The 115,343-nt window shown below is 64.1% G+C and carries 103 protein-coding genes and 1 tRNA gene (1 of these 104 running past the window's edge); 39 read left to right on the top strand and 65 right to left on the bottom strand.

Annotated elements, in window-relative coordinates; translation table 11 throughout:
• From fusA to AC25Y4_RS11505, 17 genes are all read right to left on the bottom strand, one after another.
• A protein-coding gene (gene fusA / locus AC25Y4_RS11585) for an elongation factor G (RefSeq protein WP_488120577.1) crosses the window boundary here: on the bottom strand, window positions 1-141 show its beginning. Its footprint begins 1,974 nt before the window's first position; 141 of the gene's 2,115 nt are visible here — the first part of the coding sequence; the start codon lies at window positions 139-141; its stop codon lies off the left edge, out of view.
• A 96-nt stretch (window positions 142-237) separates the two neighbouring features.
• Complete coding sequence (gene rpsG, locus AC25Y4_RS11580) at window positions 238-708, bottom strand: 30S ribosomal protein S7 (protein WP_488120576.1); 471 nt, start codon at window positions 706-708, stop codon at window positions 238-240.
• A complete protein-coding gene (rpsL, locus tag AC25Y4_RS11575) occupies window positions 708-1,082 on the bottom strand; it encodes a 30S ribosomal protein S12 (protein WP_055811472.1) in 375 nt (124 codons plus the stop codon). Before rpsL ends, rpsG begins: the two co-directional genes overlap by 1 nt.
• A gap of 322 nt (window positions 1,083-1,404) precedes the next feature.
• Complete coding sequence (locus tag AC25Y4_RS11570; RefSeq protein WP_488120575.1) at window positions 1,405-2,061, bottom strand: spermidine/putrescine ABC transporter substrate-binding protein; 657 nt, start codon at window positions 2,059-2,061, stop codon at window positions 1,405-1,407.
• Between the two features lie 109 nt (window positions 2,062-2,170).
• Window positions 2,171-2,659, bottom strand: coding sequence for a DUF6121 family protein (locus tag AC25Y4_RS11565; RefSeq protein ID WP_488120574.1), 489 nt, complete (start codon window positions 2,657-2,659; stop codon window positions 2,171-2,173).
• Between the two features lie 7 nt (window positions 2,660-2,666).
• Entirely contained in the window at window positions 2,667-3,683 is a 1,017-nt protein-coding gene (locus AC25Y4_RS11560; RefSeq protein WP_488120573.1) for a hypothetical protein, read from the bottom strand.
• Window positions 3,684-3,793: 110 nt separating this feature from the next.
• A complete protein-coding gene (locus tag AC25Y4_RS11555) occupies window positions 3,794-4,513 on the bottom strand; it encodes a hypothetical protein (RefSeq protein WP_488120572.1) in 720 nt (239 codons plus the stop codon).
• A 2-nt stretch (window positions 4,514-4,515) separates the two neighbouring features.
• Window positions 4,516-5,181: a hypothetical protein gene (locus tag AC25Y4_RS11550; protein WP_488120571.1), complete on the bottom strand. Its 666-nt coding sequence runs from the start codon at window positions 5,179-5,181 to the stop codon at window positions 4,516-4,518.
• On the bottom strand, window positions 5,178-6,227 hold the full coding sequence (gene pilM / locus AC25Y4_RS11545; protein ID WP_488120570.1) for a type IV pilus assembly protein PilM: 1,050 nt from the start codon (window positions 6,225-6,227) through the stop codon (window positions 5,178-5,180). Before pilM ends, AC25Y4_RS11550 begins: the two co-directional genes overlap by 4 nt.
• 74 nt (window positions 6,228-6,301) lie before the next feature.
• Window positions 6,302-7,162: a prepilin peptidase gene (locus tag AC25Y4_RS11540; protein WP_488120569.1), complete on the bottom strand. Its 861-nt coding sequence runs from the start codon at window positions 7,160-7,162 to the stop codon at window positions 6,302-6,304.
• Window positions 7,162-8,934 (bottom strand): hypothetical protein, encoded by a 1,773-nt coding sequence (locus AC25Y4_RS11535; protein ID WP_488120568.1) that lies wholly within the window; start codon window positions 8,932-8,934, stop codon window positions 7,162-7,164. Before AC25Y4_RS11535 ends, AC25Y4_RS11540 begins: the two co-directional genes overlap by 1 nt.
• Window positions 8,931-9,671 (bottom strand): PilW family protein, encoded by a 741-nt coding sequence (locus AC25Y4_RS11530; RefSeq protein ID WP_488120567.1) that lies wholly within the window; start codon window positions 9,669-9,671, stop codon window positions 8,931-8,933. The genes AC25Y4_RS11535 and AC25Y4_RS11530 overlap by 4 nt, the downstream gene beginning before the upstream one ends.
• Complete coding sequence (locus tag AC25Y4_RS11525; RefSeq protein ID WP_488120566.1) at window positions 9,668-11,041, bottom strand: prepilin-type N-terminal cleavage/methylation domain-containing protein; 1,374 nt, start codon at window positions 11,039-11,041, stop codon at window positions 9,668-9,670. Before AC25Y4_RS11525 ends, AC25Y4_RS11530 begins: the two co-directional genes overlap by 4 nt.
• 108 nt (window positions 11,042-11,149) lie before the next feature.
• Window positions 11,150-11,608: a type II secretion system protein gene (locus AC25Y4_RS11520; protein ID WP_488120565.1), complete on the bottom strand. Its 459-nt coding sequence runs from the start codon at window positions 11,606-11,608 to the stop codon at window positions 11,150-11,152.
• Window positions 11,609-11,793: 185 nt separating this feature from the next.
• A complete protein-coding gene (locus AC25Y4_RS11515; RefSeq protein ID WP_488120564.1) occupies window positions 11,794-13,023 on the bottom strand; it encodes a type II secretion system F family protein in 1,230 nt (409 codons plus the stop codon).
• On the bottom strand, window positions 13,023-15,272 hold the full coding sequence (locus AC25Y4_RS11510; protein ID WP_488120563.1) for a type IV pilus twitching motility protein PilT: 2,250 nt from the start codon (window positions 15,270-15,272) through the stop codon (window positions 13,023-13,025). The genes AC25Y4_RS11515 and AC25Y4_RS11510 overlap by 1 nt, the downstream gene beginning before the upstream one ends.
• A 29-nt stretch (window positions 15,273-15,301) precedes the next feature.
• The gene (locus tag AC25Y4_RS11505; protein ID WP_488120562.1) at window positions 15,302-16,972 is read right to left on the bottom strand and encodes a GspE/PulE family protein; all 1,671 of its coding nucleotides are present in this window, start codon (window positions 16,970-16,972) and stop codon (window positions 15,302-15,304) included.
• Window positions 16,973-17,375: 403 nt separating this feature from the next.
• On the opposite strand from AC25Y4_RS11505, the gene AC25Y4_RS11500 reads away from it, so the two are divergent.
• Entirely contained in the window at window positions 17,376-17,825 is a 450-nt protein-coding gene (locus AC25Y4_RS11500) for an iron chaperone (RefSeq protein WP_488120561.1), read from the top strand.
• Window positions 17,826-17,850: 25 nt separating this feature from the next.
• On the opposite strand, the gene AC25Y4_RS11495 is transcribed toward AC25Y4_RS11500, so the two are convergent.
• The 12 genes from AC25Y4_RS11495 to rpoB form a co-directional block, all read right to left on the bottom strand.
• The gene (locus tag AC25Y4_RS11495) at window positions 17,851-18,555 is read right to left on the bottom strand and encodes a hypothetical protein (RefSeq protein ID WP_488120560.1); all 705 of its coding nucleotides are present in this window, start codon (window positions 18,553-18,555) and stop codon (window positions 17,851-17,853) included.
• Between the two features lie 129 nt (window positions 18,556-18,684).
• Window positions 18,685-19,275, bottom strand: coding sequence for a hypothetical protein (locus AC25Y4_RS11490; protein WP_488120559.1), 591 nt, complete (start codon window positions 19,273-19,275; stop codon window positions 18,685-18,687).
• Window positions 19,262-20,134 carry a PP2C family protein-serine/threonine phosphatase gene (locus AC25Y4_RS11485; protein WP_488120558.1) on the bottom strand — a complete coding sequence of 291 codons (873 nt, stop codon included), beginning with the start codon at window positions 20,132-20,134 and terminating at the stop codon, window positions 19,262-19,264. The genes AC25Y4_RS11490 and AC25Y4_RS11485 overlap by 14 nt, the downstream gene beginning before the upstream one ends.
• Before the next feature lie 2 nt (window positions 20,135-20,136).
• A complete protein-coding gene (locus AC25Y4_RS11480; RefSeq protein WP_488120557.1) occupies window positions 20,137-21,153 on the bottom strand; it encodes an FHA domain-containing protein in 1,017 nt (338 codons plus the stop codon).
• 185 nt (window positions 21,154-21,338) lie between these two features.
• Entirely contained in the window at window positions 21,339-23,870 is a 2,532-nt protein-coding gene (locus AC25Y4_RS11475) for a transglutaminase TgpA family protein (protein ID WP_488120556.1), read from the bottom strand.
• A complete protein-coding gene (locus AC25Y4_RS11470) occupies window positions 23,870-25,222 on the bottom strand; it encodes a DUF58 domain-containing protein (RefSeq protein ID WP_488120555.1) in 1,353 nt (450 codons plus the stop codon). The genes AC25Y4_RS11475 and AC25Y4_RS11470 overlap by 1 nt, the downstream gene beginning before the upstream one ends.
• Window positions 25,219-26,184: an AAA family ATPase gene (locus AC25Y4_RS11465; protein ID WP_488120554.1), complete on the bottom strand. Its 966-nt coding sequence runs from the start codon at window positions 26,182-26,184 to the stop codon at window positions 25,219-25,221. The genes AC25Y4_RS11470 and AC25Y4_RS11465 overlap by 4 nt, the downstream gene beginning before the upstream one ends.
• Window positions 26,185-26,209: 25 nt before the next feature.
• The gene (locus AC25Y4_RS11460; protein WP_488120553.1) at window positions 26,210-32,254 is read right to left on the bottom strand and encodes an Ig-like domain-containing protein; all 6,045 of its coding nucleotides are present in this window, start codon (window positions 32,252-32,254) and stop codon (window positions 26,210-26,212) included.
• Complete coding sequence (locus tag AC25Y4_RS11455) at window positions 32,255-33,397, bottom strand: serine/threonine-protein kinase (protein ID WP_488120552.1); 1,143 nt, start codon at window positions 33,395-33,397, stop codon at window positions 32,255-32,257.
• Between the two features lie 189 nt (window positions 33,398-33,586).
• Window positions 33,587-33,901 carry a hypothetical protein gene (locus AC25Y4_RS11450; RefSeq protein ID WP_488120551.1) on the bottom strand — a complete coding sequence of 105 codons (315 nt, stop codon included), beginning with the start codon at window positions 33,899-33,901 and terminating at the stop codon, window positions 33,587-33,589.
• A 191-nt stretch (window positions 33,902-34,092) separates the two neighbouring features.
• A complete protein-coding gene (locus tag AC25Y4_RS11445) occupies window positions 34,093-37,989 on the bottom strand; it encodes a DNA-directed RNA polymerase subunit beta' (protein WP_488120550.1) in 3,897 nt (1,298 codons plus the stop codon).
• A gap of 45 nt (window positions 37,990-38,034) precedes the next feature.
• Window positions 38,035-41,526, bottom strand: coding sequence for a DNA-directed RNA polymerase subunit beta (gene rpoB, locus AC25Y4_RS11440; protein WP_488120549.1), 3,492 nt, complete (start codon window positions 41,524-41,526; stop codon window positions 38,035-38,037).
• A 412-nt stretch (window positions 41,527-41,938) separates the two neighbouring features.
• On the opposite strand from rpoB, the gene AC25Y4_RS11435 reads away from it, so the two are divergent.
• The 5 genes from AC25Y4_RS11435 to AC25Y4_RS11415 all read left to right on the top strand — a co-directional run bounded on the left by AC25Y4_RS11435 (window position 41,939) and on the right by AC25Y4_RS11415 (window position 46,183).
• A complete protein-coding gene (locus tag AC25Y4_RS11435; RefSeq protein WP_488120548.1) occupies window positions 41,939-42,805 on the top strand; it encodes a spermidine synthase in 867 nt (288 codons plus the stop codon).
• A gap of 185 nt (window positions 42,806-42,990) precedes the next feature.
• Complete coding sequence (locus AC25Y4_RS11430; protein ID WP_488120547.1) at window positions 42,991-43,428, top strand: tetratricopeptide repeat protein; 438 nt, start codon at window positions 42,991-42,993, stop codon at window positions 43,426-43,428.
• 171 nt (window positions 43,429-43,599) lie between these two features.
• Window positions 43,600-44,895 (top strand): PQQ-dependent sugar dehydrogenase, encoded by a 1,296-nt coding sequence (locus tag AC25Y4_RS11425; RefSeq protein ID WP_488120546.1) that lies wholly within the window; start codon window positions 43,600-43,602, stop codon window positions 44,893-44,895.
• Window positions 44,895-45,389 (top strand): SprT-like domain-containing protein, encoded by a 495-nt coding sequence (locus tag AC25Y4_RS11420; RefSeq protein WP_488120545.1) that lies wholly within the window; start codon window positions 44,895-44,897, stop codon window positions 45,387-45,389. Before AC25Y4_RS11425 ends, AC25Y4_RS11420 begins: the two co-directional genes overlap by 1 nt.
• A gap of 38 nt (window positions 45,390-45,427) precedes the next feature.
• On the top strand, window positions 45,428-46,183 hold the full coding sequence (locus AC25Y4_RS11415) for a CGNR zinc finger domain-containing protein (RefSeq protein ID WP_488120544.1): 756 nt from the start codon (window positions 45,428-45,430) through the stop codon (window positions 46,181-46,183).
• Between the two features lie 49 nt (window positions 46,184-46,232).
• On the opposite strand, the gene AC25Y4_RS11410 is transcribed toward AC25Y4_RS11415, so the two are convergent.
• The 3 genes from AC25Y4_RS11410 to AC25Y4_RS11400 form a co-directional block, all read right to left on the bottom strand.
• Window positions 46,233-46,820 (bottom strand): 2-phosphosulfolactate phosphatase, encoded by a 588-nt coding sequence (locus AC25Y4_RS11410; protein ID WP_488120543.1) that lies wholly within the window; start codon window positions 46,818-46,820, stop codon window positions 46,233-46,235.
• A 187-nt stretch (window positions 46,821-47,007) separates the two neighbouring features.
• Complete coding sequence (locus AC25Y4_RS11405; protein ID WP_488120542.1) at window positions 47,008-48,273, bottom strand: hypothetical protein; 1,266 nt, start codon at window positions 48,271-48,273, stop codon at window positions 47,008-47,010.
• Between the two features lie 72 nt (window positions 48,274-48,345).
• Window positions 48,346-48,792: an EVE domain-containing protein gene (locus AC25Y4_RS11400; protein ID WP_488120541.1), complete on the bottom strand. Its 447-nt coding sequence runs from the start codon at window positions 48,790-48,792 to the stop codon at window positions 48,346-48,348.
• A 90-nt stretch (window positions 48,793-48,882) separates the two neighbouring features.
• Here AC25Y4_RS11400 and AC25Y4_RS11395 point away from each other — a divergent pair, with 90 nt between their 5' ends.
• Together AC25Y4_RS11395 and AC25Y4_RS11390 are read left to right on the top strand one after the other, a co-directional pair.
• Window positions 48,883-49,458, top strand: a complete 576-nt coding sequence (locus tag AC25Y4_RS11395; RefSeq protein ID WP_488120540.1) for a hypothetical protein — start codon at window positions 48,883-48,885, stop codon at window positions 49,456-49,458.
• The gene (locus AC25Y4_RS11390; RefSeq protein WP_488120539.1) at window positions 49,455-50,090 is read left to right on the top strand and encodes a DUF1684 domain-containing protein; all 636 of its coding nucleotides are present in this window, start codon (window positions 49,455-49,457) and stop codon (window positions 50,088-50,090) included. Before AC25Y4_RS11395 ends, AC25Y4_RS11390 begins: the two co-directional genes overlap by 4 nt.
• Before the next feature lie 71 nt (window positions 50,091-50,161).
• Here AC25Y4_RS11390 and AC25Y4_RS11385 read toward each other — a convergent pair whose 3' ends face one another.
• The gene (locus AC25Y4_RS11385; protein WP_488120538.1) at window positions 50,162-52,441 is read right to left on the bottom strand and encodes a HelD family protein; all 2,280 of its coding nucleotides are present in this window, start codon (window positions 52,439-52,441) and stop codon (window positions 50,162-50,164) included.
• A gap of 389 nt (window positions 52,442-52,830) precedes the next feature.
• Here AC25Y4_RS11385 and AC25Y4_RS11380 point away from each other — a divergent pair, with 389 nt between their 5' ends.
• The 7 genes from AC25Y4_RS11380 to AC25Y4_RS11350 all read left to right on the top strand — a co-directional run bounded on the left by AC25Y4_RS11380 (window position 52,831) and on the right by AC25Y4_RS11350 (window position 60,172).
• Window positions 52,831-54,423 carry a DEAD/DEAH box helicase gene (locus tag AC25Y4_RS11380; RefSeq protein WP_488120537.1) on the top strand — a complete coding sequence of 531 codons (1,593 nt, stop codon included), beginning with the start codon at window positions 52,831-52,833 and terminating at the stop codon, window positions 54,421-54,423.
• A gap of 210 nt (window positions 54,424-54,633) precedes the next feature.
• Window positions 54,634-55,512, top strand: coding sequence for a CPBP family intramembrane glutamic endopeptidase (locus AC25Y4_RS11375; protein ID WP_488120536.1), 879 nt, complete (start codon window positions 54,634-54,636; stop codon window positions 55,510-55,512).
• Window positions 55,509-56,723 carry a sensor histidine kinase gene (locus AC25Y4_RS11370; protein WP_488120535.1) on the top strand — a complete coding sequence of 405 codons (1,215 nt, stop codon included), beginning with the start codon at window positions 55,509-55,511 and terminating at the stop codon, window positions 56,721-56,723. The genes AC25Y4_RS11375 and AC25Y4_RS11370 overlap by 4 nt, the downstream gene beginning before the upstream one ends.
• Window positions 56,720-57,379 carry a response regulator gene (locus AC25Y4_RS11365; RefSeq protein ID WP_488120534.1) on the top strand — a complete coding sequence of 220 codons (660 nt, stop codon included), beginning with the start codon at window positions 56,720-56,722 and terminating at the stop codon, window positions 57,377-57,379. The genes AC25Y4_RS11370 and AC25Y4_RS11365 overlap by 4 nt, the downstream gene beginning before the upstream one ends.
• Before the next feature lie 71 nt (window positions 57,380-57,450).
• Window positions 57,451-58,524, top strand: coding sequence for a DNA polymerase IV (locus AC25Y4_RS11360; RefSeq protein ID WP_488120533.1), 1,074 nt, complete (start codon window positions 57,451-57,453; stop codon window positions 58,522-58,524).
• A 67-nt stretch (window positions 58,525-58,591) separates the two neighbouring features.
• The gene (locus AC25Y4_RS11355; RefSeq protein ID WP_488120532.1) at window positions 58,592-59,083 is read left to right on the top strand and encodes an N-acetyltransferase family protein; all 492 of its coding nucleotides are present in this window, start codon (window positions 58,592-58,594) and stop codon (window positions 59,081-59,083) included.
• Window positions 59,084-59,215: 132 nt separating this feature from the next.
• The gene (locus AC25Y4_RS11350) at window positions 59,216-60,172 is read left to right on the top strand and encodes a nucleoside hydrolase (RefSeq protein WP_488120531.1); all 957 of its coding nucleotides are present in this window, start codon (window positions 59,216-59,218) and stop codon (window positions 60,170-60,172) included.
• Between the two features lie 462 nt (window positions 60,173-60,634).
• Here AC25Y4_RS11350 and AC25Y4_RS11345 read toward each other — a convergent pair whose 3' ends face one another.
• A complete protein-coding gene (locus tag AC25Y4_RS11345; protein ID WP_488120530.1) occupies window positions 60,635-61,222 on the bottom strand; it encodes an NUDIX hydrolase family protein in 588 nt (195 codons plus the stop codon).
• A gap of 197 nt (window positions 61,223-61,419) precedes the next feature.
• On the opposite strand from AC25Y4_RS11345, the gene AC25Y4_RS11340 reads away from it, so the two are divergent.
• Window positions 61,420-62,070 carry an alpha/beta hydrolase gene (locus AC25Y4_RS11340; RefSeq protein WP_488120529.1) on the top strand — a complete coding sequence of 217 codons (651 nt, stop codon included), beginning with the start codon at window positions 61,420-61,422 and terminating at the stop codon, window positions 62,068-62,070.
• Window positions 62,071-62,186: 116 nt separating this feature from the next.
• On the opposite strand, the gene AC25Y4_RS11335 is transcribed toward AC25Y4_RS11340, so the two are convergent.
• Window positions 62,187-62,624, bottom strand: a complete 438-nt coding sequence (locus tag AC25Y4_RS11335) for a DUF5997 family protein (protein ID WP_488120528.1) — start codon at window positions 62,622-62,624, stop codon at window positions 62,187-62,189.
• A 64-nt stretch (window positions 62,625-62,688) separates the two neighbouring features.
• Between AC25Y4_RS11335 and AC25Y4_RS11330 the strand changes: the two genes are divergently transcribed.
• Window positions 62,689-63,483, top strand: a complete 795-nt coding sequence (locus AC25Y4_RS11330; RefSeq protein ID WP_488120527.1) for a LysR substrate-binding domain-containing protein — start codon at window positions 62,689-62,691, stop codon at window positions 63,481-63,483.
• Window positions 63,484-63,485: 2 nt separating this feature from the next.
• Here the strand turns inward: AC25Y4_RS11330 and AC25Y4_RS11325 are convergent, their stop codons facing one another.
• The 4 genes from AC25Y4_RS11325 to AC25Y4_RS11310 all read right to left on the bottom strand — a co-directional run bounded on the left by AC25Y4_RS11325 (window position 63,486) and on the right by AC25Y4_RS11310 (window position 66,442).
• Window positions 63,486-64,112, bottom strand: coding sequence for a GyrI-like domain-containing protein (locus AC25Y4_RS11325; protein ID WP_488120526.1), 627 nt, complete (start codon window positions 64,110-64,112; stop codon window positions 63,486-63,488).
• A gap of 61 nt (window positions 64,113-64,173) precedes the next feature.
• Entirely contained in the window at window positions 64,174-64,572 is a 399-nt protein-coding gene (locus AC25Y4_RS11320; RefSeq protein ID WP_488120525.1) for a VOC family protein, read from the bottom strand.
• Between the two features lie 38 nt (window positions 64,573-64,610).
• On the bottom strand, window positions 64,611-65,450 hold the full coding sequence (locus tag AC25Y4_RS11315) for an ABC transporter permease (protein ID WP_488120524.1): 840 nt from the start codon (window positions 65,448-65,450) through the stop codon (window positions 64,611-64,613).
• The gene (locus AC25Y4_RS11310; RefSeq protein ID WP_488120523.1) at window positions 65,447-66,442 is read right to left on the bottom strand and encodes an ATP-binding cassette domain-containing protein; all 996 of its coding nucleotides are present in this window, start codon (window positions 66,440-66,442) and stop codon (window positions 65,447-65,449) included. The genes AC25Y4_RS11315 and AC25Y4_RS11310 overlap by 4 nt, the downstream gene beginning before the upstream one ends.
• A gap of 183 nt (window positions 66,443-66,625) precedes the next feature.
• Between AC25Y4_RS11310 and AC25Y4_RS11305 the strand changes: the two genes are divergently transcribed.
• Entirely contained in the window at window positions 66,626-67,267 is a 642-nt protein-coding gene (locus tag AC25Y4_RS11305) for a TetR/AcrR family transcriptional regulator (protein WP_488120522.1), read from the top strand.
• A gap of 103 nt (window positions 67,268-67,370) precedes the next feature.
• On the opposite strand, the gene AC25Y4_RS11300 is transcribed toward AC25Y4_RS11305, so the two are convergent.
• Both AC25Y4_RS11300 and AC25Y4_RS11295 read right to left on the bottom strand, forming a co-directional pair.
• A complete protein-coding gene (locus AC25Y4_RS11300) occupies window positions 67,371-67,766 on the bottom strand; it encodes a DUF3054 domain-containing protein (RefSeq protein WP_488120521.1) in 396 nt (131 codons plus the stop codon).
• 26 nt (window positions 67,767-67,792) lie between these two features.
• Window positions 67,793-68,092, bottom strand: a complete 300-nt coding sequence (locus AC25Y4_RS11295) for a hypothetical protein (protein WP_488120520.1) — start codon at window positions 68,090-68,092, stop codon at window positions 67,793-67,795.
• A 116-nt stretch (window positions 68,093-68,208) separates the two neighbouring features.
• Here AC25Y4_RS11295 and AC25Y4_RS11290 point away from each other — a divergent pair, with 116 nt between their 5' ends.
• From AC25Y4_RS11290 to AC25Y4_RS11280, 3 genes are read left to right on the top strand one after another with little or no spacing between them, the layout of a single operon-like run.
• Window positions 68,209-68,550: a DUF7882 family protein gene (locus tag AC25Y4_RS11290; protein ID WP_488120519.1), complete on the top strand. Its 342-nt coding sequence runs from the start codon at window positions 68,209-68,211 to the stop codon at window positions 68,548-68,550.
• 47 nt (window positions 68,551-68,597) lie between these two features.
• Complete coding sequence (locus AC25Y4_RS11285) at window positions 68,598-68,816, top strand: SCO4848 family membrane protein (protein ID WP_488120518.1); 219 nt, start codon at window positions 68,598-68,600, stop codon at window positions 68,814-68,816.
• Window positions 68,817-68,819: 3 nt separating this feature from the next.
• Entirely contained in the window at window positions 68,820-69,638 is an 819-nt protein-coding gene (locus tag AC25Y4_RS11280; RefSeq protein WP_488120517.1) for a shikimate 5-dehydrogenase, read from the top strand.
• Window positions 69,639-69,665: 27 nt separating this feature from the next.
• On the opposite strand, the gene AC25Y4_RS11275 is transcribed toward AC25Y4_RS11280, so the two are convergent.
• Window positions 69,666-70,070 (bottom strand): hypothetical protein, encoded by a 405-nt coding sequence (locus AC25Y4_RS11275; protein ID WP_488120516.1) that lies wholly within the window; start codon window positions 70,068-70,070, stop codon window positions 69,666-69,668.
• Between the two features lie 77 nt (window positions 70,071-70,147).
• Window positions 70,148-70,843: a GAP family protein gene (locus AC25Y4_RS11270; protein ID WP_488120515.1), complete on the bottom strand. Its 696-nt coding sequence runs from the start codon at window positions 70,841-70,843 to the stop codon at window positions 70,148-70,150.
• Between the two features lie 262 nt (window positions 70,844-71,105).
• Here AC25Y4_RS11270 and AC25Y4_RS11265 point away from each other — a divergent pair, with 262 nt between their 5' ends.
• On the top strand, window positions 71,106-72,086 hold the full coding sequence (locus AC25Y4_RS11265) for an alpha/beta fold hydrolase (protein ID WP_488120514.1): 981 nt from the start codon (window positions 71,106-71,108) through the stop codon (window positions 72,084-72,086).
• Window positions 72,087-72,160: 74 nt separating this feature from the next.
• Here AC25Y4_RS11265 and cls read toward each other — a convergent pair whose 3' ends face one another.
• The 4 genes from cls to AC25Y4_RS11245 all read right to left on the bottom strand — a co-directional run bounded on the left by cls (window position 72,161) and on the right by AC25Y4_RS11245 (window position 76,399).
• Window positions 72,161-73,636, bottom strand: coding sequence for a cardiolipin synthase (gene cls / locus AC25Y4_RS11260; RefSeq protein ID WP_488120513.1), 1,476 nt, complete (start codon window positions 73,634-73,636; stop codon window positions 72,161-72,163).
• Between the two features lie 143 nt (window positions 73,637-73,779).
• A complete protein-coding gene (locus tag AC25Y4_RS11255; RefSeq protein ID WP_488120512.1) occupies window positions 73,780-74,589 on the bottom strand; it encodes an ABC transporter ATP-binding protein in 810 nt (269 codons plus the stop codon).
• Window positions 74,590-74,600: 11 nt separating this feature from the next.
• The gene (locus AC25Y4_RS11250) at window positions 74,601-75,401 is read right to left on the bottom strand and encodes an ABC transporter permease (RefSeq protein ID WP_488120511.1); all 801 of its coding nucleotides are present in this window, start codon (window positions 75,399-75,401) and stop codon (window positions 74,601-74,603) included.
• Between the two features lie 8 nt (window positions 75,402-75,409).
• Window positions 75,410-76,399, bottom strand: coding sequence for an ABC transporter substrate-binding protein (locus AC25Y4_RS11245; protein WP_488120510.1), 990 nt, complete (start codon window positions 76,397-76,399; stop codon window positions 75,410-75,412).
• Window positions 76,400-76,871: 472 nt separating this feature from the next.
• On the opposite strand from AC25Y4_RS11245, the gene AC25Y4_RS11240 reads away from it, so the two are divergent.
• The 7 genes from AC25Y4_RS11240 (at window position 76,872) to AC25Y4_RS11210 (ending at window position 85,461) form a co-directional block, all read left to right on the top strand.
• Complete coding sequence (locus tag AC25Y4_RS11240) at window positions 76,872-78,527, top strand: thiamine pyrophosphate-binding protein (protein WP_488120509.1); 1,656 nt, start codon at window positions 76,872-76,874, stop codon at window positions 78,525-78,527.
• Window positions 78,528-78,820: 293 nt separating this feature from the next.
• Window positions 78,821-80,302 carry a fumarylacetoacetate hydrolase family protein gene (locus tag AC25Y4_RS11235; protein WP_488120508.1) on the top strand — a complete coding sequence of 494 codons (1,482 nt, stop codon included), beginning with the start codon at window positions 78,821-78,823 and terminating at the stop codon, window positions 80,300-80,302.
• A complete protein-coding gene (locus AC25Y4_RS11230) occupies window positions 80,302-81,000 on the top strand; it encodes a GntR family transcriptional regulator (protein ID WP_488120894.1) in 699 nt (232 codons plus the stop codon). The genes AC25Y4_RS11235 and AC25Y4_RS11230 overlap by 1 nt, the downstream gene beginning before the upstream one ends.
• A 75-nt stretch (window positions 81,001-81,075) precedes the next feature.
• Complete coding sequence (gene hpaE / locus AC25Y4_RS11225) at window positions 81,076-82,581, top strand: 5-carboxymethyl-2-hydroxymuconate semialdehyde dehydrogenase (RefSeq protein ID WP_488120507.1); 1,506 nt, start codon at window positions 81,076-81,078, stop codon at window positions 82,579-82,581.
• Between the two features lie 55 nt (window positions 82,582-82,636).
• Window positions 82,637-83,722, top strand: coding sequence for a 3,4-dihydroxyphenylacetate 2,3-dioxygenase (gene hpaD, locus AC25Y4_RS11220; protein WP_488120506.1), 1,086 nt, complete (start codon window positions 82,637-82,639; stop codon window positions 83,720-83,722).
• Window positions 83,723-83,866: 144 nt separating this feature from the next.
• On the top strand, window positions 83,867-84,652 hold the full coding sequence (hpaH, locus tag AC25Y4_RS11215) for a 2-oxo-hept-4-ene-1,7-dioate hydratase (RefSeq protein ID WP_488120505.1): 786 nt from the start codon (window positions 83,867-83,869) through the stop codon (window positions 84,650-84,652).
• Complete coding sequence (locus tag AC25Y4_RS11210) at window positions 84,637-85,461, top strand: HpcH/HpaI aldolase family protein (protein WP_488120504.1); 825 nt, start codon at window positions 84,637-84,639, stop codon at window positions 85,459-85,461. The genes hpaH and AC25Y4_RS11210 overlap by 16 nt, the downstream gene beginning before the upstream one ends.
• Window positions 85,462-85,486: 25 nt before the next feature.
• Here AC25Y4_RS11210 and AC25Y4_RS11205 read toward each other — a convergent pair whose 3' ends face one another.
• The 4 genes from AC25Y4_RS11205 to AC25Y4_RS11190 all read right to left on the bottom strand — a co-directional run bounded on the left by AC25Y4_RS11205 (window position 85,487) and on the right by AC25Y4_RS11190 (window position 91,049).
• Window positions 85,487-86,527: a TIGR03557 family F420-dependent LLM class oxidoreductase gene (locus AC25Y4_RS11205; RefSeq protein WP_488120503.1), complete on the bottom strand. Its 1,041-nt coding sequence runs from the start codon at window positions 86,525-86,527 to the stop codon at window positions 85,487-85,489.
• A gap of 6 nt (window positions 86,528-86,533) precedes the next feature.
• Window positions 86,534-87,655, bottom strand: a complete 1,122-nt coding sequence (locus AC25Y4_RS11200; protein ID WP_488120502.1) for a DUF916 domain-containing protein — start codon at window positions 87,653-87,655, stop codon at window positions 86,534-86,536.
• A gap of 106 nt (window positions 87,656-87,761) precedes the next feature.
• Window positions 87,762-89,597 carry a purple acid phosphatase family protein gene (locus AC25Y4_RS11195; protein WP_488120501.1) on the bottom strand — a complete coding sequence of 612 codons (1,836 nt, stop codon included), beginning with the start codon at window positions 89,595-89,597 and terminating at the stop codon, window positions 87,762-87,764.
• Between the two features lie 171 nt (window positions 89,598-89,768).
• Window positions 89,769-91,049, bottom strand: coding sequence for a HupE/UreJ family protein (locus tag AC25Y4_RS11190; protein ID WP_488120500.1), 1,281 nt, complete (start codon window positions 91,047-91,049; stop codon window positions 89,769-89,771).
• A gap of 436 nt (window positions 91,050-91,485) precedes the next feature.
• On the opposite strand from AC25Y4_RS11190, the gene AC25Y4_RS11185 reads away from it, so the two are divergent.
• The gene (locus AC25Y4_RS11185; RefSeq protein WP_488120499.1) at window positions 91,486-92,184 is read left to right on the top strand and encodes a BMP family ABC transporter substrate-binding protein; all 699 of its coding nucleotides are present in this window, start codon (window positions 91,486-91,488) and stop codon (window positions 92,182-92,184) included.
• A gap of 153 nt (window positions 92,185-92,337) precedes the next feature.
• Here AC25Y4_RS11185 and AC25Y4_RS11180 read toward each other — a convergent pair whose 3' ends face one another.
• The 5 genes from AC25Y4_RS11180 to AC25Y4_RS11160 form a co-directional block, all read right to left on the bottom strand.
• Complete coding sequence (locus tag AC25Y4_RS11180) at window positions 92,338-93,168, bottom strand: MerR family transcriptional regulator (RefSeq protein WP_488120498.1); 831 nt, start codon at window positions 93,166-93,168, stop codon at window positions 92,338-92,340.
• A 189-nt stretch (window positions 93,169-93,357) separates the two neighbouring features.
• Window positions 93,358-93,465: a helix-turn-helix domain-containing protein gene (locus AC25Y4_RS11175; RefSeq protein ID WP_488120497.1), complete on the bottom strand. Its 108-nt coding sequence runs from the start codon at window positions 93,463-93,465 to the stop codon at window positions 93,358-93,360.
• A 114-nt stretch (window positions 93,466-93,579) separates the two neighbouring features.
• Complete coding sequence (locus AC25Y4_RS11170) at window positions 93,580-93,942, bottom strand: hypothetical protein (RefSeq protein ID WP_488120496.1); 363 nt, start codon at window positions 93,940-93,942, stop codon at window positions 93,580-93,582.
• A gap of 1,004 nt (window positions 93,943-94,946) precedes the next feature.
• Window positions 94,947-95,285, bottom strand: a complete 339-nt coding sequence (locus AC25Y4_RS11165; protein WP_488120495.1) for a hypothetical protein — start codon at window positions 95,283-95,285, stop codon at window positions 94,947-94,949.
• A 67-nt stretch (window positions 95,286-95,352) separates the two neighbouring features.
• A complete protein-coding gene (locus AC25Y4_RS11160; RefSeq protein WP_488120494.1) occupies window positions 95,353-96,558 on the bottom strand; it encodes a Fic family protein in 1,206 nt (401 codons plus the stop codon).
• A 281-nt stretch (window positions 96,559-96,839) separates the two neighbouring features.
• On the opposite strand from AC25Y4_RS11160, the gene AC25Y4_RS11155 reads away from it, so the two are divergent.
• Window positions 96,840-97,418: a hypothetical protein gene (locus tag AC25Y4_RS11155; protein ID WP_488120493.1), complete on the top strand. Its 579-nt coding sequence runs from the start codon at window positions 96,840-96,842 to the stop codon at window positions 97,416-97,418.
• Between the two features lie 288 nt (window positions 97,419-97,706).
• Here the strand turns inward: AC25Y4_RS11155 and AC25Y4_RS11150 are convergent, their stop codons facing one another.
• Genes AC25Y4_RS11150 through AC25Y4_RS11140 form a run of 3 tightly spaced genes read right to left on the bottom strand, consistent with a single transcriptional unit; the run spans window position 97,707 to window position 100,238 of the window.
• On the bottom strand, window positions 97,707-99,407 hold the full coding sequence (locus AC25Y4_RS11150; protein WP_488120492.1) for a DUF2326 domain-containing protein: 1,701 nt from the start codon (window positions 99,405-99,407) through the stop codon (window positions 97,707-97,709).
• Between the two features lie 23 nt (window positions 99,408-99,430).
• Window positions 99,431-99,661 carry a hypothetical protein gene (locus AC25Y4_RS11145; protein ID WP_488120491.1) on the bottom strand — a complete coding sequence of 77 codons (231 nt, stop codon included), beginning with the start codon at window positions 99,659-99,661 and terminating at the stop codon, window positions 99,431-99,433.
• Window positions 99,654-100,238 (bottom strand): ABC-three component system protein, encoded by a 585-nt coding sequence (locus AC25Y4_RS11140; protein WP_488120490.1) that lies wholly within the window; start codon window positions 100,236-100,238, stop codon window positions 99,654-99,656. The genes AC25Y4_RS11145 and AC25Y4_RS11140 overlap by 8 nt, the downstream gene beginning before the upstream one ends.
• Window positions 100,239-100,674: 436 nt before the next feature.
• Between AC25Y4_RS11140 and AC25Y4_RS11135 the strand changes: the two genes are divergently transcribed.
• The 4 genes from AC25Y4_RS11135 to AC25Y4_RS11120 all read left to right on the top strand — a co-directional run bounded on the left by AC25Y4_RS11135 (window position 100,675) and on the right by AC25Y4_RS11120 (window position 103,572).
• Entirely contained in the window at window positions 100,675-101,253 is a 579-nt protein-coding gene (locus AC25Y4_RS11135) for a recombinase family protein (RefSeq protein WP_488120489.1), read from the top strand.
• A complete protein-coding gene (locus tag AC25Y4_RS11130) occupies window positions 101,253-101,924 on the top strand; it encodes a hypothetical protein (RefSeq protein ID WP_488120488.1) in 672 nt (223 codons plus the stop codon). The genes AC25Y4_RS11135 and AC25Y4_RS11130 overlap by 1 nt, the downstream gene beginning before the upstream one ends.
• A gap of 48 nt (window positions 101,925-101,972) precedes the next feature.
• The gene (locus AC25Y4_RS11125) at window positions 101,973-102,968 is read left to right on the top strand and encodes a PIN domain-containing protein (RefSeq protein ID WP_488120487.1); all 996 of its coding nucleotides are present in this window, start codon (window positions 101,973-101,975) and stop codon (window positions 102,966-102,968) included.
• A gap of 64 nt (window positions 102,969-103,032) precedes the next feature.
• A complete protein-coding gene (locus AC25Y4_RS11120) occupies window positions 103,033-103,572 on the top strand; it encodes a DUF1643 domain-containing protein (protein ID WP_488120486.1) in 540 nt (179 codons plus the stop codon).
• 1,057 nt (window positions 103,573-104,629) lie between these two features.
• Here AC25Y4_RS11120 and AC25Y4_RS11115 read toward each other — a convergent pair.
• Window positions 104,630-104,719: transfer RNA gene (locus AC25Y4_RS11115), tRNA-Ser, on the bottom strand.
• A gap of 134 nt (window positions 104,720-104,853) precedes the next feature.
• Between AC25Y4_RS11115 and AC25Y4_RS11110 the strand changes: the two genes are divergently transcribed.
• Together AC25Y4_RS11110 and radA are read left to right on the top strand one after the other, a co-directional pair.
• Window positions 104,854-105,684 (top strand): SGNH/GDSL hydrolase family protein, encoded by an 831-nt coding sequence (locus AC25Y4_RS11110; protein WP_488120485.1) that lies wholly within the window; start codon window positions 104,854-104,856, stop codon window positions 105,682-105,684.
• Window positions 105,685-105,694: 10 nt separating this feature from the next.
• Complete coding sequence (gene radA, locus AC25Y4_RS11105; RefSeq protein ID WP_488120484.1) at window positions 105,695-107,056, top strand: DNA repair protein RadA; 1,362 nt, start codon at window positions 105,695-105,697, stop codon at window positions 107,054-107,056.
• Here radA and AC25Y4_RS11100 read toward each other — a convergent pair whose 3' ends face one another.
• The 5 genes from AC25Y4_RS11100 to AC25Y4_RS11080 form a co-directional block, all read right to left on the bottom strand.
• Window positions 107,057-107,281 (bottom strand): PLD nuclease N-terminal domain-containing protein, encoded by a 225-nt coding sequence (locus tag AC25Y4_RS11100; RefSeq protein WP_488120483.1) that lies wholly within the window; start codon window positions 107,279-107,281, stop codon window positions 107,057-107,059.
• A gap of 163 nt (window positions 107,282-107,444) precedes the next feature.
• Entirely contained in the window at window positions 107,445-108,038 is a 594-nt protein-coding gene (locus tag AC25Y4_RS11095; protein ID WP_488120482.1) for a hypothetical protein, read from the bottom strand.
• Between the two features lie 132 nt (window positions 108,039-108,170).
• On the bottom strand, window positions 108,171-108,806 hold the full coding sequence (locus tag AC25Y4_RS11090) for a hypothetical protein (protein ID WP_488120481.1): 636 nt from the start codon (window positions 108,804-108,806) through the stop codon (window positions 108,171-108,173).
• 111 nt (window positions 108,807-108,917) lie between these two features.
• On the bottom strand, window positions 108,918-109,433 hold the full coding sequence (locus AC25Y4_RS11085; protein ID WP_488120480.1) for an amino-acid N-acetyltransferase: 516 nt from the start codon (window positions 109,431-109,433) through the stop codon (window positions 108,918-108,920).
• Window positions 109,434-109,588: 155 nt separating this feature from the next.
• Entirely contained in the window at window positions 109,589-112,114 is a 2,526-nt protein-coding gene (locus AC25Y4_RS11080) for an ATP-dependent Clp protease ATP-binding subunit (RefSeq protein WP_488120479.1), read from the bottom strand.
• Window positions 112,115-112,336: 222 nt separating this feature from the next.
• Here AC25Y4_RS11080 and AC25Y4_RS11075 point away from each other — a divergent pair, with 222 nt between their 5' ends.
• Together AC25Y4_RS11075 and AC25Y4_RS11070 are read left to right on the top strand one after the other, a co-directional pair.
• Window positions 112,337-114,013, top strand: a complete 1,677-nt coding sequence (locus AC25Y4_RS11075) for a hypothetical protein (protein ID WP_488120478.1) — start codon at window positions 112,337-112,339, stop codon at window positions 114,011-114,013.
• Between the two features lie 129 nt (window positions 114,014-114,142).
• On the top strand, window positions 114,143-115,225 hold the full coding sequence (locus AC25Y4_RS11070; RefSeq protein WP_488120477.1) for a pirin family protein: 1,083 nt from the start codon (window positions 114,143-114,145) through the stop codon (window positions 115,223-115,225).
• The last annotated feature ends 118 nt before the right edge of the window (window positions 115,226-115,343 follow it).

Here is a 115,343-nt window from a genome sequence, read left to right as displayed (position 1 = left end):
GTCGTGCGTCTCACCGATCTTGTGGTTTACACCCGTGTAGAACAGGATGCGCTCAGTCGTGGTGGTCTTGCCAGCATCAATGTGAGCCATGATGCCAATGTTGCGGACCTTACTCAGGTCCGTGAGCACGTCAAGTGCCACAGGTGTCCTCCGGAAGTTTTGATTGTGGTGTGGTCGAACAGGCTAAAGGAGCGCGATCGGCGGAAGCTGAGCATCCGCCGATCACGCTCCGGCTCGCTACCAGCGGTAGTGAGCGAAGGCCTTGTTCGACTCGGCCATCTTGTGCGTGTCTTCGCGACGCTTCACTGCGGCACCGAGGCCGTTGGATGCGTCAAGAATCTCGTTGGTGAGGCGCTCGGTCATGGTCTTCTCGCGACGCGCCTTGGCGTAGCTGGTCAACCAGCGAAGTGCCAGCGTGTTGGCGCGGTGCGGCTTGACTTCAACCGGAACCTGGTAGGTGGATCCACCGACGCGGCGCGAACGCACCTCGAGGGTCGGACGAACGTTGTCGAGTGCCTTCTTCAGCGTGACAACTGCATCGGCGCCGTTCTTGGCGGTGACGCCTTCGAGTGCATCGTAAACAATGCGCTCAGCGAGGCCCTTCTTGCCATCAAGAAGAATCTTGTTGACAAGCTGGCTAACGATGGGGGCGCCGTATACCGGGTCAGCAACTACGGGACGCTTGGGAGCTGGTCCTTTACGGGGCATTACTTCTTCTCCATCTTCGCGCCGTAGCGGCTGCGAGCCTGCTTGCGGTTCTTGACAGCCTGGGTGTCCAGTGCGCCACGAACGATCTTGTAGCGAACACCCGGGAGGTCCTTTACACGACCGCCGCGTACGAGCACCATCGAGTGCTCCTGCAGGTTGTGGCCCTCACCGGGAATGTAGGCGGTGACCTCTGTACCGTTCGACAGCTTGACGCGGGCGACCTTGCGGAGAGCCGAGTTCGGCTTCTTCGGCGTGGTGGTGTACACACGGGTGCATACGCCGCGCTGCTGCGGGTTGGACTTCAGGGCGGGAGCCTTGGTCTTTGTGACCTTGGGGCTGCGGCCCTTCCGAACCAACTGCTGAATGGTTGGCACTAATTACTCCTTGTTATTGCTGCACGGTGACAGCGTGTTGATGGTTAGCATTCGATCTGCGCCTGTTGCCAGGCCGTTCGAGTTCATCTGGACCCGCGAACCATTACAAAACGGATTCTGTATGTGTTGTTGGGTATGCCGTGGGGGCTGCTCGGAGAGCAAACCCTGCATGAGTGCGTCACGAATGCTTGAGGCCTTTCCGATGCAAAACACCAGAGGGCAGAATTCAAGCGCACGACAAAGCGCACACCGGAAAATACTAACCTGCCGGCGGTACCCCAGTCAACTGAAACCGGGCCTGTGCAGTGGCCTCACAGCAACCTCACGACCCCGGCGGCCACACCGGAGAATCAAGGCTGCGCTCCAGATCGGCGAGCAGCGCCTGCACCTGTGGTTCAACGTATGCAGCGACTCCCGCGTGGATGCGATCACGATGTGACACCAGCTCGGTGCAGATCTGTTTTCCCACCAGATTTGCGTGGTCGTCGGCGAGCTTCAGCTCCACTCTCATGGCGGCTTTTTCCTCCGCGCTGAACGGCGGTGGTGGCGTTGGCGCCACGCCAGTTTCTTCAGCGGATCGCGCGAGTTCACCAAGGGTGAAGAGGTACGGGGCGTCTGGGGCTGCCGGCGGGTCGAGCTCAAGGCCCTTGAATTCGGGCTCAAGGCCCTCAGCCGGCCGGTACGACTCCGCGGCTTTGCGATTCTCCGTCATCCGCATCTCACGGCTGAGCAGCGGGAGGTTCTTGTCGGTGTATTCGTCGACGTCTGCGTCGATCACCAGCTTCATGCGCATGGTGAGTGCGTGCTGAACCGCGTGGGGGACATCCGTTGTGAGGCCGGCCGCCGCCATGATGGGCGACCCGACGCATTGGGGGCACGGCCGCGTGCGACTGCGATGCGTGCCGGGGCGCCAGCGCGGAAGCCAACGCAACCAGTTGTCAACCTCATGGCTGACGCGTGAGTGGATGGACCCGTCCATGACACCCAACGTTAGTGCTCTCACCCGTAAATCAGGTGGGACCGCGCGGATGCCTGCCGTGGCTCTCTTCCACCGCCACACTCTGGCCTACTCGCGGCCTCCTCGCGGCCTACTCCCCGCGGCGCTCCCACGGCCAGAGGGGACGACCGTTCTCTCCCACGTGGGAGGCGAGCACGATTGAGTACAGCAGCGTCACGACGAACGCGAGGATGCCGACTGCCCAGGTGAAGACACTGCCGAGCCTGGCGCCGGCGAACAGCACGATCTCGACGGCCTCCCCCAGGCCCACCCCGTAGAGGATCCCGCCGGTTGCCACGAACGCGACGAATGCGACGACACCGGAGATGAGCGCTGCCACGACGGCCACGCGCTGCCGCTCCGGAGACGTGCGGATGCCGATAACCACCATGAACAGGAGCACGACAACGGTGGCGGCGCCCACCATGAACGGGCCGACGAGGGGACCGGCATCCGCTTCGGTGATGACGTCGGTGTTCGTGAAGAGACTGATCATGCCAAACGCCGCGACGACCACAGCGACGTAGAGCATGGTGGCGAAGATGGCCACGATGATCGCGTATCGCTGGTAATCGCGCATGGTGTGGCTAGGCGGTGCGCGTGAGCTGCGGACCCTCAGCGATCTGACGGTCGTATTCGCGACGTGCCTCAAGGTTGCGCTCGGTGACCTTGCGGCCGCGGTTCGCGATCCACGCGCCGAACCACACCGGCACCTCACGGGCGATGACGGCCGCGGCGATTGCCCCTGGGTTCAGCCACTGGGTGTTGACGAACTGCGCGGCTTCGGTGGGGGTGAGGTTCCAGGCGCTCACGGTGAGCAGCGCTCCCCCGATGTACGAGAAGTACACCACGACCGCAACGAGGAAGCTGAAGAGCACGTATGCCCACCAGCCGCCGCGGTTCACGATTGCGATGAGAGCTGCGAAGGCGAGGAAGAAGAAGATGATCGGGATGTAGAACACCGGGCGAACGACGAACGCGGCGAACGTCTCCGTGGCGGCTTCGACGGTGGGGCTGGTGAGGCCCGCGATGATAAAGACGGCGATCGCGTAGATCACGGTGTATGCCACGGTGGCTATCAAAGCGATCAGGATGCCGCCGGCCCGGTTTCCCTTGGTGTGCGGCGGGGTGGGTGCCTGCACGTAAATCGGGCTGGCTGCGGCGGCTGGCGCGGTGTACGACGGGTACTGCGTGGTCGGCGTCGCGGTTGCGACCGTCGCTGCGGCTGCGGTTCCCTGCTCGTCGGTGAGCGTGGCAGCGCTGCCGACTGGCGCGTAGGTGTCGCGGGTGATGGTGTCGTCGGCGGTTGGCGCGGGCACCGGGTATGACGCGGTCGGGGCAGCCTCAGCTACCTCTTCGGTGCGAACGACCTTGACCGGCCTGGCGTCGGGGTCGGGGTCGACATCCGCATCGGCTCCAACGGTGTAATCAACCTCCGTGTAGTCGACCTGCGTGTCGTCAACCTCGGTGTGGCCAACCGGCGTGCGGTCGACATCCGAGCCATTGACCTCAGCGGCGTTGACACTCTCTGCCGTCTCGGGAGCCCGATCCTCGGCATCCGTTGACGGGGTGATTCTGTCGTCGTGCGGCGTGTTTTCGCTCATGCTGTACTCCTTGTTGACCGGGTGGCCGTACCGTTCAGGAGCAACCTTAGCAATCCGGGTTGAGCGCGTCGCGGCACCCCGCGGAGGAAACGCCTAGCCAAGTCTGCGGGCTATCCGGCTCCCACCTCGGTTGCGGGGGTTGCGGAGACCAGTGAGTAGATGAGGCCGGTAACGGTTGCATCAACCTGGTCGGGCGCGTCAGGCGTTGCCGCGGTCGTCAAGCCCGTGACCAGGAAGAGCCGTGTGCCCACCTGCAGACCGTTGACGAAGTTCAGCACGTTTGCGTAGCTGCCTGACACGCTGACCGTCACTGCCATCGAGGCGAAGTTGTCGGGGGTGATGAGCGCGTTCGTGACCGGAGGGACGCCTGCAGTGTCGACCGGCGCAGCCTCGGGCACTTGCTCAGTGCTCGACTCGGTGGATGTTTCGGTGGACTCCGAAGAGTCGGCGGCCACCGGCACAGCGGCTGCAGGGGGCACGACCGGCGTGTACGCCAGCGGGTCTGCCATCGTCATGCCCTTGAGCGTCACGCCGTGCGCACTGGCAAGCGCGTCAAGCTGGCTGACGAAGGCGGGTGCTTCGGTTCCTGCGGGCACAGATTCGGAGAGGGACGCCAGTTCGGCGTTCAGTTTGTCGATGCCCTTGAAATCTTCTTTGAGCTTGACCAGCGCGGCTTCCTGCAACGCGTTCGTCTCCTCAACACTGGCGCGCTGTTCGTTGGCCTGTGCAATCGCGGTGAGCTGCGGCTGGATGCCGACTATCCAGCCGAGCACGAGCACCACGACCATGACCAGCACCGAGCCAATGATCCAGATTCTGTTCTTGTCCATGACTAGTTCCCCTCGGTCACGAAGCGCTGAGCGAACGCGGCATCGTTGACGTGCATTGTGATGTCAACCGTGTAGGTATTGGTCGCGGCATCCAGGTTGACCGATCCCGGCAGGGCATCCGCATAACCGGGCAAGGTCTTGAGCGCGGTGAGCCACGTCGGCACGTCGGGCAGCACCGCGCTCTTGGCGGTGAAGTTCACCGTGGCGACGCGGTCACCCTGCAATGGCGCAGTCGACTGGGCGTAAAGGGCCATGGGTGAAGCTGAATCAACACTTACCGTGTCGATCGTCACGCTGGCCGGGAGGATGGCCTGAACGCCTTCGAGGTACTTCTTCCAGTCGATCTCAGTCGAAACCCCGACCTGTTGTCCGGCCTCCGCGACTGCAACCTGCTCCTGCACCTTGCGCACCTCAATGTACTGGCCCTGTTCGGCGAGGAGGTCGGTCGTTCGGGTCTGTGCCTCAAGCAATTGCAGCTGTGCCTGGATCGACAGCAATACTGTGCCGCCGCTGGCGAGAACAACGAGCAATAGCACTCCGACAACGCCAAACCCGAGGCGACGACGTACGACCTTTGCTTTGCGCCCGTTGCGCACCTCTTGTGGCAGCAGATCGACGCGGGGTTCTCCACCGATGACCAACTCATCGGCTTTTGCTTGACGGCTCATGCTGCGCTCCCCAATGCCAGCCCAAGCGCGACAGTGAGAGCTGGCGCGTTTCGCCGTAAGTGTTCGGCATCAACTGATTTGGCAACGGCAACAGTCGAGAACGGGTCGCCGGCGACCACATGCAACCTGGTCATTTCAGCCAAGGCAGCGGGAAGACCCGGCAGCATTGCACCGCCCCCACTCAAGACGATCTGGGTCACTGAGTCGCCTGGGCGCGTGTTGATGAAGTAGTTGATGGTGTTCCGCAGGCTGGTCAGCTGCTCACTAGCCACCTGATAGATGATCTCGATGGCCTGCTTTTCCTCAAGCGAGGCAACCTGGGAGGCGAGACCGAGGGAGCGTTTGATGTGTTCTGCCTGTGCGGCATCCACATCAAGTCCGTTGCGAAGTGCCTGCGTCAGGTCTTCGCCACCAGTCGGGATGATGCGCACGAACTGGGGCACGCCGTCCTTGGCGATCACCACACTGGTGGTGTTTGCCCCGATGTCAACGAGGGCCACGATGCCAGCGACCTGAGGGCGGGAAATAAGCACGCGGCTGAGCGCGAAGGGAATCAGGTCAACGTCGACCGTCGTGAGACCCGCGAGCTGAGTGGCCTTGACGTTGCCAAGTACCGCTTCCTTCACCGCCGCGATGAGCAGCCCGTTTACAGTGGGGCCGTGCTCACCGACGCCCTCAGAGATCGGGTAGAAGTCCAGCAGCGCGTCGGCGACAGGGACAGGCAACATCGATTGCACTTCGAATGGCAACGACTCGCGAATGCGCTTCAATGACATCTTCGGCACCGTCAGGTCACGGGCGAGCACCCGCTGGTTGCCAACGCCGAGCACGACGTCTTTACTTTTGAACCCACCCTTCGACCACAGCTCCTTGAGCGCCCCCGCGACAGTATTGGGTTCAATCACCTCTCCACGGCTCACCGCGCCTTCGGGCAGAGCTACCTCGTAGTACCGCACCACCGTCGCTTTCGGCTTGGCGGGGTCGACGACTTCGACAGCGCGTAGCGCGAGGTTGCCGATATCTATTCCTACGACACTCGTTGCCATGGGTTACTCCTCTGTATTGCGTGCGGTGCGTTTTTTGTATTGCGTGCGGTGCGTTTGTGCAGATGTGGGGGTTGTCACAGACCGAGGATCGACAGGTAGTCGGTCCAGATCCTGGTGCCGAAGAAGATTCCTATCCAGGCGCCCGCGAGCATCCATGGCCCGAAGGGGATACCGCTTTTGCGAGTGGCGCGTTTGGAGAGCATGAGGCCGACGGCGAAAAGCCCGCCGAGCAGGAAGGCCGCGAACGCACCAACGGCGAGTGGGCCCCAGCCGAGATAGCCGAGAAACAGGCCAAGCACGCCGGCGAGCTTCACGTCGCCGAAGCCCATGCCGCCGGGGTAGGCGAGCGCCATGACTAGGTACGCGACCCACAAGATGACGAGGCCGATCCCGCCGCGCATCAGCGCCTCGTAGTCGCCGGTCAGGATGCTTGCGGTGCCGAGCAGCACGATGCCGACGATGTAGCTGGGCAGCACGATCACGTTTGGCAAGCGGTGCACGTCGAGGTCGATGAGGGCGAGGGCAATGCTGATTGCGGCTAGGTAGAGGAACGCGATGAGGGTGAGGATGTCGGCGACCGCACCAGCTGATCCTGCTGCCATCCCGGCACCGTAGGTGGATCTTGTCGAAGCCCACCACATCACCGCAGCAAAAACGACGCCCGTACCGATTTCAACTAGCGGATACCGCGCAGAAATCGGTTCGCTGCAACGCCGACATTTGCCTCGCAATACCAACCACGACACCACCGGCACGTTGTCGTATGGCTTGATCTGGCTACCGCAGTGCGGGCACGCGCTCGGAGGCGCCACGATCGAGAGCCCGTTTGGCACCCGATACACGACGACGTTGAGGAAGGAGCCGACCAGAAGACCGAGTACGCCGGCGACGATCGTGAGAATCGCCGTTGGGTCAGTTTCAGCAACGGCGATCACTACCGCACCGACCCAGCAGCATTGAATGCCGCGGCAACATCGGCGTATTGCGTCACACCGTAAGTCGTCGACGTCGGGGCAAGAAATTTGGGTGGAGCAATATTCAACAGTCGAGTATCGTACGAGTATTTCTTCTTGTAACCCGACACAACGTCCGGCGTCCCAGTGCCTACCGAGCCTCGAAACTTCTGCGCGATCGCTCCCAACACGATGAGGTCCCCACGGACGCCGCCCACCGTATTGTTCTGAACCTGAAAAGTGTGTTGAACGGACAAGATAGCTGCATCAATCTCAACGTTGGCGGCGGCATCCAGCGCTACACAGTTGGTACGGGCCCCGGTAGACGGGTTTACCGTGCAACCCATTGGATTTGCGACCCATACAGCATTCTGACCCACTAGGCCAAGAAGGTCGGAGCTCTTGTCGACGTACTTCACGCTGCCTGTGACATAGATGAAATTGTCGGACGCAACGGTCACAGCGCCTTTTAGATCCCCCTTGACGAAAGCGTCTCCATGTTTGCACTGATATGCAGGGGATGCGGAGGTAGACGTAAGCGGGACGAGTTCACCTACCCGCGGATAGGAGGTGCTCCCATAACCCCATCCTGCCGATGCGCCTGATCCGGTGCAGCTGAATCCGCCAGGAATGGTCGCCGAGTAGTTCGGGTCAGTTGGCGATGGCGGCACAGTCTGCACAAAAATGAGGTTTCGATCTGGCACCGCTACCAGCGCACCAGCGACTGAATTCAATTCGCTGATCTTGCCGCACTCGTCTGGACTCTTGCTACTAGTGCCCGGGGTAAGAGAGGGTTGGGTCACTTTGGTCCATGGCGAGACAACCCGCATCTGTCCGTCGTCTATGAACGTGATCGATGTTGGCCCTGTATACATACATCCTGGGCGGGTGACTGAATCGAGGTCGACTCTCGTCTCGCTTGCCATCTCCTGATTCGTGGGAGGCATGTCGACCTTGGCCTTGTAGCCGGGAGCTGTGCTGAGCGCGGCGCAGCCACTAGGCGTTACATAGTTCGGGCTCAGAGTGCTGTACGTGGTCAGAGCGCCGTTGAACGTAGCCCCACACACACGCATTGCATCGTTTGAGTGCGCGGGTCCATCGATAACATCGTTGGCACTAAACGAAATCTCCGTGCAGTTTGCATTGTGTTTTGTCACGCCGCCTGATCTGAAAGCGTAGCTCGGCACGCAGGAGGTGTCCGAGAGCAACGGGTCAGAGATCTCATAATCGGTGAAGTACAGAAAGTTGATAAATCCCTGCTGTTTGAGATCTGCGACGACGCTTCGGGTCTGATCGCCTACCCGTCCCGTCGATCGAACGCGGATGACACCCGAACGAGAGTAGCTGGAGTTGTCGACCTCGTAGCGGAAGGATGCGCGATTGTCCGCGCCTTCAATCTCGGCCCACGTTCCCGACGAATCGATACCAAATGCCGCGTTTTCGCTTCCGCTAGGAGGCAATGTGACGGTCAATGCGCTGCCGGTCTGAACAGTAAATGCCGCTGCCGGATTGCCATACTTTTGATAGGTGCTGTCATTCGACAGCCGACTGCTGTACTCATCAACGCCGGCGTACGCTGCCGCTAGTGCAGCGTTCCAATTCTGGTCATTGCGCGCTTTGACCATCCCGCTTGTCGAAAAGGCGAGCGCGGATGCCACAAGAATCAGCATGACCATCGACAGCCCGATGACTGCGACCAGCGCCACTCCCTCCTCGTCATCGCGCAAGCGCTGCTGTGAGAACTGTTGGCTCACGGAGTTGCCACCTTCACTATCGAGAGGTTTGGAATCATCACAGCGTTCTGGAGAACAACTGGCTCCGCTGAGCCGTTCGAGCCCTGCACGCGAACGGTTACTAGCACCGACGCAATATCGCCAAGAGAGGCCGCATCGATGCTGCCCGTAATCGGAGCAACGATCTCGACGCCCGCGGCTGAGTAGTAGCTGAACAGAGCAGTCCCCGATCCAGGCGCCACAACCGTCCCGCCTAAATTACGACTGGAAGTGGGCCGCGCGGTGGCAGGATCCCCGAACACCCAGAATTTTCCCGAGGCGGTCGGTGCCCATCTCGTCTCAACGAGTTGGCGGCTCCCGTTGAGAGCAAACTCGACCATCGTCGGCTTGGGAGGAAGCGTTGCGACGCTGACGTACGCATCGACATCGACATTGCTGTAGACGATCAAAGACTCTCGTCCGGCGTAGCGGAATGCTGGGTCGCCATTGGTCTGACCTGACACCGCGTTGTCGGAGCCGACTCGAATCACGCGGGTGAGTTCGTTCATAGCATTCGACGCCGAACTCGAACTCTCATGGATAGATTGGCTGAGGTTCACAGACTTGGTAACGCTCATGAATAGCGAAGTCACCATCGCAAGGATCATTCCAAGGAGCATCATCGTGACCAATAGCTCAACAAGGCTGATGCCGCGATCCCCCTCTCGTTGCCCATCGCTCCCATAGCCGTGAACTCCAGAGCTCGACAGGGTTCTCATCCTCGTGGGTCCAGAACCAAGAGTCCACCTGCAATTGGAGCAACGCCCGGGCTGGCCAACGAGATACGGCTAATGGCCAAAAGCGTTTTTGTCCCGGTGGCAGTAGAACTTGAATAGAGCTTCCAGGAGCCATAGGGCAGTGCGATTTGCACTGCGGCAGACGATGAAAGTATCGAGCCGAAAGTGTAGGTCACACCGGTCGCACAGCCCGGCTGCCCAGGAACCGGGGCAGCAGAATCCTGTGTCGCATAGAGGAACGTACCACCGGAAGCTGCGGCCAGTTTCACAAGTCCCATGGAAATCCCGATCGACGCCGGGTTTCCGGGGGATGCAGGGACAATCGTCTGGCGTACGCCAACCTTAGCCGGCGTCACCCGGGTATCGGGCTCCCAGGCTTCAGGGTCAACAGATGGGCAGCCCGTGACAGTGTCTGTCTTCGCCACGTAGGCCCCAGCAACCGCCTGGTAACCAGGGTAGGGGTGCAGATTCACGACGCCTTTTGTCGCTCCGGAAGCCGGTGCCGTGAGCGTGGGGCTAAGCGGGAAAACACCGTAGGAATTGATGAAGCTGGTCACAAGGTTCGTCGGAACCTTTGCCGTCCCCGTCGCGTTTGAGGCATACGTGACAGTGAATTTTGAAGCCTTGTCGTACTGGAAAGAAAACAACGCTGAGCTCCCGGCTGCAACGTCTGCTGACTTATCGGGATTCGCTCTCTGATCAGAACCCGCATAGCCGGTGTTCGTCAAAGTGACCGTGTAGTTTCCCGGGTTCGCCCTCAAAATGAAGCTGCATCCGTCGGCGTCGGTAGCGGTCGTAGTTACTGCGCCGGACACCGACGTGGCGGTGAACGTTACACCTGGGAGCCCCAGACCGCTGGCATTTTTCACGGAAACAAGAATCGTGCCCTTGTCCGGATCGTTGATTCGAGTGCTGGGTGTGACAAGCGTGTCTGTCTTTACGGCAGCTGTAGTCGACCGCATGTTTGTCCACGTCACCTTCACACTTACCCTCTTATATTGCAGGGCTCCACCACTCGTGCCACAGGTCTCGTCAGCACCAGCCGGTGATGCCCACGCATACGTGCGAAATATTGTGTACGTACCACTTGAGGGCACGGTCACTGTGCGCGTCACCTCAAAAATCTTGAATGGATCGCCTATCGCTCGAACTGCATCGATTTCTTCCGAGGCGAGGTTTGACGCGATTTCACGAGACTTGTTGTCACGGGTCATGCTGAGGGTTGTGGTGAGCGCGTAGGCCACGCCAACAGCGATCATTGAGAAAATCATCATGGCCACGAGAATCTCGATCAGGCTGAGACCAGCGTCGCGCGGGGAGTCGAGGCCCAGACGGGCTCGGACAATCTTCATGATTCACCTCCCCCTGGTTCGTGTGTTGGGTGGCCGGTTGGTTGGTTGCTGAGAATGCAAACAAGCGGGGCTCCACATAGGTGAGGCCCCGCTTGCTCTAGCTAGTGACTACGGAGTTGCAGCGACGAATGCGCCGGCAGCACAAGTGCCTGCCTTGGCAGCGACCGAATCGCTGATAGCGAACGACGTCCCGGTTGCGCTAGTAGCTGCGATGCAGAAGGCAGTAGCGCCGGCGCCAGCTGCCGGTGCATAGGCCGGACGGGTGGTGGCACTCGCGTAGTTCTTGGCGTCAGGTAAAACGTAGCCAGGAATGGCACCGGCGGCAGGAAGGGCGCCGTTTCCAGTGGTCTGAGCGGCAATCACTGCGGTCTTCGCATTCGTGAGGTCAGACTGGACTGCGCTGTCCTTCGCGGAGTTCTGAATGCCCAGGTACACCGGGATGGCGATGGCGGCGAGGATGCCGATGATGATGACGACGACGAGAAGCTCGATCAGGGTGAAGCCCTTTTCCTTCTCGGTCAGCTGCTTGCGGCGAAGGGCCAGTGAGTTGAGAATTCGTGAAACCACAGTGAAGTCCATTCGGTAGGTGGCAAGGAATCGGACTAGGGGTCCCGATCGGATTCTCACTGTATTGGCAGGTGACTTCCAGCACTGGCCCACAGGAGGGGGGTATTATGCGCATTTACGCCCCCATTGCAGGGGACAACTTGTAGCGTTTCGGTGGTCAAGAATCGTGCCACATTCTCCGCAACCTATTTGATCGCGGTGGCGATACCGAAGATCGGCATGTAAAGCGCGATGACCATGCCGCCGATAATCACGCCGAGGAACGCGATCATGAGCGGCTCGATTGCCGCCGTGAGCTGCTCCGTGGCCGCCTGCACCTCATCGTCGTAGAAGTCCGCGATCTTGTTCAGCATCAGTTCCAGGGAGCCGGCATCCTCACCGACGGCAATCATCTGGGTTACCATCGGCGGAAAGACCGGCTGGGCGAGCAGCGGCGCCGCGATCGATTGCCCCTGCCGCACTGACTCAGCGACTTCGTTGAGTGCGTTCTCGATCACCCAGTTGCCAGACGTCTCCCCCACGATCTTGAGCGCCTGCAAGATGGGGACGCCGGCGCCAATCATGTTTGAGAAGTTGCGCGCAAACCGGGCGACCGCGATCTTCTTGAGCAGAGATCCGAAAACCGGAAGTTTGAGCATGATTGGGTCTTTGAACTGCCGCACCTTGAGCGTGTTCTTGTTTTTGCTCCACCACACGGCGAACGCGATGCCCACTACGAGCAGTACCGGAACCACGAACACCATCGACTTTGACAATGTCACCAGGATTTGGGTTGGCAACGGCAGGCCACCGCCCATGCCGGAGAACATCTCCTCAAAGATCGGCACGATGAAGATGAGCATGATGAGTACCGCACCCAGCGACATGAGCAGCACGATGATCGGATACGTCATCGCCGACTTGATCGTGTTGCGCAGCTTCACTTCCTTCTCGAAGTTCTGCGCAATCGACTCAAGTGCCCCGTCGAGGAAACCGCCGGTCTCACCCGCCCGCACCATGTTGATCATGATCGGCGGGAAGTCCTTGCCATGTTTCCCGAAGGCATCCGAAATCGAGGTACCCGTCTCGACGTCGTCGCGCACTTTGGCCAAAATCCTGGCCAGCGGCTTGCTCTCGGTCTGCCCCGCGAGAATGTTAAGTGTGCGCAACAGCGACAGCCCAGATCCGATCATGGTCGCCATCTGGCGGCTCATGATGGCAAGGTCCTTCAGGCCGACTCCTTTGCTGAAGCCCGGGATGCTGATCTCTTTGTTGAGCCCTGTCCCTTCCGTCGATTCGGTGATCGAGATGGGAGAAATGCCCATGGTATTCAGGCGTGAGGCGACAGCAGACTCGCTGGAGGCATCCACTTTGCCCTTGACCGTCTTGCCCTTAAAATCCCGCCCGACGTACGCGTACGCCTGCGCAGTGGCCACTAGCGCGCCACCTGCGAGTACGAGTCACCGAAGTCGATGCCGCTGGCCGCGATTGCACGAGCGGATGCCTCGGTGGGCGACTCCACTCGGTTGATCAACTGGCTCAGACCCTCGGGGTCATGGGCCTTCTCCTCGGCAGCCCTGCGGGTGATCTGGCCTGAGTCGACGAGATCAGCCAGGTGCTGGTCCATGGTGTGCATGCCGGAGTCCCGGCCGGCCTGCATCATCGAGGAGATTTGGTACGTCTTACCCTCACGGATGAGATTGGCGATGGCTGGGGTCGTGATGAGCACCTCGGTGGCGACGACGCGTCCCCGGCCGTTGGCCTTCTTGACCAGGGTCTGGCAGACCACGCCTTGCAGGGTCGCGGCGAGCTGCGCTCGCACCTGGTCCTGGGCGTGCGGCGGGAAAACGTCGATGACACGGTCGATGGTCTGCGCGGCATCCTGGGTGTGCAGGGTGGCGAAGACGAGGTGGCCGGTCTCGGCTGCGGTCAGCGCAACGGAGATGGTCTCCAGGTCGCGAAGCTCACCGATGAGGATGATGTCGGGGTCCTGCCGAAGCACGTGCTTGAGCGCAGCCGAGAAGCTGTGCGTGTCGTGGCCGACCTCACGCTGGTTCACCAGCGAGAGCTGGTGTTTGTGCAGGAACTCGATCGGGTCTTCGACCGTGACAATGTGGTCTGTCCTGGTGCGGTTGGCGAGGTCGATGAGCGCCGCGAGTGTGGTCGACTTGCCCGACCCTGTGGGGCCGGTGACCAGCACCAGGCCGCGCGGAAGCTGCGCAAACTGCCCGATTGAATCCGGCACCCCGAGATCCCCGAGCTGCTTGATCTCCTGCGGAATCAGTCGGAAGGCAGCACCGATTGTGTTGCGCTGCTGGTAATAGTTGACACGGAATCTCGCTCGGCCCGCGGTGTACGCAAAGTCGAGTTCGAGCTCTCGTTCAAAGTGCTCCCGCTGATCGTCAGTGAGGAGACTGTGGAGGGCGGACGTGACCTTTTCCGGCATCCAGCGAGCTTCGCCCTCAATGGGGCGGAGGCTGCCGTCGACGCGGAGGCTCGGCGGCGCTCCTGCTGTCACATGCAAGTCGGACGCCCCCTGCAGCACGACGGTTTCCAGGGCGCGAATGAGATCGAGGTCGGCGCCGCCGAAGGCCAAGCGTTCGGTCTCGGTCAGTGACTCGTCCGTCTTGAGTTGAGCAATGGGGGCGCTCATCGCCTCCATCGCCACCTCTGACGGGGCAGCCGCGCGACGACCTGCCGGAACCAAGCGCGGTGTGTCGAAGTCGGATGCCGGCGGAGCCGAGACCGGGAGGGCGAATGCCTCGCCCACGATGTCGATTGCTTCCGTCGGCAGGTCGTGTGACGCAGCTGACAGCACGTCGGGACCGGGGATGACGTACGCATCCAGAGGAAGCGGCACGGCTGTCGCCGAACCGAAGATGGCGGCCGCCTCTGCGGCGAGCTGTGCTGCCGCTGAATCGGGGTGAATTTCGGGAAGCAACGTCGTTGGCGGGTTGAACTCGCCGCTGGGTGCGTCGATGTCGGCAGGTGCGCTGAAGTTGTCGAGTGAAAACACCTGCGTCGGTGCCGGCAGTACGTAGTCATCGATCTCGTACGTCGGCTGAGTGAGCGGGGGCGCGTAGATGTCGGGCGCGAACGAGTCAGCGCCCTCTGCGTCGAGCGCCCAGGTGCCAGTGGTCGTGTCGGCGAAGTCGGCTTCAGCGGCGTCAGCGGCCGCCACATCGGCACCCTGCGGCTCGAACGTCGGTGGTACCAGGGCAGGCGGGAAGAACAACGTCGGAGGGGTCAGCGCGGCTGAGACCTCAGGGTTGAGCGGCACTCCCCCGAACGCCGGGGCACCTACAGGCGGAACGGAGTACGAGGGCGCCTCGAATGCTGCCGCGTCTGCCGCCGGGGCGCCAAAGGCAGCAGGGTCGAAGGTCGGCGGGGTCAGCGTTGGCGGCTCATCAGCCGACGTTGAATCCGGCGAGAACAAGTCACGGAACATCTCGATGCCGGCCGGCACATCCGACTCATCGGCCGGTGCCGGGGGCGTGAGTCCCGGTGGCGTGATGCCAGGCGCAGTAAGGCCAGACGCCTGCGGGTCGAACAGGATCGAGTCGAACGGCGATGCGGCATCTGTGTTCTGTGGGGTGTGCGACGGCCCCGCGGCCGGCACGGGAGACCAGCCGTCTGCGTCATCCCCAGGAGGAGTGAGCGGAATCTCGAAAATAGGCTTGTCCATATTGGCTCCCCATTCGTTCGCGGCGGGCACTATGCAACCACGCGCAAAATCTCTTCGATGGACGTGAGGCCCATCTTTACCTTTTCCCAGCCGTCTTCGCGGAGGGTGATCATGCCTTGCTCGCGGGCGGTGCGGCCGATTTCGGCGCTGGAAGCTCGGGCAACGGCCATCCGCTCAATCTCTTCGCTGACGGTCATCACCTCGTGAACGGCGATTCGACCGCGGTAGCCCGTGTTCGAACAGTTCGTGCAACCGATCGGCTGGTACACCGTGGGCAGCGGCAGGTAGGGATCGTAGGAGAACCGCAGCCTGGTGAGGTACTCGGGGTCGATCGCCGCGGGCTGCTTGCACCGGTCGCACAGCCGTCGAGCCAGTCGCTGGGCGACAACGCAATCCAGTGCTGAGCCGACCAGGAAGGGTTCGATGTCCATCTCGGTCAGACGGGTGATGGCGCTTGGTGCGTCATTGGTGTGCAGCGTCGAGAGCACGAGGTGGCCGGTGAGCGATGCTTCGATGGCGATCTGCGCTGTCTCGTGGTCACGGATCTCACCGAGCAGCACGACGTCGGGGTCGCTTCGCAGGATGGAGCGCAGCGCACTGGCGAAGGTGAGCCCGGCCTTGGGGTTCACCTGCACCTGGTTGATGCCCTTCATGCGGTACTCGACCGGGTCCTCAACCGTGATGACGTTGATCTCCGGCCTGGCGACCGCGCCCAGCGTCGTGTACAGCGTGGTCGACTTGCCAGACCCGGTCGGGCCGGTGACCAGGATCATGCCGTATGGCTTGGTGTATGAGGTCTTGTACGCCTCGAAGTTGCGCTCGAGCAGGGCCAGATCGCGCACGTTGAGGCTGGTGTTCGAGTTGTCGAGGATTCGCATGACAACTTTCTCACCCCAGACCGTCGGCAGCGTCGCGACGCGGAGGTCGATCTTGCGGCCACCGTGACTGACCGACATACGGCCGTCCTGGGGCTTCCTACGCTCGGCGATATCGATATCGCTCATGATCTTGAGACGTGAAATCACGCCATTCTGGATGCTCTTGGGTGCGCTCTGCATTTCGTGCAGTACGCCGTCGATACGGTAACGCACGCGCATATCGTGTTCGGCCGGCTCGATGTGGATATCGGATGCCTTGTCCTGGATGGCCTGGCTCACCAGCAGGTTTACGAACCGCACAATGGGAGCGTCGTCGTCGACGGAGTCCGTGTTGCCGAAGGTGGTTGTCTCCGCAGGGGCACTCTCTTCTTCGAGGGTGCTGGTGAGGTTGCTGAGCTCGTCGTCGGCGCGGTGGTAGCGAGCGATTGCGGCCAGGAGGTCGGCACGTTCGGCAACGATGGGGTAGACCGGCATGTGGGCGGCAGCTCGCACATCATCGATGGCGAAAACGTTGCCGGGGTCGACCATGGCCAGGAGAAGCCTGCCCTGGTCTATGCCGATGGGGATAATCTCGTGGCGGCGGCATACCGCAGCGCTGACCAGTGCGACCGCAATGCGGTCAACGGGGTATTCCATCAGTTCAACGAACGGCAGGTTGGCCTGCGCGGCGCGCGCCTTCGCGAACTGCATCTCGGTGATCACCCCCGAATCAACCAGGGTGCGCACAGCGCTTTCGTCTGCCGGGTCACCGGACATGAGCGTATCGAGATGCTCAATGGGCAGTAGGCCGTGCAGAATCAGGATTTCGGTGAGTGTTGCCATGCGATCCTCCCCCGGGAAGAGAGTTGCTTTTGGTGACCATCGGGGGCCAGCACGAATGCTGGGTAAGCAGGCCACCCGAGGCCGTTGCCGTTACGAAACGCGAAGTTAAGAAACCACGGAGTTAAGTAACAGCCGAGCGTAGCTCTGGCGGGCACGTCTCCAATAGGACCCCGATCAGGGGGTGAAAGTGACGGGTGGGACAGACGTGATTGCTGTTACTGCTGTTACTGAAGTGGCTGGTGGGGCTGGAGTGGCTCGTCGATGTGAGGATTCGAACCGAGCAGGAATGGAGAAGCACCCCGCGTGCGCTCCGGCTTAGCCTGTCTACAACAACCGAGGGCGACGACGTCGGCCCCGCACATCCGGGTGAAACGTAAGCGCCCATCACGAAGGAGAGTCCACCATGCTCACGAAAGATGCCAGCGCCGAATCCACCGGTTTCACCGCAGCGGAGCACGCCGCAATCAAGCAGCGCGCTGCAGAGCTGCGCGCCGAAGGCAGGACAGGCGCCAAGAAAGCAGACGGACTGCAGGCGGTCCTCGATGCCATCGCCAAGATGGCGCCAGACGATCGCGCACTCGCCGAACGCGTACACATGGTGACAACAGCCAATGCCCCAGAGCTGTCACCCAAGACCTGGTACGGGATGCCCGCGTACACGGACGCGGATGGCAAGGTCGTCTTCTGCTTCAAGAACGCGGGCAAGTTCAGCACCCGCTACTCAACCCTGGAGTTTCAGGATGCCGCGCACCTCGACGACGGCGAGATCTGGCCGGTGTCGTTCGCGCTCCACACGTGGAGCCCCGTGGTGGAGAAGCGCGTCGCCGAACTCGTCACGGCCGCGATTTCCTGACGCAGCCGCAGCCGCGGCGCTACCGCTACGCGGTGCCGAAGATCGTCGAGACCATGTCATGCGTGTAGCCGTCAGGGCTCACGTTGATCCACCGCGTCGCGAGCCAGATCCCGTCACGGATGAAGTGCGATTCTCCCCATGCCGCACCGTCGTCGCTCCTCTCGTTGACGCACCGCAAGCCGTCGAGCTCGTCATAACAGGTGTAGCCAATCCCGCCGATGTAGGCAGTGAGGCTCGCCTGCTGCTCGTCCGTGAGTGCCGCAACGTTTGTGACGAGACCGAGGTCACTACCACCCGCGGGCTTCGCCCAATGGCAGGTCAGCAGGGTGGTGGAGGCGAGCTGCGTCATCAGCCCGCTGTCGTTGGATCCGCGGGCTTCGCTGGCGGGACTGTCCTTCGTCCAGGCCGGGTTCAGTACCAACACAGGCCCGAGGGATGCCGCCCAGTCGGTCGCGTAGAGCTGCTCGCAGTCGGCGGGGATCCGGGAATCGGCAGGGGCGGCATCCGTTGCGGATGGAGTAGGGGTGCTGCTTACTGCGATCGGCGCCTGCGTCTCGCTCGGCTGCGGGCGATCGGTGGCACCGCTCGCGCTCGGAACCTCTGCTCCCCCGCGCCACACTACGAGAACCACCAGAATCACCACGACCAGCACGCTGGCGAAAATGGCGAGCAACGCCCAGCCACGACGCTTCCGTGAATCAGGGGGGATCGGTGAATTCTCTGTACTCATCGGGAGCGCCTTCCTCGGGATTCCGTCCACCTTAGCGTTGCGATCGCTGTGCTCGGCCTGCAGCACGCGGCGCTGCGCAGCATCCGCTTTTGTGCGCCAACGGCCGCTACACGGCGGACGACGACGTCGCTACAGGCCAACGACGAACACGATGGCGGCGACGGCCGCAACCGCAACAATCACCGTCGTACCGACGACGACGCTTACTGCGACCAGACTCCGGCCTCGCGCACGCGTGGAACCTGCGCGTCGGATTTCTTCCGCGCTGCGCGGGAGCACGACGACTGGATCGTCGGCGGAGTGGTCCACTCGGTGAACGGGCGTTGTGTGGACGCTCGGCGCGCGAACCCCATAGCGGGCGGTGGAGCCAAGAGGAGTCTCCGGCTGCCGATGGGTGTGCGCGAGGATATCGGCGTGTACTGCCGAGCGACCTGCCTGCGGTGGTCGCTGGCTGACGATCCGCGTCTCGTCGGATTCTTCTCGGCTGACAATCCTGGTCTCATCGCTCTCGCGAGCGACCCGCCGGGTGGCATTGTCTGGGTCTGTCTTGCGAACCATGCGGGTGGCATCGTCAAGGTCTGCCGCCCGGCGAACCAACCGGGTGTCGGCGTCGTCGGCGTCGGTATCGGTGTCGCCGGTGTCGGTGTCGCCGGTGTCGGTGTCGCCGGTGTCGGTGTCGTCAGCGGCGCCCACCCGGCGAGTGTCATCATCGGGCAGCACGGGGTCGCCCCCTTCGTCCGGGGATTTCCGCCGTGTCATCCAGCCGCACATCGGCGGTGTCGTCGTCAGCATTCAGGAGCGACGTGGTCGACGCTCCCTCCTGACCCGATTCCCCGCCGGCAACGACGTCGACGACGATGATGGAGATGTTGTCTCGTCCCCCGCGCTCGAGAGCCTGAGTGAGTAAGAGGTCTGCAGTCTGTTCTGTGCCACCACCCAGAGTCAGCCCGGCTCGAATCGACTCATCACTCAGTTCGCCGGTCAGCCCGTCTGAGCAGACCAGAAGCCGCTCACCGGTGGTCACCGGGTACAGCCAATAGTCCGCGGGGCTATCGGGTGCGCCGACTGCCCTGGTGATGACGTTGCGGCGTGAATAGGTGGCAACTTCATCAGCTCTCATCGTGCCAGCCGCAACACGCTCTTGCGCAAGCGAGTGATCGACGGTCAACTGCACAAGTGATGTGCCGACGAGCCGATACACCCGCGAGTCGCCAATGTTGAGCACCAACCAGCAGGGCCTGTCGTTCTGGGTAACCAAAACGATTCCGGTCACTGTGCTGCCTGCGCCGCGCGTTGTTCCATCCGCGATCACCTGCACGGCCGCGTGCGCCCTGTCGACCACCGCAGCGACCTCATCAACCGCGATGTTCCCCCGGCCGGCCAGCGTACGAAACTCCGCGACGACGGCCTCGCTCGCACGATCGCCGGCTTCATGGCCGCCCATGCCGTCTGCGACGATAAACACGGGGGCGGATGCCAACACTGCGTCTTCATTGGCGGCCCGCCTGTGCCCGACATCGGTACGAAAGCCCACGGAGAGACTGACGGCAGAGGTGTGCTCCGTGGGACTGAACACCATGTCTACTTCCGCTCCTGGTAGATCCGCGCCGGCAACTCTCCCAGAATGAATTCCTCGGTCAGATCAGCGCTGGCACCGGCTTCGAGCTCGATGTCCAGCCCGCCCTGCCCCTTCAAGATGACGCCGTTCGTCGAGTGCAGGTCCGTGATAGTCCAGGTGGTCCCGACGAGTTCAATCTGGGCGTGCGTCTTCGATACCGTCTTGCCGGCATCGGTGACGCTGATCAGCTGGGCCTCGTCGTGCAGCGGACCGCGTGAGGGGTTTCGACCGAGCAACACGAGAGGTTTCGTCAACACCACTTTCTGTGCTCCGTCAGTTTCGAAGATCCAGGGCTGCACGCGTCGCGCCGCGACTACCGTGGCATCGAAGGCGTCATCGCTGTCGGGTACGTCATCGGAGGCGGGTGCGTGCCCGGTGATGATGGTTTCGCCGTCCGCGATGGCGGAGGCGCGATCAGAATTCCACTGGTCAGAATTCGAGTAGTCAGAATTCGAGTGGTCCGCATTCGAGTGGTCAGAACTCGACGGGTCGGGCGTCGCAGCGCTGGGCTTCGCATTGTCAGCCATAACGAGGCCGGGAATGGTGTCGATCGGCGGAGCCCATGGGCTGTATCCCACAGGCGCCGGGGCGGCTGAGGCAGTGGGAGGGGTGCCGGCCACCGGAGCGCTCAACCCGAATGGCGCCGGTGGAAGTGATTGGCCGTTCGGGAACGATGAGACCGGCAGGTCATGCACCGAGATTGGGCGGTCGACCCACGCAACGGGCGGGCGGGAAGGCACAATCAACGGAACAGGTTCACTTTCGCGAGCATGCCCGTTCGCGCCAGCCCTGAGCTTGGAATGGCCACCGATCTGGTGGAGGGCAACGGCGTTCATGATCGGCACCCAGGCCGTCCACGTCTTTTCGCCACGCCGCCTGAAGGCCGCGCTGAGCACGATCGCGATCCAGATGTAGTAGCCGATACCGAGCCCCACGATGACGGCGAGGCCGCCCATGATCATTCCGCCTGCATTGTCCATTGTTACCTCGCGCGCGTCTGAGACGAGCGCTCCCCCATTTCGATGCTCGGTGCGGCATCCCTGACCAAACCGAGTCCACTGTAGCCGAACGCGCCAACCTCTTGCGTCTCTGGATGTGGCCACGAGGTTTCGAGACGGCCTGGCGGCCTCCTCAACCAGCGGAAGGGGCGCCGCAGATATGACACCTAGCGAATGGCCCGCGCGAATGACCGCACGGAAATTGCTGCCTTCAGGCGCTTGCGTTTCGTCGCGTCACGCCGGAGAGCCGCTCGCTCAGCGTCAACCAGCGCCCAGAACGCGTCGCTGTCCGCAGGTGCCGGTGGCACCGGCCCGAAGACCGCTTCATCGGCCAACGTTGCAAGCATCCCGCTGCCTTCGCTGCCCTGGAGCGCCGCAAACTCGGTACGGGTCATGCTTCCTGGCGCGCGCATGCCGTGATCGATAGTCGCGTCGACGTACTCGTCCCAGCCACTCGCGATCCGAGCAGCGCTGGTACGACCGCGCTTACGCTCCCTGCGGCGTTGGAACTTGGCACCGATGATCGCCAGGAACGGAGTGAGGACGACCATTATCACCAGCAGCGAGATGCCGACGATTTTGAGGAGGCCGACCAACCAGCTGAGGTCGACGGCCTCCGGCTTGTCTTCGGTCGCCTTTTCGTCGCCACCTGTCGGGTTGGCCTCCGGCGGCGCCTGCTCCGCCGCATCCGCCTGCAACACCTCTGTGGGCACCTGAGGGTCGCGCAGTTGATCGTCGCTCGGCGAGAGCGGATGCTCATGCTGCGGAGTCACGTCGACGGGCGCCCAGCGGCCGTCGGTTCCCTGCACCTCAATCCACGCGGTGAGGTTCTTCCCCTCACACACCCCTGCCGTGCATGCCGGGATCGCGCTGCTGTCTCCCGCTGCGGCCGTCAGTGCGAAGCCCAGCACGACCCGTGAGGGAAATCCGAGGTGCGACGCGATCAGGGCAGCGGCGACCGCGAACTGCTCATCGTCACCGACCGCGGCAACGAGTGCGGTGTTGTCTGGAGAGGTGGCGGCATCCGGTTGGAGTGCATTCTGCTTGGTCAGCAGAGCGGTGAAGAGTGCGTCAATTCGGTCGACAGAGTGTCCGGAGAGTGACGGAGCGAATGTGTACCCGCCCAGATCGCTCGTCCAGCCGGCATCGGCGGCCGGCGCGTCGAGCGAGTGGGAGAGGTAACCACGCTCACGAAGTCGTGAGATCAGCTCTGCGAGTGCAGCTCCGTCGGAACCGAGACCTTGGGCACTCACCCAGGCGACAAGACTGTCGGGAATCAGGTCGTCGTTCACGAGGCCTTCAGCTCCGACGGGGGCTTCCAGGTCGGTCACCGGTGTCACGTTGTCGTCGATCCGCGTCTCGAAGGTATAGCTGTCTCCGGCACTGAGCGTCCGCAGCTCCACCCCCGCGTCGGTCGTGCCACTGTAGTAGAAGGCATCCATCAGGGAATCCCGGTTGGCCCCCGCGAAATCGATCCGGGTCACTGACCCGGCCAGCGGCAACCACACGCCGTCGTAGTCACCCGCCGTGATCGTGGCCGACGCCGCTACACCGTCATCACCGTCAACCACACGGATGTTCGGCACCCGGGCGAAGGCTGTGGACTGGTCATCCTGGCCGCTCACCGGGTCCACCACCCGATAGACCTGCCCGTCGTAGTGGCTAAGGACGGCGAGCCGCAGCCGCGACACCTCATTGTTCGCCCCGGCAACCGAGAACAGCGTGGCGTCATAGAGCGAGCCCGTCAGGAAGCTGCGGTACTGGCTCAGCGGACTGACGTATTCGCGCAACGTCACCGCAGGGTCAATTCCCGTGCGCACCACCTCCCGATCCGCCGAGCGCACAGTGGATGCCGCAAGCGGAATCGCCAGCGCGGTTGCCAGAATCAGGGTGCCGACCACGAGCCCGCCCCTGCGTGCTCTGGTCAACCATCCGCTATTCATTTGTCGCACGCCCGTCGCCCGCCGCGCGAGCCGCACTGCAGAGCGCCGAGCATCCTGGGCACGCCAGGCCAGAAAACCAACCGCGAGCAGAAAGGCAGAAAGACCGATGAGGCTCTCCCGCGGCGCCGGAACGCTTACCGGTCCGAATACTGCCGGGCTGCTCACCTGCCGGGGTCCGGCCAGCAACCCGAACAGCTGCAGCGCCAGCACGACAGGGATGGTGAGCACGTGCATCCGTTCAGACCGCCAGGCAAGCGACAGTGCCGCCGTTGTGGCCCCCAGCGTCAGGATGAACAGGGGAACAAGCATGGTCTGATAGCTGCCGACCGGGATCGAGATCGTGACGAGCTCTTTCCAGCTGAGCACCGTCGCCGCGAGGAGGGTGCCGAAGCCGTTACCTGCTGCCCCAATGCTCGTCAACGCCGACGGGATGGCTGCGGGCACACCGAGCAGCAGGTACGCTCCCACCGTCACCAGGAGAAGCGTGAAACCTGACCAGGAGCGTTGCAGCCCGATCCAGGCGATGGCACTGCCAGCCCCCATGGCGACGCCTGCTGTGATGAAGAAGTGAGCCCCCTGGTAGATGGGCCACGCCGCCCAGAGGCCTACCCCGATCATGCCGAACACGAACAGCGCGTTCATCAGCAAGAAGGCGGGCGGCTCTGGCGAGGCCCAGCGACGCAGCTCTGCGCGTGAGTCGGACCGAAGCTCGGAATGCGACCCGAAACGCGGCTTCCGGCGTCTTCCCTGGCGCATCAGCCGGCCCGCCTTGCGAGCAGCGAACGGAAATCGTCGAGAACGGCGATGGTCAGCACGCCAGTTCCGGCGAGATCGCGAAACGAGGGTTCCGCCGTCGGGTCACACAACACGGCCACGATCGATACCGACATCGGAAATTTGAGCGTCAGTGCGTGGAGCCGGGCGGCGGTCATCGTCGACCCACAGATGACGAACGCGATCGAGATGTCGGGAATCGCCTGTGAGGCCAGCATGCACACGTCCTCGATCGCCATCGCATTCTGGGTGGATGCGATTTCGCTGAGGTCGTCGAGCAGGGTGCGGGTTGACACCACGTTAAGGGTGCGGATCGAGCGGATGGCGCCACGCACGAACTCCGGAATGTCCTCACTGGCAAACGCCGTCACATCCCTGCCGTCTCGAATGGCGCGCACGCCCAGTGACCCCGCCGCGCTCACGGCCATCTCGAATTCGTCGTCTGAACCGTATTCGTCGGCACGAAGGCTGAGCGCGATGGCAAGCCGCGAGCGCCGACTCTCCTCGAACTGGCGCACCATGAGCGTGCCGGTCTTGGCGGTTGACTTCCAGTGGATATTGCGCTGGCCGTCGCCAGAGGCGTATTCGCGGATGGCGTGGAAGGAAATGTCAGAGTCGACGATATCGCTTGTCGGGTTCCCCTCAAGGTCCCGCACGAACCCGGCGCTGGTGCTCGGAATCGGCACCGTGACCGGATGAACGTAGAGACGGTGGATATCGGCCCACGACACCTCACGCTTCAGCACGCCGAGCGGGTCGGTGCGCACCGTCGTGACGGGGCCGACATCGATCACCCCGCGGCGGTACGCGGGAACGACGACCACTTCTTCGTGGATGGCGCCCGCACGCATAAGCGGCACATGCACGTCGCTGAGACCCTGGCCGATCGGCACATCAATGCGACCGGGCAGCTCAAGACGCCCGGAAATGTTCGTCACCCTCAGCGCGCCGGTGACCTCGCCTCCCGCGACGACCCGATCGACAGGAAGGGTGAAGTCCACACTGTAGGCGCGCCCGCCAAGCAGGAACGGCAACGCGATCAGCAACAATGCAGTGCCGACAATGCCCGCGACGATGAACTCGGCCCAGCCGAACGTCAGCCCGAGCGGAAGGAGAAGCACAACGGCGACCACGACCCACCCGGCCGGTGTAACGGTTTCGCCCAACCAGCGCACCGCAGCCTGCCCCTGCCGCTTGATGCGCCGCCAGGCGCTCACCCACCACACGACAGCGCCGACAAGCGCACTCGACCGTGTCGTCGAGTAGCGCGTGTGCGTCGATGTGCCAGTGGATGTTGCGGTGTGCGATATCCGCGACTCGCTGTCGAGCGTCACATCAGGTCGCTTCGGCTGGGCGGCACGATGTCGAGCAGAATTTGACCGATCACGGCGCTGGCGGTGACACCGTCGAATTCCGCCTCAGGGTCGAGCACTATGCGGTGCGCCAGCACCTGCTCTGCCAGGCCCTTGATGTCATCGGGAGTGACGTAGGTTCTTCCCCGCGCTGCCGCCCACGTCTTCGACGCCTTGGTCAACGCCCTGGCACCGCGCACGCTCACGCCCATACGCACCTGGCGTGCACTGCGGGTTGCCTCGACGATGCGCGCGATGTAGTCGAACAGCAGCGGGTTCACAAAGACCGACCTGGCCAGGTCACTCATGCCAACGAGTGCCTGCGGGGTGATGACGGGCTGCAGGTCGTGGTGCACCTCGCTCGTTCCCTCGAGAATGCGAATTGTGCTGGCGATGTCTGGGTAGCCCAGCGACGTCTTCATCATGAACCGGTCGAGCTGGGCCTCCGGCAGCCGGTAGGTTCCGGCTTGCTCGATCGGGTTCTGCGTGGCGATCACGAGGAACGGAGTGCCGGTCGAGCGGGTCACGCCATCGACGGTCACTTTGCCTTCCTCCATCGCTTCGAGAAGCGCTGACTGGGTCTTCGGACTCGCCCGGTTGATCTCATCGGCAAGCACGACGTTCGCGAAGATCGGTCCGCTGTGAAATTCGAACTCGCCCTTCTTCTGGTCGTACACCGTGATGCCCGTCACGTCACCTGGCAGCAGGTCGGGCGTGAACTGGATGCGGGAGCTGACACCCTGCACGCTCTGCGACATAGCCCTGGCCAAAGAGGTCTTGCCCGTTCCCGGAAAGTCTTCGAGCAACAGGTGCCCCTCGCTGACCATTGCCGTGAATGCCAGCTCAATGACGTGCCGCTTGCCAAGCAGGGCCGTCTCGACGTTGTCGACCATGGTCGAAAACGTCGAGGCGAACCAGGTGGACTGTTCCGGGGTGATTGTCATTGCGGTGTTGTCTCTCTCGTTGTCGTTATCCACATGCGACGGTGGCCGCTGTCGATCCGGTATATGGGTCCAGTCGGGCTTCGCTGGCGAAGTCCACGCTCCAGCTGACGTCGCGTACCTTGATAGCTCCGGTCGGCACCACCATTGCGCCGTCGGCGACAGTACCGGCGACCCATTTTTCTTCATACTTAGGTTCTGCGGCCGCTGGCGGAGCCACGACCACCGGTACGCCATCCTCATCGACAGGCGGAACCGGATCTGGCACCGGTTCGGGAATGAGAGTCCGAACCAGGAACTCCGCAGCCGTAACCGACGCCACGGCGGCGCCGACGCCACGACCCGTGACCCCGAGTCCGAGCGGGCTAGCGACAACACACGTCGTTACCGTGACAGCATCAACCTGCGTCTGCCAGGCCGGTGACGTGGCCGCTGCCGTGGCCAGGCTTGACGGACCACACCGGTCTGGCCGCCACGTCAAGCAGAATTTCACTCCAATGCCAGGATCCGCACCCCAGATGTCTGACGGGAAGTTCTCGAAGACCGCGGTGAATCCATCCGGCGCCCCCGTCGGCGATGTCGGTTTCTGTGCGGTGAAGGTGCCCCGTTGCGATCCTGCAGCGATGACAAATGTGTAGTCCGTGGGAGCTGCGGGGGCGTCCCAGGTGAGATCGCTGCCCAGCTCGAGTTCTGCCACACCGAAGCTGTTCGAGTAGCACGCCTTCACCAGGTAGATCTTGTTTGGTTTCAGACCACCGATCGTCGTCGCCGTCGTTCCGCCTGCCACCGAGAGATTGCCACCGCTGGCGTCGATGGTGCATCTCGGCGACGGTGCACCCTCGAGGTACGCGGCGTACTGCACGGGCAACGAGGTGCCGCCGTTCGCGCTGACCGTCGGGGCACTCACCGTGATGGAGTTCTTCGTCACCGTGAGACCGCCGCCGGTGGCCGCCATCGAGGGCGACCCGGCGACGCTGGCGCTGGCCTGGACCGTCTTATCGGCCGGCCCTGTCCCCTGCGGGCGCTGAACAGCGCTGAGCGGCAGGATGCTGATGGCGGCCGGTCCGATCGGGAAGGTGAGTGGGACAACAGTGGTACCGCTGCCCTGTGCAGCAACCTCCTGGACACCGTTCACCAGGTAACCGCGCGTCGTGGCATCCGTTGTCTCGATGGTCAGATCGACGGCACCCTGGGTGGCCGTCGTACGTTTCGGGTCGAAGACAGCCTTCGCCGTGACAGAGCCGACGCCGGGGATGCCATACGACCAGGCCATCACGCTCACCGCAGACGGAGAGTCGCCAACGGTATTCCGCGCCCGCACCTCATAGGTCTGCCGGTCGCCGTTCTTCAGACCGGTCAGCGGAGCACAGCTGCCCGACGTGTCGCACGACCCGACCTCCTGGCCAGCGCGGAAGATCGCGAATCCCTGCAGGGCCGGGTAGGCGCTTGCTGCGCCGCTCGGGTTGACCGCGAGGGTCAGCGTGCCGTTGTCGTAAGCCGTCTGGGTCACCGAGCTGGGGGCCTGCGGGTATCCCTGCAGGTCAACGGTCACCGACCCGTTGCGGCCCCCTGCACTCTGTCGGTTCTGGGCATCAGACACCACGAAGCTCGCCTGGCACTTTCCCCCCGCGGTGCCCGCAGCCCAACTGGCCTTCACTTTGTTGCCCTCAACGCTGAAATTCACCCCGGTACAGGTACTGGCCGACGAGACGGAGACGAGCGTGAGCGGTGTCGCGGGAAACAGATTGACCTCGCCGCCGCCACCGATGACATCGATGACGCAGCTGGAGCCCGCCGACTGGCTGCATTCCTGCGCGACGGTTCCGCCCTTCGGCAGCTCGCTGGGTGCAGGGCCGACTTTGAGGGAGAGAACGGCGGCGACCGCATCCGGATGGCTGCTCAGCCGCACGGTCACCGCATTCTCGCGACCCGGCTGGGCGCTGTCTGCGGCGTGGATGCTCAGGCTGGCGCCCACCTGCTCCACCGTGAACTGGTCACCGCTGAACTCGGTGGAGTACACGAGAGCGGCCGGTTCGCTTTCTCCTGGCCAGACCACCATCTGGCCGAGATCGTACGTCACCGCTGCTGCCCCTGGGCTGACCGTGACGGCCGCCGCCCGCAGTTCAGGCTGCGGGTCAAGTGCCTCGATCGCGATCTGCACCGGCAGTTGGGTGTAGTCGTCTTGCCCCGCGACCCGCACCGGCACCGTGCACGCGTCCGTCCATGGCGCGCCAGCACCAGCCGTGTACGTGACCCTGGTTCCGCCGGCGATCCGGCAGCTGGCATCCGCTCGCTGCCCTGACGCCCGCATCCCGGTAGACCCGAGTTCCAGGGTCTCCCGAGCTGGGACCGCGACCAGGTTGGCCATATCGAAGGTGACGGATGCCTTCTCCGCGACTTTCTGAGGCACCCCACCCTGTTTCAGGGCCAGGATGATCGCATTCTGCGCCGGAATTCGCACGAACCCGTAGGTGGTGACGCTCTCGCCTAGGAAATTGCGGCCGGTCAGTGCGAACGGAAGTAAGAGTCCTTCATCCGGCGCGCTGCCACTGATCTTCCATCCTGAGACGTTCACTCCATCCGGAGTGCCCCACAGGCTCAGTTTCAGGCCGCTCACGTCGCCGGATGCCCACGACACTTTTCCGGTGACAACATCGATCCCGTCGGGGAATTTCGCGCGATCCTCCAGGGTGACGAGCGTGTCGGTGACAACCGGATAGTCAGGAACAGAGCTGCGCACAATACGCATCACAATCAAGCCGAGGGCGATGTCCCCCTGGGCATTGCTCACCTCGTAGACGAAGGTCATCGTGCCAGGCTCGTCACCGGGCGTCAGCACGACGAGGTTGCCGTCCAACGTCCCAATGCGCTCCACCAGCGCCGCATATTCGGCGCTGTCTGGCGCGGCATCCGGTCGAACAGCCGTGAGAGCCAGCTCGCCGCCCGCTGGATCGACATCGTTCGCAGCAGGGTCGACCACCACTTGGTTTCCCTCGCCGACCTGCACTTCAACATAGTCACTGAAGGTGATCGGACTCGGGTCGGACTGGCGATCAAGCACGCCGATGCGCACGAGGCCCTCGCCGGTCTCTCCCCCCGAATCGCGAACGCGGTAGGGAAACTCGATGGCTCCCTTGAATCCGGTGACGCTGCTGTAAACGATGGCATCACCCTCGGCAGAGAGCGATGCGGTGCCGCTCGCCGGCTGGCCAAGGACGCGGTCGATGACAACATCGTCACCGTCAGGGTCAACGCCGAACGCGTTGAACGGAATGCGGATCGACTCACCAGAGAGCACCCGGCCGGTCAGCGTGTGCGGCAGCGGGGCGCGGTTCTCCCCGGTCGGCAACACCTGGACGGCCACGGCCGCAGCATCAACCAGGTCGGGAGAGCCGGCAATCGACACGGTGTAGCGCAGCTCGTACTGTCCGGCGACGGTGGGTGCGAGGTAACGCAGTGTTGATCCGGAGACGAAGGCGAGGCCTTCACCGGAGGCATTCTGCACCGACTCGGGGTTCAGTACGAGCACGTTGCCGTCGGGGGCGACGTCGTTGGCCAGCACCGGGATGTCGATCTGCGCGCCAGCACGCACGACGATGCTGTCGTTGACGGCGATCGGCGGCTGCGGCACGGATGCCGAGAGCAGGTACACCGTTGCGGTACCCCGCACGGTGTACGCCGGATTTCCCGTGCCATCCGAGACCGTGTAGCCCACGACGCCCAGCAGTCCAGGCTGCTCGTCTGCCGTCGTCCCGCGCACGCGCAGCTGGCTCTGGCCGACGACATCGACATCGAGGGAGGCGCCTGGCGTGGGTTCCGGCAACGCCTCGCTCAGCAGCAATACCCGGCGCGCGGGGTTCGACACCGCCGTGAACACGTCGACGCTGGTGTCGGCTCTCGGCCGCACGAAGACGGTGACAGGCGCGGTGGACAGCAATGCGGCATCCGCTGCCACAACCTGGATTCGAACGAACGAGACGACCTCGTTCGAGTCGTCTGCGACAGTGAATTCCACGCGGTAGTCGCCCGGTACCGTAGCGGTCACGTCAAACGTCGCGCTGCCGCTGTTGACACCGACCGTGACACCGTCGGCGCTCGTCGGCGCCGTCGCAGAGACGATCCGGTGCGCGCCGTCAACGCCTGTGAGATGGTCAGCCGGGTCGACGGTCAGATGCTCGCCGACGGCGGAGACCAGGGCGAACGGGGTGACGGTCAGCCGCGGAGTCTGTGTGACCAGAATCGTCAACACCTTGTCAGATGTCGCCCCCAACGTGTCAGAGACGGTCACCAGGATCGAGACGGTGAGGTTCTCCTGCACGCTGGGATCGGGATGCCGGTAGACCAGCACTCCCGCCGGCGTCGCGCTGACCGATCCGACGCCGGTCTGGTTTGTCACCGCTCTGACGAAGATCGGGTCGCCATCAGGGTCGACCCACCCTGGCAGCAACGGGACGCTCACGGTTCCGCCTGGAGCGACCTCTGGCGACGGCCAGTCCTGGAGGCATCCGTCGACGCCACACCAGGCGGGGGCGGAATTCTCGGCGGGATCGTGCACCGTGAGGGTGACAGTTGCTGGCGTTGAGGTCAGGCCGTCTTGCCGGGTGCCGTCGGTCACCATGTAGGTGAAGGTGGCAGTGCCACGCGCGTCTGCCGCCACCTGCACCGTAATCGTCTGCGAGTTGTCGGTGACGCTCAGCGTGCCGACGTTCGCGGCCAGACCGGTGACCGATGCAGGAACGACGGTGAGCACGTCGTCGTTCGCATCGTGGTCGTTCAGCAGCACCGGCAGCGTCACGAGCGCGCCGGCCCGCACCCCGAAGTTGTCGGCTTCGGCGACGGGCGCCTGCGGTTCGACGACCTGCGCGACGTCGTCGACGTTGTCGTCTTTCTGCTGTTGCTGCTCGGTGGCGATGCCCCAGTTTTGCGAGCTCGGCACGAGGGCCCCGTCTGGGATGGTCCAGACCCATCCGCTCTGGGTGTCGTTGAGGATCATGCGCTGGCCATTGTCCTGGAACACCGGAACCGGTTCATTGCTGGGCGTGGCGCCCGCGAAGTCCAGCCCCTGCTCGCCGCCAGTGCTGCTCCACAGGGTTCCAGCGGTTCCGTTGGCCGGCAGCCAGGCGGCGTACTGTGCAGAATCAAACGTCGTGGGTCGGGCTGGGGTGCCGAGCTGGGCGCCGTCATCACCCACCATCCGCTCGAATGATCCGTCATCCAGCGAGACGGAGAACAATCCGGTGTCGTCGGCGATCACAACGACATCGGCGGCTGCAGAGGGTTTCTGCACCAGGTACGACTCGTTCAGTGGCGTCTCGACCGCGTCGCCACCTGCGATCCAGAGGTTCTCGCCGGGCTTGTCGGCCAGCACCCAGGTGCTTCCCACGACGGTCAGTTGAGTGCCGGCATCCGTTGGAGCGGATGTCACTGAGTCGTTGCCCAGCACCTCGTGCGACTCGAGCTGGTAGCGAAGAACCGCCCTGTCCTCACTGGAATAGCTGTACAGCACGCCATCCGTGCCCAGCGCGATCGAATCGCTGCGGTAGCGTTGCGGCTCCTCCTCGTCTGGAGTGACCTCGTCGGCATACGGGTCGACCTGCGTGGGCGAACCCGCGGCGCCCTGCACGATCGGGGCGACGAAAACGGTGCCGGTGCTGGTCAGGTAGCCGATCTGGGTTGCCGACGTGACCACGTCGACGGTGCCGGCGGGCGTGTTGCCATATTCAGAGGCATCATCGCCGAGGTCAACCGGCCTGGCGGCGTCAACGTCAACGACCTTCTCGTTGTTCTGCGTGAACAGCATGGCTGCGGTGTCCGTCTGCACCAGGCCGCTCGGACTGCGCACGTTCTTAATGGTGTCGAGTTCACCGAGGTCGGTATTGACCCTGGCGTACCGATTTCCGGCACCGCTTTGCAACGCCCAGATGGAACTCCCGTTCAACGGTGTCTGCTTCACGTCGAAGCCGGCGGCGATGATCGCAGTGCCGGCAAACAGTGCCGTCAGTGCAGCAACCGCCGAGACCTTGACCCAGACCGAGCGTCGGCGCGGTTCCCTGGCTGTGCGAATTCCCGCCACCTACACGACGCCCATCAACACAAGTGCGCCTACCGCTGCGCCAGCTCCGACGACGATGCCGCCACCGATGAGGAGGCCAGGCCAGGCCCTCGATCCACGGCGCGGCCGAGTGGCGAGCGCAAGTCTGGTGCCGTCGTCTGTCAGGGACCGCACGAGGGGAGCTGCCGCGCGGCGGCCGGCACGCGGCGACGCCACAGCGACCGCCGATCTGATGGGTCCGCGCACGCTCACGTTGTCGAAGTCGATCGGTGCGCCCGCTGCTGCCCACTCATCGACGGCAACCTCGAGGACTGTCGGTTGAATTCCCATTTCGTATTGCGCATGCTGCAGGTCTTCGGCGAACTCCAGCAGGCTTGACTGCCGATCCGCTGGATCCTTGCTCATGGAGCGCGCGAGAATCTGCTCCAACGTCGGAGAGACGTCTGGTCGCCCAATCGGCGTGTATTTCGCTCGCAGGATGCGTTGCCGAATGTGTTGGCTGGAGTTCGCTCCCCCGTCGACTGCTTCGAACGGCGATCGCCCGGTGAGGAACGAGTAGATGGTGGCGCCGAGCGCCCAGACCTCCGTCTGCACAGTCCCGGTCGTTTCTTCCTTGATGACTTCCGGCGCACTCCACGGCACTGACATGGCGAAAAGCTGCTCCTGTTGCGAGGAGGCCAGTGATGTTGCGATGCCGAAGTCAGCGAGAACCGGCGTGCCGAACGAGGTGGTGAGAATGTTGGAAGGCTTGATATCGCGGTGCAATACTCCCGTACGGTGTGCCGTCTCCAGGGCACACGCGATCTTCACTGCCAGGTTCAAGACTTCGGCGACGGGCAGGATCTCACGTCGGAACCTATTGCCGAGTGAGCTCGGGCAGAATTCCATCACCAGGTAAGGTCGACCGTCGGCCGAGATGCTGGCGTTGTAGACGGTGAGGATCGACGGATGCGAGCTGAGCCGAGCCATGACATCCGCTTCGGCATTGAACATGCGCAGTACGTCGGTATCGACGATGTCGCGCAGCAGCACCTTCACCGCGACGGAGCGCCTGGGCATGTTCTGTTCGAACAGGAAGACGTCGGCAAAGCCACCGGTGCCGAGAGGTCGAATGTAGGTGTAGCCGTCGAGGGCGGGCGGTGCCGACGGTAGACGACTCGCCATGCCGCCCCCTCATGCTCTCAACCTGATCGCTACCCCCTGGCTGCGATGCACTCATAGCTAGAGTAGCGAGGTGGCGGCGACTCCCCGCACACCTGCCCCGAACTGGAGGTGGGATTACTACTCGAGAGTCTCACAAAACGAGCTGCGCGGTCACGGCCTCCAACCTCAGGCCGACCGCGGCGTTTCGGATCAGCGGCCGCCGACCGCGAGTCGTCTGACTCGACCGTTGTGGGTCAGCTTTCGAGAGCCGACGACAATGAGCAGAACGCCAACGACGACGATCACGGTTCCGAAGATCAGGCCGCCGAGGGCGAAGGGGAGCTCATCGGGATACTGGGTGGCCGCCAGGACAGTGCGAGCGATCCCGCCGAGAAACGGTGCGGTACCGATGAGCGTGACAATGATGCCCGCAATCAGTAGTGCAACTCCTCCGCGCTTGATCGAGGTGGAATCCTCGCCTTTGGGAGCGAGCGATCGCGGCTGCTTGAAAGTTGGGGTCGTCATGCGCTCATGCTAGTGGAGAGGTTTGCTGAGCGGGTTTGCCGAGCGGAGGGCGGCCCGTCGATAGTTCCGGACACAATTGCGTGTGATGTCGGGTGGTGGACTGATTCGCAGGGCACCGGCCGCGTTAACGCACAATGGCCCCCTGCCGAAGCAGGAGGCCATTGCACTGGAGTGACTAGGTCACACGCTGGTTAGTTGTACGTACCGGGCGTGAAGTCATCCGAGCTGAAGCTGTCGAAATCGACGAAGCTCAGGTCGCCTTCGTTGAAGGCAGCCTCATCCGTGAAGATGCGGTTCGGGTAACGCTCAGCCTTGGCTTCTTCGGTTGCCTCGACGGTGACGTCGCGGTAACGCGGGAGACCAGTACCGGCCGGGATCAACTTACCGATGATCACGTTCTCCTTGAGGCCCATCAGCGGGTCGCTCTTGCCTTCCATGGCCGCCTGGGTCAGAACCCGGGTGGTCTCCTGGAAGGAAGCGGCCGACAGCCACGACTCGGTTGCCAGTGAAGCCTTGGTGATACCCATGACTTCCTGACGAGCCGAAGCCGTCTTCTTGCCCTCAGTGAGTGCGGTGCGGTTGAGCTCGTTGTACTTCAAACGGTCGACCATTTCACCAGGCAGCAGGCCTGTGTCGCCGTGCTCGACGACAGTCACCTTGCGAAGCATCTGACGAACGATGACCTCGATGTGCTTGTCGTGAATCGGTACACCCTGCGAGCGGTAGACATCCTGGACGCCACCGACGAGGTGCTTCTGCACCTCACGGACACCCTTGACGCGAAGAACTTCCTTCGGGTCAACAGCACCGACGATGATCTGCGTGCCGAGCTCGACGTGCTGGCCATCCTCAACGAGGAGGGTCGAACGCTTGAGCACGGGGTACGCAATCGCTTCGTCGCCGTTGTCTGGCGTCAGGATCACCTTGCGGCTGCGGTCCGTGTCTTCGATCGTGATACGACCTGAAGCCTCAACGATCGGCGACGCACCCTTGGGGGTACGAGCCTCGAAGAGCTCCTGAACACGGGGCAGACCCTGGGTGATGTCATCAGCGGATGCCGAACCACCAGTGTGGAACGTACGCATCGTCAGCTGGGTACCAGGCTCACCGATGGACTGTGCGGCGATAATACCGACGGCTTCACCGATGTCGACGAGCTTTCCAGTGGCGAGCGAGCGGCCGTAGCAGACTGCACACACACCGACGGCTGACTCACAGGTCAGAACGGAGCGAACCTTGATGTTCTCCACGCCGGCTTCAACCAGCTTGTCGATCATCACGTCTCCGACGTCGTCTCCGGCGTCAGCGACGACCTCGCCCTTGGCGTTGACCGCGGCTGCGGCCAGGCTGCGAGCGTAGACCGCGTTTTCGACGTTCGGGTGACGCGAGAGCGCTCCCGTCGAGTCGACCGTGGCGATCGGCAGTTCGAGACCCTTGGTCGTACCGCAGTCGTCTTCGCGGATGATGACATCCTGCGAGACGTCCACGAGACGACGCGTGAGGTAACCAGAGTCAGCGGTACGGAGAGCCGTGTCGGCCAGACCCTTACGAGCACCGTGAGTAGCAATAAAGTACTCGGCGACGGACAGGCCTTCGCGGTAGCTCGAGATGATCGGGCGAGGGATGATCTCACCCTTCGGGTTGTTCACCAGGCCTCGCATACCGGCGATGTTACGAACCTGCAGCCAGTTACCACGAGCACCAGAGGTGACCATCCGGTTGATCGTGTTGTCGGCCGGGAAGTTCGCCTGCATGGCCGCAGCAACGTCTTCGGTTGCCTTGGTCCAGATCTGGATGAGCTCCTGGCGACGCTCGAGGTCGGTCGTGAGACCCTTCTCGAACTGCGACTGGACCTTTGCGGCCAGCTTCTCGTAGGTTGCAACGATCTGCGGCTTGTTCGGCGGGGTCAGGATGTCGCTGAGCGCCACCGTGACACCTGAACGAGTTGCCCAGTGGAAACCGGCGTCCTTGATGTTGTCAAGGGCGGCAGCAACCTCCACCTTCGGGTACCGCTCTGCGAGGTCGTTGACGATCGCGGAGAGGCTGCCCTTGTCGGCGACCGCTTCGAAGTACGGGTAGTCGGTCGGAAGCGTCTCGTTGAACAGTGCGCGACCGAGGGTGGTGTTCACCAGAACGGTGCCCTCTGCCTTGCCGTCGACCAGCTCGACACCTTCGGGCTGCGTGCCCTCGGTGAAGTACTTGTCGGTGAGGCGGATGCGAACCTTGGCGTTCAGATCGAGCGACTTCTGGTCGAAAGCGAGGATCGCCTCTGAAACAGAGGAGAACGCACGGCCTTCGCCGACGACGCCTTCCTTGAGCGTGGTCAGGTGGTGCAGACCGATGATCATGTCCTGTGTTGGCAGGGTCACCGGGCGGCCGTCTGACGGCTTCAGGATGTTGTTCGATGCGAGCATCAGGATGCGGGCTTCAGCCTGTGCCTCAACGGACAGCGGCAGGTGAACTGCCATCTGGTCACCGTCGAAGTCAGCGTTGAATGCAGCACACACGAGCGGGTGCAGCTGAATGGCCTTACCCTCAACGAGCTGAGGCTCGAAGGCCTGGATGCCCAGGCGGTGCAGGGTTGGTGCGCGGTTCAGCAGTACCGGACGCTCGCGGATGATCTCTTCGAGCACGTCCCAGACCTGCGGACGTGAACGCTCAACCATGCGCTTCGCAGCCTTGATGTTCTGAGCGTGGCTCAGGTCGATCAGGCGCTTGATGACGAACGGCTTGAAGAGCTCCAGAGCCATCTGCTTGGGCAGACCACACTGGTGCAGCTTCAGCTGCGGGCCGACGATGATGACCGAACGGCCAGAGTAGTCAACGCGCTTACCGAGCAGGTTCTGACGGAAACGACCCTGCTTACCCTTGAGCATGTCGCTCAGGGACTTGAGGGCGCGGTTACCGGTACCGGTGACCGGGCGACCACGGCGACCGTTGTCGAACAGTGCGTCGACGGCCTCCTGCAGCATCCGCTTCTCGTTGTTCACGATGATCTCGGGGGCACCGAGGTCAAGGAGACGACGCAGACGGTTGTTGCGGTTGATCACACGACGGTAGAGGTCGTTGAGGTCAGAGGTCGCGAAGCGGCCACCGTCGAGCTGCACCATCGGGCGCAGTTCCGGCGGGATGACCGGTACGACGTCGAGCACCATCGCGGCCGGCGAGTGGCCGGTCATGATGAATGCGTTGACGACGCGCAGACGCTTGATCGCACGGATCTTCTTCTGGCCCTTGCCCTCAGCGATCTGCAGGTGCAGGTTTTCGCTTTCGGTGACCAGGTCGAAGGCCTCAAGACGCTTCTTGATGGCTTCGGCGCCCATGAAGGCCTCGAAGTACATGCCGAAGCGGTCCTGCAGCTCGTGGAAGACCGAGTCCTCAGGCTTCAGGTCGCCGACCTTCAGCGTGCGGAAGTCTTCCCAGACGCGCTCGAGGTGAGCGATCTGCTCGTCGAGAGACTTGCGGACCTGGCTCATCTCCTTCTCAGCAGCGTCCTTGGTGCGCTTCTTCTGGTCGCTCTTCGCACCCTCAGCCTCAAGGGCTGCGAGGTCGGTCTCAAGGCGCTGCAGACGGTCAGCGATACGTGAGTCGCGCTGGCCTTCCAGGGTCTTGATCTCGAGGCGAAGTTCGTTCTCCAGGCCAGGCATGTCCTGGTGGCGGCCGTCTTCGTCAACGCTGATGACCATGTACGCAGCGAAGTAGATGACCTTTTCGAGGTCCTTCGGTGCCATGTCCAGCAGGTAGCCGAGGCGTGACGGAACACCCTTGAAGTACCAGATGTGGGTGACAGGAGCGGCGAGCTCGATGTGGCCCATGCGCTCACGGCGCACAGACGACTTCGTGACCTCTACGCCACAGCGCTCACAAACGATGCCCTTGAAGCGAACACGCTTGTACTTGCCGCATGAGCACTCCCAGTCACGGGAAGGACCGAAGATCTGTTCACCGAACAGACCGTCCTTCTCGGGCTTGAGGGTGCGGTAGTTGATTGTTTCGGGCTTCTTGACCTCACCATGTGACCAACGACGAATGTCGTCAGCGGTAGCCAGGCCAATGCGAAGCTCGTCAAAAGTTGTTACGTCGAGCAATTTCTCTCCTTGGAAAGTTTTTCGGAGTCGATTCAGTGGCCAGGCTTAGATGTCGTCGATTGACGACGACTCAAACCGGGTGGAAATGTTGATGCCCAGCTCCTCCGCAGCGCGGAAGACTTCGTCATCCGTGTCGCGCAGGCTGACTGCCGTGCCGTCGGCCGAGAGAACCTCGACGTTCAAGCACAGTGACTGCATTTCCTTGATCAGAACCTTGAAGCTCTCTGGGATACCAGGTTCCTGAATGTTCTCGCCCTTGACGATTGCTTCGTACACCTTGACGCGGCCGAGGATATCGTCGGACTTGATGGTCAGGAGTTCCTGCAGTGCGTAAGCGGCGCCGTATGCTTCGAGCGCCCACACCTCCATCTCACCGAAACGCTGTCCACCGAACTGTGCCTTACCACCCAGCGGCTGCTGCGTGATCATGGAGTACGGGCCGGTCGAACGAGCGTGGATCTTGTCGTCGACGAGGTGGTGGAGCTTCAGGATGTACATGTAACCGACCGAAACAGGGTTCGGGAACGGCTCGCCGGAGCGGCCGTCGAACAGCTGAGTCTTACCGGTGCGGTCGATCAGGCGGTCACCGTCACGCGTCACGGTCGTTGAATCGAGGAGTCCCTCGATTTCCTGCTCGAGAGCGCCGTCGAATACCGGGGTTGCAACCTTGGTGCCTGGAGCTGCGCTGTGCGCGGCCTCTGGGAGCTTTGCAGCCCACTTCGGCTTGCCCTCGACCTTCCAGCCCTGCTTGGCGATCCACCCGAGGTGGGTTTCAAGTACCTGACCGAAGTTCATTCGACCAGGGATACCGAGCGGGTTGAGGATGATGTCAACCGGGGTACCGTCCGCGAGGAACGGCATGTCTTCAACGGGGAGAATCTTGGAGATAACACCCTTGTTGCCGTGACGACCAGCGAGCTTGTCACCTTCGGTGATCTTGCGCTTCTGGGCGATGAATACGACAACGCGCTGGTTGACGCCGGAGCCGAGCTCGTCGTCGCCGTCCTGCGAGTCGAAGACCTTGACGCCGATGATCGTTCCACGCTCACCGTGGGGAACCTTGAGGCTCGTGTCGCGAACTTCGCGGCTCTTCTCGTTGAAGATCGCGCGGAGCAGGCGCTCCTCAGCGGAGAGCTCGGTCTCACCCTTAGGCGTGACCTTGCCGACGAGGATATCGCCGGGGCGAACCTCTGCACCGATGCGGATGATGCCACGCTCGTCGAGGTCTGCAAGCAGATCCGGCGAAACGTTGGGCAGGTCGCGAGTGATCTCTTCCTTGCCCAGCTTGGTGTCGCGGGCGTCAACTTCGTACTCTTCGATGTGAATCGAGGAGAGAACGTCGTCCTTCACCAGGTTCTGGCTCAGGATGATCGCGTCCTCGAAGTTGTGGCCTTCCCACGGCATGAATGCCACGAGGAGGTTCTTTCCGAGTGCGAGCTCACCGTTGTCGGTAGCCGGACCATCAGCGATAACCTCGCCGACCTCAACGCGGTCGCCCGCGTTGACGATGACACGGTTGTTGTAGCTGGTGCCCTGGTTGGCGCGGTTGAACTTGCGCAGGAAGTAGTCCTGCGTTCCGCCCTCATCGAGCTGCACGGTGACCTGGTCTGCCGATACTTCGGAGACAACGCCGGCCTTGAGCGCGGTGACAACGTCGCCGGCGTCGATGGCTGCGTAGCCCTCCATACCGGTTCCGACGAGCGGGCTGTCGCTGCGAAGCAGGGGGACGGCCTGACGCTGCATGTTGGCACCCATGAGTGCGCGGTTAGCATCGTCGTGCTCGAGGAACGGAATGAGGGACGTACCGACCGACACCATCTGGCGCGGCGAGACATCCATGTAGCCGATTCCCTCGTGCGGGAAGAGGTCGACCTCTCCACCCTTCTTACGGGCAAGAACACGGTCTTCAGCGAAGCGTGCGTCCTTGGTAAGCGGGGCGTTGGCCTGCGCGACGATGTACTCGTCTTCTTCGCTGGCCGTGAGGTAGTCGATCGTTGCGGTGACGACGCCATCAACAACGCGGCGGTACGGAGTCTCAATGAAACCGAAGGCGTTGATGCGAGCGAACGATGCCAGTGAACCGATCAGACCGATGTTCGGGCCTTCAGGGGTTTCAATGGGGCACATGCGGCCGTAGTGCGACGGGTGAACGTCTCGCACCTCGACACCTGCGCGGTCACGGGACAGACCACCCGGGCCCAGCGCGGACAGACGACGCTTGTGCGTCAGGCCGGCGAGCGGGTTGTTCTGGTCCATGAACTGCGACAGCTGCGACGTACCGAAGAACTCCTTGATCGCAGCGACGACGGGGCGCACGTTGATCAGGGTCTGCGGGGTGATCGCTTCGATGTCCTGCGTGGTCATGCGCTCGCGAACGACGCGCTCCATGCGGGACAGGCCGGTGCGGACCTGGTTCTGGATCAGTTCGCCAACGGCGCGGATGCGACGGTTGCCGAAGTGGTCGATGTCATCGACGTCGAGACGGATGTCGACCGGCTTGCCCTCACGGGTGCCGGGGAACGTCGTCTGGTTGTCGTGCAGTGCGACGAGGTACTTGATGGTCGACAGGATGTCCTGAAGAGTCAGTACGGAGTCGGACAGCGGAGCCTCAAGGCCGAGCTTGCGGTTGATCTTGTAACGACCCACCTTTGCCAGGTCGTAACGCTTCGAGTTGAAGTAGAAGTTGTCCAGCAGGGCGCGGGCAGCTTCAGCAGCAACCTGCTCGCCCGGGCGGAGCTTGCGGTAGATGTCCTTGAGCGCCTCTTCCTTCGTGAGGATGGCATCCTTCTCAAGAGTCAGTTCGATGGACGCGTAGCCCTTGAACTCTTCGAGGATCTCTTCGCTCGTCAGGCCGAGGGCCTTCAGGAACACCGTGACCGACTGCTTGCGCTTGCGGTCGATGCGAACGCCGACCTGGTCGCGCTTGTCGATCTCGAATTCAAGCCATGCACCACGGCTCGGGATGACGCGAGCGGAGTAGATGTCCTTGTCAGACGTCTTCTCCTGCTGGCGCTCGAAGTACACACCCGGTGAACGGACGAGCTGCGAGACAACGACACGCTCGGTGCCGTTGATCACGAAGGTGCCCTTGGGGGTCATCAACGGGAAGTCGCCCATGAAAACCGTCTGGGTCTTGATCTCACCGGTGAGGTGGTTCATGAACTCAGCGTTGACATAGAGCGGAGCGGAGTAGGTCTTACCCTTTTCCTTGCACTCGTCGATGGTGTACTTTTCCGGCTCGAGCTCCGGGTTCGTGAACGACAGCTGCATCGTTTCGCCGAGGTCTTCGATCGGAGAGATCTCTTCGAAGATCTCGTCGAGTCCGGTGCGGCTCGGCAGGTCTTGACGACCGGCCTTCTGCCCCTCGGCGACGCGCTGTTTCCAGCCGTCGTTCCCAACGAGCCAGTCAAAGCTCTCGGTCTGCAATGCGAGCAGATCCGGAACAGTGAGAGTATCGGTGATCTTTGCGAACGAAAGACGCCCAGCTGAGCGGCCGTTCTTGGGTGAGTTGGTGGATGCGTTGCGCGCAGCAGCCAAGGAAATAACCTCCGTGGACCCCGTCAGGTCTAGTTACTGGTAGTAATGGAGAACTCCACAGACCCTCTGAGAGGATTAACCCTCAATGAGAGATGTGCTGCAAGGTGGCTTGAGCACGCAAAGCCGACCGCAATATGAAGGCAGAGGTTTGTCTGGGAGCGCAAAGATCAAGCATAGGCGCACAGACGCGCCGTGTCTAGCCGATTCTTGACCTCATCCGAATTCTCGGGTATAACCCAGCTTCGCGCCCACCAGCATCCGCTCCATGACAGGGATCCGTGCGTCAGAGCCGCCTGCTGAGAGCTCGCTAAATGGCCGCGAAAGCCCACTTTGTGTCGTTTTCTCCCGCGGGTCGCGACCAAAAATGTGCTTTCGCGTTCTCGGTGCAGGATGCATGCCGCAGACTTGAGGGATGAGCAGGGCCGAGCACGAACATCCGTCAACCACTCTCAAGATGAGCGGATACACCGCAACCATTGAGCCGGACCGCTTCGCGCCCGGGTATCAGCTGGTCGTCGACGGCACACCGCAGTCGCACGTGAACCTCGACGACCCGAGCGAATTGTTCTTCGAATACGTGCAGCGGATCGGGCATGTCATCGACCTGCTCGGCGACCCTGGCGAGCCCATCACGGCCGTGCACCTCGGTGCCGGCGCCCTCACCCTGCCGCGCTACGTCGAGGCTACGCGGCCCGGCTCCCGCCAGCAGGTCGTCGAGATCGAGAGCGACCTGATCGACCTGGTGCGCGCCGAACTGCCGTGGGACAAGCGCGCCCAGCTGCGCGTGCGGCACGGGGACGCCCGTGAGGTGCTCGGCAAGCTGCCGACAGGGCTGCACGGGGCTGTCGACCTCGTCGTCGTCGACATCTTCTCCGGCGCCCGCACACCGGCACACGTCACGAGCAAGGAGTTCTACGCGCTCGCCTCTCCCCTGCTCTCGCAGCGCGGCGTTCTCGCCGTGAACGTCGCCGATGGCCCAGGCCTGGCGTTCGCGCGCGCCCAGGCCGCCACACTGGCCGCCGTCTTCCCGCACGTGATTGGACTCGCGGAGACGCAGGTGCTGAAGGGCAGGCGGTTCGGCAACATCGTGTTCGTGGCCGCTCACACCCCGATCGACCTGCACTGGGTGACCAGGCTGCTCGCGAGCGGGCCGCACCCGGCCAAGGCCATCGAGGGCGCGGAGTTCGCGCAGTTCATGGCGTCAGCGAGCGTTGTGACAGACAGTACGGCGACACAGTCCCCGCTGCCCGGCCGCACCGTCTTCCAGATCGGGCGCTAGGGCACGATCGCACCCCCCAAAGGCGGGTTATCCTGAAAGGGAACCTGACCCATCCGCGGGGCTGACCCGGCTCCACTCTCAGCACTGGACTTCTCCTGAGCATCATCATTGGCCACGACGCAGTCACCCTGCGCGAAATTGTTGACATCCCCGCCGCGGAGGCGCGCCTTGACGAGCTTGGTCCGTTGCGCAGCCTGTCCGCCCTGAACGAGAAGGTCACGCTGCTGCGGCTGCTCGGGCGCCTCGACGAAGCCGAAGCGATCGGCAGCGAGGCCGTCCGCCAGGCCCGCTTCACCGGGGATCGCGAGCAGGTCGTTGCCACGCGCATTCGTCGCGCGCAGGTGCAGCACTACCAGGGCAAGCTTGACGACGCGGTCGTCGAGCTCGGCCACTGCATCGACGAGGCCGAGACGCATGAGTGGTCGGCCGTCGCCGGGCACGCACGCCAGCAGCGGGGAACCGTTCACCTCGAACAGGGCGACCTTGAGGCAGCGCTGGCCGATTTCAAGGCCGCGGTGTTTCTGCGACAGGCGGCAGGGGCATCCGCTCGTGAAGTGGAGGATTCCCTGATCGCGGTCACAATCATGGAGTCGAATATCGCCCGGCAGAGCCTGCCGCTTTAAGTGCCGGTCTCAGGGCTGTGCTCAGGGCTGCTCTCAGGGCTGCTCGAGTCGCAGTTTCAGCCCGGCTCCGGCATAACTCCTGCGCTGCCCATGCCACCGATGCAAAAGCTGGGCTTTTCCCTGCGAAGTGGGCAGAATTGCAGGAGTTGTACAGGGTCACGAGGTGATCGCATGGGTAAGAACGGCAGCCGCGGCGCTCACCGACGGGCGCGCACGGTACGCAGGGCAGCCAGGACCGTCAGGGGTGACGAGTCTGGCGCTGGAGGCTGCCTGCGCGGCTGGGGCGACGTGGGGTCGGCGTCGCGCACACGGCAGCGGCTCCTGCTGGGGCCGGCGCTGACAGTGGGCCTGCTCGTCGCGCTGACGGGCTGCACGAGCGGGTCGGGCGCCTCATCGAGCGGAGCGTCATCAGGTGCTGTGCAGCCATCGCCGACGACCGCCGCAGTGGCCACGCCCACCCAGGTCGCCGCGCCGATTCAGCCCGTTCAACCAGTCGGCGAGCCGGTTGCCATTGCGTCTGACCTCGATGCGCCATGGTCGATCCTGCGCCTGGCGACAGGCGGCACCCTCGTCAGCCTGCGGGACGAGGCAGACATCGTCGAGCTTCTTCCCGACGGCACCCAGCGGGTCGTCTCGAACGTCTCTGAAGCCACGCCGGCCGGGGAAGGCGGACTCCTCGGCCTCGCCTTCCTGCCCGACGCTGCTGCCGCAGGGGGTCTCGGCTGGGTATACGCCTACTTCACGGCGGATACCGACAACCGGATAGTGCGGATGGCCCTGCTCGGCACCGAGGGCAGCTACACGCTCGGCGCCCCAGAAAGCGTGCTGACGGGCATCCCGAAAGCGGGCAATCATGATGGCGGTCGCATCGCCTTCGGCCCGGACGGCTTGCTCTACGCCACGGCAGGCGACGCTGGAAACACCGATAACGCGCAGAACCTCGACGCGCTTGGCGGCAAGATCCTGCGGATGACGCCCACGGGCGATGTGCCGGCCGGGAACCCGTTCGGCACGCTCGTCTACTCGTATGGCCACCGCAACCCGCAGGGCATCGCCTGGGATTCGCGCGGCCAGCTCTGGGCGAGCGAGTTCGGGCAGAACACCTGGGACGAGCTGAACCTCATCACGCCAGGCGGAAACTATGGCTGGCCGATCGTGGAGGGCATGGGCACCGACGGGTCATTCATCAATCCTGTGCACGTCTGGCCGACGTCGGAGGCCAGCCCGAGCGGCATCGCGATCGTGGCAGACACGATCTTCATGGCGAGCCTTCGCGGCGAACGACTGCGGCGGATTGTCTCCTCGACAGGGGCGGTTGATGAGTGGTTTGCCCACAGCTACGGACGTCTTCGCGACGTGGTGTCAGGACCAGATGGCACACTGTGGTTTGTGAGCAATAACACGGATGGGCGAGGCGACCCGAGCAGCGGTGACGACCGGCTCTATCAGGTACAGGTGGCGCCCTGATGGCCGATCTCGTACGCGTGCGGCACTGGGCAGAGGCGCTGCTTGCCCTGCATCTCGATTCGTCATGGTCGTTCGGCTTCGACAACGCGAAGAAGCGGGCGGGGCTCTGCAACTTCACGGCAAAGCACATCACGGTCTCCCGTTACCTGGCTGCCCGGTACGACGACGATGAAATCCACCAGATTTTGCTGCACGAGGTGGCCCACGCCCTCGCTGGTCCTCGTGCGGGCCACGGGCCCAAGTGGAAAGCCGTCGCGATCGGTCTCGGCTACGACGGTGGCCGCACGCACGACGGTGAGATTGCCAATGAACTCGCCCCATGGGTAGGAACCTGCGCGGCCGGCCACACTCACTACCGGTATCGTGAGCCGACCAGGCCACTCGCCTGTGGCGTGTGTGGCCGTGGCTTCAACCGGGCGCACCTCATCTCATGGAACCGCCGCACGATCACGGCAGCGACCAGGCGTCGCGCCGCGGCATCCAGCGGCGGGTGAGGCAGCGATACCCGGTAACTTGATACGCTGGTTACCCCATGAGTAGCAGAACAGACACCAGTCAGACCGGGCAATGGTTCGATTCCAGCGATGGTCAACGCTGGTGGTTCGATTCCGGCTCCACCGCACTTGATTTCGCATACTCCGGCTCGATGGGCGACGGAACGGTCACGGAGCGACTGCACACCGAACACGACCTCGCCGGCTGGCTGAACGAGCGCTTCACGCCCGCGGCGGCGGAAACGGTTGCCGCGGCATCCGCTGGCACTGCTGGTGGCCCTGCTGGCGTCGCGTCTGGCGCGGCCCAGAATGCTGCCGGCGCCGGTGCCAGCGTGGGTCTGGCCACCAGCTCAATCGTGTTCCCCGGTGCTATCTCGGCAACTGAACGAGACCTTGTCGATGCCAAGGCACTGCGCGACGCGATCGCTAACCTCGCGAATGCCGCTGCTGCCCGGGCGGAGTTCAGTACGCGGGATATCGACATCCTCAACCTGTTCGCCGCGACCCCTGACATCCCGCCATCGCTGGGCGGCGGGTCCCGCCAGGCTGGGCGCACCGCGCCGCGGGCCGGCCAGGCGTTGTCGACTCTGGCGCGCACGGCGATCGAGTTGTTCGATCCGATCGAGGTCGTGCGGATTCGTGAGTGCTCAGCCGACGACTGCTCCATGATCTATTTCGACACGTCGCGCTCGGCGAATCGACGCTGGTGCTCGATGCAGCGCTGCGGAAACAGGGCGAAGATTCGCGCCTATCGGGAGCGCCTCGCGAAGCAGGAAAGCCGCCCCAGCTTCTAGCCGCGGCCTTCCGCGCGCCCCTGAGGGCGAACGTCCGCCTGCCAGACGGCTAGGCCGGCAAGGATGCGGCGTGGGGCTCCTCGATCGTCGTCGACGAGTCGAGCGCACTGGCAGCCCTGACCTCATCGCCGCGGCCGAGAGCGATCAGCGCCTGGCCAGTTTCCGACGCACTGACGAGGTGCCTCAGCGCCTGCCGCAGACCGACGAAGGCAGCGGATGCCGCGGCCGCCTCAGGCGAGCAGTGGTCGATTCCCAGCGTGGTCAGCGCGTCGATCACGGCGCCAGCCGCCAGCAGGTCTTCGACGCTCGGAGCGAAGGATCCGTCAGCTCGCGCCTCGCCCGCAGCGATGATGGCAACCGAGAACCGGCCGCCCTTCTCTGTCTGGCGGGCGAGCACCCATTCGGCGACGGCCGTTCGGTTGGTGAGGTTCGCCGCGATGACGCGCGGTGCGGACGGGGCTACCGCCTGCGCCGAGGCGGCGGGTGTGGCGGGCGCGGCGGGTGTGGCGGGCGCACCGGCGGGGGCGAGGGCGTCGGCGAGGATCACGACATCCGCTGAATCGGCCAACGCGCGGAATCCGCCGAGTCCCCAATCGAACCGAACCTGGTATTTCTGCTGGGGAGTCGCGTCAGTCACTCAACCAGCGTAACGGCAGCAGATGCGCCCGTTACGGCGTGTGGCGCCCGCTACAGCGGGCGCGATCGGCCACAACGGGCGCGGTGAACGCAGAAACCCGCGTCGGCGGCTAGCGGCGAGCGACTGCGCGCGGCAAGCGACTGCGCGCAGCGGGCGACTACGGGCGGCGGCGGAGCGAGCGCTGGGCTCAGCGCACGTCAAAGCGGGCGAGGGCGTCGGCATCCGTCGCGTGCGTCATCGCGCGGCGAGCGGTGTCGAGCGCGGTCACGGGGTCAGCTTCGGCTTCGGCCAGGGCCAGCTGGCGCTCCGCCTCGGCGAGACGGGTGCGGGCCGCTGCGCCGACGCGCGCGCGGTTGGGCGTGATGAACTCGCGCGTGACCTGAATCTGGCTGCGGGCGGTCAGCAGTGCGCCGCTCAGGGCAGTCCGGGCGTTCTCGAGGCGCAGCTGGCGGTTGCGCGCCTCTGAGCGGGTGATGTCGAGGCCCTCCATCGCGCTCCGCAGGGTGGCGAGGTCGCCGACCGGGTCGCTGAGGCGGTTGGGGTCGCGGAGTGTCTGGATGACGGCATCCGCTCTGGCAATCACCTGGTTGAGTTCTGAGCTGGCCTCGGCTTCCTCGTGGCGATCACGGAGCGCCCTGGCCTCGGCGAGCTCAGCGTCTGCATGCTCAAGGGCGCCGCGCAGCGTCGCGTACTGCACGTGCAGCTGGTCTTCGCCGGTTTCGATGGCGTCGAGCAGCTGCGTTGCCCGGAATAGTCCCTGCTCGATGGCGGTGAGGTACTCGCCGACGGGCTCTGCGCTGCCGGCTTCGAGCCTGCTGGAGACGATGTTCTGAGCGGCCCGGGCTTCAACCAGCGCGGCGAGGGCGAGCTCGACGTTGCCGCTGATGCCCGCGAGCGCGTTCGGCGAGTAGCTCAGTGACAGCCGGTCGATGGTGGCAGCTCCGCTCGCAATGCGGTCTGCGGCGCGGTCGAGGCGGCGGGTCAGCTGCTGGACGGTGAACGGGGCGTCGCGTTCGGCGCTGCGTCGCGCCGAGAAGTCGCGGGTCAGGTTGGTGAGCCGGGTCGTTGCCTCGTCGGCGAGCGCGATGATCTGTTCGTTCCAGCGGCGACGTTCAGCGTCGGTGTCCGGCACGGCATCGTCGAGCTTCTGCTGCAGGGCGAACGCCTCGCTCAGCTGGCGACGGGACGCCACGAGCGCCTCCCCGAACTCCCGCGTGGCCTGCTCGCCGAACTGGGCGTAGGCGAACGCGAGCTCGTCTGCGCTGGCCTGCACGATGTCATCCGCTCGAACCAGGCTGATGGCGGCGTCACGGGCGAGGGCGGCATCCGCTGCGGTAATGCCGGCGAGCCGCTGCTTCCCACGGCGTCGGAATGCCCGGATGATCAGGGCTGCTGCAATTCCGGCGAGGGCAAAAACGACGACAGACGGTACCCACCAGAGATCGCCTGCCATGACTAGAAGTCTAGTTGAGGCTGACTACCCGCTCAGGACGAGCGAGCGGATGCGTTGACGAGCGGATGCGCGTCAGCGGCGGCGATCGTCGGCTGACGGACGGCGCATCTGCTGCCGAATCTCATCGAAATCGTGCTTCGAGATCTCGATGAGGCCGCGGCGCAGCTGGTAGCCCCAGTTCGGATTGCCGCGGGTGAAGTCCAGCACCGGGATCAACGGCCGGATCGAGGTCTCGACGGCGGCATGGTCGTAGTCAACGCGGCGACGCCATGGACGGTAGTCGCTGGCCGACTCTCCAGCCTGGTACACGTCGTCATCGGCAATCCAGCCGATCGCGGTGAACGACTTGAGCGAATCTCCCTCGATATCCGTCTTCGGCGAGTAATAGACAATGCCGTCAGACTCGCCCATCTGCTCAAGTGCGGTGCGGGCTCCATGGTTGGTCTGGGCGGTCCCCATCGCGACACCGCGCAGCACATGCTCGCGCTGCACAACGCCCAGCCAGTATCGGATTGCCACGCTCTAGTTCTACTGCATTCCGAGGCCGCCATTTTCCGCAGCACGGGCGGCACACTTGCTGTTCACCCAACGGCACCGCACACTGGCAGCATGCGAGTCCTCCTGAAAGACATCCTCGATTGCGACCCGGAAACCGCATGGCGAGCCATCCGCAGCCCCGCCGTGCTGCGTGAAGTCTCCTCGCCCGTCTTCAGCATGACGTCGCTGTCCGCCGACGGATTCCCGACAATCTGGGGGCCAGGCGACCACCCGATCTCGCTGCGCGGGCTCGGGCTCGTGCCCCTCGGCACCCAGGTCATCCGCCTCAATGTGGAGGAACGACGAGAAACGGATGCCCGCGGCAACGACGTGCGCATCCTGCGAGACACGGGCCGCCCGCTGACGGGGCCGTTGGCCTCCCTCACGCTGTGGGACCACCGGATGGCGATCTCCGCCGCCCCCGGTCGTCCAGACAAGACGCTCTACCGCGACCAGTTGAGGTTCGACGCCGGCGCACTGACCCTGCCGATGTGGCCGGCCTTCTGGTCGTTCTGGCAATGGCGGATGCGCCAGCTCAAACGCCTCGCCCCCGGGTGGCGGTTCGACATCGGCGTTGATGCGCCGGCGGATACGGGCGCCCCTGTGGGCGACAGCCCCGACGGCACCTCCCCGAGCGTGGCGCCGTGAGTTCGACCATCGGCGCGCTACAGGTAGCCGACTGGCGCCGCCGCATCTTCGGCCTCTACGCCGGCGTGCGGCAGCTCAGCGCAGCCAACCCGGCAGCGGGCCATGAGCTGTGGCGCTCAGGGCGCGATGAGCTGTTTGCCGGGCATCCGTCATCGCCGCTGCTGCCGGACGACCGCGCCAGCTTCACGGGGCTACCCATCGCAGGCTACGACCCAGACTGGCGGTTCGAAGTCGAGGTGCACCGCACAGAGGAGCCGCACCGCATCGCCGTTGAGACGGGAACGGATGGCACTGTGCCGTTCGATCTCGTCGGCTCTGTGCGCCTGCCATACGTCGGCTCCCTCGACGTGTGGCGCCTGGCCAGCTACGCCGGCGGGCTCTTTTTGCCGCTGAAAGACGGCCTCGCGGGCAAGCCTGGCGGAACCTACGGCGGCGGGCGCTACCTGATCGACACCGTCAAGGGCGCAGACCTGGGTGCCGGCCTCGGCGACGACACCCTGGTGCTCGACTTCAACTTCGCTTACAACCCGTCATGCGCATACGACCCGATGTGGGCGTGCCCGCTCCCGCAGAGCGGCAACATCGTGACGGCCGAGATCCCGGTCGGCGAGCTGTACCACCCCAGGCACTGAGACACCCACGCACTGAGAGACCCACGCACTGAGAGACCCAGGCACTGAGACACCCACGCACTGAGCGGCGTCTACTCCCCCAGGATCACCCTGGTCAGGCGCTGGGTCGGCCGCGTCATCGCCACGTACAGCGCAGCTGCTCCACGGGGAGACTCTGCGACAAGGCCATCCGGATCGGCCAGCACAACAGAGTCGAACTCCAGGCCTTTCGATTCGTGAGCGGTGAGCACGGCGATGCGGCGTTCCAGCCCGCGGGCTCCCGCGCCGACCTCTGACCCGAAGGAGCGGATGAGGTGCTCGAGTACCGCGTCGCGACGGTCGACAGGCACGATGACGGCAAGGGTGCCGATCGCATCAATCTCGATGTCGGCGGAGACGGCGCCCTCGACGGCTGCGGGCAAGCCGGCAACGTCGGGAACGACAACGTCGATGATCGGCCAGTCGCCCTCCCGCACAGAGCGGGTCGGCGTGATCGGCAAGCCATGCTCTGCGGCGACCTTCTCGGCTTCGCGGGCGATCTGCGCCGGCGTGCGGTAGTTGACGGTGAGCTCTTCGAGGTCCCAGCGGTCGGCGAAGTGCGGGTCAAGCGCTTCGTTCCAGCTGGATGCCGCAGCCGCGGAGCTGGCCTGCGCGATGTCACCGACGATGGTGAACGACCGCATCGGCGAGCGCCGCACCAACAGGCGCCACTGCATCGGCGACAGCTCCTGCGCTTCATCGACGACGACGTGGCCGAAGGTCCACGTGCGGTCAGACGCCGCGCGCTCCGCCGTCGTGCCCCGGTACTCAGACTCAGCAAAGTTGTCGGCCAGCTGCTCTGCGGTCACCATGCCCTGCACTCCGGCATTGCGGATGGCCTGCTCAGCGTTCTCGAGGTCGTTGGCGCGCTGCAGGTCCCGCTCGCGTTGACCGGCATCCGGTGCGGCCGTCGACTCACCGAGGAGCTCTGCTGCCTCGTCGAGCAGCGGCACATCGGAGATGGTGAACGGCTGGTCGCGGTCGCGGCGCAGCAGCGCACGGCGCTCAGGCGACCAGCGCAGCGTGAGGCCGGCGAGCCAGTTCGGCCTCGCATAGAGGTCCTGGATCAGCTTCTCGGCGGTAAGCGGCATCCAGGCGGTGTTCAGCACCACCCGCACGTCGTATGCCCCGCGGATGTCTTCACGGAGCGCCGCGAGGTCTGAGTCGTCGAGCGCGCCACCGTCGGAGCGCAGCTGCTTGGCCAGCTGGCTGACCATCTGCTCGATCGCGTAGTTGACGAAGAGCGCCCTGGCCTCGTTGTGCACCTTGCCGCTGGCCTGGGCCCGTGCCATGGCGCGGGCGATCAGCTGCGGCTGCACGACGATGCGATCGCCGTTCACGTCGACGGTCTGCGGGGTCGTCGGCGCGATCTGGCGTGATTTCACGGCACGGGCGATGAGGGTGACCATGCTCGCGGAGCCCTTGAGCTTGGCGACCTCCGTGCGGTCCTCCGTCGTGGCCGTCACGCCGGGGAACAGCTCGCCGAGCGACTGCATAACGACGCCGGTCTCGCCGAGCGACGGCAGCACGGACTCGATGTAAGTGAGGAATGCGCTCGACGGGCCAACGACCAGCACGCCGGCCGACCCCAGTCGGTCCCTGTGCGTGTAGAGCAGGTAGGCGGCACGGTGCAGCGCAACGGCGGTCTTGCCGGTGCCAGGTCCGCCCTGTACAACGAGAGCTCCACGCATTTCTGAGCGGATGATGCGATCCTGCTCAGCCTGGATCGTTGCGACGATATCGTGCATCCGACCGGTGCGCTGCACGGTGAGTGCGGCCATCAGCGCGCCCTCACCCTGCACCTCTGCTGTGCCGGGTTCGGTGAGCATGTCGACGTCGAACACCTCGTCGTCGAGGCGCACCACGTCACGTTCGCGCATGATCAGGTGGCGGCGAGCGGCGACACCGAGCGGCGTTGCCGCGGTCGCCTGGTAGAACGAACTGGCCTGTGGGGCACGCCAGTCGATCAGCATCGAACGCTGGTCGCGGTCGCGCAGGCCGATTCGGCCGATGTAGCGGATGGTGTCGCTGTCGACGGCGGAATCGTCTGCCGTGTCTGCGACGGCGCGTTCACCGTTGGCTGCCGCATTCGCGTCCGACTTCAGTCGGAGGCGCCCGAAGACGAGCCGGGAATCGACGTCGCGCAGCTGGTGCAACCGGTCTTCGTGCATGCGCGCGAATGAGTCGCGTTCGCTGCGCATCTGGTGGTTGCCACCGACTGTCTGTGACCGAATCGAGTCAAGGCGCCTGGTCTCCTCGTTGAGGAGTTCATCGAGCCGGTTGTACAACCGGGCGACGTGCGCTCGCTCGCGTTCGAGTTCGTTCTCTACCACTCGACTCCCGCGTGCCTGATAAACATTCGTCCAACGACTTTACAGGGATACGGGCATCGTCTGGGACCCCCCGTTCGTTCTCCCACCCGCGAAACGAACCGTCGAGGCGATCTGGGGCCATTCCCAGCTCAGCTTGACAGCATCCGGTAGACTGGAATTACTTGTGAGTGCATAACTGCATTCCCTGCGTCGTAGAACGCCCTCTTCTTGTCGCGACAGCCAGTCTCTGGCCGCCGACGATTTGCGAATGAAACATTCTTACGGCGAACGGATGTGCCCATCGGCACCTTCGCCATGTGAATCCTCATGATTCGAATGTTGCATTGTGCGCTCTATCGCACTGCGCCGCGTTCGAGTACGCGAGGCACTGATGCCCGAAAGGCACCACTTTGTCTGATATCTCCTTTGGCGCGCTTGGCGTGCCAGCTCCCGTCGTTGCAGTTCTCGCTGCACAGGGACTCACCACTGCTTTTCCCATCCAGGTAGACACCCTGCCGGACACCCTGAACGGCCGCGACGTACTCGGCCGCGGTAAGACCGGCTCCGGCAAGACCCTGGCCTTCTCCATCCCGATGATCTCGCGCCTCGGCGGCAAGCTCGCCGGTGGCAAGCGTCGTCCTGGGCGCCCGCTCGGCCTGATCCTGGCGCCGACCCGTGAGCTGGCCACCCAGATTTCCGCAGCCCTCACCCCGATGGCTGAGGCGTACAACCTCACCACGACGACCATCTTCGGTGGCGTCTCGCAGAACCGTCAGGTCGCAGCCCTCAAGGCCGGCGTCGACATCGTCGTGGCCTGCCCCGGCCGCCTCGAGGACCTCATGAAGCAGGGCTTCGTGAACCTCGACTCCGTTGAGATCACCGTGCTCGACGAGGCCGACCACATGGCAGACCTCGGCTTCCTGCCCGTCGTCACGCGCATCCTCGACAAGACGCCGTCCAACGGACAGCGCCTCCTCTTCTCGGCAACGCTCGACAACGGCGTTGACAAGATCGTGCGTCGCTTCCTGCACAACGAGGTTCTGCACTCCGTCGACGAGGCCACCAGCCACGTCTCGGCCATGACCCACCACGTGTTCGAGGTCGACAACGCCGAGTCGAAGAAGGAGCTCATCGAGAAGCTCGCTTCTGGCAGCGGCCGCCGCATCCTCTTCATGCGCACCAAGCACCACGCCAAGAAGCTGGCCAAGGCACTGACCGACTCCGGCATCCCTTCCGTTGACCTGCACGGCAACCTGTCGCAGGTTGCTCGCGACCGCAACTTGGCCGCATTCTCCGCCGGTGACGTTCGCGTCCTCGTCGCAACGGATGTCGCAGCTCGCGGCGTGCACGTCGACGACATCGAACTCGTTATCCACGTTGACCCGCCGGCAGAGCACAAGGCATACCTGCACCGCTCTGGCCGCACGGCTCGTGCAGGCAGCGCCGGTGACGTTGTCACCATCATGCTTCCTGCCCAGCGCAAGGACACCGAGGCGCTGCTGCGCAAGGCAGCCATCGCTGTCACCCCGCAGCGTGTGAACGCCAACTCCCCCGCAGTCATCACCCTCACCGGTGATGTTGCTGCATACGTCAAGCCGCTTCCCCGCCAGGAGCAGCCGCAGCGCGGCCAGTCACAGGGTGGTCGCTCGCAGGGTGCAAACGCCCAGCGCAAGCGTTCAAACCGTGACGACCGTGACGGCCGCAGCGCCGGCAGCCGCGAGGGTGGCCGCCCAGCACGCAGCGGTGACGCAGCATCAGCTGGCGCTCCTCGCCGCGACCGTTCAGGTCGTCCGGCAACGGCCGGCTCAGGTGCTGGTGCAGGTGCAGCTCGCAGCGGTGCACCGCGCCAGGGCGGCGCCGGCGGCCAGGGTCGCAGTGGCGGCCAGGGCGGCGGCGCAGGCTCAGGTCGCTCAGGCGGCCTGCAGGTCGGCGGCCTCGTTCGTGGCAACTCGGCTTCAGCCGGCGGCGCTCGTCGCTCGGCTCCGCGCCGCGCACAGGGCTAATCGCTCGCAGTCTTTCAACGGGTCGGTCTCTTCGGAGGCCGGCCCGTTGTGGTTTAACTGCCGATGTGGCCCATCTCTGACGACGATCGCTTCCGATCCCTCAGCGACATCCGTCCCCCGTGCGAGCTACACGGAAGTGTCCACCACAGGGTGACGACTCCGAAACCGCGGATCCGTAGCGTGAATTGATGTCGCGACACGTTGGTCGCGATGTCAATCACGGAGGACCTGATGAAATACATTGTGCAATTGATTGCCGTCATTGCGGTCGCCTTCCTGGGGAACCTCGCCCTCCAGGCCGTGAACGGGATGCCATGGCTCACGCTGACGGCCGGTGTGGCTGTCGCGGCGATCGCGGTGTTCGTATACCGCCAGGTAGTGCAGCGCACTGAGCGGCGCGCGCCCACCGAGCTGGCGGCCCCTGGCGCCGTCCGCGCCGCCGTCCGCGGCACGACCGTTGGCATCGTGCTGTTCGCCGCTGTCATTGGCGCCATCGCGGCCTTCGGCGGCTACGAGATCGTCGGGATCGGTTCGGTGGCTGGAGCGGTGGGACTGATCGGAGTCATGTGCACCGTAGCGGTGACGGAGGAACTGATGTTTCGGGGCGTCCTGTATCGATGGGTCGAGAACCATGGCGGAACCTGGCTCGCCCTCGTTCTGACCGGGTCACTGTTCGGTCTTATCCACCTGCTCAATCCCAACGCCTCCCTCTGGGGTGCCATCGCGATCGCCGTTGAAGCCGGCGGAATGCTCACCGCCGCCTACATCGCCACACGCAGCCTCTGGTTGCCGATCGGATTGCACTTTGGCTGGAATATTGCAGCCTCCGCCCTCTTCAGCACCGAGGTCTCTGGGAACAACACCCCGCAGGGGATCCTGGACGCAGTGATGTCGGGCCCCATGCTCCTCACGGGCGGGGACTTCGGACCTGAGGGGAGTGTAATCGCCGTCCTCCTCTGCGGACTGGCCACGGTGGTCTTCCTGCTTATAGCCGCACGGCGCGGCAACATCGTGTCATTCGGCGCGGCCCGTGCTGCCGCCAGGGATGCTGCGCGGAATGCTTCAGCCCGGGATAGAGTAGCGCAGTGACTGACGGCCGGAGGATCGCAGACGCGTGGCGCCGGCAGGGCGTCGTCCTGCGCGATCTGCCCCTTTCGGCCGGGCTGTTCCTGATGTCAGTGCTGCCGGTAAGCCACGCGTACGGAACCGTGCTCGGCGGCCTCCCCGACCGGCCGTTCGATGCCCTCGCCGCGGCGGCGGTCGCCCTGCAGTCTCTTCCACTCGCCTTCCGGCGCCGGTGGCCTCTGTTGTGCCTGAGCCTCGTGTCGGCGGGCTTCGCGATTGACCAGCTGGCCGGCTACCACACCTTCGCGGGCACGGGGCTTTTCGTCGCCCTGCTGAGCGCCGGCTCGTATATTGAGCGGCATCGCAAGATTGTCGTGCTCGTCTTCTCCGCTGCCTACATCGCCCTTGCTGTCGGTCTGTACCGTATGGGTTCGACCGAGCCGTTCAGCGAATTTGCGACGTTCTACGTTGCTCTGGCCTTCGCCGTCGGGATCGGAGTTTGGCAGCGGGCCGGACGACTGGCCGAGCAGGACCGGCTGGACCGCATCGCCGGCGACACACGGTCGATGGAGCGCACCCGGATCGCGCGCGACCTGCATGACGTCGTCACCCATCACGTGACAGCGATGGTGGTACAGGCGGAAGCCGCGCGATACCTCACCGACGCTCCCGACCGGGTCGACGACGCCTTGGACACCATCGCGGGCACCGGGCGGCGGGCTATCGCGGATCTGCGGCAGGTGCTCGACGTGCTCAATCCCGACCATGAGGAGGCCAGCCGCACCCCTGGCCCCACTGATGTGCGCGATCTCGTGGAGCACTCACGCCGCGCCGGCCTGCGGGTTGAATTCACCGAAGAGGGCAGTCCTCGGAGTCCGGCCGGTGGTGCGGAGCTCGTTGTCTACCGGGTGGTGCAGGAAGCACTCACGAACGCGCGAAAACACGCACCGGGCGGCCGCACCGCCGTCGACATCCGCCACCAGGCAGAGGAGACCACAGTCGAGATTCTCTCGCACGCCACAGTGCCCGCCACAGTGCACGCCACAATGCCGGCCACAGCGCAGACCACAGTGCATCCAGCGCCCACATCCACTCGACTACCGGACGGCAGCGGCCGTGGGCTCGCCGGGCTTCGTGAGCGGGTGACGGCTCTTGGGGGCGATTTCAGCGCCGGACCGCGGGAGGGCGGCGGCTTCGCTGTCCTCGCCCGCGTACCGACGGGAAGCCGGGTATGAGCTCACCGATCAGGGTGCTGGTGTGCGATGACCAGCCGCTTATTCGCACCGGCTTTGCAACGATTATCGGCGCGCAGCCGGATCTGGAGGTGGTTGCCGAGTGCGGTGACGGCCGTGCCGCCGTCGAGCTCGCCCGGCGCCTGCTTCCTGACGTCGTAGTGATGGACATACGGATGCCGCTGCTGGACGGCATTGCGGCGACCCGTGAGCTAGCTGGCGCCGCTGTCACCAACCCCGTCAAAGTGCTCGTGGTCACGACCTTCAACCTGGACGAATATGTCTACGAGGCCCTGCGCGCGGGTGCCAGCGGGTTCCTGCTCAAAGACGCACCCCCTGCACAGTTGCTGAACGGCATCCGCACGGTCGCGTCTGGGGCCGCGCTGCTGGCGCCTGAGGTGACGCGGCAGCTCGTCGGGCGTTATGCCGAGCGCATCCGCCCCGCCGGCATCGCGCCCGATGACACTCCCCTGACTCCACGCGAACTCGACGTGCTCCGCCTCATTGCCGCCGGGTTGTCGAACACCGAGATCGCGGCGGCGCTCGTGATCAGCCAGGAGACCGTCAAGACCTTTGTCTCGCGGATCCTCAGCAAGCTCGCCCTCCGCGATCGTGTCCAGGCCGTGGTGTACGCCTACCGGCACGGCCTGGTCTCCTGAGGCGGGACACCGCATCTCCCAGCTCGGTGAAAACCGGTGCCGGTGATGGATGTTGAGGGCACACTGGTGTCGTGAGCGGAGACCAGTGGGTGCTGCACGTCGACCTCGACCAGTTCATTGCTGCGGTCGAGGTGCTCCGGCACCCCGAACTTGCGGGCAAGCCGATCATCGTCGGCGGCCGGGGCGACCCCACCGAACGGGCCGTGGTGTCCACGGCGTCCTACGAAGCACGGGTGTTCGGCGTAGGTTCCGGCATGCCTCTGCGGATTGCAGCCAGGAAGGTGCCAGACGCCGTGATCCTGCCTGTGGACTCCGAGGCCTACCTCGCCGCGTCGGACACGGTGATGACGACCCTGCGGGGCCAGCCCGGTGCCGTCGTGCAGGTGCTGGGGTGGGATGAGGCCTTTGTGGGCATCCAGACGGAGGATCCAGAAGCCTACGCCAGGGATATCCAGGCTGCTGTCCTGGAGCAGACGCAGCTGCACTGCAGCGTGGGCATCGGAGACACGCTGGTCAGGGCCAAGAACGCCACCGATCTCGGCAAGCCGGCTGGCGTCTTCCGCCTCACCGCCGAGAACTGGCTCGAGGTAATGGGCGGCCGGCCCACCAAGGAGCTGTGGGGCATCGGGGCGAAGGTGTCTGGTCGATTGGCCACGCTCGGTATCACGACGGTTGCCGAGCTCGCCGCGTCGGATCCGCAGGATCTGGTTCCGGAGTTCGGCCCCAAGATGGGTCCCTGGTACGCGCAGCTCGGCAGAGGAGACGGCGCCAGCGTCGTGGACGACACTCCATGGGTGGCCCGCGGGCACAGCCGCGAGACCACCTTCCAAGTCGACCTCACAGAGCCGGCCCAGGTGGACGAGGCTGTGCGGGAGCTGGTCGCAAACGTCCTAAAAGACGTGGCGGCTGAAGGACGGCCGGTGATCGGGCTGACCCTGAAAGTTCGGTATGCGCCGTTTACGACCACGACACACGCACGGAAGATTCCCGCGACCTTCAACGAAGACGAAATCCTCGCCCGCGCCCTGGACCTCGCTGGCGAGATCGAGGCCGGCCGTCCGATCCGGCTCCTGGGGCTGCGTGCCGAAATGGCCATGCCCGACGATGCGCGGAAGGGCCACACGCCAACGCGCGGGGGTTGGTGAGGGCCCAGAGCCGGCCGCGAAAACGAGGGTGGTCGAGAGGCGAATTATTCTCGGCTAGTGTCGGATCATGGACACCACAGTTGTTGTTCGGCCCGTTCGCGACGCCGATGCTGAAGCCCTCGGTCGCGTGCATGCGGCCTGTTGGCACGAAACGTACGACCACCTGATCAGTGAGGCCGTGCTCTCCTCCGTGTCACCGCGCCGGTTGGCCGACCTCTGGACGCACTGGATGAACCAGGGCGACGGCTATCGCCAGGTCGCGGCCCTCGTAGACGGGGAGATCATCGGATTCTCCGGCGCCGGCCCTGCCAGAGACGCTGACGCGCCCCGCGAGCGCGAACTGCACCTCATCTACCTGCTCGACAAGTACCACGGCACGGGGATCGGCCAGCAGCTCTTCGACGCCGTGTGCGGAGAGGAGCAGGCCTACCTGTGGGTCGCAGCAGACAACCCGCGGGCCCACGGCTTCTACACGCGCAACGGCTTCATCCCTGATGGCAGTGAGCAGCTGCAGCCGTTCCTGGGCGAGGAGATCCGTGAGGTGCGGCTCGTCCGCTAGCCGGCGCGACGGGTAGCCCCGTTGCGGTCGCCAGCCTGATGGGTGGCCCGCGGCGGTCGCCCGCCTGATCGGCAGCCCCGTGGCCGGTAGCCGCCGCGAGGGCGGCAGCCTGCGGCAAACTAGGCTTAGCGGATGACCTCACTTCCCGTCATCCTCGACGTCGACACCGGCGTAGACGACGCCCTCGCCATCCTGTTCGCCGTAGCCCACCCCGACATCAACGTGCTCGGAATCAGCTGCGTCGCCGGCAACGCCTCCCTGGAGCGCGTTGTCGACAACACCCTGCGCATCCTGGACGTGGCCGGCGCCGGGAACATTCCCGTCGCCGCCGGCGCCCGCCGCCCCCTGATCGAGCCGGCCCGCGACGCATCTCACGTTCATGGCGAAGGCGGCCTCGGCACGCTGCACCTGCCGGCCACAGAGCGGATGCCGGTGCCCGGCAGCTCGATCGAGCTGATGCACCGGCTGATCGCCGAGAGCCCGCAGCCGGTCACCCTCGTCGCGCTCGCCCCGCAGACCAACCTCGCGCTCCTGCTGCGCCAGTACCCCGATGACGCCGACAACATCGAGCGCATTGTCTTCATGGGCGGATCAGCCAGCGTCGGAAACGCGACGGCCGTCGCCGAGTTCAACGTGTGGCATGACCCTGAGGCCGCGGCCATCGTGCTCGACTCCGGCGTGCCGACGTACATGTATGGGCTCGACGTCTTCAACCGGGTGGGTGTTGACGAAGCCGTCGCCACCGCTCTGATGTCGCACGAGACGGCGCGCGGCCGCGCTGTCGGCGCGCTGATCGCCAACCGCGTCGCCGGTCGCGGAGACACCGGCTCGATCTACACCGGCCTGATCGGTGACGCCGGCGCGGTCTGCGCCCTCGTCAACCCCGACGCGATCCACACCCAGATTCGGCCCGTGCGCGTGCAGCTGTCTGGATACGGCCGCGGCCAGACTCTCGTCGACCTCCGCCAGTTCCCCGGCGAAGACATCATGCACGGTCTCGCTGAAGAGTGGGCGAGCGTCGAGGTTGCCCTCGACATCGACGTCGACAGCATCATCGCCACGTTCCTCGGGGCGCTTGACCTCGCGTAATTCGCACTGACCAGAACGGCCCCTGATCCGCACGCACAGTGCCGAACCAGGGGCCGTTCTTCGTGTGGTTGAGGAGCGGGCCACCCGTTGGTCGAGGAGCGAGCGCCAGCGAGCGTCTCGAGACCCGGCAACCCGAACCCTGCAGCGGGTCTGGAGACGGCCGTGACGGCCTCCGCGACTAGCAAGGAGGGCTGGGCTAGCGCAGCAGTCCGACAGAGGCCAGAGCGGCGCGCAGCAACGTCCGATGTCGCGAAAACCGGAAACGTTGCCGCAGAGAGCGCGATCCGTCCTGTATTCGGTGACAGTTGCTCGATTCATCCTGTATTCGCTACAGAAGGGCACCCAGGCGCGATGGCCTCGAGAAGGCCGTGAACGGCCTCCTCGACCAACGGAGGGCGCCCAGCGCGCGGAATGGCCTCGAGACGGCAGTGAACGGCCTCCGCGACTAGCGGGGAGGGCTGGCTAGCGCAGCAGTCCGACAGAGGCCAGAGCGGCGCGCAGCAGCGAACCGCGACCGCCGACCATTTCCAGCGATACGGCCTCTGAGGCGGCTTCCGCGGGGGTCATCCAGGTGACCTCAAGCGCGTCCTGCCGCGGATCGCACGTTCCCGTGACGGGAACGACGTAGGCCAGCGAGACAGCGTGTTGGCGATCATCCGTGAATGGCGTCAAGCCGGGAAGCGGAAAGTACTCTGCGACCGAGAACGGCACAGGACTGGTGGGCAGCTGCGGGAAGGCCATCGGCCCGAGGTCCTTCTCGAGGTGACGGAAGAGCGCGTCGCGCAGCGTCTCGCCGTACATCACGCGGCCGGAGACGAGGGTGCGGGTCATTTCCCCTTCGGGAGTGGCGCGCAGCAGCACGCCGACCTCGACGACCTGGCCGAGCCCATCCACGCGCACCGGTACGGCCTCGACGTAGAGCAGCGGCAGCCGACGGCGCACCTCTGCCAGTTCGAAATCGCTGAGCCAGCCAGGGTTCGTGCTGGGCGGCGGGGCGTCATCGGGGCCAGGCGTCCAGTCCGGATCGGGGTCGGGGGTGCGCACGCTCATGCACTCATTCTCACCCACCTCGGCGACGGATGCACGCCGTCGCGTCGGAATGCGCGCGTCACACCCTGCGTTGTCCTTGTCCAGCAGGGGCGAATGCGGCCGCTGCGTAAAACTGCTGGCTGCGGGAAAGTCTCCGGCCGCATGAAAGTATTGACGACATCGAGCGCCTGCCTCGACTGCGAAAGGCGAGAACCCCCATGAACAACAGCGAACGCATCGAAGCGATCGACTCTGAGGCCGTGCTCTGGTCCGCCGGTGGCGCTGACCGCGTCGGGCGGCCCCTCCTGCTGATTCTGCACGGCTTCGGTTCGCACGAAGGCGACCTGTTCTCGCTTGCGCCGCACCTGCCGCTCGAACCGGTGCTCGCGGCGCTCCGTGCGCCCCTTCCCGCCGGCCAGGGATGGGCGTGGTTCCCGATCAGCGAGCCGGGGAATCCCGACAGCACCGCCATCGACGCCGCAGCCCGTGGCGTGCTCGACTGGCTTGACGCGCAGGAGGTGCAGCCGACATCCGTTGGATTGCTCGGGTTCTCGCAGGGTGGCGCCATGGCTCTGCAGCTGTTGCGACTGGCACCGGAGCGGTTCTCGTTCGCCGTGCAGCTGTCAGGTTTCGTCGGCAGCGGCGAACAGCCTGGTGACGCGCGCCTGGCGGAGCTCGGCACGCCGGTGTTCTGGGGGCGTGGCACGGCCGACCCCGTGATTCCGCGCAGCGCCGTCAACCGCACTCAGGTGTGGCTGCCCACGCACTCCACACTGACCGAACGCATTTATGAGGGGATGCCGCACTCCATCTCCCAGCCTGAGCTGGTCGACATCGTGACCTTCCTGCGCGAGCAGTACCCGGCGTAGCGCGCCGGCATCCGTCAAGAATCGCCGTTTCGCCCGAGAGTCGCCGTTGCAACGGCGACTCTCGGTACTAACGGCGACTCTCGGTACTAACGGCGACTCTCGGTACTACTGGGGTACTACTCGCCCCGGTGTGCTGCGCGCTGGGCGGCTCCGCGTGCGGCGCGTTCCTTCTTGGCGGCTTTCTCGGCCTTGGCGTCCTTGTCGCGAATCTGCTCTGCACGCACCTCAGCCTGCGTCGCACGCTCGGTCACCAGCCATGCCGGCGGCTGCTGCAGCAGTTCCTTGATCTCGGCGGTGGTGAGCGGTTCGTCAACGCCCGCGCGGGCAAGTCCTGAGATAGAGACGCCGAGCTTGGCGGCGACAACCTGGCGGGGGTGCGGGCCGTTGGCGCGCAGGTCGACGAGCCACTCCGGCGGGTTCTCGTTCAGTTCAGCAACGGCGTCGCGGGTGATGAGGTTGTTCTGGAATTCCTCTGGGGCTGCCTGAAGCAGAATCCCGAGCTTCTGTGCCGCCGTGGCGGGCTTCATGGTCTGGGTCTTCTTTTCCGAGGTCATCCCTCCAGCGTATAGCCTGAGAGTACCGCCGCATTGGCGAGATGACGCCTGAGAAAGGATGCCGATGAGCTTTTCAATCGGTTTCGTCGCGGGTGTAACCCCCACGAAGTGGACACGGATCTGGGCCGATCGATTCCCAGACACACCCCTTGAGGTCTTTCGCACCGAACCCGGTGAACAGACAGGGGTCCTTCTGGACGAACGCGCTGACGTCAGCTTCGTTCGCCTGCCCATCGACCGCGATGGCCTCAGCGTCATCATGCTCTACGACGAGATCCCCGTGGTCGTCGCCGCCAAAGACCATGCCATTGCCGCGGCGGAGACCGTCGCCATCGGAGACCTGGCCGGTGAGCATCTGCTGCAAAACCCTGATGAGCTGCCGGAATGGCGCGACATCGCCACCGAGATCGCCGACGGAACCCGTCGCGAGCTACCGAAGATGCGTGACCTCGATGAGGCCATGGAGCAGGTGGCTGCCGGGGTCGGCATCCTCATCCTTCCGCACTCCCTCGCCCGCCTGCACAGCCGAAAAGATGTCATTTCGCGACCGGTCGACGGCGTCGCCGACACCCAGATCGCGCTGGCATGGCCCACGGCCAAGACAACGGATGACGTCGAGGAGTTCATCGGGATCGTGCGCGGTCGCTCTGCGGCCAGCTCACGCAGCGAGACCGTCGTGGTACGCGGAGAACCCGTAAAAAAAGTGAAAGCGACTGCAAAAGCGAAGGCCGCCGCCAAGGAAGCACGCGAGGTCGCAGCCAAGAAGAAGCCTGCCCAGCCCAAGAAGAAGGCGGGCCTCGCGCCCGGTCGCGTTCGCACGGCGTCGAGTTCGCGCAACAAGCGCCGCGGGAGCCGCTGACCCTATCCGCGCACAGCGACCGGCTGCCGCACCACCGTTTTCAGCCTGGCAGGCTCCGTCTTGCGGGGGTCGCCGAGGTAGACCTCGTGGTGGTGTCCGGTCGGCTCCAGATTGTGTCCGGGCATGAACTCGTCATGCAGGCGCGCGAGCGTCGGTGCCTCCTCGTCGTAGGAGCCGATGTGCAGCACCTGGGCTGAAAGACCTTCGTCGAGATTCACGATCCGGAGTCGATCGAGGGCGGCCGACCCTTTTTTCTTGGAACGGACGGCCGCCTGCGCGTCGGTGATCATGGCATCCGTTACCCAGTCGGGTTGGGTGATCAGCATGGTCCAGCTCCAGAGCTCCTTGGCGCGGACGGTGAAGACCGACATGTCAGCGGCATACCAGAGGCCCTCGAGCGGGCCAACGACGAAATCGCGGTCGGGTGACTCACGCTTGCAGGCGAACTTGACGGTGTACGCGACGCCATAGAGCGCCTCGACGGCCTCGACATAGGCGGGCGCCGTGTTTGGATTGCCCTCACCATCGACGGCGATGAACCGCTGCGGAGGCACGGTGAGCAGCTCCCAGTCTCGGTTGGACGGGGCGTATAGCTGCTTGAGGTCGTGCTTCACGTCGTAGGGAGGCATGCGCTCACCTTAGGGAAGCGACACTGGTCTCCTCAAGACTTCAGGGTCTTCGGGCGCGGACCTACGAGCTGGAGGACGAGTCCTGCAACACCGCCAGGATGTTCCCAGACGGATCGGTGAACCAGGCGATTGACGGGCCGTTTCCCCTGGCGATGCCCGTGTCGTCTTGCTCGAACCCCTCGTAGCGCAGGAGTTCGACACCCCGAGCGGTGAGCTCGTCTGCCGACAGGTCAATGTCGTTGGTCTCCAGGTTGAGGATCGTGTATGTCGCCGGGATGTGGTCTGGCTTGGGGTAGACGAGCACCTCTGTGCCGCCCGGCAGCTGCACCGAGATGAGCCCCATCATCCGATCGCTGACCTGCAGCCCAAGGACATCGCCGTAGAACGCCTTCGCCGCGTCGATGTCTCTAACGGCGAACGCACTGTAACCGTGCACAAACCCGAGATCGCTGGTGGCCATGATGTGCTCCTTCTGTTCACGTGTTTTAAGCGGATGCCTCATCGTGAGCTGATCGCGGCAAACTTCCGGATGCACAGCGGCACGAACACGACAAGCATGATGACGATGCCAACCACGACCGTGATGATCGGGTTTTGGAGGGGCCAGACATCCGGAACGGGAGCCGTGCCCAGGTTGCCGAACAACTGCCTGGCCGCCTGCACGAGCGCGGACACCGGGTTCCATTCCGCGATGGTCTGCAGCACGGCCGGCATGGTGTCGAGCGGCACGAAGGCGTTCGACACGAAAGTGATCGGGAACAAGATGATGAATGAGGCGTTGTTGATCACCTCTGGGTTGGCCACGCTCATGCCGAGCAATGCCATCACCCAGCTGAATGCGTAGCCGAACATCAGGAGCAGTGCGGTCCCGGCAAGAAACTCCGGGAACGACGAGTTGACACGCCAGCCGACGAGCAGGCCGGTCAGCATCATGATGGCCATCGAAATGGTGTTAAGCACCAGGTCGCTATTCGTGCGTCCGATCAGCACCGCAGACGAACTCATCGGCAGACTGCGGAAGCGGTCGATGATGCCCGATTGCAAGTCTTGTGCCATGGCCGCCCCCGAGAAGGTCGAGCCGAACACGACGGTCTGCGCGAAAATGCCGGCCAGGAGAAACTGGGTGTAGTCGGAGCCCTGAACCTGGATCGCGCCCCCGTACACCTGGCTGAAGAGCAGCACGAACATGATCGGCTGGATCACGGCGAACACGAGCATGTCGGGTGAGCGCTTGAGCTTGTAGAGGTTGCGCTTGGTGACGGTCCAGCCATCCGAGTACCAGAGCGCGAAGGGGTTGAAGGATGGCGCACGGTCGATGGGAGCGGTGAGAGTGCTCATCGGGTCTTCTCCAGTTCCTTTTCCTCGTCCTGCTCTGTTGCCTTGTCTGCCTTGTGCCCGGTGAGCTTGAGGAAGACATCATCGAGCGTCGGCCGGCGCATACCTGCGTCATGCAGTGGGATTCCCGCGTCTCCCAGGTCGGCCAACGCCGACTGCAGAGCACGCGGCCCGTTGGTCACCGCAACCTCTATGCCACGCCCGTCACTGGAGAGCGTTGGTTCACCGTCCCCGTACCTGGCGAGTACGCCAAGCGCTGCCCCGCTGTCAGCGGCGTCGACGAGGGCAACGACGAGGCGGTGCCCACCGATCTGCGCCTTGAGGTGGTCAGAGGTCCCCTCAGCGATGATGCGGCCGTCGTCGATCACGGCGATATCGTCGGCCAGCTGGTCGGCCTCTTCGAGGTACTGCGTGGTGAGCAGCACCGTCGTTCCGTTGTTGACCAGGTCGGTGATGACGTCCCACAGCGCGAGCCGACTGCGCGGGTCGAGCCCTGTCGTCGGCTCGTCGAGAAAGAGCACTTTGGGATTGATGACGAGCGCGCCGGCGAGGTCGATGCGGCGCCTCATACCGCCGGAAAACCCCTTGACCGGCCGGTTCCCAGCGGCGGTCAGTTCGAACATGTCGATGAGTTCCTGCGCCCGACGTCTCGCGGTCGCCGCCCTCAGGTGATAGAGCCGGCCCACCATCTCCAGGTTTTCAAAGCCGGTGAGATTCTCGTCGACGGCCGCGTACTGCCCGGAGACCCCGATGATGCGCCGCACCTCTTTCGGATGCTCGACCACATCGAGGCCGTCGATCGATGCCCGCCCTGCGTCGGGCTTGATCAGTGTGGTCAGCATCTTGACCACGGTGGTCTTGCCCGCTCCGTTCGGGCCCAGCATCGCCTTCACCGTGCCCTCTGGCACGCTGAGGTCAAGGCCGGCCAACGCATGCACAGGGCCACTCTTTGACTTGTAGGTCTTGGTCAGTCCTGTCGCTTCAACAATGCTCATGCGAATGTCCTTCGCTATGTCTGCTGCCTGATATCTATTGTCTGAAATTGACGCCACTGTGGCCGCGCCGCAGCAACAACTGTGCGGGAGTTGGGGAGCCACTGCGCGAGAGTCCGTTGAGAGTTACACTCATGTGGACGTTGTACACATTATGAGGTTTTATCGTACGAGGCGGGCAGGCATTTGACAACGGTTCGGCAGATTTCAGGTCGCGAGACGTATCGGCATGGCGATCTTCGCCAGGCCTTGATCGCCGCCGGTCTCGAACTGGCACGCGAAGGCGGTCCATCGGCCGTCGTCCTGCGCGAAACCACCCGCCGCGCAGGCGTCTCCCCCAACGCCGCCTACCGACACTTCGCCGACCACAGGGCGCTGCTCGACGCTGTCTGTTCGGCCTGCCAGGCCCAGGTGGCCATCGCCATCGAAGATGAGCAGGCGCGGCAACCGGATGCCGCTGATCCCCTCTCACAGGCTCGCTTGCGCTTGCGAGGGGTCGGCGTCGGCTACCTCAACTTCGCCCGCGCGGAGCCGGGGCTCTTCCAGACAGCGTTCTCCGCATCGTCCGACCTGGAGAGCGCAACGAGCGCGGACAGGGCCGGCCACAGCGGGCGCACACCCTTCCAGCTGCTCACCGACGCCATCGACGGCCTCGCTGCCGAAGGCGGTCTGCCCGCCGAACGACGGCAGGGCGCAGAGTTCCTGGCCTGGTCGTCAGTGCACGGCCTGGCCACGCTGCTGATCGATGGTCCGCTGCGTGTGCTGCCTGAACCGGTGGTCGACCACCTGGTCACCCGCCTGATCGACATGGTGGAACAGGGACTCTAGCCCGGTCAGTACGCGGACTGAGAGTGCGCTGACTACAGGGTGCACTGGACTGCAGGGTGTGCGGACTGCAGGGTGTGCTGACTGCGGGGTGCGCTGACGGCGACTACACCGCGGTACGGGCTGTGGCTGCCTTGGTCGCGATGGCGGCGATTCCACGCCAGCCAATCAGGAAGATTCCGAGAACGATCGCGGTGACGATCACAAAGCTGGGCTGAACACCCTGACCGCTGACCGCTCGCAGCACGATCCCCACCACGACAGTGGCCAGCCAGATGCCGATGCCGGTCCACACCACACGGCGTGGCGCGCTCCACGCCCGCATAACCAGCCAGCCGATCGCCGCACCGACGATGAACGGCCACGCTGTCGTGAACGCACCAGCGATACTGAACGTCTCGTCGTGGCTGCCCCGCCCGATCACGACGAACACCAAGATCAGCACAATGTCACACACTGCAGGAAGGACCGATTTTCTGCCGGAGACATGCGTTTTGCTCATTACTCAAGCGTACGTGCTCGCTGGAGTCAGATACGTGCCGGGAGGCCCCGCACTTCGCGGGATGGACGGAATCCCGCTACGAAAGCCAGATACCGAAGACCATCCACATCGCAGATCTCGGCGAATACCGTGAAGACTGCCGGATTGCGTTCATGCACCCAACGCAGGACTTCATCGGCGTCCTTCGCGCCCGTGATCCGCCACTCCTCTGTTGCGTCGTTCGTGCCCGCCGGCTCCCGTGGTTCCCTGTCATACAGGTTCACCTGGTACGCCGGTTCGAAGCCCGTCACCGACAGGTCCTCCCGCGCGAACTGGACCGCTTTCATCCCCCCAAAGTAGTTCGGCAGCCACCGCATGCAAATCCCTTTCTCCGCCCCCGTTTGCGGGGTACTATGCTGGCGCCAATGGACTCCTTGCGGCAGTTTTGGGGAACGGTGGAACCATGGGTACTTTGTTTTATGGAGCAGCTCGCACCGCGATCGACCTTGATGATCGAGTGCTGGCTCATATCCAGATCGTCGTGATCTCGAAACTCAGGCGACGAGAGTCATTCGCGCTGACCTGGAGCGACGGCGCCAATGTCGGTTATGGCCGGAGCACGGTATGGATCAGCCCGAGTACAGACCTCCACTTTCGATTCTCTGGCAGCCGACCACCCGCGATTGACCGGGAGTGGTTGGAAACCATGGTCACGTCTGCGAACTCCGCAACCGGGCTGCACATTGAGGAAGCCACGCTCGCCGAAGCGCCGCATCCGTCGTCGCGCGGGCCGCAATTCGAATAGGCCGTGCATCCAGCCGCGGTCAGTGCTGACCGTAGGCTTGATGCACAATGACTATCGCCATCGCCCTCATCCTGTTCTTGAATGCCGTGTTCAATGTGGTGGCGTGGCCCCGCTTCTATACTCGCGTCGCCAATGACCCCCGCGCCCGCGACGACGCAGGCCGCCCCACGACGTTCCTGACCGTGCACCGCGTGCTCGTGGCCATCGCACTGGTACTTGCGACGGCATCCGCCATCGCCGGTGTCAGCATCCTGGTGTGGAATTGAGTTATGAAGCCTCAACTCAGTAAAGACACCACACTTTGCATTTCGCTGGCAGCCCGCCCCAGCAATCTGGGTACGCGCTTCCATAACTACCTATACGACGAGCTGGGCCTCGACTTCATCTACAAGGCGTTCACGACCACCGACATCGCCGCGGCGATCGGCGGAGTTCGCGCATTGGGCATTCGCGGCTGCTCGGTGTCGATGCCGTTCAAGGAAGACGTGATCGCCCTCGTCGACGACATCGACGCCTCGGCGACGGCCATCCAGTCGGTAAACACCATCGTGAATGACAATGGCGTGTTGCGTGCTTCGAACACCGACTACATCGCGGCCGCATCCCTCATCCGCGACCACGACATCGATCCGTCAACCCCGTTCCTGCTTCGCGGCAGCGGCGGCATGGCCAAGGCCGTGGCTGCAGCACTTCGCGACTCCGGATTCGAACACGGCACACTCATCGCCCGGAACGAGGAGCGAGGAAGGGCGCTGGCACAGGAACTCGGCTACCGCTGGATTGCTGACCCCGGCCATGAGTCTGCGCCCCTCATCATCAATGTGACGCCGATCGGAATGGCCGGCGGTGCAGAGGCCGATGACCTGTCGTATCCGCTTGAGACGATCCAGGCCGCGACAACCGTCTTCGACGTCGTCGCACTCCCCGTTGAGACTCCCCTGATCCTGGCGGCTCGCGCGGCGGGCAAGCCGGTGATCACGGGCGCCGAGGTCATCGCCCTGCAGGCCGCGGAGCAATTCGAGCGCTATACCGGCGTGCGCCCGAGCGCCGAGCAGATCCACGCCGCGTCTGAGTATTCCAGGCGCTAGGCACCGCTGCCGTCCTGCGCCCCGGCTCTAATCGCCAGTGGGAACGAAGATCAGCGCGATCGACACAATCAGGGCGACAGTACCGATGCCCAGGAACAGCCAGGTGAGCAGGCGCATCAACTTCTCGCCGTGGCCGATCCGCTCGAAGCGATAACGGTGCGGGTTGCGGGCGCTGTAGTACACCGGGATGCCATCGACCGACTGGAACTCGCGGCGGTCACCCTCGTGTATTGCGTGCTCGTGCAGGCCCTCTGACGACATCCATCGCAGCCGTGGTTCGCCAGCGGAGTCGATGACGACGGCATCCGTTTCGATCCACCGCCCTGCGGCCGCCTGCATGATGACCAGGCTGATCAAGCACAGGCCGCCAACTACCAGCCCGATCCACGACAGGATTTCCGCGAGGTTTTCGAGGATATCCAGGGTGTTCACGAACCAATGTTATCGGGCAGAGACGGCGCCGGACCGCAGAGAGCAGTTTGTACGCACCGGTCTTACGCTGTGGCCGTCTAGAAACTGCTGATTCCGTTGCCGATCACCACGAATCCAAACACCAGCAACAGCACTCCCATCAGCACGGATTCGTTCCGCACCAGCCAGTCGCGGATCGTCTCGAGTGGCGTCGTCATCCGCTCGTGGAAAATCGCGTAACCAAGCACAGGCAGCACCACCGTGATCGATGCGACAGCTGTGTAGAAAGCGATTGCGCCGATCGCTTGCCCCTGCGTCAGGTCGCCGGTGCCGATCGAGACGGCGGCAGCGGCGGTCAGCAGCAGGTTCTTCGGGTTGGCACCGGCCAGCAGGAGACCGGTCACCAGACTCCGGCCCGGCGTCGTCTTGTCGATGGACGACATCCATGAGGGGAGCGCCACCTCCGCCCCAGGTGCCGGCCGTTTCTGCCACTTCCGGAGCGCGAGAAACAGCAACCCAGCGCCGAGCACGATGCGGACCACGCCGGCCGCCGGGTTGGGCGCATCAGGGTTCGACTGCTCGATGTACGTCGAGACGACCGTCAGCACGGTGATGACGACGGTCACTGCGATGATCCAGCCGAGCAGGAAGACCACGCTGTTGATCCTGGCTCGCGGCGCCAGCAGCATCAGCACGGTCACAATGATGGGGAACGGGCTGAGCGATACCGCCAGGGCAAGCGGCAGCAGGCTGCCCAGCACTTCGTACACGTCGCTCCCTTTGGTGGTGGACACAGCTCGGTGGTGGTCACAGCTCCCGACGGCACATGATGCTGGCGACTCCGAATTCGCCCCATGCTATCGGAGCCAGAGGTATCGAGACGTGTCGGCGGGCGTCCCAACCGACGACCGCGCCCGGTGTGGCTGGTTGCGCCCGCTACAGCGGGCGCGGTTCGCCATAGCGGACGCGGCGAATCCCCCGATTCCAAGGGATTGACTTCGCACTCTGCCGGTGACACCGTCAGGAGCGGATGCCTCCGACGATAGGAGAGAGCGGATGCCAGCACGTTGGAGCGGGGCGACGGGAGCGCAGTATCGGGCCCGGATGACGCCGAAGCATCCTGCGTCGTCGCTGGCTGAGCGCTGGACCACCATCGACGGCATCGACGTGTTCTATCGGGAGTCGCCCGATCGGTCGGCTGCTCCGGCTGCTATTCCTGCGGGTCCGGCTGCGACTGACAGGCCTGAGGCTCTGGCCCCAGATGCCCCTGCCATGCTGCACCTGCACGGGTTCGGACTCTCCGGGCGCTACCTCCTGCCCACGGCCGAACGCCTCGCCGACGAGTTTCACACCTTCGTGCCAGACCTCCCGGGGTTCGGCCGAAGCGGCAAGCCGCGCGACCCGCTCGATGTCCCCGACCTCGCACATGCGGCCGCCCGCTTTCTCGACGATCGCCAGGTGGAGTCGGCGACGCTGGTCGGCAACTCGATGGGGTGCCCGGTCATCTGCGAGTTCGCCTACCGCCATCCAGACCGCATCGATCGCGCCGTGCTCGTCTCGCCGGCCGGAGGGCTGCACAACCAGCCGCTGCGTCGCGCCGTCGGACAGCTGGCCCGCGACGGCAGGCGTGAACCACCCCAAATGATCACCGTGGCCACCCCCGACTACCTGCGGTTCGGCGTGCCCAGCACCGTCAGGATGTTCCGCGCACTCACCCAATACCCGTCGCTCGAGCGGCTGCTGGCCCTCAACATTCCGACGCTCGTGGTCATCGGCAACCGGGATCCGTTGATGCCGGGTCCGACGCGCATTCGCGAGATTGCCGGCCAGACCGACAACCATGTGCTCGTGGTCCTGATCGAGGGAGCCGCGCATGCGATCAACTTCAGCCATCCGGGCGAGCTTGCCCACGTCATCCGCTTATTCATGGCCGACCAGCCCATCATCGACGACCCGCACTCGCCAGGGCATTCGCGCGCCTTCGAGATTCATCGGGGAACGCTGCATCCGCCGGCGCGCGACGACTCCGACGTGTGACGACTCAGACCAGTGACAACTCAGCCCAGTGACAACTCAGCCCAGTAGCGAGCGGAGGGGCGGCCCGCTCTCGACTACTGCAGCGCCGACGTGAGGCGGGCGACGCCGTCAAGGAACGTCGCAGAGGCGGGTTCTTTCTCCCACTCCTCGAGCGTGAGCTGCCGCCCGGCATCGCGATAGCCCTGCTCCACGGCTCGCATCTGCTGCACGAACGACGCGCTCCGCACCAGCAAGGTCACCTCTGAGTTGAGGGCGAATGAGCGGATGTCCATATTGCTCGATCCGATCACGGCAACGTCGTCGTCGATCGACAGGTGCTTCGAGTGCAGAATGAACGGCGCCGGGTACAGCCAGATCTGCACTCCCGCCCTGAGCAATGGCCCGTAGTACGACCGCTGCGCATGCCAGACGGAGCCCTGATCGCCGATCTCAGAGACGAACAACTGCACATCCAGGCCTCGGTGACAGGCGGAGGTGATCGCGTACATCATCGCCTCATCTGGCACGAAGTAGGGACTCGTGATAATCACCTTGCGCTGGGCGGAGGTGACCAGGGTGAGGAACTGGCGCAGGTTGTTCTCCCCGTCGTAGCCGGGCCCGCTCGGCACCACCTGGCAGTCGAGCGCATCCGGCGACGGATCGGCCGGCACCTCAACAGCTGGCACGTTCGCGTCAGGGCCGAGCAGCAGCTCGTCGGTCTCCGAATACCAGTCGGAGAGGAACACGCCGTTCATCGCCGTCACGGTCGGCCCGGTAACCCTGGCCACCAGTTCCTGCCACTGCAGGCCGCGCGCCAGATTCTTCTTCGTGTTGTAGCTGCGGTCGGTGAGGTTCTGCGAGCCCATGTAGCCCACCCGACCGTCCACGACGACGATCTTGCGATGGTTGCGGAGATCTGGCCTCGAGTACTCCCCCTTGAACGGGCGCACCGGCAGCATGTAGTGCCAGGCCACCCCGATGCGGTCGAGCTCTGCGAAAGTCTCCTTGCTGCCGACCGCACGACGAGATGCCACATAGTCGGCTAGCAGCCGCACGGGTACGCCACGCTGCACCGCCCGTTCGAGCGCCGCGAAGAACCCCTTCGTCGTGGCGTCGAACGAGACGATGAAGTACTCCACGTGCACGAATCGCTCTGCTGTGTCGATCTCGGCGGTCATCGCATCGATCGACGCCTGGTAGTCACCGATGAGCGTCGCGGTATTGCCGCCGACCGCGGGCAATGACCCCAGGTCCTGGTTCTGGCGCACCAAGGAGGCGAACCAGACCGGCCAGCTCGAGCGGTCGCCGACCAGGTCGAGACCGGCGGCGCGTTGCTGGATGATCTGGTTCAGCTCGTCCTGTTTCTCCTTCCGCCTCTTCGGCAGTTTCGGACTCCCGATGATCAGGAACAGGATGATGCCGACAAACGGGATGAGGAAGATGGCGAGGAGCCACGCCATCGCCGCGGTTGGCTTACGATCCCGCGGCACGATGATGAGCGCGGCGATGCGAATGGCGAAGTCAATGAGGATGACAATGCCGCCGATGATCGCGGTGAGTTCCCCATTCATCGGCGACCTCCGTCCAGCGTCGGCCATACCGGCACGGCAGTGGGAACGCTATCGGCTGGCTGGCGCCGACACATCACCCAGAGTGGATGAGCGCGGCAGCCAGACCGGTCGAAGGGCTAGGCGGGTCAGGCGGGCAGGGCGGGTCAGGCGGGCAGCGACGTGTGCGCCGCCGCCGGCGCCAGGTGTTCGGCCGCCCGGGATTCTGCCTTGATCTGTTCGAGCACGGCGTATTCCAGCTCTCCGAATTCCGGGGAGCGGATGAGGTCTTCCGTGCGTGGCCGTGGCAGGTTGATGGGGATGTCGGCCTTGATGCTGCCCGGCCGGTTCGTCATCACGAGCACGCGGTCGGAGAGGAATACCGCCTCTGCGATGTCGTGCGTGATGAACAGCACCGTGAGGTCGGACTGCTCCCAGATCTTCACGAGCAGTTCCTGCATGAGCCCGCGGGTGAGGGCGTCGAGGGCGCCGAACGGCTCATCCATCAGCAGGATCGACGGCCGATAGGACAACGACCTGGCAATGGCGACCCGCTGCCGCATGCCGCCAGAGAGCTCCGACGGATACTTGTCGGCGAAGTCGGCCAGTCCGACCGCCGCCAGCATTTCGCGGGCGCGATCTGTGCGATCGGCGGCGCGAGTGGTGCCCGTCTCTTTCAGCACGAACTCGATGTTCTGTTGCGCCGTGAGCCACGGGAACAGGCTGTAGTTCTGAAAGACCATGCCGCGGTCGAGTCCTGGCTTCGTGATCGGCTGGCCATCGACGGATGCCGTGCCGTCCGTTGGACTCAGCAGCCCGCCAACCACAGACAGCAGAGTGCTCTTGCCGCAGCCAGAGGTGCCGACAATGGAGACGAACTGGTTCTTCTCAATGGTCAGCGAGGCATCTTTGACGGCCCAGACGGCTGTGTCGCCGCTGCCGAACCGCATGCCGATGTTGTCGAGTTGGATGGACATCCGCTTCTCGCTTACTTTGCGTGGGTGTACATAAGGCGGCCGGCCAGGCGCATGAGCTGGTCGGTGATGAGCCCGAGCAGACCGAGCACCAGGATGTAGCCGATGATGAGGTCGGTGTCGAGGAAGCGCTGCCCGAGGGTGATGCGGTAGCCAATGCCGGAGGTCGCAGCCAGCAGTTCGCCGAGGACCAACCAGGTCCAGCACCAGCCGAGCGCGAGCCGGAACGAATCCCAAATCGTCGGGGCGGCGGCTGGAAACACGATCCGCCAGAGAATGCGTGACTCCGACATGCCGAAGGTGCGCCCGCTCTCTACGAACTCCTTCGGGGCGCGATGCACGTTGTCCATGATCATCAGCAGCAGGGCGAAGAAGGTGCCGATGAAGATCAGCACGAGCTTCTGCAACTCGCCGACGCCCACCCAGACGATCGTCAGCGGGGTAAATGCCACCACCGGCATATATCGAATGAACTCGGTGATCGGCACGAGCAGCGCCTCAAAGAAGCGGATGCGTCCCATCAGAAGTCCAAGCGGCAACGCGAGGGCCGCCGACACGAGGAACGCACCCATGATGCGCAACACAGAGATGCCGATGTCGGCCATGAGCTGGCCGTTGGCCACTTGCTCGCCGAGTCGCACGGCGACGGCACCTGGGCTCGGCAGGAAGATCGACTTGACCATGCCAGAGGCCGAGATCGCCCACCAGACCAGCCCGACACCCACGAACATCGCGACCGCGACTGCCGTGTAGGTGCGTGCGGAGATCGTGCCGTCGAGCCGGAACAGGTTCCCAGGGGTGCGTTGCGCTGCCATGGCGTGACCTACTTGAGCGCTGACTGGGCGAAGCTCGTGTTGATTGCCTTCGCGAGATCGGGCTCCGACGTGATCTGGCCGGTCGCTTTGAGAGCGTCGAGGATCATCGGGGCTGTCACGTTCGGGAAGTCATTCGAGAACTGTTCGACGTTGTCGGCGGCCGTGTAGTAGGTGACACCGTCGAAGGCGGACTTGAGGTCTTCGATCGGCGTGCCGAGGGCATCCGCTACGATCTGCCGACCCTTGTCGGGGTTGGCGGCGAGGTAGGCGACGCCGCGGTCCCATGCTTTGATCACCGCGGTGACGACGTCGGGGTTCGCCTTCACGTAGGAGGAGTTCACGGCGAGGACGTCGCCGATGATCCCGGGGTTCTCGCCGGCGGTGTAGATGCTGGTGAGGCTCGGGTCTGCGGCAAGCGCAGCCGAGATGTGCGGTTCGTACATGACGGCGGCGTCGGCCTGCCCGGACACCAGCGCGGCGGCGGACTGCTCAACGGGGATCTCGACCTGCGTGACGTCGTCGAGAGTAAGGCCGTTCTGCTTCAGCGCGGTGTCAAACATGATCTCGTTGAATTCGCCGGTCTGGTAGGCGACGCGCTTGCCCTTGAGGTCGGCCGGAGACGAGATGCCAGCCGCGGCGACAATGGCGTCGGCGCCGGTGGAGACGTCCTGCAGCAGCACCACAGGCATGTCGAGCTTGTCGAAGTTCTTCAGCCAGTCGCTCGTGGCGAAGTTGGCGCCGTCAACGTCTCCGCTGAGCGCGGCGGCACGGAAAGCGCTGGGGTCTTCGATCTCGACCAGGTCGAGGGAAACGCCTTCCTCGGTGTCGAAGCCCTGGTCCATGGCGACGTACCAGGGGCCGTAGCCGATCCAGGCGTTCGTCGCGATCGTGAAGGTGGGCGTTCCGGCGGCGTCAGTGTCGGCTGCGGCGCACCCGGTGAGCGTCGTGGCCAGGGCTGCGCCAAGCGCGACAGCGGCCAGAGCAATTCGTCTTCTCATCGATCGATTCCTTCTATCAAATGGGGTCAGGTCAAAATCAGTGGTTCAGGCCACGCTGGCGCAGGCTCAGCGCGCCGTGCGGCATGCTGTGCGGCACACTGTCGCGGCACTGGGTCGCGACACAGTGCGCGGTGAATATCCCTGCATGTGCGAGGCCTCCGAGGTGACGGTGGCATCTGCGCCGATGCGGCGGGAAAACTGGTGCGGGACAGGCATCACCCGGTCGGGGTGCAGACTGACAAATCCCGCTCGTCAAGGATACCGGCGGCCTCGCACCAGCCATGACCGCTTCGGGGCTGCCGACCAGTGCCGCACTCTCAGGAACCCACCGATACCCCGCCGATACCCCTAGACTCATCACGTCTGACGGCCATCGGCCGTCGCGTCCGGAAAAGGGGCGCTGAGCGGTGGTAATCGCATCGCGAGACATATACGGACATCACTCCCGCATATGACTCGTTGAGGATTCACCATGACCACTGTGTCAACCCGCGTTGCCGACGCCATTTCCGCCCACGTAACCGACGTCTTCGGCGTCATGGGCAACGGAAACGCCCACTTCATCAACGCGCTGTTCACCACACACTCCGAGCTCGTTCGGTACACCGCCGTGCGCCACGAGACGGCCGCCGTCGCTGCTGCCGACGCCTACTATCGGGCGGCGGGGCGCATCGCAGTGGCCACTGCGACCTATGGCGCCGGCTTCACCAACATGGTGACCGCGCTTGCCGAGTCGGTTCGCGCCGGCATCCCGGTCGTCATTGTGGTGGGCGAAGCACCCACTGGAGGTCCCCGCCACTGGGACATCGACCAGGTCGGCCTCGCCACCTCGGTTGGCGCCACGACGTTCACCGTCGGCGCCGACAACGCCGGGCGCACGACCATCGCGGCGCTGGAGTACGCGCTGAACAATCGCACCGCCGTTGTACTGGCCATTCCCTACGACCTGGCCACCGTCACGGCCGGTGACGAATCACTGCCGAGCGCCCTCTCGCTCACGGCTCCCCATGCCCCGAGCAGCGTCGAAACGGATGCCGCAGCCGCGGTGCTCGCACAGGCCAGGCGCCCGTTCATCCTGGCCGGGCGTGGCGCATGGGTCTCCGGCGCAGCCGACGCCCTCGGCGACCTCGCGGCGGCGCTCGGCGCGGTGACCGCGTCCAGCGCACTCGGCCGCGGCATCTTCCCGAACCAGGGCTTCGACCTCGGCGTCGCCGGCGGATTCGGCCAGGACGAGGCCATGGACCTCGTCCGCACCGCAGATGTCGTGCTCGTCGTCGGTGCCGGCATGAACCAGTTCACGATGAGCTTCGGCGCGCTGCTGGCACCCGACGCGATCGTCATCCGCATTGACGATGTGGCCGAGGTGCGGCATCCGCTGGTCGGCTCGTTGATCGTCGGCGACGCGCGCCTCACCGTCGAGGCGATCGTGGCCGCGCTCGCCTCCATCGATGCCCCTGCATCCGGCTGGCGCGAATCGGTTACCGGCTTCACCTCCGGGTCTTTTCAGCTGCGCCACGCTGGCGAGGAGAGCCTGCCAGACGGATTGCTCGACCCACGCCGCGTCGCCACACGCCTGGCCGAACTGCTCCCCGACGACCGCGTTGTCGTCTCCGACGGCGGGCACTTCATCGGCTGGGCAAACACCTATTGGCCGGTCGCAGCCCCGAACCGGATGATGATGGTCGGCGCCGCCTACCAGACCATCGGCCTCGGCTTTCCGAGCGCTGTTGGCGCGACGACGGCACTGCCAGACTCCCTGCTCGTCGTCACGACAGGCGACGGCGGCGGCCTGATGGCACTGGCTGATCTCGACTCCGTCATCCGCTCTACCCGACGTGGCGTCATCGTGGTGTGGAACGACGCTGCCTACGGCGCGGAGATCCATCTGTACGGGCGCATGGGCCTCGACACCCGCCCAATGATGATCGAGCAGGCCGACTTCGCGGCACTCTCCCGTGCTCTCGGCGGCCACGGTGACATCATCAACACCCTGGACGACCTCGACGCGTTCGAGCAGTGGCTGGAATCAGGCGCAGACGGCGTCTATCTGCTCGACTGCCGCATCTCCGGCACGGTGATGGCGCCGCACCAGCGTGAGATCTATGCGCACGCGACGGGAACGAACTAGCTCCCTCGTGTTGGTCGAGGAACGAGCGCCAGCGAGGACTACGACCTCCGTTGATTGAGGAACGTACGCCAGCGAGCAGCGATCTCGAGACGGCCTGGCGGCCTCCTCGATCAACGAACTTCGAGCTGCGCGGGTTGAACGCAGCTATGCGCATGTTGCAACTACCGCGCAACTGCGTTCGATGCGCGCGACGCATCCCGCCGGCCTCCTCGATCAACGAGGACAACGTCCGTCCTCTTGCACTGAACGTCGGATCGTATATCATTTGCGATACAACGACCGACGAGGATGTCATGAGCGCAGAGACCTTCAACACACCGCGGACCTTCATCACTCCGCGCAAGATCATTGCGGTCCACCTGAACTATCGCTCCCGCGCCGAACAGCGTGGACGCATCCCCGCCCAGCCGTCGTACTTCCTCAAGCCGAGCTCCTCGATGGCGGCCAGCGGCGACAGTCTCGAACAGCCGGCCGGCACCGAACTTCTCGCCTACGAAGGCGAGATCGCACTCATCATCGGCGAGCGCACCCGCCGCGTCTCCCCCGCCGACGGCTGGTCGAAGGTCTCCGGGGTGACAGCCGCCAACGACTTAGGCCTATACGACCTGCGTGCCGCCGACAAGGGCTCGAATGTGCGCTCAAAAGGTGGCGACGGTTTCACCCCAATCGGTCCTGACGTCATTCCGGCAGGTGACATTGACCCCGACGCCCTCCGCGTGCGCACCTGGGTCAACGGCGCCCTGGTGCAGGAAGACACCACAGACACCCTCCTCTTTCCCTTCGGCCAGCTCATCGCCGACCTCTCCCAGCTGATGACGCTGGAACCCGGCGACATGATCCTCACCGGCACACCCGCAGGGTCATCCGTCGCCCGCCCAGGAGATGTTGTCGAGGTCGAAGTGGATGCCCCCACAGCAGTGGGCGCCCCGACCACCGGCCGCCTCGTCACCACCATCACCGCCGGCACCGAGCCGTTCGGCGACTTCGGCGCCAAGCCGAGCGTCGACGACCTGCAGCGCACCGAAGCCTGGGGCAGCGCGGCAGCCGCCGGACTCGTAGAGCCGCAACCGTCCGCCGCATTCGAACTCACCCCAGAGCTCTGCGAGCGCATCCTCAGCGTCGGTGTCGCCACCCTCAGCGTGCAGCTGCGCCGCCGCGGCTACATCGATGTCTCGATCGACGGCGTCGCAGCCAACAAGACGGGCGTGAAGATGGTGGGACGCGCCCGCACCCTCCGCTTCATCCCCTTCCGCCCCGACCTGTTCGAGTCGCACGGTGGCGGGTTCAACGCCCAGAAGCGTGCGTTCGACACCGTCAACGCCGGGGAGGTGCTCGTCATCGAGGCCCGTGGCGAGCGCGGAACCGGCACCGTCGGTGACGTGCTCGCGCTGCGCGCCCAGGTACGCGGAGCGGCGGGAATCGTGACGGATGGCGGCGTGCGCGACTTCGACATCGTGGCGTCCCTCGACATCCCGACCTTCTCCCAGGGCCCGCACCCCTCAGTGCTCGGCCGTCGTCATGTGCCGTGGGAGAGCGACGTCACCATCGGCTGCGGCGGGGCGGCCATCCAGCCTGGCGACGTGATCGTGGGCGATGGCGACGGTGTCATCGTCATCCCCCCAGCCCTCGTAGAGGAGGTCGTCGACGCCGCGATCATTCAGGAGCGCGAGGAGACCTTCATTGCGGAGATGGTTGCTGCCGGTGAAGCCGTCGACGGCCTGTTCCCGCTGAACGCCACCTGGAAGAAGCGCTACCTCGAATGGACGGGCGAATGATGGTTACCCTCAGCAAAGCCCAGCTCGCCCACCAGTGGATCAGCGAGCGCATCAACGACGGGCGCTTCGTCCCAGGCTTCCGCCTGGTGCTCGGCCAGATCGCCAAAGAACTCGGCGTCAGCGTCGTTCCGGTGCGCGAAGCCATTCGCCTGCTGGAGGCCGAGGGCCTCGTCACCTTCGAGCGCAACGTCGGCGCCCAGGTCGCGATGATCAAAGAGACCGAATACCTGCACACCATGCAGACGCTGAGCATTGTCGAGGGGGCTGCGACCGCGCTGTCTGCGCCGACCCTCAGCATCGATCATTTCGCACGGGCGCGGGCGATCAATGAGCAGATGATCGCCTGCCTCGACGACTTCAATCCGCGCCGGTTCACCGAGCTCAACCTCGAGTTCCATTCCGTGCTCTTCGAAGAATGCCCGAATCCGCACATTCTCGATCTCGTGCACCGCGGCTGGAACCGGATGACGGTGCTGCGCGATTCCAGCTTCAGTTTCGTTCCCGGCCGCTCACGGGCGTCTGTGCAGGAGCACGAAGCCCTGCTGCAGCTGATCGAGGGCGGGGCAGATTCGCTCGAGATCGAGCTGGCAGCCCGCGCGCATCGCACGGCCACGCTCGACGCGATGCTGGAGTACCAGGCCACGCACCGGCATCCGTCACCTGCCCACATGGCACAGAACAGCCAGGCGACGTACTAGCCGCGCCCCGATTGTCCTCGCCCACAACAGGGCGCAGGTCGCAGGCTCTGCCTTACCAATGGAGGAAAGACACAGATGACCCACCACATTCCGGCCGGACTCCCTCGCTCGATTCAGCATTTCATCGGCGGCCAGTTCGTCGACAGCGTGAACGGTGAAACCTTCGAGGTGCTTGACCCTGTGTCGAACCAGACCTACGTGACGGCCGCGGCCGGCCAGCAGGCTGACATCGATCTGGCCGTGGCCGCGGCGAAGGACGCGTTCGACAACGGCCCGTGGCCGCGCATGAAGCCGCGGGAGCGCTCGCGCATCCTGAACAGGATTGCGGATGCGATCGAAGCGCAGGATGCCCGCCTCGCCGAACTCGAATGCTTCGACACCGGCTTGCCGATCACCCAGGCGCTCGGCCAGGCGCAGCGCGCTGCGGAGAACTTCCGCTTCTTCGCCGACCTCATCGTTGCCCAGGCCGACGACACCTACAAAGTGCCTGGGAGCCAGGTGAACTACGTCAACCGCAAGCCGGTCGGGGTGGCCGGGCTGATCACACCGTGGAACACCCCGTTCATGCTCGAGAGCTGGAAGCTCGCACCCGCCCTCGCCTCCGGCTGCACCGTCGTGCTGAAGCCAGCCGAGTTCACGCCGCTCTCTGCCAGCCTCTGGGCCGAGATCTTCCGTTCGGCCGGCCTGCCAGACGGCGTCTTCAACCTCGTCAACGGCCTCGGCGAAGAGGCCGGCGACGCGCTCGTCAAGCACCCGGATGTGCCGCTGATCTCGTTCACCGGTGAGACCACCACCGGCCAGACCATCTACCGCAACTGTGCCGCGAACCTCAAGGGCATGTCGATGGAGCTCGGCGGCAAGTCTCCGGCCGTCGTCTTCGCCGACGCCGACATCGAGGCCGCCATTGACTCCACCCTGTTCGGTGTCTTCTCGCTGAACGGCGAGCGCTGCACCGCCGGCAGCCGGATCCTCGTCGAACGCTCCATCTACGACGACTTCTGCGCCCGCTACGCCGCTCGCGCCCAGAAAATCGTCGTCGGTGACCCGCACGACCCTGCGACAGAGGTCGGCGCGCTCGTGCACCCTGAGCACTACGCCAAGGTCATGAGCTATGTCGAGATCGGCAAGGGAGAAGGCCGGCTGCTCGCTGGTGGCGGACGCCCCGCGAACCTGCCCGCCGGTTCTGAGCATGGCAACTACGTGGCGCCGACGGTGTTCGCCGATGTCGCTCCCAGCGCCCGCATCTTCCAGGAAGAGATCTTCGGACCCGTCGTATCGATCACTTCGTTCGACAGCGACGACGAGGCGCTTGAGCTCGCCAACGGCGTGAAGTACGGCCTCGCCGCCTACATCTGGACGAACAACCTGCAGCGCGCCCACACCTTCGCCCAGTCGGTCGAAGCTGGCATGGTCTGGTTGAACTCACACAATGTGCGCGACCTCCGCACCCCATTCGGCGGAGTTAAGGCCTCCGGCCTCGGCCACGAGGGCGGCTACCGCTCGATCGACTTCTACACCGACCAGCAGGCCGTGCACATCACGCTCGGCAGTGTGCACACCGCGCGTTTCGGCATCCGCTAAATCCCTTTCAGCAGCACCTCACTCATCACGCAGCACTCTCAACGAGGAGACCTCAGTGGTAAACCCCAACCCCAACCCGATCGCCACCCCCAGCTCGGCGCCGCCCGACATCCTGCGCTGCGCGTACATGGAGATCGTCGTCACCGACCTCGCGAAGTCGCGGGAGTTCTACGTCGACATTCTCGGCCTGGTTGTGACATACGAAACGGATGCCGAGATCTACCTGCGCTCGTTCGAGGAGTTCATCCACCACAACCTCGTGCTGCGCCAGGGTCCGGTGGCCGCCGTCGCCGCGTTCTCCTACCGGGTGCGGAGCCCGGAAGACCTCGACCTGGCTGTCGCCTTCTACACCGAGCTCGGTTGCAGGGTCGAACGTCGTACCGCTGGTTTCGTCAGGGGAATCGGCGACTCGGTGCGCGTTGAGGATCCGCTCGGCTTCCCGTACGAGTTCTTCTATGACGTCGAGCACGTCGAGCGGCTGGCCTGGCGCTACGACCTCTATGGCCCTGGCGCGCTCGTGCGGCTCGACCACTTCAACCAGGTGACACCCGACGTCCCGCGGGCCAGGGCGTACATGGAAGACCTCGGCTTCCGGGTGACCGAAGACATCCAGGATGCCGACGGCGTGACGTACGCGGCCTGGATGCGTCGCAAGTCCACCGTGCACGACACCGCCATGACCGGCGGCGACGGGCCACGGATGCACCACGTTGCGTTCTCGACGCACGAGAAGCACAACATCCTCTACATCTGCGACAAGCTCGGTGCGCTGCGCAAGTCCGACCTGATCGAGCGCGGTCCTGGGCGCCACGGCGTCTCGAACGCGTTCTACCTGTACCTGCTCGACCCAGATGGCCACCGCGTCGAGATCTACACCCAGGACTACTACACCGGTGACCCTGACAACCCCGTCGTCACCTGGGATGTGCACGACAACCAGCGCCGCGACTGGTGGGGCAATGCCGTCGTGCCGAGCTGGTACACGGAGGCGTCGCTCGTACTCGACCTCGATCGCAATCCGCAGCCGGTCGTGGCGCGAACCGACGCCAGCGAGATGGCGGTGACGGTCGGCGCCGATGGCTTCTCGTATACCCGCGAAGGTGACGTGGAGAAGGGCTTCAAGCTCGGCAACACTCTCTAGGCCCTCCACACCCTCCAGGGGCGAGCGACTGCGTCAGGACGCAGCCATGCCCTAGGGTGCACGAAAGCCCGAAACCATCCAGAAGTCAGGCCGGCGCTGCCGCGACCACGCGCAGCTCCGGCCGAGAGCGAAAGTGATTCGCGCATGCTTGAACAGTCAGTCATCCATTCGATTGCCGACGAGCTTTTCCGGGCCGACGAGACCCGAACGACCATTCCGCTCCTCACGGCCCGCTACCCCGACATGACCGTCGACGACGCCTACGCCGTGCAGAGCGTGTGGAAAGAGCGCGGCATCGCGGCCGGGCGCACCCTCGTCGGCCGCAAGATCGGGCTGACGTCCAAGGTCATGCAGGTCGCCACCGGGATCACGGAGCCCGACTACGGCGTGATCTTCGGCGACATGGTCTACGAGAATGGCGCGAGCATCCGCCATGACGATTTTTCGAATGTGCGCATCGAGGTCGAACTCGCCTTCGTGCTCGGCAAGCCGCTGTCCGGCCCGAACTGCACCCTGTTCGACGTGCTGGATGCCACGGACTACGTCGTTCCGGCCCTTGAGATCCTCAGCTCCCGGATTGAGATGCCCGGCCGCACGATCGTCGACACCATCTCAGACAACGCCGCCATGGGCGGGATGATCCTCGGCGGCACCCCCGTGAAGGTGGGCGACGTTGACCTGCGCTGGGTGTCAGCGCTGCTTTACCGCAACCAGACCATCGAGGAGTCGGGCGTGGCCGCAGCCGTGCTCAACCACCCGGCGGCCGGGGTCTACTGGCTGGCCAACAAGCTCGCCCAGCACGACACCGGCCTGGCCGCGGGAGAAATCATTCTGGCGGGGTCGTTCACCCGCCCGATGTGGGTGGAGAAGGGCGATGTCGTGCACGCAGACTACGGACAGCTAGGAGCAATCACATGCCGATTCGAGTGACACCCGACGCCTCGTTCCGCGAGGTGCTCGCGGACGCAACCCGACCGCAGATCGGCATGTGGGTGTGCTCCGGCAGCGCCCTCGTCGCCGAGATCTGCGCCGGGAGCGGCCTCGACTGGCTGCTCATCGATACCGAGCACAGCCCCAACAGCCTCGAATCGACACTCAGCCAGCTGCAGGCTGTGCACGGGTACCCGATCGTCCCCCTCGTGCGCGCGCCGATCGGCGACCGGGTCATCGTGAAGCAACTGCTCGACCTCGGCGCGCAGAACCTGCTCATTCCCATGGTCGACACCATCGAGCAGGCCCGCGACATGGTCGCCGCCGTGCGCTACCCACCCCACGGCGTGCGCGGCGTGGGCAGCGCCCTGGCCAGGGCCTCACGCTGGAACCGCATCGACAACTACCTCGACCAGGCTGACACGACGATCTCGCTCATCGTGCAGATCGAGACGACGGATGCCGTCGCCAACCTCGTGGAAATCGCCAGCGTCGACGGCGTCGACGCCCTGTTCATCGGCCCATCCGACCTCGCCGCATCTATGGGTCTGCTCGGGCAGCAGGATCACCCAGACGTTGTGGCATCCGTTGAGCACTGCATCCGCACCGTCTCAGCCCTCGGCAAACCGGTCGGCGTGAATGCCTTCGCACCGGAGACGGCCGAGCGCTACATTGCTGCCGGCGCCGACTTCGTGCTGGTCGGGGCCGACGTTGCCATCCTCGCCCGCGCCTCGGAGAACCTGGCCGCGGCCTACATCGGCGACGGCGCACACGACCCGGCACCGGTGGGTGACAGGCCTAGCTACTGACCGGCGTTTGCGGCCAGCCTGAGCGCTACGTGCGGCTGCGGAGGCGCGGGCCGAGCTCCGACTCGAAGAAGTCAAAGAAGCCATCCATGTCAGGGCCGACGTTCATAATCGCCACATGGTCGAACCCCGCATCGACAAATGCCGAGATTGCCTCGACGTGGGCGTCGATGTCTGGACCGTGCGAGAACTTCTCTGCGACATCCTCGCGCCGAACCAGGGCGGCGGCCGCGTCGAAATTCACGGGGTTGGGGAGCTCGCTCATCACCTTCCAGCCCGACAATCCCCACCGGCTGGTGCGCCAGGCGGCCTCAATCGCCGCCTCATCCGTTTCCGCCCATGCCAGCCCGACCTCGCCGTAGCGATCACCCGTCCCGCCGAGCCTGGCGTACTCAGCGGTGAGATCGGCCGATGGCTCCACCGCAAAGATGCCGTCGCCCAGCTCTGCTGCGATGGCCGCTGATTTTGATCCGCTTCCGGCCACCACGATGGGCGGCGCAGTGTCTGGCAGGTCGAAAACACGGGCATCCTCCAACTGCAGGAATCGCCCGTCGTACGACCGGTATCCGCCCTGCCACAGCAGGCGAATGATCTCGAGGGCTTCGCGCAGCATGAGATGCCGTTTACCGACGGCGGGGAATCCGTTGCCGACGATGTGTTCGTTAAGGCGCTCGCCCGCACCGACGCCGAGGGTGAAGCGTCCTTCAGAGAGGAGCGCAATCGTGGCGGCGGCCTGGGCGATGATCGCCGGGTGGTAACGCACTGTGGGGCAGGTGACACCCGTCGCCAAGCCGATCGCCTCTGTTCGTTCGGCGATGGACCCGAGAACAGACCAGACGAATGGCGAGTGTCCCTGCTCTTCGAGCCACGGGTGGTAGTGATCGCTGATCTCGACGAAATCGAATCCGGCCGCCTCGGCGCGGATCGCCTGCCGCACCAGTTCACGGGGCCCGAACGCCTCAGCAATGAGTTTGAAACCGTATTTCATGTCAGCTCCTCGGTGTCTCGGTGGCGTCGTTATGGACCAGTTAACGCCGGAGTTCCGAAATGCCAAGCGCCCTGCTCTCACCACGCACTACTGCGCCGGCGCATCCTCTTTCACCTCTGGCTTCAGGTCGTCTGTCTCGTGCTTGCGTAGCGCCTGGTCGACGGCTTCCTGCACGCGGATGTCCTCCCGCAGAGCGCGCTGGCGACGCCGACGCCGCGCACCGAGGATGGACACAAGAATCGCAGCAGCGACGAGAAGGATGAACGCGAGCAGCGACCACGGAACAGCCCAGGTTCCCGCCGAGGTCGCGACAGCGTCAATCCCGGGGGTCGTCCCTGCCACGACAGCTAGCTCTGGCGACAGGACGCTCGTCGCCGTGAGCCAGAACGCGGGGAACACCCCTGACACCGACACGGAGACGTCCCAGGACTCGCCGGGCAGCAGCTCAGGAACCGCGTCAACGCCTGTTGCGTCGGTGGCCAGCAGTCCGAACGGGCCGGCGAGCGACACAGCCTGGCCGGCAGCGACGCGAACATTGCCGGTGTTGTGCACGGTGTACGTGACGGTGGCGTCGCCCGTGCCGAGCGGGTTCAGCGTTCCCTGGTAGTCGACGCGCATGTCTTCGATGGCAAGGCCGGGAGCGAGATCGCCGGTGACACGAACGTGCATCCGGATGCCCAATCGTCGGTCGACGGTGATGCCCTGTTCCTGCGCGGCTTGCGGGAGCGAGGTGAGGATGCCTCCGGCGTAGTCGCCTGGTGTGGCATCCGCTGGGATGGTGACAGTGAACGGCACCTCGACGGTCTCCCCCGCCGGCACCTGCAGGTGGCCGTTGGCCAACGTTGTCCAGGCGCCGACCGCAACCGCCGGGGTGTCTGTGGTCTGGAGGTCCAGTTGCCCGCTGGTGGTGGTGAAGCCGTCTGCTGCATACACGTCAAGGTCGAGGGGCGCAGCGTTGTGGTTGCTGATGACCAGGGCATCGCTGAGCTCTGCGCCGGGGTCAATCGTGTAGGTGAAGTTGTCTCTGCCCGTGCCGTTCTCGTTCGAGGAGGTTCGCACACCCCAGGTGACGGCGCCGTCACCCTCGGCCGCGACGGCCGGGCTCACCGTGGCGAATCCAATCGCGAGAACCAACGCCAGGAGCACGGCATGAGTCAGGCTGGCGATAGCGCGGGCGCTGCGTGCGGTGCGTGCTGGTCTGGCGTTCATCTGGCTGTCCTTTGTTGCATGAGAGCTATTGCATGAGAGCTGTTGCATGAGAGTGCGGGTCGGGGTGGGCACGCTTGGCACCCACCCCGATGGTTGGTCGAGCTGGTTAGCTCAGCGCGGTGAGCGTGAGCGTTGCCTTGTACGTGCCGTTGGTGACATCGACGGGGATCTTCAGGTCGAGGGCGGCGCCGAGCTTCGCCGCGCCAAGGGCGTGCCCGCTAGCAGCGTGACCGAGGGTCGAGGAGACCGACAGGCCGTCTCCGCTGACGAAGCCGGACTGCACGGCTGCACCGGCAACTGCGTCGCCACCGGCCTGGATGACGGCAGGAGTCCAGCCCAGGTACTTGCCGGAGAACGACGTCGCGCCCGATGCGAAGTCACTGACCTGCGCGGAGACAGACCATTCGGGTCGTGACGCGCGCGTGTCCGTCACTCGTACCGGGTTGATCGTGCCGATCGCGGCGTAGTGGTCGCCGGACTCGATGGCCGTGCCAAGGTTGACGAGGTTGTTGGTGCCGTCGACGTTCCAGACGAATTCGCCCGGTGCCGCCTTGGGAACCGTGACCTGCAGCTCCTGGCTGTTCGTGTCGGCAACGGCGGCGCGGGTCAGGGTGACCTGGTCGACGATGCTGTTCACCGGCTTGTCTGCGCCGTTGGCCTGGCTGCGCAGGGTCTTGATGGTGATCCCTGAATCGCTGATGTCGATGGCCGAGTAGTTGCGCACCTTCTCCTGGTTCTGCACGGAGAGCCACTCGAAGCCCTTGTTCTGCAGGTCGTAGTACTTCGAGCCTGAGGCCGAGTTGGCCGTCACGTACAGCACGCCACCGGGGCCGGCAACGACGGAATCTGCACCGGCAGCCTCATCGACGTTCGCCTTTGCCCCGTTGTGCATGAGGTAGCTGCGTGCGTAGCTGTGGTCGTGGCCCTGGAGAACCAGGTCAATACCGAGATTGGAGATTGCCGTCGGCAGCACGCTGCGGCGATCGGCGACGTCGGAGTCGGTGGCGTGCGGGCCCGATGAGTAGATCGAGTGGTGGAAGGCGAGCACCTTCCACTTGGCGTCGGCGCCGTGTTCGGCGACGATCTGGTTCATCCAGGTGATGTGCGACGCATCGCGGCTGTTCGAGTTGATGTCCATGAAGAGGACGTCGTTGTAAATGAACCAGTAGTCGCCTCCCGATCCGGTGCCGGACGACGCAGCGCCCGACGCGCGGTCGGTGTTCGGCGTGTTGAAGTGCTGCTCGTATGCCTTCGATCCGACGTCGTGGTTACCGTTGGTTGCCACGAACGGAATCTGGCGCAGCTTGTCTGACTGCAGGAATGCCTCGTACTGGGCCTCATTGGCGGCGGATTCCACCTGGTCGCCGGCCGAGAACAACATCTCGGCATCCGGGTATGCAGCGGAGGCGACGTTCAGAGTGTCTACCCAGCCTGCTGTGTCGTTGGCGAGGTTGCCGGAGGATCCGATCTGCGGGTCGCCGAAGAACAGGAAGTTGAAGTCTCCGTCGAAGTCCTGCGTGCGGAAGGAGTAGGTGGCCGACCAGTTGCCCTCTGTGCCGACGCGGTACACGTACGCCGTGTTCTCCTTCAGCCCGGTGACCGTGGCGAAGCGGTTGAATTCACCGCTCGTGGTGGCGGCGCCTGTTCCTGCGAAGCTGGTAGCGGATGCCGGGAAAACGCCATCGACGACCTGTGCGGCGAGCGCGACCTGAGCGACCTGGCTCGTGTCGGTCGAGGAGTACCAGGCGAGGTTGCGCTGGGTCTCGTTCGAGCCGACACCCAGCACGATGTCGGACTGGGTGGAGGGGGCCGCGTACGCGGGCGATGCCAGCAGTGCGCCGCCCCCTACTGCTACGGAGAGGCAGACGATTGCGGCTGCGAGGCGCGTGGCTCCGCGGCGGTGTGCGGGCCTGAAGGCCTGCATTGTGTCGTTATTCGACATGTGTGATTCCAATGCCTTTCGGATGTTGGACAAGGGTGGATACGCGAGTGCGCGCCCTCACTGTGCTCGGCTCGTGTGAATCCTGTGTGAATGGAAAGGGGTGGCCCGGTAGCGCGCGGGCCAATTGCAAGTTGTCACCCGAGTGGGGGGTGCCGTGGCGCGCGGCGGCTGTCAGCCCAGCCCAAGCACGCGTTCCACGAACCAGATCAGGCCCGTGGCGGCCACGAGCCCGGCCACGACGACGCCGGTCCAGAGCCCCACCCGTGGCGCGCGGCGGCGGAGGATTGCGAGCAGCGGGAACACGATGGCGATGATGCCCAGCTGCACTGCCTCGATGCCCACGTTGAAGACCAGCAGCGACCAGAGCAGCGACCACGACCATGCTTCGTCGATGCCCAGCGCCCCGGCGAATCCCAGGCCGTGTACGAGGCCGAAGCCGAACACGACGGCGAGTCGTACGGCATCCGCTCTGCTTTGGCCGAGCGGGCCCGTGCGTATCGAATCGACATTCGTCAGGTACGGCTTGCGCCGACTATTCCACTCGCCCCAGATATACCAGGCGGCGACGACGGCGATCGAGAGCGCGATGATCGGCTCGACGATGGCGGCGGGTATCGCGACCACCCCGAGCGCAGCCAGCATGAACGTCACGGAGTGCGCCACCGTGAAGGTCGTCGCCGCGAGGACCACGTCGCGCAGGCGGCGCGAGCCGACGATCAGGGCGAGCAGGAACAAGATGTGGTCGAGCCCCCCAAGCAGGTGCTCAGCGCCAAGCAGGAAGAACTCTCCGGCGCTGTCAGCTTCGCTCTGGCCGGTCGAGAACGACGGATGCGCTGCGTCGAGGGCAGCGCTGCCGGCCTGTCCATCGAGCTCGTAGGTGACGATCGTCTTGGTGTCGGTCACATAGTCTTCGGCATCGGGGAACAGGGTGCTGCGAAGCTCGTGGGTAGCGTGGTGCTCTCCCTCAGCTGCGGATGCCGTCGCGGTGCAGTCGTAGTCGAGAACCAGCCGCGCGTAGGGCACCGTGTCTCGCTCTGCCACGGTGAAATCGCCGACCTGCGTTGGCACGCACGCTGCGTCGTCTGCCGTGACGATGAGGCGCTCGGTGACGTAGGCCACGACGCTGTCGGCGTGCGCGTTCAGCGCCGTCGCCTCCTCGCCCGTTTCGAAGAGGTCCATACCGTCGTCGAACAGCGCCTGGTCATCGTTGTTCTCTGCGGCCGAGACGACGAGCAGGTCGTACTCCAGGTCGACATCCGCTTGCACGTGGCCGTCGGTCGGCGAGGTCACGTCGACGTAGACGCTCGATGTGAAGCCATGGGCCGAGGCTGGACTGGCGCCGAGGACGACACCCGACGCCAGGGCGATCAACCCCAGAGTTGCGGTGATCTTGGGCAGGCGGCGGAAGAGAGTTTGGAGTCGCGGCGAGCGCGGCGCAGGTGCGTGGTTCACCCGGCCAACGTGCCCGAGCCGGATGAACGCGACACGGACCGCAGGCAAACCCCAGGAGAACACGGCATCCCTCGCGTTGGTCGAGGAGGCCGCCCACGGCGATGTCGCGCTCTGATGTCGCACACTGATCGCGCGCTGATTTCATCTGGGCGCGCGCTTTTCCGCTGGGCGCGCGGTTAAGCGCGCGCCCAGCGCGTTTTCGCGCGCCAAGATGAGTCCGCGGGCCGATTTCGAGACGCGTGCTCGTTCCTCGCGCGCTCCTCAATCAGCGGATGACGGCCCCGACGATTGTTCGCCCGCCGTTCACCCGGGCGGCACCAGGCTGACATCAGCGCGCCTGTTCCGGCCGGGAAGCTCGTTGAAGACGCAATAGGCGCGGCCGCTCTGGGCAACCAGCAGCCTGCCCGCCGTTCGATGACAACTGAGGATGAGTTCATTGCCACACCGTTCACTCTCCCGGTTGCTTGCACTTGCGGCATCCGCTGTCGCGCTTCTCGCTGTGGCGACCGGATGCGCCGCCGGTGCTGACGACAGCCTGCCGCCTAGTTCGACGCCCGGCTCTGAGTCCTCGGCGCGTGCACAGCTCAGCGACGGTTTTCTCGGTGATGTCACGTCGCCCACTCCTGAGGCCACGGTGAGCCCGGAACCCGGCTCGTGGGACGGCGTGGAGCCACCAGCCGGATATCGTGTCGTTCTCATCACCGCAGGCAATGACCGAGCGACCACGACGCTCTCCACCGCGGTAAGCGACTGGGCGAAGCGCCAGGACGTAGAGCTTGAGGTGCTCAGCGCGGCCACCGATGACGAGGTGGAGGCACGCGCCCTCGAAGCAACAGCGACCAGCCCTGACCTCGTGGTCGGCGCAGGGACCGGCGTCATCGATGTGCTCGCGCTCGTCACGCCGCAGCACCTGGCGCAGCAGTTCCTCATCGTTGGCGCGGAGCTGCCGGAGCCCACCGAGAACGTGACCTCGGTGGTGTGGGATGGGGCGACCTTCCGCGGCACCGGTCTCAGCGCAGCTGGCGATCAGGATGCGGCATCCGTCACTCCGCAACGCGCTGGTGATGCCGTTGCGGCGGGAGTGGCGAGCGTACTGAGCGGTCTGACCGGGATCGTGCTGCATCTGTCGCTCTGAGCGTCCTGCTGCAAGGCCGACTACCCGACGCAGAACCAGGCTGGTCGAACCGATAGTCCCGTATTTGGAGGGCCATCCTTCGAAATGCTGTCGCCCCGTATGAGGAACGCCCACCGGGCACGATCCTTTTACTTGCGCCCGGCGGGTGTGTGGTCAGAGGCGGACAACGGGCTGCTGTAGCTCTGTCACCCAGTTCTCCTGAGGCTCCGGTTCGGACACGACGTACAGCTCGCGGCAGACGCTGGCGAGTTCATAGCCGTTGTCCTCGATCCACGCGTGAAGTGCCTCCCACGAGTCTCCGATGGTTTCCATCGAGCCGTAGTGAATGGTGGTGGCGGCCAGTTCGACCGCCGGCACGTCCGCGACGGTAAAACCGGCACCCGCGGCGACATCGTCACCGACCTGGAACGCTGCGTACGCTCGCGCTCCTTCGCCGTCACCTGATTCGATCGCCTCGTACATCGCGAGCGACTGAGGCCCCGGTCGGACTCCGGCCGCCTTGAGATCGCGATAGAGACGGTCGAACAGCGGGCCGATGACTGGACTGATGTTCTCCGGCCCAAACCCCGGGGCGACGGCGCTTGCCTGCGCGACGTGCTGCGCCGGTAGGGGCTTGAGTTCTGCAGTGATAGCGGACACGAGCGGTTCTCCTTTGATGTGACGGATGCGCGCGTCGAGTCGGCGCAGCCTCGCTGCGTCGAGGTCGAGCTGCTGGGCGAGCTCCGTGCGCCGTGCGGCGAGCATCTCGTGCAGGGCATCGCCGTTGACGTCGCCGTGCACAATCTGCGCCACCTCATCGAGCCGGAATCCGAGGTCCTTGAACGCCAAGATGCCGCCAAGCACAGCGAACTGCCTTCCCTCGTATGAGCGGTATCCGCTGTAGGGATCCACTCTGGCCGGGGGGAGCAAGCCGATCTCGTCGTAGTGCCTGAGCATCCGGACGGACACTCTGCCTATCGACGCGAACACTCCGATACTGAACATGATGTCTCCGAGGATTCCGCCTCACATTGTGTGAGAGTCAAGATTTCCATTCTGGAGCAGCTACCGGGATTCGCTCGCTTAGGACATCGCCTCGAAGGCGGTGCCCACTGCTGAGGTCAGTTCCGACAACACAAACGCGCAAGAAGACCGCCCGCTGCACATGGAAAGCGCGCCTTCACCCTCTGCGCTTCACTCCGTTCCCCGAGACACCCCGACGAGCCGCGCGATCTCTCGCTTCGAGTGCTGCCCCGTCGAATTCAGGTGGCGAATCTCTGCCCAATCATCCAATTTGATCACCTTCCATAATGGTTGGTGGCCCTATTTTCAGTTGGCGTTTCTGCCCTATTTTCGGTTGGCGTTAACAACGCTGGTTGAGTTCGGCACCGCAGAGGCCAGGGGATGCGGCAGCGACTAGCGTGTAGCGGAAAGTGAAGCGGCGAAGTCCGCCCAGGAACCAACAGCAACAATGATCGCGCCCATGGTGAGGAAGCTCCATCCCATCGCCTGGCGGTCATAAGCTTTGGACTGCAGCAGTTCGCTTCTTGACAACACGATCTTAGATTCAGCAAGCGCCTCTTTCGTGGCCCGCCGTCGCGTCTGGATGCGCCAACGTGGGAACTGTTCAGCCCTACGGTTCGACTCCTCCTTCGCTAGTACATTGAAATCGCCGAGGAAGGACTCCATCTCGTCGATCGAGTTGAGCGCCGCCACCACCATTTGCCACGCCGTGCCGACGAATGTGAGAGTCGCGGCAATCGCCAACCAGATCTGCATCGAATGATCATGGCATATGCGACAGGCTACCTGCCGCCTACAGATAGGCTCCGGTCATGGACGAACTTGGCTCGATCGACGCGCCAAACTGCCCACGCTGCGTAGTGCGCTGCGTAGTCGTTGGCACTGACGCGCACCCGTACTGGATGTGTGGCCGACCTGCCGTACATCGTTCCTGGCCGCAGAATAGACACGTCGACGAGGTGACCAGCGAGGGCCGGGACGACGCGACCGCGAAGACTGCAGCGGAAGCGAAGATCCCCGAAGGCTGGAAGCGGCTGTTCATCGATGCGCAGTCGCGCCCTGAACCACCACGACAATCGCCTTGCTGATCTATTGAGGCTTTGTGCCAGTTGGTACGACTCACTCGGCCGCTGTCGTTAATCGTCGGTGTTCGAGTCTTCCTGGCCGAAAGAGATTTGCCCCTCGTGAAAACAGGCATGACAATCGCCGTGCCAAACACTCGCTGCGTAAGATTCCAAACCGTTTCACGGACAAACGGAATCAGCGTCGTGATTCCGATCTCGTTTGCGAATGACAGGTGAATTGCCTCCGAAAGCTCTATTGGCATCGGCGTCTCGTAGTTGGCCGCGAGATCAACTTCGACACGTCCCAGGTCACCCGCAAGCTTAACGCTCAACCGGACTCCGATCTCCAAGGGCGCCCTCTCCAGGGCGCCTCTGGGGTCACGCTCCTAGGCATAACAAAGCACCACCCTATGGATCCGTGCCTGGTCACGTACAAAGGAGTTCCACCTATGAACGCAGGAAACTGCTCTCATTGTGGCGCCGCACCGCGTAAACGTTTCGCGATTGGGGTAGCTGTTAACGCAGCTGTCCATGCTGTCGTCTCGACCGCACGCGAGTGGTTGACTGTGCTCTTCTAGGAAGTCGAGGGCCCGTCACCGTCTTGGTGGCGGGCCCTTCCCAGTCAGCCGGCGCGCGGCCCTGGTGAGTCTCGCCACCCTGGTAACCGCTCGTCGAGCAGGGTTTGGCGAGCGTCTGTCATCCAGCCTCGATCTCCGCACGAACGTTGTCGATCTGCTTCTCGAACGAGGGCACCCAGCGTGTGAGCGCTGGGAGGTCATCCCATCGCACCACCAGCGTGATTCCCGGCTTCTTCCGCTTCCCGATGGTCAGCACCTCGACGCGAACGAAGTACGGAATCTCCAGAGCGTCGAAGTGCGCGCTGAGCTCCGGAATCCCGTTTCCCCACTCCGTTGACGCGCGCTCGTCTCTCCAGATGCAGAACTCGCCGTTGGGCTCGAACCACATGCCGCTCTTGAGGGTCAACGTACCGACGATCTTCCGCTGCGCTGCGCGCTGCTCTAGGGTGAGGGCCATGTGCCCCACGCTAGGGGATGCTTCGCTGCGGCAGAAGCCGTTGGCTAACAAAACGCCGAGCCTAACCTCACTCCATCGCAGCCTGGATGCGCCGGTCGAGATCGTCGAGCTCGGCCAGCACTTCAGATGCAGCCCAGACCCGGTTCTTCTTGCGCCCCGTGATCTCCGTGAGGTACCCAGCCTCTACGAGCCGATCGATGGCACGGTATGCCTGGGAAGCAACCGAGCCCGAACGGGTCTCGATCTCGTCAGCGCTCATCACCGGGTGGTCGTAGAACGCCTGAATCAACGCGGCGGCCGCAGACCCGGCGCGTGGGCGTAGCTCTGCGGTCCACTCATCGGGCATCGCCTTCAGGCGAGCGATGGTGTCACGCGAGCACTCGGCGGCAGCGCGCGCCGAACGCGCAAAGAGGTCAATGATCGGCGCGGGGTCGCCGCGGCGGTACGTGCCGAGCGATGCAAAGTAGTCATCGCGGCGCGCGAGGAGACCACTGGCGAGCGGCACGACGGCGTTACGGGTTACTCCGCGGCGACGCAGCACAGCAGATACCAGCGCGCGTCCGATGCGACCATTACCGTCCGTGAAGGCGTGGATCGACTCGAACTGGGCATGACCGATCGCGGCCTGCACCATCACCGGAACGTCGTCGCGGTTGAGGTACTCCACGAGATCCGTCATAAGCTCAGCGACTCGCTCGGGCGCCGGCGGCACATGGAGAGCACCGCGGGGCGAGTAGTCGCTCCCGCCTATCCAGTTCTGCATGTCTCGCAGAAGGCCGGCGTAGTTGGCCTCGTCTGGGTCGTCCTCCATCAGCGCGCGGTGCGCGCTCGTGATGTGTTCAAGCTCGAAGCGCCCACTCTCATCGACTGTCGTAATCAGCTCATGCAGCGCGGACGAGGCGGCGACCATGCTCACCGCAGAGGCGTTGCCCCGATTGCCTGCGATCGCTTTGGCGTAGTCAACCGCGGTTGCGGTGATTCGCTCGATCTTCGAGGAGGCCACAGATTCCGAACGCATCATGAACCGACTGGGCGCCGCAGAGTGACCTTCGGCATCAGTATTGGCCTGCGCAACAGCGAGGAGGGCCTTCTCAGTTGCCAGCAGCACGGGCAGCGGCGGCACATAGTCGAGCGTCTTGATCAGTGGCGGGATTGTTGCGTCGACCGCACTGAACATCCGGTCTTCGCGCGTGCCACCGCGCACCTGCTGACGCCAGGGCAGGGTCTCAACCCCGTGCGGAGGCCAAGCCAGACTGGTGACATCGCTGTGCATAATCACAAGCCTACTACTCATAAGTGGTGTTTACGCCTGTTAAACACAATCTTACCCTGGTTAGTGGTGATTATTCAGGCACTGAGCGAACCAGGACTCCTGAGGGCCCATGGCTTCGAATAGCGCGACTGGCGCAGCTACACAGCGGCCCGCCGGTCACACTTCACCCTTCGCCGATGAATGTCGTGCAAGGATTGCGCTTTCCGGAGAGCTTCAGCTAGGGTAAATATAAACCAAGCACAAGCCAGCCTCTTCCTGGCCCGCATCTATAGGAGAAATTCATGACGATCAACTTCAAGCTCGGAGACAAGCGGCAGCACGATCCCCAGAATGACCACATGTCCCGCACGTGGGTTGGCTGGGATCCCGCCCTCTCTCCCGAGGACAATTTCGCGCAGAACCGGGGCGTCTGGGCCCTTGGCCGACGCGTGCACAAAGAGAAGACCGCCACGTACTCGTACGACTCCGAAGTGGTCATGGTCGTGAAACTCGACCGCAAGGGCGGCAAGATCGAATTCGACGAGTTCCCGGACCCCGATGGTGGCCGGACGAAGTTTGCAGTACGAGGGAAAGTGCTCGGCCCCGGCGACGCAGACTACGACGCGCTGATCGGCACCACCGTCGACAACTTCCGCAACCCAGTCACCTACCCGCCTCGTCCATTGGACCTCGGACCTCGGACCTGTGGATGTGGATGCGGCGGAGAGGTCGCCGGCAATCGCGACTTCCTCCCCGGGCACGACCAGCGCGCGGTTCACGAGCGCATCTCCCAGGAGTGGGGCACCACTCTCGGCTTCATCGAGTGGTTCGACGCAACCCATGGCGCACCGGGCGAAGCCGAGCTGGAAGCCGCCAAATAGGGACTCGGTCGATGGCCTCTGCCGAGAGCATCAGTCCACACAGCAAGTCAGAAGCCCCGTTGTCGCAATTCGTGGCACGGGGCTTCTGTGTCCCCACGCGCGGCGCTCACGCAGGACCTCGACGGGACCTCTCTCCCTGAAACGAAACCTGTGTTCTCAGTGGAGGACTTCTTTGCCGCTAAGCATGCTGCAGGCGCATCAGCCCGAAGCCGTTGAGTGCTCCTCGCCCATCGCAATTGCTCAACCTACTGCCGATATGGACGGCTGACTTCCCTGACCGTGACAGAGCTAAAAATCACGGCCGAGTAGGCCGCCAACTTCGGTGTCAAGGACGGTTCGCACGACTCCGTCCCGGAACCAGGGTTCGCCGAGCAACTCATCCGGGATGTCGTTGCTGTTGATAGTGCAAATGTATTGACCGCCGGTCGACTCCACCATGTCTTGAGCGAATCTGAGTGCCTTTGCCAACTGACGCGGATCGACCCCGTCGAACACGATGGAGTCGTGCACCAAAAAGTCGGGGTGGCGCAAGGTGACGGCGCCTTCTTCAAGCATTGTCAGGTCGAAGCAAAACAACTTCATTCGGTCCACGCCCGTGCTCCCGGAGCCCGGCACTTTGACGGTGAACTTATAGCCGGCATTGTCAACGTCAACGATGAGCGCTGCGTCTTTGCCGTATAGGCGGTGCATCTTCTGGCTGAACTGGAGTCCGATGTGATCCAGCTTCGTTCGGGAGTCGGCAAGCTGCTCATTCGCCAATTTGCGACTAGTCGACTGCTGCAGCTTCAGGTCCTCTCGCTTGGTGACCAATTCACGTGCCTGCTCGATTTGGAGGTCGACTGCTGCCACCCGGGCCTGAACATCGGCCAATTCGTTCCGCATGGCGTTCAGCTCTTCGAGCGCTCCGCCCGCATCTAGCGCCCGAAGCGTTCCGTCTCGCTGCTCGTCCAAGCGAGAAAGCTCGGCCTTACGGGCTTCGATACGGCCGTCGAGGGTCTCAATCTCTGCTCGAAGGAAAACGCGTCGGTTGGTGACCAGGGCGGTGTGAAATGCGGCGACGTCGTGCATCTGACGCTTGAAACCGTCTGCCAGTATCGCACCCGCTGCAGCAAACAATGACTCGACGCTGATTGCGGTGACGGGCGAGTCAGCGTCATCGCTGAGCGAGGCGAAGTAAAGCGCACGCATACGGCCGTCGACGACGGCGTCATCGCGCAGGCCAGAAATCGTCGCGGTAAGGGCATCCGCACGTGCGACGAGCGAATTGGGGTCCTCGAGGATACGAAAGCCTGATACTCGACTTTCCCACTCTTCCACTTCATTCAGAAGCGCTGCACGCTGAAGCACCAGCTCACTTTCCGGTCTCAGGGTCGCGACCAGTCCATCGCGAGCCGCGCCGGTGATTGTCTTGAGCTGCTCGAGTCCCTTCGCGATATCCGCGAGCTCACGGACAACCATCCAGTCGAGGTCGAGAAGGAACGCGACGTGTTCGCGGCTGCTGGTGGCGCTCTGCATCGTCGCCACCTTCAACGGGTCTTTGGGAGCGTCGGTACGAATCACGTACGAAAGCAAAATACGAACGGAAATGCCGCCCGTGACTTTTTCCTCGGGCGGCTCCAAACGGAATAGTGCGAGTCCAAGCAGCGCCTTCCAGTCGTCGAGCGCGACCTGCCCTTCGTTGAGCCAGGATGCGATGACATCGTTTGCTGGCCCAGTCGCCACAAGGGGCAACTTCTTGCCGTCCGCAAGAGCTCGGGTCGCGCGAACCGTACCGCCAAACATCTCTAACTCGAGCGTAAACTCCCAGCCATCGTCCGCGAGCGGCTGCAGTCGCGCATCCAGATTGCCACCCAAAACATAGTTGAGCAGGAGCAGAAGCGTCGACTTACCTCGCGCATTGCGGCTGTCCTGCTCCGTCGATTCCGGAGCTCGTTCCGCAACAACCGCATTGAACCCGGGCTTGAAGTCGATAGGGATGAACTCAGGCATATTTGAGCTAAGGCGAAGAAGCATCAGGCAGCCCTCACGATTCCCTCGTTGTGGTCAAGGACTCCAGCACCGTAAAGCAGAGTCAGGGCAGCGGCGAACGAATCGTATGGCGTGGTCGGTGCAGCAGCCCGAAACTCGACAAACAGTTGGCCCACGCTCAAGCCGCGGCGACCGAGAACGGCGAGCACGACGGATGCTTCACCCACAAGCGTCCTGCCGATAGGAGTGAATTTGTCGGGGAAGAGCTCACTCACGTTCGAAGACCTCACATATTTCGAAAAGATAAGCAACCACGGCAAGGGCTGCCGCTCTCAGCCGCGGGCTGTCCTTGGAACCGGCGTTGTCGGAGGCCCGTTGAACGAGGAAGTCGAAAACCTCGTCAGGGAGCAGCCCATCCGCGATCGCCAAGTAGTAGTCGCTCTTGCAGCGCGCAGCGAGCGACCGGCCGAATCCCGGCGTGTACTCCGTCTGAAACGAGATGAAGCTCTCGACGCGGCGCGCCTGGGATAAGCCCGCGCTGATGCGGTCGACCGATGCCGGTCCGAGCTGGTTGAGCTCAATCTTTTTGCCAAGGGGCAGGGCGACTTTAACTTGTGTGGCATCTAGTGGAACCGTGGCGTTCACGAGGACGCCGCACACCAGAATCAGCTCCTCATAACTGACGTCACCAATCCCGGCCCGAAGTGCTCTTGCCACTTGAGTCTCATGTGCGTACTTGGCTTCCCGCAGGAACGTCTTCGTGTGGAGTTCGAGCTGTGAGTCCACGGCGTCGTGGTGAGGTCCGCATAGGTAGATGAGATTGTCTGCCGAACCGCGCTGCACCTTCGTCATCACCTCGTCGTATCGAGGCCCTCCTGGGCTAGCGGCGCAGATGTGGGCCACCTTGCCGGTCGCCTTCGGCCGATCTCCACTGGCGTGCGCATCGATAGTAAGCGTTAGTCCACATCCGGGGTAGGCGCAGATGTTCCCACTCCGAGCAATGACGACCTTCTCTTGCGCGGGAGGCACAGGCTCACGTGACGAAGGTTTGGACATGGTCACAGAGTATCGGTCCGGGTGGAGCGGAGGGGGACGCTCGCTGCGGTGCCAGTCCGTTTTCACAGCCTGCTTCCTCGGTGACGACCGTTCAATAAACGGTCGTTCGATGATGCTTTTGAAGGGTGCTCGAAAACACCCAATTCAGGCTCGCACGTCGTTCAGCAACTCGTTCAACAACAGGTAGGCTTGAAAGCAATAACTGAACACGTTTATTGAACGGATTATTGTCATGGCACTGGTAGGACTTGTACGAGTAAGCACTAAGGGTCAGGACACTGCCCGGCAGCACGACGCGCTGGACCCGATCTGCGTCAAGGTCTTCGAAGAGAAGGTCAGCGGGAGCCTGAAGCTGGACAAGCGACCGGGGCTGCAGGCGGCGCTTGAGTACATCCGGCCCGGCGACATGCTCGCTGTACAAGAGGTCGACCGGCTTGGGCGCAACCTCATCGAGGGCTTAATCGTCTTGGAGGACCTGTTCAAGCAGGGCATCCTCGTCAAGGTACTCGAAGGCATTGCCGCCGGCGAGCACAAGGAGCGCAGCTTCCTGCTTGACCTCACGTTCGCTCTGGCCGAAGACCGCCGCCGCGACATCGTGAAGAAGACCAAGAACGGCCTGGAAGCCGCACGCACGCGAGGGAAGGTCGGAGGCCGTCCCCGTGTGGTCGATGAGGACAAGCGCACAGTAATCCTGGCTCGTCGAGAAAAGGGCGAGTCGATCAGGGTTATTGCCGAGGCCGTGGGCGTCTCTGTCGGCACCGTGTCAGGTGTCCTCAAGGAAGCAACCCAGAAAGAATGTGAGGTCGTCTGATGGCGCAGGACATCAGCGAGCAACTGATCCTCGCAGAGTGGCTCTTCGTCGAGACGGTCGACGACCTTCGCCGGCGGAGCACTAATCCTGAGACACGAACCAGATATGAGCTGTTGGGTATTGCGCCTCTGTTGCGAAAGCTACTGACCGATGGGAAGGCCCTACTCAACACAGTGAAGGCCACACGGCCCGAAGTTCCGATTGAATTTCACATCCGCTCTTGGAATGAGCTCGAGGACAAGCTTGCCGCTGCGGGATTGCCGCGCCAACTCGGGATCGGAGGTGAGCGGATCATCGGCGGACAGAACACCCCTTCCTCTGATCTCGAACAGTTCCTCAAGACTGTCATCGGCATTGCCGAAGACAATGAGCTAACCGTGAAGAGCGTGATCCGCTACTACGCTCACGTCGAAGGTGGGGTGCACTTCGGCAAGCCAGCTGAGCCAGGAGAATCCACTTTGAGCGGCATTGCACCGTTGCTGCTCGGACACTCAACTGGTCAGGTCCAAATCCTGGGCAGCCTTGGGCAGATAGCCGTCGAGGCGATGGAGCCATTGCGCCAATCCATCTTGTCTGAACCAACGATTCATAGGCTGTGGCACCTCAAGGACGATCGTGGGTGCTTCTTGAACCACTGGACGACTGAGTACCTTGGACGACAGCCGGACTAGCCCATCTTGTCAGGCCACCGAGGCGATGTCGCCCGATAGCCTAGGGCCATGCTGAGCTTATTCGTAGATACTTCCACTTGGCTTGATCTCTCTAAGCGGCGCGATGGTCAGCGGTGGATCGCAAGTCTGCGACATCTGGTGAGCAATGGCGAGGTGCGACTCTTAGTCCCCACCCTGATCGTCGACGAGTTCGAGCGAAATCGGGAACGGATCGAGCAGTCAATGACTGCGACGATCAATCAAAGGTTCAAGCTGATGAAGCAGGACCTCGACGAGTACGGAACCTCTCACATGCAGCAAGCTGCCGAGATGGTCTCAGATCTTGCGAGAGACCTCCCGCTCATAGGCGCTATGACCACCCGCAACTTCGACGACGTGCTAGCGCTGCTGCGCGGTGGACTGATCCTGGAGCCTACTCAGCGCGAGCACGCGGCTGTCGTCAGCCGGGGCCTAGACAAGCGCGCTCCGCTGCATCGCTCGCGCAACAGCGTCGCCGACGCGCTGCTTATCGAGCTGTACGTCATGGCAATAATGGACGCCGACGTTAGTTCAGACCCGCACGCGTTCGTCACTTCGAACAGCGAGGACTTCTCAGACGCGGCGGGTGACAAGAGGAAACCTCATGCGGACATCGCTGACGTATTCGAAGCCGACGGGTCGACCTATGCGCTCGGCGTTAATGGCTTGAACAGCGTTCTCCTCCAACATTTCGGCGAAGAGATTGAAGAGCTTTTCGCGGACCTGGACTTCCTTGAGGAGCCACGCAGACTGGGCGAGATTTCAGACGCGGAGAAGGTGCTCTTTGACCGGATCTGGTACCACCGTTCGCTAGAGCACGACTACCGTCTCGAATCGACCGGAGACACGGTCGAGCTCGATCGGATGCGGGGCATCGCTGGGCCGGGGCGCAGTCGAGTCAAAGCGACGTATACAGAGCCCGGGCAGCTCGGGCCCTACACAGATTTTGAACTTGGCATGCTGAACGGCAAGCTCTCTGCGTTGCGATGGGTACTGGGGAGCGAGTGGGACTTTCTGGATACGTAGAGGGTGAGTCCCCGCTCGTCAACGCTCGCACAGTAACCCCGCTTAAAGAAGCAAAGGCACATTCATGAAGATCAAATACCCGGCTGGGCAGGAGCCCGACTTCTGGGAGCCGAATCCAGGCATGCTGTCACACCGTCTTGCTTTGGGGAACGTCGCAAACGTAGCCGTCGACACCCAACCACTCATCGTGATCGGCATGAACCCATCGCATGCGCAAGAGTCACAAGCCGACAAGACGGTCAATCGGATCATCGAAGCCAGCGAGCGTCACGGCTATACCGGCTGGATCATGCTCAACCTCTATCCAGAGCGATCCCCCAAGCCGAGCAAGCTTACTGAGTTCGATGCGACCCTGTCGGCACTGAACTGCGCTGCGATCGAACAAGTGCTTCTACTTCATGGCGCGACCGAGGTGCTCGGTGCATGGGGAAATATGCCGCACGCAACGCTGAGACGGGCGAAGGTCGACGTCCAGGCGCTGCTCGATCGGATGGGCGTCCGGGTGTTCACGTGGGATCCTCTGACCAACGAGGATAATCCAAGGCACCCGAGTCCACCCGGAAGGCCACTGCCGATGCTCGGCCCGAAGGTTTTTCTGAGCTGAACTGTGGTGACCCCTGCTGCCTGGCGAGTTCGGTGCAGCACGGTCAACGTACTTTTGAGCTGCCGAGCGAGCTGGTGCTGGTAATCCCTGAAATGCTTGACAGGCCAGAGTGGCCCCTGCGTAGGCTGAGCTCGAGGGCCCCGACGGTGCAGTGATCCGAGTGCCCAAGGATGAGAGTTACCGAACGTGCCCAGCGTGCGGCGGTGACTGTGAGCCTGAGCCGACTACTGTTTCGGGCATGGGTGTCCGCGCCTCATAGTCAGGTGCGCGTTGCCAAGGTGCGCCCGATTCCCTGAACCAATCGACAGGGCGCTAGCACTCCCCTGCGAGCAGTTGTGGCGGGAGCCATGAGCCGGTCTTCAGCCAAACAGGAAAATACCTTTTTTCCAGCCCCTATTTTGAAGCCAGCAAGGCACACATTCCATGCGAATTTCCCCGGATTTCCGCGGATCTCGCATGGCTGTACCGCGTGTGCCGTTTGTACCGCCGCTTTTCAAACCTTTGCGATTTTGCTCCCACCCACCAGAAGTATGTGTACAGATGTGCACCCTTCCCCCCACTCCGTTGAATTCATGCGCACCCGGGGGTTCCTGAACTTGAGTTGTCGTCGCGAGGATGTGTACGACGCTTGATGCTGGATGAGCTCGCTTCCCTTGTCTCGTATGGGTTGCACAGTCTCCAGACGCGTACACATTTCGACGAGAGAAAAAGTGTACGGGTGTGCATTTGGAAGACATCAGCCGCACAGCGCGCTCCCACACACGTTGGGCACGTCGAGGCCGCGTATCTCTCTGCGCTCACCAGCAGCGCACGCTCGACGCGGTGACCGCTGCGAGGACCTTGAATCGGCCGCTCTCGAGCCGCCACGGCGCACCATGGAGATCTTCGCCAGGCCGGTACCTGCTACCCGCCAGTCGAGCGGGTCACCACGTACCGCATGCTTCAACTCGCACTTGCTCACAGATGCTTCGTTACCGCTGTGTTACCGCTGGGTCAATCGCGGCAAACAAAAACCCCCTGCTTCCCAGTGTTTACAAGGGAAGCAGGGGGTTTTCTGTGGCGGTACCGGTGGGATTTGAACCCACGGTGGAGTCTCCCCCACACAACTTTTCGAGAGTTGCACCTTCGGCCGCTCGGACACGGTACCGAGGACGATTCTAGTTGAGAAAGCCGCTCGGGAGCGAATCGAGCGTTTTGCGTGCCGTGGCCTCGGCGACAGCCTGGACCAAGCCCCAACTCCACTGACCGCCCACTGTCAGCCGTCCGCTGTACTCTCGGCTAGTGACATCCGTTCAACGACCACTCCGAAATCTCGCCGTCACCGCCGGCTCCCTGGGCGCCGCCATCGGCCTGGGCTACGCCGCCCGCGCCGGCTATCGCGAGTTCCGCCGCCGTATCGCCGAAAACGCGGTGGTGCTCAATGAGACGCTGCCCATCAACTCGAAATGGTGGCGCGATCACGCCAAGGAGAAGGGCGAACTGCTCTACGTCGCCATCGGCGACAGCGCCGGGCAGGGAATCGGCGCCAGCGCCCCCAACCGCGGCTATGTCGGGCTGCTGGCCGACCACATCCGACTCCTGACGAACCGCACGGTACGCGTGCTCAACCTCAGCGTGTCCGGCGCCACCGTCGCCCTCGCCGTGCGCGACCAGCTCCCCCGGTTCGTGAAACTGCAGCCCGACATTGTCACCGTCGCCATTGGCGCCAACGACATCGCGAATTGGGATGCAGAGGTCTTCGAGAGCGGCATCCGTGAGATCTTCGCCGCGCTGCCAGAGCACGCCATCGTCGCCGACCTGCCCTGCTTCCACCTGCCGCCCAACGAACGCAAGGTTGCCGTGGCCAACCAGATCGTGCGCCGCGTGGCCGCCGAGCACGGGCTCACCGTTGCCCCGCTGCACGCCACCACGCATCGGCAGGGCCTCCGCAGTGTCGCCACCCAGTTCGCGAACGACATGTTCCACCCCAACGACCGCGGCTACCGGGTGTGGGCAGAGGCATTCCTGCCTGCCCTCAGTGCGGATGTCGCCGCGCGCTTTCCCCAGGCACGCCCGGCCGACGAGACTCCACCGCATCTCCCGCTGACCGAGAGTGTCAGCGGCCAGAACTAGGCTCTGAAGTATGGCTAAGCCCGCATCAAACTTCCGCTGTACTGAGTGTGGCTGGGCCACCGCAAAATGGGCCGGCCGCTGCGGCGAATGCCAGCAGTGGGGCACCGTGACAGACGTCGTCGAGAAGGCCGGCCTCGGCCGCGCCGTCAAGGCCACCGCCGTCGCCGGCGCCAACGTTGCCCGTCCCATCACCCACGTCGACACCACCGCGGTTGAGCACTGGCCGAGCGGCATTGATGAGTTCGACCGCGTGCTCGGCGGCGGCATCGTCCCCGGCGCCGTCATCCTGCTGAGCGGCGAGCCCGGCGTCGGCAAGTCCACCCTGCTGCTCGAGGTGGCGTCGAAGGCCGCAGCTGCCAAGTCGCGGGTGCTCTACGTCAGCGCCGAAGAATCCGTCAGCCAGGTGCGCTTGCGAGCCGAACGCACCGGGGCCCTCCAGCCAGAGCTCTTCCTCACCTCCGAGACCGACCTCGGCACCATCCTCGGCCAGATCGACGCCGTCAAACCAGACCTCGTCATCGTCGACTCCGTGCAGACCGTCGCCAGCGCCCTCTCCGATGGCCTCCCCGGCCAGCCAGCCCAGGTGCGCGAGGTGGCCTCCACGCTCATCCGCGTCGCCAAAGACCGTGACCTGCCCATCCTGCTCGTCGGTCACGTCACCAAAGACGGCTCCATCGCCGGCCCCCGGCTGCTGGAGCACATCGTCGACGTGGTCTGCCAGTTCGAGGGTGACCGCCAGACCGCCCTGCGGTTCATCCGAGCGCTCAAGAACCGCTTTGGCCCAACGGATGAGGTGGGCTGCTTTGAAATGACCGGTGACGGTATCGCAGAGGTCGCCGACCCCAGCGGGCTGTTCCTCAGCCGCGGCACGGCGCCGGTCTCTGGCACGTGTGTCACCGTCGCGCTCGAGGGCCGCAGGGCTATGCCCGTTGAAGTGCAGGCGCTCGTTTCGCCCACCACTGCGCCCAACCCGCGGCGGGTCACGAACGGCGTGGATCCGTCCCGTGTTGCCATGCTGCTCGCCGTGCTGGAGAAGCGTGCGGGCATCAAACTGTCCGACCAGGACGTCTACGTCTCCACCGTCGGCGGCGTGCGCCTCACCGAACCGGCAGCCGACCTCGCGATCGCGCTGGCCATTGCATCGGCCGCGCGCGACAAGCCCATCGCGCACCACATTGCGGCGTTCGGGGAGATCAGCCTGGCCGGTGAGATCCGCCCGGTGACCGCGGCCAAGCAGCGTGCGGCAGAAGGAACCCGGCTCGGCTTCACCCACCGCATCGACGCCACCAGTGTGACGATCAGCACGGCCGTCGGTCGCGCACTGATGAGCGGCGCAAGTGCGCGGGACGCCGAGCTCGACCGCGCGTTCTAGCTAGTTCTCGATGCCGGCGCGGAGCTTGCGCTGCTTGATCGAATCCTGTCCCCACGACAGCCAAATCAGCGCGCCAAAGAATGGGAAGGCCAGGATCACCACCACCCAGAGCACACGTTCGATGGGCTCCATCGGCGCAGCGAAGAGTGTGCCGAACACATAGAGCACGAGGGCGAGGAAAACCACGCCAACGATGATTGCGATTACGACCGAGCCCACGTCCATAACATCCCCCTTAGTCAGCGAGTATGGCAGCGGGCAAGGGCGTCCACAAGGACGGGAGAGCCGCACGCGGTGTGATCACACGGCCGGGGGTCATTTCGAGACGCGACCTCGTTCCTCGGGCGCTCCTCAATCAGCGGGGGCGGCAAAGAAGGGTGGAGACGGATCAGGCCTTGTCGGGGCTCGGTGTGGCGTCGTCGCCGGTGTCAGTCCCGTCCGCGTCATCAGCCACGTCGCCTGCGTCCTCCGCCGCGGTGTCCTCTTCGTCGAAGTCGTCGAGGGCCGCGAGCACCGCATCGTCGGCATCCGCTTTGAAGTCCACCGGCAGCGGACCGAGCGCACCCAGCAACTCGGCGGGCGAGGCCTGCATCGGGTGCGGACCGGCGATGTCGAGGAAGACGGTGGTGATCTCATCGGCGTGCGCGGTGAGGAATGAGGCCAGCCACTGCGGGCTCTGCAGACCGACAGCGGGCGGCAGGTTGGCGGGCTTGTGTGCCGCATCGCTGAACAGCAGCAGGGCAACCTCTTCGGTGGCGGGGTCGCGGTACGTCCAGATTTCGCCGGGCTCCAGCGGGCGGTCCTTGTCGGCGGCCTTCTTCAACGGCACAACCGTATTTCCGTTGCGGAGCGCGAAGGCGACGGCCGCCATATCCTGGCGTTCGAGGGCCTGGGCCAACGCCTCTGAACGGAACTGGAGGGGTCGCTTCAGCCCCTTCTTTTTCGAGACTGCTCTGGAGGGCTTGCGCGACTTGGGTGCCATGAGACCAGCCTATCCGGCGCACTCCAGTCGGTGCCCGGCGTGCGGGCTCGTTGAGCGGATAGCGAAACCGTGTCGGCATCCAGCAGCGTCACTGCGGCGAGGTCGCTCGACGAACGGGCGCGGTCCGCTGCGTTAGTAGAGCAGGAACTGCGTCGGTGACTCTGACTCCACGCCATCAACACTCACGGTGAGGTAGTACGACGCTCCACCGCCCGGGGCGGCATCGCGGGATGCATCGCAGGTGTCTTTGGCCGAGCGGGTACGGTCCCAGGCGATCGCTTCGGACGAGCTCACCGCGACACCCGGTTCCAGGGTGACGTCGGCGTCCGTGGCATCCGTCTGGCAATCGGTCGAGGTCCAGTAGACATCGTCACCGCTCGAAATCGTGAAGACCTGGGCGGCCGTTCCCGCGTTGATTGTGCAGGGAGCCGGACCCGTATTGGTGATGCTCAGCGTGAGCTGCGGCAGGAGCCCTGGGTCATACGAATCAGCGTCGGTGATGGCGTCAACCTGGATGGTGTTCGGGTTGCAGGTGCCCGACGCACTGCCCGATGCCGGCGGCGTTGCGGCATCCGTTTGGGCGTCTGTGGCCTGCTCGGTCGCGGCGGGCGAGGTGGTGCTGACCGGGTCGCCCGTGCTGGAGCCGGGGCGCACGATGATGAGAATGATGATGACCAGAACGGCCAGAAGACCGAGGCCAACTACGAGACGTCGGCGCCAGTACACATTGCTGGACTGGGGGCCGACCGGATGCTTGATCGTCGACATGACATCAGAGTATGTCTGTGCCAGACGAACACCGGTCATTTGCGCGGTGGTTCACCGACGCGTGTGCCCCCAGCCCTGCAGATTCACAGCGAAAGCCGTGTTGAGGCGCTGCTAGAGACGCTTGACCATTCGAGTGTTGCCCAGGGTGTTCGGCTTCACCCTGGCCAGGTCGAGGAACTCGGCGACACCTTCGTCGGGAGAGCGCACGAGTTCGGCGTAAATCGACGGGTCAACGGTCTCGGTTCCCATATCGACGAAGCCGTGGCGGCTGAAGAAGCCGACCTCGAAGGTCAGGCAGAACAAGCGGCTGAGTCCAAGCTCGCGGGCGTCATCTTCGAGGCGGTCGATGATGGCGTGGCCGACGCCTTTGCCGAGCCAGTGTTCCTCCACGGCGAGAGTGCGTACCTCGCCGAGGTCCTCCCACATCACGTGCAGGGCGCCGCAGCCGATCAGCGCTCCGTTGGCGTCCTCAGCCACGCGAAACTCCTGGACGGCCTCGTAGAAGACAACGGTCTCCTTGCCGAGGAGGATGCGCTTCTGCACCAGAGGCTCGACGAGCTCCTTGATGCGCGGCACATCGCTGGTGCGCGCTCGTCGTACCGAATACCCCTGATCGTTCACGCCCACCGTCCTTTCATCGCTGCAAGTGTTCCGTGCACGTTCAGTCTAGGAGCGCTGGCCAACCCCGTTGGTCGAGGAGCGAGCGCAGCGGGTGCCGGGCACGCGAAAGGGCCCGGCGGTCGAAACCGCCGGGCCCTTCGTGCAACTCAGTGAGTGTGTGCCTAGTCGCTTGAGATAGCGAGGTCTGGCGTCACCGGACCCGTGCCGATGGCAGCGGATGAGTTGACACCGACCGAAACCGCATTCTCACGCGCCGACGTGGTGAAGACGAATTCGCCGTCCTTGAAGTCGACGTGCACGTGGTCGCCAGCGTTCAGCTCGCCGTGCAGGATCTTCTCTGAGAGGCGGTCTTCCACCTCGTGCTGGATCGCACGACGCAGCGGACGAGCACCCAGTGTCGGGTCGAAGCCGACCTCGATGAGGCGCTCCTTGGCGGACTGCGTGAGCTCGACGGTCATGTCGCGGTCAAGCATCCGCTCGCTGAGGCGCTTGATGAACAGGTCGACGATCTGCAACAGTTCGGGCTTCGACAGCTGCGGGAAGACGATGATCTCGTCAACACGGTTCAGGAACTCGGGCTTGAAGTGCTTCTTCAGTTCCTCGTTCACCTTGCCGCGCATGCGGTCGTAGCTGGTGGCCGTGTCGCCCTCGAGCTGGAAGCCAACGGGCGAGCCGCTGATGTCCCTCGTACCGAGGTTGGTGGTCATGATGATCACGGTGTTCTTGAAGTCGATCACGCGACCCTGGCCATCCGTCAGGCGTCCCTCTTCCAGAATCTGGAGGAGCGAGTTGAAGATGTCGGGGTGCGCCTTCTCGATCTCGTCGAACAGCACGACGCTGAACGGCTTGCGGCGCACCTTCTCGGTGAGCTGGCCGCCCTCTTCGAAGCCGACGAATCCGGGAGGAGCACCGAACAGTCGTGAGACCGTGTGCTTCTCGCCGTACTCACTCATGTCGAGCGAGATCATGGCGGCTTCGTCGTCGAACAGGAACTCAGCGAGTGCCTTGGCGAGCTCGGTCTTTCCGACACCGGTCGGGCCGGCGAAGATGAACGAGCCGGAGGGACGCTTCGGGTCCTTCAGGCCGGCACGGGTGCGACGGATGGTCTTGGAGAGCGCCGAGATGGCCTCTTCCTGACCGATGACGCGCTGGTGCAGTGCCTTCTCCATGAAGACGAGGCGCGAGGACTCTTCTTCGGTGAGCTTGAACACGGGGATGCCGGTCGCCTGGGCGAGCACCTCTGCGATCAGGCCCTCGTCGACGACAGCTGTCGTCTTGACGTCGCCTGACTTCCACTTCTTCTCGAGGCGCAGACGCTCGCCGAGGAGGTTCTTCTCCTCATCGCGCAGGCTGGCAGCCTTCTCGAAGTCCTGGTCTTCAATTGCGGTTTCCTTGGCGGAGCGAACCACGGCGATCTTCTCGTCGAATTCGCGCAGCTCTGGGGGGCTCGACAGGATCGACAGGCGCAGGCGAGCGCCGGCCTCATCGATCAGGTCAATGGCCTTGTCGGGCAGGAAGCGGTCAGACACGTAGCGGTCTGACAGGTTCGCGGCAGCCACGAGTGCGCCATCCGTGATGGACACCTTGTGGTGTGCCTCGTACCGGTCGCGCAGACCCTTGAGGATGTTGATGGTGTGGGCCAGCGACGGCTCCGCAACCTGGATCGGCTGGAAGCGGCGCTCAAGCGCGGCATCCTTCTCGAAGTGCTTGCGGTACTCGTCGAGCGTGGTCGCACCGATGGTCTGCAGCTCGCCGCGGGCAAGCAGCGGCTTCAGGATGCTGGCAGCGTCGATGGCACCTTCAGCGGCACCGGCTCCGACGAGCGTGTGGATCTCGTCGATGAAGACGATGATGTCACCGCGCGTGCGGATCTCCTTGGTGACCTTCTTCAGGCGCTCTTCGAAGTCACCGCGGTAGCGGCTACCGGCGATGAGCGAACCGAGGTCAAGCGAGTAGAGCTGCTTGTCCTTCAGCGTCTCAGGCACATCGCCCTTGACGATGGCCTGGGCCAGTCCTTCAACCACAGCGGTCTTACCGACGCCGGGCTCACCGATGAGAACAGGGTTGTTCTTGGAACGGCGAGACAGGATCTGCATGACCCGCTCGATTTCCTTCTCACGGCCGATGACCGGGTCGAGCTTGTTGTCGCGCGCGGCCTGCGTGAGGTTGCGACCGAACTGGTCGAGAACCTGGCTGCCCGCCTGGGATCCGGACTGCTCGTTCGCTCCGACCTGTACCTGCTCCTTGCCCTGGTAGCCAGAGAGAAGCTGGATGACCTGCTGGCGCACCCGGTTGAGGTCGGCGCCGAGCTTGACGAGTACCTGGGCTGCGACGCCCTCGCCCTCGCGGATCAGGCCGAGAAGAATGTGTTCGGTGCCAATGTAGTTGTGGCCGAGCTGCAACGCCTCACGGAGGCTCAGCTCAAGCACCTTCTTGGCACGCGGAGTGAAGGGGATGTGTCCGGTCGGCTGCTGCTGGCCCTGACCGATGATGTCCTGGACCTGCTCGCGCACAGCGTCGAGGGAAATGCCAAGGCTCTCCAGAGCCTTCGCCGCGACACCCTCACCCTCATGGATCAGTCCGAGCAGAATGTGCTCAGTACCGATGTAGTTGTGGTTGAGCATCTTGGCCTCTTCCTGGGCCAAAACGACGACGCGACGAGCTCGGTCGGTAAATCTCTCAAACATATGAATACTCCCTTAGCACCTGGGCAGTTATGGTGCCGATACATCGAGAGTAACCAGCGTTTGCCCTCTTGCATGCCCCTGTTCGCTCCCGGCGTGATGGTCCTGGCAGTATTCCCCGAGCAAGTATCAACTTAAGACGCGCGCGCGTTGCCCCATATGCGCGATAGTGGCACTCTCAGTGATAAACATCGTCGACCCCGGCGACCTGGATGGAGCATTCAGATGGCGAACCTCGACAGGCCAGAAGATCAGATCGGTCCAGATCACCAGATCAGTGCCGACGACAGGGTCGCGCAGTTGCTCGCAGAGAACGAACGGCTTCGCGCGCAACTAGTCAGCGGTGCACCTCCAGTCGTGCTCGCGCCAGCGCCGCCCCATCCAGGGCGGTGGCGTGCTCCCGTGGCCTTCATTCTCATCCTTCTCGGTCTGCTCCTGGCGCCGACGGCCGTCGTCGCGTCCTGGGTCAAGGCCGAAGTCACGGATACGACGCGGTTCGTCGAGACGCTCGGCCCGTTGGCAGAGGATCCAGCCGTGCAGGCCGTTCTTGTCGATGAGATCGTCAAGGTCGTCAATGAAAACGTTGACTTTGAGTCGATTGCCACAGACGTCTTCGACGGCATCGCGTCGCTGAACCTGCCGCCTCGCGCAGCGGCGGCACTGCAACTGCTGAAGCAACCAGCCGTTGAGGGCATGCAATCCCTGGTACGGAGCGCCACAGAGCGGGTGATTGAATCGCCTGCCTTCGCCGAGCTGTGGCAACGGACGCTGCAGGTCACTCACACTCAGCTTCTCAACGTGTTGGAAGGTGACACCTCTGGAGCGCTGGTCTTGAACGACAAGGGTGAACTGGGCATCCAGTTGAAACCCGTCATCGCCGCCGTGAAGGATCAACTGGTGTCGCAGGGGCTCACCTTCGCCTCGAATATTCCAGAGGTCGATCGCACGATCGTGATCGCCCAAGCCGATGGCCTGCTCCAGGCCAGGACCGGGTACACGATCCTCAACGCGCTGGGCTACTGGCTGCCGATCATCAGCATCGTGCTCATGGCCGCCGGCGTGTTGATCGCCAGGAAACGGGCTCGTGCCCTGATCTGGACCGGCGTCGGACTCGCTGTCATGATGCTGATCCTCGGCAGCGGCATCGCAGTTGGGCGCGTGCTGTTTGTGGGCTCTGTGGCGCCCGCGTATATCCCCTCTAACGCCGCACGCGCCATCTATGACGCCATACTGCCGTTCATCACCAATACAACAATCTCAGTGGGTGTCGTCGGCATTGGACTGGCGATAGTGGCGTACCTGGCCGGCCCGTTCCGCGGCTCAGCTAGCATCCGTCGGGCGACGGTCTCCACCGCCGCCAAGCTGCGGACCAGCGCAGAGCGCAACGGCATCACCACGGGTCGGTTCGGCGAGTTCCTCTACCGCGGACGGCGCTGGATTCGGGTCATCATCGCCCTGTGCGTTGCGGCCGTCATCCTGTTCTGGCGTCCGCTCGCCGTGCCGGTGATCATCTGGACGGCCGTCATCGCGCTGATCCTGATACTGCTGCTCGAACTCCTACTGCGCCCTGTTTCGACCGATCCGGCGGCTCCGGCAGCGCCGGGCGACGGCACGCACGGTGGCCGTGGCGGCCCTCGTGGTCATGGCGGGCGCGGCGGGCACGGGGCCACGACTCCGCCGGCCGAGGCGTCGGCTTCGGCAGCTGAGGGGTCGGTTTCGGCGTCAGCTGGGGGGTCGGTGGCACCTCAAGCGGATGCCGACGCTGCAGCCAACCGCACCACAGAGGTTCTCGACGGGCTGCCGGTTGTGTCGCCGCAGGCACCAGCACAGGCTGCGACCGGTCCCACCCTGCCTCTACCGCGAACAACGGATGGGCCAGCCGAGACCGAGAGGCGCAGCTGACCCACAGCTGACCCACTCTTACCGTGGATATGGCGCCGCCGCCGGAGCGGACATCCGCTGACTTCATTCACCGCCGACCATGAGTGCCGCACCGCAGACGGATGAGCACCGGGCGAATAGGCTGCCGTCATGAGCAATCTCGAGACCGAACCCGTTGAGCGCATCTGCCTCGACAGCCCTGCCGTGACCGACGGCATCGAGATTCTCGAGCCGCGCATGGTTCCACTCGGCGGTCCGCGCGCGATGACCGTGCGCCGCACGCTGCCGCAGCGTTCCCGTTCGCTGATCGGTGCGTGGTGCTTCGTCGACCACTACGGCCCCGATGACGTCGCCACCCGCGGCATGAACGTGCCCCCGCACCCCCACACCGGCCTGCAGACCGTCAGCTGGCTGTTCGCCGGCGACATCGAGCACCGCGATTCCACCGGCGCGCACGCCATCGTGCGTCCGGGCGAGCTCAATCTGATGACGGCCGGTCGCGGTGTGCAACACTCCGAAGTCTCGCTTCCGGCCACCACCGTTCTGCACGGCGCCCAGCTGTGGACCGCGCTTCCGGATTCCGCCAGGCACGTCGCTCCCTTCTTCGAGAGCTATGCCCCTCCCGTCATTTCTCACCAGGGCGCGAGTATCAGCGTCTTTATCGGCAGCCTGCTCGGCCAGCAGTCCCCCGCGACGACGTTCAGTCCCCTCGTCGGCGCCCAGATCGATCTGCCGCCACACACCGAGATCGCTCTCCCGGTCGATCCGGATTTCGAGCACGGCGTGCTCGTCGATTCCGGTGCGGTCACCGTCGATGACGAGGTCGTTCCCCTGCACTCCATCGGCTACCGGCCTCCCGGCGCCGAGACCCTCGTCATCGCGAGCGGCCCAGCGCCCGCCCGCGTGCTGCTCATCGGCGGCGCGCCCCTGGCAGAGCAGATCGTGATGTGGTGGAACTTCATCGGCCGCACCCACGACGAGATCGAGGCATTCAGGGCCGAGTGGCAGTCAGACGTGATCGGCGAAACGGATGCCGCCAGCTCAGCCGCAGCTGACGACATCCGCTTCGCTGGTACCCCAGACGGTTTCGCTGGTACCGCAGACGGTGTCGGCGTCGACCGCTCCGAAACGGGGCGCTCAGACGAGGGACGGTTCGGCACCGTGGTCGGCTACCCGGGCGCGCCGCTGCCGGCACCGACGCTGCCGACCGTGAGACTCAAACCGCGCGGCTGACGCATCACTTCACGTCGTTCGCGCATCCGCTTGGCTGCCAGCTCTCCTGAGAATCGCCGTTTGTGCCGAGAGTCGCCGTTACAACGGCGACTCTCGGCACAAACGGCGACTCTCGGCG

This window comes from Leifsonia sp. Y878 (assembly GCF_057669685.1).
This window is presented reverse-complemented; position numbering and strand designations above follow the sequence as displayed.

Bases quoted from the DNA above. Each gene is read 5' to 3' on its own strand.
- AC25Y4_RS11295 (WP_488120520.1), bottom strand. From the start codon at position 68,092: ATGAAAGCGGTCCAGTTCGCGCGGGAGGACCTGTCGGTGACGGGCTTC.
- AC25Y4_RS11350 (WP_488120531.1), top strand. From the start codon at position 59,216: ATGACCTCACTTCCCGTCATCCTCGACGTCGACACCGGCGTAGACGAC.
- AC25Y4_RS11285 (WP_488120518.1), top strand. From the start codon at position 68,598: ATGACTATCGCCATCGCCCTCATCCTGTTCTTGAATGCCGTGTTCAAT.
- AC25Y4_RS11265 (WP_488120514.1), top strand. From the start codon at position 71,106: ATGCCAGCACGTTGGAGCGGGGCGACGGGAGCGCAGTATCGGGCCCGG.
- AC25Y4_RS11230 (WP_488120894.1), top strand. From the start codon at position 80,302: ATGGTTACCCTCAGCAAAGCCCAGCTCGCCCACCAGTGGATCAGCGAG.
- AC25Y4_RS11555 (WP_488120572.1), bottom strand. From the start codon at position 4,513: ATGGACAAGAACAGAATCTGGATCATTGGCTCGGTGCTGGTCATGGTC.
- AC25Y4_RS11425 (WP_488120546.1), top strand. From the start codon at position 43,600: ATGGGTAAGAACGGCAGCCGCGGCGCTCACCGACGGGCGCGCACGGTA.
- AC25Y4_RS11250 (WP_488120511.1), bottom strand. From the start codon at position 75,401: ATGGCAGCGCAACGCACCCCTGGGAACCTGTTCCGGCTCGACGGCACG.
- pilM (WP_488120570.1), bottom strand. From the start codon at position 6,227: ATGGCAACGAGTGTCGTAGGAATAGATATCGGCAACCTCGCGCTACGC.
- rpsG (WP_488120576.1), bottom strand. From the start codon at position 708: ATGCCCCGTAAAGGACCAGCTCCCAAGCGTCCCGTAGTTGCTGACCCG.
- AC25Y4_RS11210 (WP_488120504.1), top strand. From the start codon at position 84,637: ATGCCGATTCGAGTGACACCCGACGCCTCGTTCCGCGAGGTGCTCGCG.
- AC25Y4_RS11320 (WP_488120525.1), bottom strand. From the start codon at position 64,572: ATGGCCACCAGCGATCTCGGGTTTGTGCACGGTTACAGTGCGTTCGCC.
- AC25Y4_RS11330 (WP_488120527.1), top strand. From the start codon at position 62,689: ATGAGCTTTTCAATCGGTTTCGTCGCGGGTGTAACCCCCACGAAGTGG.
- AC25Y4_RS11345 (WP_488120530.1), bottom strand. From the start codon at position 61,222: ATGAGCGTGCGCACCCCCGACCCCGATCCGGACTGGACGCCTGGCCCC.
- AC25Y4_RS11080 (WP_488120479.1), bottom strand. From the start codon at position 112,114: ATGTTTGAGAGATTTACCGACCGAGCTCGTCGCGTCGTCGTTTTGGCC.
- AC25Y4_RS11245 (WP_488120510.1), bottom strand. From the start codon at position 76,399: ATGAGAAGACGAATTGCTCTGGCCGCTGTCGCGCTTGGCGCAGCCCTG.
- AC25Y4_RS11070 (WP_488120477.1), top strand. From the start codon at position 114,143: ATGAGCAATCTCGAGACCGAACCCGTTGAGCGCATCTGCCTCGACAGC.
- hpaH (WP_488120505.1), top strand. From the start codon at position 83,867: ATGCTTGAACAGTCAGTCATCCATTCGATTGCCGACGAGCTTTTCCGG.
- AC25Y4_RS11100 (WP_488120483.1), bottom strand. From the start codon at position 107,281: ATGGACGTGGGCTCGGTCGTAATCGCAATCATCGTTGGCGTGGTTTTC.
- AC25Y4_RS11340 (WP_488120529.1), top strand. From the start codon at position 61,420: ATGAACAACAGCGAACGCATCGAAGCGATCGACTCTGAGGCCGTGCTC.
- AC25Y4_RS11130 (WP_488120488.1), top strand. From the start codon at position 101,253: ATGGCGCAGGACATCAGCGAGCAACTGATCCTCGCAGAGTGGCTCTTC.
- hpaE (WP_488120507.1), top strand. From the start codon at position 81,076: ATGACCCACCACATTCCGGCCGGACTCCCTCGCTCGATTCAGCATTTC.
- AC25Y4_RS11415 (WP_488120544.1), top strand. From the start codon at position 45,428: ATGAGTAGCAGAACAGACACCAGTCAGACCGGGCAATGGTTCGATTCC.
- AC25Y4_RS11335 (WP_488120528.1), bottom strand. From the start codon at position 62,624: ATGACCTCGGAAAAGAAGACCCAGACCATGAAGCCCGCCACGGCGGCA.
- AC25Y4_RS11280 (WP_488120517.1), top strand. From the start codon at position 68,820: ATGAAGCCTCAACTCAGTAAAGACACCACACTTTGCATTTCGCTGGCA.
- AC25Y4_RS11315 (WP_488120524.1), bottom strand. From the start codon at position 65,450: ATGAGCACTCTCACCGCTCCCATCGACCGTGCGCCATCCTTCAACCCC.
- AC25Y4_RS11240 (WP_488120509.1), top strand. From the start codon at position 76,872: ATGACCACTGTGTCAACCCGCGTTGCCGACGCCATTTCCGCCCACGTA.
- AC25Y4_RS11560 (WP_488120573.1), bottom strand. From the start codon at position 3,683: ATGAGCGAAAACACGCCGCACGACGACAGAATCACCCCGTCAACGGAT.
- AC25Y4_RS11550 (WP_488120571.1), bottom strand. From the start codon at position 5,181: ATGAGCCGTCAAGCAAAAGCCGATGAGTTGGTCATCGGTGGAGAACCC.
- AC25Y4_RS11465 (WP_488120554.1), bottom strand. From the start codon at position 26,184: ATGACAATCACCCCGGAACAGTCCACCTGGTTCGCCTCGACGTTTTCG.
- AC25Y4_RS11195 (WP_488120501.1), bottom strand. From the start codon at position 89,597: ATGTCGAATAACGACACAATGCAGGCCTTCAGGCCCGCACACCGCCGC.
- AC25Y4_RS11160 (WP_488120494.1), bottom strand. From the start codon at position 96,558: ATGCACAGCGATGTCACCAGTCTGGCTTGGCCTCCGCACGGGGTTGAG.
- cls (WP_488120513.1), bottom strand. From the start codon at position 73,636: ATGAATGGGGAACTCACCGCGATCATCGGCGGCATTGTCATCCTCATT.
- AC25Y4_RS11095 (WP_488120482.1), bottom strand. From the start codon at position 108,038: ATGGCACCCAAGTCGCGCAAGCCCTCCAGAGCAGTCTCGAAAAAGAAG.
- AC25Y4_RS11495 (WP_488120560.1), bottom strand. From the start codon at position 18,555: ATGAGTACAGAGAATTCACCGATCCCCCCTGATTCACGGAAGCGTCGT.
- AC25Y4_RS11165 (WP_488120495.1), bottom strand. From the start codon at position 95,285: ATGGCCCTCACCCTAGAGCAGCGCGCAGCGCAGCGGAAGATCGTCGGT.
- AC25Y4_RS11485 (WP_488120558.1), bottom strand. From the start codon at position 20,134: ATGGTGTTCAGTCCCACGGAGCACACCTCTGCCGTCAGTCTCTCCGTG.
- AC25Y4_RS11525 (WP_488120566.1), bottom strand. From the start codon at position 11,041: ATGAAGATTGTCCGAGCCCGTCTGGGCCTCGACTCCCCGCGCGACGCT.
- AC25Y4_RS11140 (WP_488120490.1), bottom strand. From the start codon at position 100,238: ATGACGAAGGTGCAGCGCGGTTCGGCAGACAATCTCATCTACCTATGC.
- AC25Y4_RS11090 (WP_488120481.1), bottom strand. From the start codon at position 108,806: ATGTCGACGATCAAGCATCCGGTCGGCCCCCAGTCCAGCAATGTGTAC.
- AC25Y4_RS11510 (WP_488120563.1), bottom strand. From the start codon at position 15,272: ATGGACAAGCCTATTTTCGAGATTCCGCTCACTCCTCCTGGGGATGAC.
- AC25Y4_RS11455 (WP_488120552.1), bottom strand. From the start codon at position 33,397: ATGGCGAGTCGTCTACCGTCGGCACCGCCCGCCCTCGACGGCTACACC.
- AC25Y4_RS11325 (WP_488120526.1), bottom strand. From the start codon at position 64,112: ATGCCTCCCTACGACGTGAAGCACGACCTCAAGCAGCTATACGCCCCG.
- AC25Y4_RS11450 (WP_488120551.1), bottom strand. From the start codon at position 33,901: ATGACGACCCCAACTTTCAAGCAGCCGCGATCGCTCGCTCCCAAAGGC.
- AC25Y4_RS11255 (WP_488120512.1), bottom strand. From the start codon at position 74,589: ATGTCCATCCAACTCGACAACATCGGCATGCGGTTCGGCAGCGGCGAC.
- AC25Y4_RS11475 (WP_488120556.1), bottom strand. From the start codon at position 23,870: ATGCGCCAGGGAAGACGCCGGAAGCCGCGTTTCGGGTCGCATTCCGAG.
- AC25Y4_RS11310 (WP_488120523.1), bottom strand. From the start codon at position 66,442: ATGAGCATTGTTGAAGCGACAGGACTGACCAAGACCTACAAGTCAAAG.
- AC25Y4_RS11375 (WP_488120536.1), top strand. From the start codon at position 54,634: ATGTCAATCACGGAGGACCTGATGAAATACATTGTGCAATTGATTGCC.
- AC25Y4_RS11365 (WP_488120534.1), top strand. From the start codon at position 56,720: ATGAGCTCACCGATCAGGGTGCTGGTGTGCGATGACCAGCCGCTTATT.
- AC25Y4_RS11500 (WP_488120561.1), top strand. From the start codon at position 17,376: ATGCTCACGAAAGATGCCAGCGCCGAATCCACCGGTTTCACCGCAGCG.
- AC25Y4_RS11125 (WP_488120487.1), top strand. From the start codon at position 101,973: ATGCTGAGCTTATTCGTAGATACTTCCACTTGGCTTGATCTCTCTAAG.
- AC25Y4_RS11180 (WP_488120498.1), bottom strand. From the start codon at position 93,168: ATGTTCAGTATCGGAGTGTTCGCGTCGATAGGCAGAGTGTCCGTCCGG.
- AC25Y4_RS11405 (WP_488120542.1), bottom strand. From the start codon at position 48,273: ATGGCAGGCGATCTCTGGTGGGTACCGTCTGTCGTCGTTTTTGCCCTC.
- AC25Y4_RS11290 (WP_488120519.1), top strand. From the start codon at position 68,209: ATGGGTACTTTGTTTTATGGAGCAGCTCGCACCGCGATCGACCTTGAT.
- AC25Y4_RS11150 (WP_488120492.1), bottom strand. From the start codon at position 99,407: ATGCCTGAGTTCATCCCTATCGACTTCAAGCCCGGGTTCAATGCGGTT.
- AC25Y4_RS11435 (WP_488120548.1), top strand. From the start codon at position 41,939: ATGAGCAGGGCCGAGCACGAACATCCGTCAACCACTCTCAAGATGAGC.
- AC25Y4_RS11155 (WP_488120493.1), top strand. From the start codon at position 96,840: ATGACGATCAACTTCAAGCTCGGAGACAAGCGGCAGCACGATCCCCAG.
- AC25Y4_RS11355 (WP_488120532.1), top strand. From the start codon at position 58,592: ATGGACACCACAGTTGTTGTTCGGCCCGTTCGCGACGCCGATGCTGAA.
- AC25Y4_RS11395 (WP_488120540.1), top strand. From the start codon at position 48,883: ATGCGAGTCCTCCTGAAAGACATCCTCGATTGCGACCCGGAAACCGCA.
- AC25Y4_RS11300 (WP_488120521.1), bottom strand. From the start codon at position 67,766: ATGAGCAAAACGCATGTCTCCGGCAGAAAATCGGTCCTTCCTGCAGTG.
- AC25Y4_RS11530 (WP_488120567.1), bottom strand. From the start codon at position 9,671: ATGAGAACCCTGTCGAGCTCTGGAGTTCACGGCTATGGGAGCGATGGG.
- AC25Y4_RS11480 (WP_488120557.1), bottom strand. From the start codon at position 21,153: ATGGACAATGCAGGCGGAATGATCATGGGCGGCCTCGCCGTCATCGTG.
- AC25Y4_RS11505 (WP_488120562.1), bottom strand. From the start codon at position 16,972: ATGGCAACACTCACCGAAATCCTGATTCTGCACGGCCTACTGCCCATT.
- AC25Y4_RS11120 (WP_488120486.1), top strand. From the start codon at position 103,033: ATGAAGATCAAATACCCGGCTGGGCAGGAGCCCGACTTCTGGGAGCCG.
- radA (WP_488120484.1), top strand. From the start codon at position 105,695: ATGGCTAAGCCCGCATCAAACTTCCGCTGTACTGAGTGTGGCTGGGCC.
- AC25Y4_RS11565 (WP_488120574.1), bottom strand. From the start codon at position 2,659: ATGCGCGATTACCAGCGATACGCGATCATCGTGGCCATCTTCGCCACC.
- AC25Y4_RS11570 (WP_488120575.1), bottom strand. From the start codon at position 2,061: ATGGACGGGTCCATCCACTCACGCGTCAGCCATGAGGTTGACAACTGG.
- AC25Y4_RS11075 (WP_488120478.1), top strand. From the start codon at position 112,337: ATGGCGAACCTCGACAGGCCAGAAGATCAGATCGGTCCAGATCACCAG.
- AC25Y4_RS11135 (WP_488120489.1), top strand. From the start codon at position 100,675: ATGGCACTGGTAGGACTTGTACGAGTAAGCACTAAGGGTCAGGACACT.
- AC25Y4_RS11200 (WP_488120502.1), bottom strand. From the start codon at position 87,655: ATGAACGCCAGACCAGCACGCACCGCACGCAGCGCCCGCGCTATCGCC.
- AC25Y4_RS11170 (WP_488120496.1), bottom strand. From the start codon at position 93,942: ATGCAGATCTGGTTGGCGATTGCCGCGACTCTCACATTCGTCGGCACG.
- AC25Y4_RS11420 (WP_488120545.1), top strand. From the start codon at position 44,895: ATGGCCGATCTCGTACGCGTGCGGCACTGGGCAGAGGCGCTGCTTGCC.
- AC25Y4_RS11235 (WP_488120508.1), top strand. From the start codon at position 78,821: ATGAGCGCAGAGACCTTCAACACACCGCGGACCTTCATCACTCCGCGC.